This is a genomic window from Pseudomonas putida W15Oct28, from assembly GCF_000708715.2.
Taxonomy (GTDB): Bacteria; Pseudomonadota; Gammaproteobacteria; order Pseudomonadales; family Pseudomonadaceae; genus Aquipseudomonas; species Aquipseudomonas putida_R.
In genome coordinates this window covers 1-111,564 of record NZ_JENB01000021.1, presented here as the reverse complement: position 1 = coordinate 111,564, position 111,564 = coordinate 1, and the positions used below count along the sequence as shown (strand labels likewise).

At 63.5% G+C, this 111,564-nt stretch carries 94 protein-coding genes and 11 tRNA genes; 28 read left to right on the top strand and 77 right to left on the bottom strand.

Annotated elements, in window-relative coordinates:
- Nucleotides 1–439: 439 nt before the first annotated feature.
- Nucleotides 440–880, bottom strand: a complete 441-nt coding sequence (locus AK81_RS16605; protein WP_043200489.1) for a GNAT family N-acetyltransferase — start codon at nucleotides 878–880, stop codon at nucleotides 440–442.
- 20 nt (nucleotides 881–900) lie between these two features.
- Complete coding sequence (locus tag AK81_RS16600; RefSeq protein WP_154100805.1) at nucleotides 901–2,253, bottom strand: HEAT repeat domain-containing protein; 1,353 nt, start codon at nucleotides 2,251–2,253, stop codon at nucleotides 901–903.
- A 208-nt stretch (nucleotides 2,254–2,461) separates the two neighbouring features.
- Here AK81_RS16600 and AK81_RS16595 point away from each other — a divergent pair, with 208 nt between their 5' ends.
- The 4 genes from AK81_RS16595 to AK81_RS16580 all read left to right on the top strand — a co-directional run bounded on the left by AK81_RS16595 (nucleotide 2,462) and on the right by AK81_RS16580 (nucleotide 6,254).
- Entirely contained in the window at nucleotides 2,462–3,244 is a 783-nt protein-coding gene (locus AK81_RS16595) for an aldolase (RefSeq protein WP_012271240.1), read from the top strand.
- Nucleotides 3,245–3,288: 44 nt separating this feature from the next.
- Nucleotides 3,289–4,182, top strand: a complete 894-nt coding sequence (locus AK81_RS16590; protein ID WP_043200488.1) for a dihydrodipicolinate synthase family protein — start codon at nucleotides 3,289–3,291, stop codon at nucleotides 4,180–4,182.
- Between the two features lie 72 nt (nucleotides 4,183–4,254).
- A complete protein-coding gene (locus AK81_RS16585) occupies nucleotides 4,255–4,983 on the top strand; it encodes a type 1 glutamine amidotransferase (protein WP_043200487.1) in 729 nt (242 codons plus the stop codon).
- Between the two features lie 53 nt (nucleotides 4,984–5,036).
- Complete coding sequence (locus AK81_RS16580) at nucleotides 5,037–6,254, top strand: MFS transporter (protein WP_043200486.1); 1,218 nt, start codon at nucleotides 5,037–5,039, stop codon at nucleotides 6,252–6,254.
- A 151-nt stretch (nucleotides 6,255–6,405) separates the two neighbouring features.
- On the opposite strand, the gene AK81_RS16575 is transcribed toward AK81_RS16580, so the two are convergent.
- Nucleotides 6,406–7,704 (bottom strand): phospholipase effector Tle1 domain-containing protein, encoded by a 1,299-nt coding sequence (locus AK81_RS16575; RefSeq protein ID WP_043200485.1) that lies wholly within the window; start codon nucleotides 7,702–7,704, stop codon nucleotides 6,406–6,408.
- Nucleotides 7,705–7,935: 231 nt separating this feature from the next.
- Here AK81_RS16575 and AK81_RS16570 point away from each other — a divergent pair, with 231 nt between their 5' ends.
- The 9 genes from AK81_RS16570 (at nucleotide 7,936) to AK81_RS16530 (ending at nucleotide 20,687) form a co-directional block, all read left to right on the top strand.
- Nucleotides 7,936–8,895 (top strand): AAA family ATPase, encoded by a 960-nt coding sequence (locus AK81_RS16570; protein ID WP_016500830.1) that lies wholly within the window; start codon nucleotides 7,936–7,938, stop codon nucleotides 8,893–8,895.
- Nucleotides 8,896–8,899: 4 nt separating this feature from the next.
- Complete coding sequence (locus AK81_RS16565; protein ID WP_043200484.1) at nucleotides 8,900–9,844, top strand: DUF58 domain-containing protein; 945 nt, start codon at nucleotides 8,900–8,902, stop codon at nucleotides 9,842–9,844.
- Nucleotides 9,841–10,335: a DUF4381 domain-containing protein gene (locus tag AK81_RS16560; protein ID WP_043200483.1), complete on the top strand. Its 495-nt coding sequence runs from the start codon at nucleotides 9,841–9,843 to the stop codon at nucleotides 10,333–10,335. The genes AK81_RS16565 and AK81_RS16560 overlap by 4 nt, the downstream gene beginning before the upstream one ends.
- Complete coding sequence (locus tag AK81_RS16555) at nucleotides 10,328–11,404, top strand: vWA domain-containing protein (RefSeq protein ID WP_043200482.1); 1,077 nt, start codon at nucleotides 10,328–10,330, stop codon at nucleotides 11,402–11,404. Before AK81_RS16560 ends, AK81_RS16555 begins: the two co-directional genes overlap by 8 nt.
- Nucleotides 11,401–13,119 (top strand): vWA domain-containing protein, encoded by a 1,719-nt coding sequence (locus AK81_RS16550; protein ID WP_043200480.1) that lies wholly within the window; start codon nucleotides 11,401–11,403, stop codon nucleotides 13,117–13,119. The genes AK81_RS16555 and AK81_RS16550 overlap by 4 nt, the downstream gene beginning before the upstream one ends.
- The gene (locus AK81_RS16545) at nucleotides 13,116–14,750 is read left to right on the top strand and encodes a protein BatD (protein ID WP_043200478.1); all 1,635 of its coding nucleotides are present in this window, start codon (nucleotides 13,116–13,118) and stop codon (nucleotides 14,748–14,750) included. Before AK81_RS16550 ends, AK81_RS16545 begins: the two co-directional genes overlap by 4 nt.
- A 467-nt stretch (nucleotides 14,751–15,217) precedes the next feature.
- Entirely contained in the window at nucleotides 15,218–16,456 is a 1,239-nt protein-coding gene (locus AK81_RS16540; RefSeq protein ID WP_043200476.1) for an exonuclease SbcCD subunit D C-terminal domain-containing protein, read from the top strand.
- Nucleotides 16,453–20,097, top strand: coding sequence for an SbcC/MukB-like Walker B domain-containing protein (locus AK81_RS16535; RefSeq protein ID WP_043200474.1), 3,645 nt, complete (start codon nucleotides 16,453–16,455; stop codon nucleotides 20,095–20,097). Before AK81_RS16540 ends, AK81_RS16535 begins: the two co-directional genes overlap by 4 nt.
- Complete coding sequence (locus AK81_RS16530) at nucleotides 20,094–20,687, top strand: glutathione S-transferase (protein WP_043200472.1); 594 nt, start codon at nucleotides 20,094–20,096, stop codon at nucleotides 20,685–20,687. The genes AK81_RS16535 and AK81_RS16530 overlap by 4 nt, the downstream gene beginning before the upstream one ends.
- Nucleotides 20,688–20,819: 132 nt before the next feature.
- On the opposite strand, the gene AK81_RS30265 is transcribed toward AK81_RS16530, so the two are convergent.
- The 11 genes from AK81_RS30265 to AK81_RS16480 form a co-directional block, all read right to left on the bottom strand.
- A complete protein-coding gene (locus AK81_RS30265) occupies nucleotides 20,820–20,996 on the bottom strand; it encodes a hypothetical protein (RefSeq protein WP_193393768.1) in 177 nt (58 codons plus the stop codon).
- Between the two features lie 122 nt (nucleotides 20,997–21,118).
- Nucleotides 21,119–22,249: a lactonase family protein gene (locus AK81_RS16525; RefSeq protein ID WP_241496086.1), complete on the bottom strand. Its 1,131-nt coding sequence runs from the start codon at nucleotides 22,247–22,249 to the stop codon at nucleotides 21,119–21,121.
- Complete coding sequence (locus AK81_RS16520) at nucleotides 22,215–22,505, bottom strand: DUF5629 family protein (RefSeq protein ID WP_043200493.1); 291 nt, start codon at nucleotides 22,503–22,505, stop codon at nucleotides 22,215–22,217. Before AK81_RS16520 ends, AK81_RS16525 begins: the two co-directional genes overlap by 35 nt.
- Before the next feature lie 149 nt (nucleotides 22,506–22,654).
- Nucleotides 22,655–25,030 carry an efflux RND transporter permease subunit gene (locus AK81_RS16515; RefSeq protein ID WP_043200468.1) on the bottom strand — a complete coding sequence of 792 codons (2,376 nt, stop codon included), beginning with the start codon at nucleotides 25,028–25,030 and terminating at the stop codon, nucleotides 22,655–22,657.
- A 20-nt stretch (nucleotides 25,031–25,050) separates the two neighbouring features.
- Nucleotides 25,051–26,079, bottom strand: coding sequence for a WD40/YVTN/BNR-like repeat-containing protein (locus AK81_RS16510; protein ID WP_043200466.1), 1,029 nt, complete (start codon nucleotides 26,077–26,079; stop codon nucleotides 25,051–25,053).
- A gap of 194 nt (nucleotides 26,080–26,273) precedes the next feature.
- Complete coding sequence (gene pepN / locus AK81_RS16505) at nucleotides 26,274–28,943, bottom strand: aminopeptidase N (RefSeq protein WP_043200464.1); 2,670 nt, start codon at nucleotides 28,941–28,943, stop codon at nucleotides 26,274–26,276.
- 13 nt (nucleotides 28,944–28,956) lie between these two features.
- Entirely contained in the window at nucleotides 28,957–29,787 is an 831-nt protein-coding gene (locus AK81_RS16500) for a DUF2797 domain-containing protein (RefSeq protein WP_043200462.1), read from the bottom strand.
- Nucleotides 29,784–30,044: a YeaC family protein gene (locus AK81_RS16495; RefSeq protein ID WP_016500845.1), complete on the bottom strand. Its 261-nt coding sequence runs from the start codon at nucleotides 30,042–30,044 to the stop codon at nucleotides 29,784–29,786. Before AK81_RS16495 ends, AK81_RS16500 begins: the two co-directional genes overlap by 4 nt.
- Before the next feature lie 13 nt (nucleotides 30,045–30,057).
- A complete protein-coding gene (locus AK81_RS16490; RefSeq protein WP_043200460.1) occupies nucleotides 30,058–30,960 on the bottom strand; it encodes a rhomboid family intramembrane serine protease in 903 nt (300 codons plus the stop codon).
- Nucleotides 30,957–31,931: a metallophosphoesterase gene (locus AK81_RS16485; RefSeq protein WP_176393849.1), complete on the bottom strand. Its 975-nt coding sequence runs from the start codon at nucleotides 31,929–31,931 to the stop codon at nucleotides 30,957–30,959. The genes AK81_RS16490 and AK81_RS16485 overlap by 4 nt, the downstream gene beginning before the upstream one ends.
- Complete coding sequence (locus AK81_RS16480) at nucleotides 31,928–32,818, bottom strand: NAD(+) kinase (RefSeq protein WP_008090067.1); 891 nt, start codon at nucleotides 32,816–32,818, stop codon at nucleotides 31,928–31,930. The genes AK81_RS16485 and AK81_RS16480 overlap by 4 nt, the downstream gene beginning before the upstream one ends.
- Nucleotides 32,819–32,861: 43 nt before the next feature.
- On the opposite strand from AK81_RS16480, the gene AK81_RS16475 reads away from it, so the two are divergent.
- Both AK81_RS16475 and AK81_RS16470 read left to right on the top strand, forming a co-directional pair.
- Entirely contained in the window at nucleotides 32,862–33,839 is a 978-nt protein-coding gene (locus AK81_RS16475) for a DUF1853 family protein (protein WP_193393767.1), read from the top strand.
- Nucleotides 33,840–34,064: 225 nt separating this feature from the next.
- Nucleotides 34,065–34,610 (top strand): cytochrome b, encoded by a 546-nt coding sequence (locus AK81_RS16470; protein ID WP_043200453.1) that lies wholly within the window; start codon nucleotides 34,065–34,067, stop codon nucleotides 34,608–34,610.
- On the opposite strand, the gene AK81_RS16465 is transcribed toward AK81_RS16470, so the two are convergent.
- Both AK81_RS16465 and AK81_RS16460 read right to left on the bottom strand, forming a co-directional pair.
- Nucleotides 34,601–35,494, bottom strand: a complete 894-nt coding sequence (locus AK81_RS16465) for a 1-aminocyclopropane-1-carboxylate deaminase/D-cysteine desulfhydrase (RefSeq protein WP_043200450.1) — start codon at nucleotides 35,492–35,494, stop codon at nucleotides 34,601–34,603. The genes AK81_RS16470 and AK81_RS16465 overlap by 10 nt on opposite strands.
- 154 nt (nucleotides 35,495–35,648) lie before the next feature.
- Nucleotides 35,649–37,685 (bottom strand): NADPH-dependent 2,4-dienoyl-CoA reductase, encoded by a 2,037-nt coding sequence (locus tag AK81_RS16460; protein WP_043200448.1) that lies wholly within the window; start codon nucleotides 37,683–37,685, stop codon nucleotides 35,649–35,651.
- Nucleotides 37,686–38,013: 328 nt separating this feature from the next.
- Here AK81_RS16460 and AK81_RS16455 point away from each other — a divergent pair, with 328 nt between their 5' ends.
- The 4 genes from AK81_RS16455 (at nucleotide 38,014) to AK81_RS16440 (ending at nucleotide 43,268) form a co-directional block, all read left to right on the top strand.
- A complete protein-coding gene (locus tag AK81_RS16455; RefSeq protein WP_043200492.1) occupies nucleotides 38,014–39,246 on the top strand; it encodes a TULIP family P47-like protein in 1,233 nt (410 codons plus the stop codon).
- A gap of 25 nt (nucleotides 39,247–39,271) precedes the next feature.
- Nucleotides 39,272–40,915 carry a TULIP family P47-like protein gene (locus AK81_RS16450; RefSeq protein ID WP_043200446.1) on the top strand — a complete coding sequence of 548 codons (1,644 nt, stop codon included), beginning with the start codon at nucleotides 39,272–39,274 and terminating at the stop codon, nucleotides 40,913–40,915.
- Nucleotides 40,916–41,104: 189 nt separating this feature from the next.
- A complete protein-coding gene (locus tag AK81_RS16445; protein ID WP_043200444.1) occupies nucleotides 41,105–42,223 on the top strand; it encodes a nitrilase-related carbon-nitrogen hydrolase in 1,119 nt (372 codons plus the stop codon).
- A gap of 4 nt (nucleotides 42,224–42,227) precedes the next feature.
- Nucleotides 42,228–43,268: an AraC family transcriptional regulator gene (locus tag AK81_RS16440; RefSeq protein WP_043200442.1), complete on the top strand. Its 1,041-nt coding sequence runs from the start codon at nucleotides 42,228–42,230 to the stop codon at nucleotides 43,266–43,268.
- Between the two features lie 353 nt (nucleotides 43,269–43,621).
- On the opposite strand, the gene AK81_RS16435 is transcribed toward AK81_RS16440, so the two are convergent.
- The 16 genes from AK81_RS16435 to AK81_RS16360 form a co-directional block, all read right to left on the bottom strand.
- Nucleotides 43,622–44,431, bottom strand: a complete 810-nt coding sequence (locus AK81_RS16435) for a DUF2242 domain-containing protein (protein WP_043200441.1) — start codon at nucleotides 44,429–44,431, stop codon at nucleotides 43,622–43,624.
- A 199-nt stretch (nucleotides 44,432–44,630) separates the two neighbouring features.
- A tRNA-Asp gene (locus AK81_RS16430) sits at nucleotides 44,631–44,707 on the bottom strand.
- A 141-nt stretch (nucleotides 44,708–44,848) separates the two neighbouring features.
- Nucleotides 44,849–44,925, bottom strand: a tRNA-Asp gene (locus tag AK81_RS16425).
- Between the two features lie 100 nt (nucleotides 44,926–45,025).
- Nucleotides 45,026–45,102: transfer RNA gene (locus AK81_RS16420), tRNA-Asp, on the bottom strand.
- A 65-nt stretch (nucleotides 45,103–45,167) separates the two neighbouring features.
- Nucleotides 45,168–45,243: transfer RNA gene (locus tag AK81_RS16415), tRNA-Val, on the bottom strand.
- Between the two features lie 148 nt (nucleotides 45,244–45,391).
- The gene (locus tag AK81_RS16410) at nucleotides 45,392–46,165 is read right to left on the bottom strand and encodes an SDR family oxidoreductase (protein WP_043200439.1); all 774 of its coding nucleotides are present in this window, start codon (nucleotides 46,163–46,165) and stop codon (nucleotides 45,392–45,394) included.
- Nucleotides 46,162–47,373, bottom strand: a complete 1,212-nt coding sequence (locus tag AK81_RS16405) for an O-succinylhomoserine sulfhydrylase (protein ID WP_043200438.1) — start codon at nucleotides 47,371–47,373, stop codon at nucleotides 46,162–46,164. Before AK81_RS16405 ends, AK81_RS16410 begins: the two co-directional genes overlap by 4 nt.
- 16 nt (nucleotides 47,374–47,389) lie before the next feature.
- Nucleotides 47,390–48,895, bottom strand: coding sequence for an amidophosphoribosyltransferase (purF, locus tag AK81_RS16400; protein WP_043200437.1), 1,506 nt, complete (start codon nucleotides 48,893–48,895; stop codon nucleotides 47,390–47,392).
- Nucleotides 48,896–48,937: 42 nt separating this feature from the next.
- Nucleotides 48,938–49,495, bottom strand: coding sequence for a CvpA family protein (locus tag AK81_RS16395; protein ID WP_043200435.1), 558 nt, complete (start codon nucleotides 49,493–49,495; stop codon nucleotides 48,938–48,940).
- A gap of 198 nt (nucleotides 49,496–49,693) precedes the next feature.
- Complete coding sequence (locus AK81_RS16390) at nucleotides 49,694–50,359, bottom strand: SPOR domain-containing protein (protein ID WP_043200434.1); 666 nt, start codon at nucleotides 50,357–50,359, stop codon at nucleotides 49,694–49,696.
- Nucleotides 50,343–51,650: a bifunctional tetrahydrofolate synthase/dihydrofolate synthase gene (folC, locus tag AK81_RS16385; RefSeq protein ID WP_043200433.1), complete on the bottom strand. Its 1,308-nt coding sequence runs from the start codon at nucleotides 51,648–51,650 to the stop codon at nucleotides 50,343–50,345. The genes AK81_RS16390 and folC overlap by 17 nt, the downstream gene beginning before the upstream one ends.
- Nucleotides 51,650–52,543, bottom strand: a complete 894-nt coding sequence (accD, locus tag AK81_RS16380; protein WP_043200432.1) for an acetyl-CoA carboxylase, carboxyltransferase subunit beta — start codon at nucleotides 52,541–52,543, stop codon at nucleotides 51,650–51,652. The genes folC and accD overlap by 1 nt, the downstream gene beginning before the upstream one ends.
- 216 nt (nucleotides 52,544–52,759) lie before the next feature.
- Entirely contained in the window at nucleotides 52,760–53,380 is a 621-nt protein-coding gene (locus AK81_RS16375; protein WP_043200430.1) for a phosphoribosylanthranilate isomerase, read from the bottom strand.
- A gap of 61 nt (nucleotides 53,381–53,441) precedes the next feature.
- A complete protein-coding gene (truA, locus tag AK81_RS16370; protein ID WP_016500863.1) occupies nucleotides 53,442–54,302 on the bottom strand; it encodes a tRNA pseudouridine(38-40) synthase TruA in 861 nt (286 codons plus the stop codon).
- 239 nt (nucleotides 54,303–54,541) lie between these two features.
- Nucleotides 54,542–57,295, bottom strand: coding sequence for a FimV/HubP family polar landmark protein (locus AK81_RS16365; protein ID WP_043200429.1), 2,754 nt, complete (start codon nucleotides 57,293–57,295; stop codon nucleotides 54,542–54,544).
- A gap of 71 nt (nucleotides 57,296–57,366) precedes the next feature.
- On the bottom strand, nucleotides 57,367–58,371 hold the full coding sequence (locus AK81_RS16360) for an aspartate-semialdehyde dehydrogenase (protein ID WP_043200428.1): 1,005 nt from the start codon (nucleotides 58,369–58,371) through the stop codon (nucleotides 57,367–57,369).
- Between the two features lie 208 nt (nucleotides 58,372–58,579).
- Here AK81_RS16360 and AK81_RS16355 point away from each other — a divergent pair, with 208 nt between their 5' ends.
- The gene (locus AK81_RS16355) at nucleotides 58,580–61,657 is read left to right on the top strand and encodes a TagA domain-containing protein (protein ID WP_050491897.1); all 3,078 of its coding nucleotides are present in this window, start codon (nucleotides 58,580–58,582) and stop codon (nucleotides 61,655–61,657) included.
- A gap of 114 nt (nucleotides 61,658–61,771) precedes the next feature.
- On the opposite strand, the gene asd is transcribed toward AK81_RS16355, so the two are convergent.
- The 5 genes from asd to leuC all read right to left on the bottom strand — a co-directional run bounded on the left by asd (nucleotide 61,772) and on the right by leuC (nucleotide 67,071).
- Nucleotides 61,772–62,884, bottom strand: a complete 1,113-nt coding sequence (gene asd, locus AK81_RS16350; protein ID WP_043200427.1) for an aspartate-semialdehyde dehydrogenase — start codon at nucleotides 62,882–62,884, stop codon at nucleotides 61,772–61,774.
- Nucleotides 62,885–62,947: 63 nt separating this feature from the next.
- Nucleotides 62,948–64,030, bottom strand: a complete 1,083-nt coding sequence (leuB, locus tag AK81_RS16345; RefSeq protein WP_043200425.1) for a 3-isopropylmalate dehydrogenase — start codon at nucleotides 64,028–64,030, stop codon at nucleotides 62,948–62,950.
- Nucleotides 64,031–64,084: 54 nt separating this feature from the next.
- Nucleotides 64,085–64,849, bottom strand: coding sequence for a class I SAM-dependent methyltransferase (locus AK81_RS16340; protein ID WP_043200424.1), 765 nt, complete (start codon nucleotides 64,847–64,849; stop codon nucleotides 64,085–64,087).
- Between the two features lie 147 nt (nucleotides 64,850–64,996).
- Entirely contained in the window at nucleotides 64,997–65,641 is a 645-nt protein-coding gene (leuD, locus tag AK81_RS16335) for a 3-isopropylmalate dehydratase small subunit (protein ID WP_043200423.1), read from the bottom strand.
- A complete protein-coding gene (gene leuC, locus AK81_RS16330; RefSeq protein ID WP_043200421.1) occupies nucleotides 65,638–67,071 on the bottom strand; it encodes a 3-isopropylmalate dehydratase large subunit in 1,434 nt (477 codons plus the stop codon). The genes leuD and leuC overlap by 4 nt, the downstream gene beginning before the upstream one ends.
- A 131-nt stretch (nucleotides 67,072–67,202) precedes the next feature.
- On the opposite strand from leuC, the gene AK81_RS16325 reads away from it, so the two are divergent.
- Nucleotides 67,203–68,081: a LysR family transcriptional regulator gene (locus tag AK81_RS16325; RefSeq protein WP_043200420.1), complete on the top strand. Its 879-nt coding sequence runs from the start codon at nucleotides 67,203–67,205 to the stop codon at nucleotides 68,079–68,081.
- A gap of 61 nt (nucleotides 68,082–68,142) precedes the next feature.
- Nucleotides 68,143–71,439, top strand: coding sequence for a bifunctional diguanylate cyclase/phosphodiesterase (locus AK81_RS16320; protein WP_043200418.1), 3,297 nt, complete (start codon nucleotides 68,143–68,145; stop codon nucleotides 71,437–71,439).
- Nucleotides 71,440–71,638: 199 nt separating this feature from the next.
- Here AK81_RS16320 and AK81_RS16315 read toward each other — a convergent pair whose 3' ends face one another.
- The 12 genes from AK81_RS16315 to gltX form a co-directional block, all read right to left on the bottom strand.
- A complete protein-coding gene (locus AK81_RS16315; protein ID WP_019473804.1) occupies nucleotides 71,639–72,082 on the bottom strand; it encodes an Hsp20 family protein in 444 nt (147 codons plus the stop codon).
- A 224-nt stretch (nucleotides 72,083–72,306) separates the two neighbouring features.
- The gene (locus tag AK81_RS16310; protein ID WP_043200417.1) at nucleotides 72,307–73,278 is read right to left on the bottom strand and encodes a tRNA dihydrouridine synthase; all 972 of its coding nucleotides are present in this window, start codon (nucleotides 73,276–73,278) and stop codon (nucleotides 72,307–72,309) included.
- 50 nt (nucleotides 73,279–73,328) lie between these two features.
- Nucleotides 73,329–73,763, bottom strand: coding sequence for an acyl-CoA thioesterase (locus AK81_RS16305; RefSeq protein WP_043200415.1), 435 nt, complete (start codon nucleotides 73,761–73,763; stop codon nucleotides 73,329–73,331).
- Nucleotides 73,764–73,949: 186 nt separating this feature from the next.
- Nucleotides 73,950–74,783 carry an alpha/beta fold hydrolase gene (locus AK81_RS16300; RefSeq protein WP_043200414.1) on the bottom strand — a complete coding sequence of 278 codons (834 nt, stop codon included), beginning with the start codon at nucleotides 74,781–74,783 and terminating at the stop codon, nucleotides 73,950–73,952.
- Nucleotides 74,784–74,798: 15 nt separating this feature from the next.
- The gene (locus AK81_RS16295; RefSeq protein ID WP_043200413.1) at nucleotides 74,799–75,338 is read right to left on the bottom strand and encodes a TetR/AcrR family transcriptional regulator; all 540 of its coding nucleotides are present in this window, start codon (nucleotides 75,336–75,338) and stop codon (nucleotides 74,799–74,801) included.
- Between the two features lie 172 nt (nucleotides 75,339–75,510).
- Nucleotides 75,511–75,586 (bottom strand) — tRNA-Glu (locus AK81_RS16290).
- Nucleotides 75,587–75,628: 42 nt separating this feature from the next.
- A tRNA-Ala gene (locus AK81_RS16285) sits at nucleotides 75,629–75,704 on the bottom strand.
- A 62-nt stretch (nucleotides 75,705–75,766) separates the two neighbouring features.
- Nucleotides 75,767–75,842, bottom strand: a tRNA-Glu gene (locus AK81_RS16280).
- 41 nt (nucleotides 75,843–75,883) lie between these two features.
- Nucleotides 75,884–75,959, bottom strand: a tRNA-Ala gene (locus tag AK81_RS16275).
- Between the two features lie 53 nt (nucleotides 75,960–76,012).
- Nucleotides 76,013–76,088 (bottom strand) — tRNA-Glu (locus tag AK81_RS16270).
- Nucleotides 76,089–76,160: 72 nt separating this feature from the next.
- Nucleotides 76,161–76,236, bottom strand: a tRNA-Ala gene (locus AK81_RS16265).
- Between the two features lie 334 nt (nucleotides 76,237–76,570).
- Nucleotides 76,571–78,052 (bottom strand): glutamate--tRNA ligase, encoded by a 1,482-nt coding sequence (gene gltX / locus AK81_RS16260; protein WP_043200412.1) that lies wholly within the window; start codon nucleotides 78,050–78,052, stop codon nucleotides 76,571–76,573.
- Nucleotides 78,053–78,195: 143 nt separating this feature from the next.
- On the opposite strand from gltX, the gene AK81_RS16255 reads away from it, so the two are divergent.
- A complete protein-coding gene (locus AK81_RS16255; RefSeq protein ID WP_043200411.1) occupies nucleotides 78,196–79,251 on the top strand; it encodes an HlyD family secretion protein in 1,056 nt (351 codons plus the stop codon).
- Nucleotides 79,252–79,300: 49 nt separating this feature from the next.
- Nucleotides 79,301–80,791, top strand: a complete 1,491-nt coding sequence (locus AK81_RS16250) for an MDR family MFS transporter (protein ID WP_193393769.1) — start codon at nucleotides 79,301–79,303, stop codon at nucleotides 80,789–80,791.
- 161 nt (nucleotides 80,792–80,952) lie between these two features.
- Here AK81_RS16250 and uvrB read toward each other — a convergent pair whose 3' ends face one another.
- Nucleotides 80,953–82,968: an excinuclease ABC subunit UvrB gene (gene uvrB / locus AK81_RS16245; RefSeq protein WP_043200409.1), complete on the bottom strand. Its 2,016-nt coding sequence runs from the start codon at nucleotides 82,966–82,968 to the stop codon at nucleotides 80,953–80,955.
- A gap of 288 nt (nucleotides 82,969–83,256) precedes the next feature.
- Here uvrB and AK81_RS16240 point away from each other — a divergent pair, with 288 nt between their 5' ends.
- Nucleotides 83,257–84,453 (top strand): amino acid aminotransferase, encoded by a 1,197-nt coding sequence (locus tag AK81_RS16240; protein WP_043200408.1) that lies wholly within the window; start codon nucleotides 83,257–83,259, stop codon nucleotides 84,451–84,453.
- Nucleotides 84,454–84,516: 63 nt separating this feature from the next.
- A tRNA-Asn gene (locus tag AK81_RS16235) sits at nucleotides 84,517–84,592 on the top strand.
- A gap of 57 nt (nucleotides 84,593–84,649) precedes the next feature.
- Here the strand turns inward: AK81_RS16235 and AK81_RS16230 are convergent.
- The 17 genes from AK81_RS16230 to AK81_RS28425 form a co-directional block, all read right to left on the bottom strand.
- A complete protein-coding gene (locus tag AK81_RS16230) occupies nucleotides 84,650–85,051 on the bottom strand; it encodes a cupin domain-containing protein (protein ID WP_043200407.1) in 402 nt (133 codons plus the stop codon).
- Nucleotides 85,052–85,268: 217 nt separating this feature from the next.
- Nucleotides 85,269–85,829 (bottom strand): DUF1285 domain-containing protein, encoded by a 561-nt coding sequence (locus AK81_RS16225; RefSeq protein ID WP_043200406.1) that lies wholly within the window; start codon nucleotides 85,827–85,829, stop codon nucleotides 85,269–85,271.
- Between the two features lie 10 nt (nucleotides 85,830–85,839).
- A complete protein-coding gene (locus tag AK81_RS16220) occupies nucleotides 85,840–86,445 on the bottom strand; it encodes a DUF4823 domain-containing protein (RefSeq protein ID WP_043200405.1) in 606 nt (201 codons plus the stop codon).
- A 66-nt stretch (nucleotides 86,446–86,511) separates the two neighbouring features.
- Complete coding sequence (locus AK81_RS16215; protein WP_043200404.1) at nucleotides 86,512–87,480, bottom strand: GTP 3',8-cyclase MoaA; 969 nt, start codon at nucleotides 87,478–87,480, stop codon at nucleotides 86,512–86,514.
- A gap of 106 nt (nucleotides 87,481–87,586) precedes the next feature.
- A complete protein-coding gene (locus AK81_RS16210; RefSeq protein ID WP_016485495.1) occupies nucleotides 87,587–88,222 on the bottom strand; it encodes a TetR/AcrR family transcriptional regulator in 636 nt (211 codons plus the stop codon).
- Between the two features lie 729 nt (nucleotides 88,223–88,951).
- Complete coding sequence (locus tag AK81_RS16205) at nucleotides 88,952–89,734, bottom strand: TatD family hydrolase (RefSeq protein ID WP_043200403.1); 783 nt, start codon at nucleotides 89,732–89,734, stop codon at nucleotides 88,952–88,954.
- Nucleotides 89,735–89,764: 30 nt separating this feature from the next.
- A complete protein-coding gene (locus AK81_RS16200; RefSeq protein ID WP_043200402.1) occupies nucleotides 89,765–90,751 on the bottom strand; it encodes a DNA polymerase III subunit delta' in 987 nt (328 codons plus the stop codon).
- A complete protein-coding gene (gene tmk / locus AK81_RS16195; protein ID WP_043200401.1) occupies nucleotides 90,744–91,376 on the bottom strand; it encodes a dTMP kinase in 633 nt (210 codons plus the stop codon). The genes AK81_RS16200 and tmk overlap by 8 nt, the downstream gene beginning before the upstream one ends.
- Before the next feature lie 9 nt (nucleotides 91,377–91,385).
- Nucleotides 91,386–92,576 (bottom strand): endolytic transglycosylase MltG, encoded by a 1,191-nt coding sequence (mltG, locus tag AK81_RS16190; protein WP_043200400.1) that lies wholly within the window; start codon nucleotides 92,574–92,576, stop codon nucleotides 91,386–91,388.
- Nucleotides 92,577–92,580: 4 nt separating this feature from the next.
- Nucleotides 92,581–93,396 carry an aminodeoxychorismate lyase gene (pabC, locus tag AK81_RS16185; RefSeq protein WP_043200399.1) on the bottom strand — a complete coding sequence of 272 codons (816 nt, stop codon included), beginning with the start codon at nucleotides 93,394–93,396 and terminating at the stop codon, nucleotides 92,581–92,583.
- Complete coding sequence (gene fabF, locus AK81_RS16180; protein ID WP_012271164.1) at nucleotides 93,396–94,640, bottom strand: beta-ketoacyl-ACP synthase II; 1,245 nt, start codon at nucleotides 94,638–94,640, stop codon at nucleotides 93,396–93,398. Before fabF ends, pabC begins: the two co-directional genes overlap by 1 nt.
- A 189-nt stretch (nucleotides 94,641–94,829) precedes the next feature.
- The gene (gene acpP, locus AK81_RS16175; protein WP_012271163.1) at nucleotides 94,830–95,066 is read right to left on the bottom strand and encodes an acyl carrier protein; all 237 of its coding nucleotides are present in this window, start codon (nucleotides 95,064–95,066) and stop codon (nucleotides 94,830–94,832) included.
- Between the two features lie 202 nt (nucleotides 95,067–95,268).
- Entirely contained in the window at nucleotides 95,269–96,009 is a 741-nt protein-coding gene (gene fabG / locus AK81_RS16170; RefSeq protein ID WP_016500893.1) for a 3-oxoacyl-ACP reductase FabG, read from the bottom strand.
- A gap of 15 nt (nucleotides 96,010–96,024) precedes the next feature.
- The gene (gene fabD / locus AK81_RS16165; RefSeq protein ID WP_050491896.1) at nucleotides 96,025–96,963 is read right to left on the bottom strand and encodes an ACP S-malonyltransferase; all 939 of its coding nucleotides are present in this window, start codon (nucleotides 96,961–96,963) and stop codon (nucleotides 96,025–96,027) included.
- A gap of 127 nt (nucleotides 96,964–97,090) precedes the next feature.
- The gene (gene plsX / locus AK81_RS16160) at nucleotides 97,091–98,101 is read right to left on the bottom strand and encodes a phosphate acyltransferase PlsX (protein ID WP_081042084.1); all 1,011 of its coding nucleotides are present in this window, start codon (nucleotides 98,099–98,101) and stop codon (nucleotides 97,091–97,093) included.
- A gap of 3 nt (nucleotides 98,102–98,104) precedes the next feature.
- Complete coding sequence (gene rpmF, locus AK81_RS16155; protein WP_016485486.1) at nucleotides 98,105–98,287, bottom strand: 50S ribosomal protein L32; 183 nt, start codon at nucleotides 98,285–98,287, stop codon at nucleotides 98,105–98,107.
- A 13-nt stretch (nucleotides 98,288–98,300) separates the two neighbouring features.
- Nucleotides 98,301–98,828: a YceD family protein gene (locus AK81_RS28425; RefSeq protein ID WP_081042083.1), complete on the bottom strand. Its 528-nt coding sequence runs from the start codon at nucleotides 98,826–98,828 to the stop codon at nucleotides 98,301–98,303.
- 95 nt (nucleotides 98,829–98,923) lie between these two features.
- Here AK81_RS28425 and AK81_RS16145 point away from each other — a divergent pair, with 95 nt between their 5' ends.
- Nucleotides 98,924–99,502 carry a Maf family protein gene (locus tag AK81_RS16145; protein ID WP_043200396.1) on the top strand — a complete coding sequence of 193 codons (579 nt, stop codon included), beginning with the start codon at nucleotides 98,924–98,926 and terminating at the stop codon, nucleotides 99,500–99,502.
- Nucleotides 99,503–99,576: 74 nt separating this feature from the next.
- Here the strand turns inward: AK81_RS16145 and AK81_RS16140 are convergent, their stop codons facing one another.
- Genes AK81_RS16140 through rluC form a run of 3 tightly spaced genes read right to left on the bottom strand, consistent with a single transcriptional unit; the run spans nucleotide 99,577 to nucleotide 102,207 of the window.
- The gene (locus AK81_RS16140; RefSeq protein ID WP_043200395.1) at nucleotides 99,577–100,566 is read right to left on the bottom strand and encodes a S49 family peptidase; all 990 of its coding nucleotides are present in this window, start codon (nucleotides 100,564–100,566) and stop codon (nucleotides 99,577–99,579) included.
- 6 nt (nucleotides 100,567–100,572) lie between these two features.
- Complete coding sequence (locus AK81_RS16135; RefSeq protein WP_043200394.1) at nucleotides 100,573–101,247, bottom strand: HAD family hydrolase; 675 nt, start codon at nucleotides 101,245–101,247, stop codon at nucleotides 100,573–100,575.
- 3 nt (nucleotides 101,248–101,250) lie between these two features.
- On the bottom strand, nucleotides 101,251–102,207 hold the full coding sequence (gene rluC, locus AK81_RS16130) for a 23S rRNA pseudouridine(955/2504/2580) synthase RluC (RefSeq protein WP_043200393.1): 957 nt from the start codon (nucleotides 102,205–102,207) through the stop codon (nucleotides 101,251–101,253).
- Nucleotides 102,208–103,000: 793 nt separating this feature from the next.
- Here rluC and rne point away from each other — a divergent pair.
- On the top strand, nucleotides 103,001–106,219 hold the full coding sequence (gene rne / locus AK81_RS16125) for a ribonuclease E (RefSeq protein ID WP_081042082.1): 3,219 nt from the start codon (nucleotides 103,001–103,003) through the stop codon (nucleotides 106,217–106,219).
- Nucleotides 106,220–106,527: 308 nt separating this feature from the next.
- Here the strand turns inward: rne and murB are convergent, their stop codons facing one another.
- From murB to AK81_RS16090, 7 genes are read right to left on the bottom strand one after another with little or no spacing between them, the layout of a single operon-like run.
- Nucleotides 106,528–107,547 (bottom strand): UDP-N-acetylmuramate dehydrogenase, encoded by a 1,020-nt coding sequence (gene murB / locus AK81_RS16120; RefSeq protein WP_043200388.1) that lies wholly within the window; start codon nucleotides 107,545–107,547, stop codon nucleotides 106,528–106,530.
- Entirely contained in the window at nucleotides 107,544–108,008 is a 465-nt protein-coding gene (locus tag AK81_RS16115; protein WP_043200386.1) for a low molecular weight protein-tyrosine-phosphatase, read from the bottom strand. The genes murB and AK81_RS16115 overlap by 4 nt, the downstream gene beginning before the upstream one ends.
- Nucleotides 108,008–108,772 carry a 3-deoxy-manno-octulosonate cytidylyltransferase gene (kdsB, locus tag AK81_RS16110; protein WP_043200384.1) on the bottom strand — a complete coding sequence of 255 codons (765 nt, stop codon included), beginning with the start codon at nucleotides 108,770–108,772 and terminating at the stop codon, nucleotides 108,008–108,010. The genes AK81_RS16115 and kdsB overlap by 1 nt, the downstream gene beginning before the upstream one ends.
- Nucleotides 108,769–108,954 (bottom strand): Trm112 family protein, encoded by a 186-nt coding sequence (locus AK81_RS16105; protein WP_003247142.1) that lies wholly within the window; start codon nucleotides 108,952–108,954, stop codon nucleotides 108,769–108,771. The genes kdsB and AK81_RS16105 overlap by 4 nt, the downstream gene beginning before the upstream one ends.
- 44 nt (nucleotides 108,955–108,998) lie before the next feature.
- Nucleotides 108,999–110,000 carry a tetraacyldisaccharide 4'-kinase gene (gene lpxK / locus AK81_RS16100; protein ID WP_043200383.1) on the bottom strand — a complete coding sequence of 334 codons (1,002 nt, stop codon included), beginning with the start codon at nucleotides 109,998–110,000 and terminating at the stop codon, nucleotides 108,999–109,001.
- The gene (locus AK81_RS16095) at nucleotides 110,000–110,434 is read right to left on the bottom strand and encodes an ExbD/TolR family protein (protein ID WP_043200381.1); all 435 of its coding nucleotides are present in this window, start codon (nucleotides 110,432–110,434) and stop codon (nucleotides 110,000–110,002) included. The genes lpxK and AK81_RS16095 overlap by 1 nt, the downstream gene beginning before the upstream one ends.
- Nucleotides 110,431–111,066 carry a MotA/TolQ/ExbB proton channel family protein gene (locus AK81_RS16090; protein ID WP_043200379.1) on the bottom strand — a complete coding sequence of 212 codons (636 nt, stop codon included), beginning with the start codon at nucleotides 111,064–111,066 and terminating at the stop codon, nucleotides 110,431–110,433. Before AK81_RS16090 ends, AK81_RS16095 begins: the two co-directional genes overlap by 4 nt.
- Between the last annotated feature and the right edge of the window lie 498 nt (nucleotides 111,067–111,564).

The window sequence follows — 111,564 nt, the reverse complement described above, 5'->3', positions numbered from 1 at the left end:
GCCCTCATCCAACTGTTCGGGCTCTCGCCAAAGTGGAACGGTGAATGGCAGCTTTTGCTCCCACACGTGCTCTGGGCACCTCGGGTTATCAGCTTGCCATTCACCGCTCTCACTTCAGATTCTATTCCCTCTCCAAGACACAAGCGGGTTTACCCGCGAAGAATCCATCGCGGTGGATGGCACCGGCTTCGCCGGTGTTCGCGGCTGAAGCCGCTCCTACAGGTACTGCATTAGCCTGAAGCCTGCGCTGTACCTGTGGGAGCGGGTTTACCCGCGAAGAATCCATCGCGGTGGATGGCACCGGCTTCGCCGGTGTTCGCGGCTGAAGCCGCTCCTACAGGTACTGCATCAGCCTGAAGCCCGCGCTGTACCTGTGGGAGCGGGCGTGCCCGCGAAGCATCCAGCGCGGTGGATGGCACCGGCGTTGCCGGTGCAGGCATCAGGATCTGAACTTCACAAAAACAAGCTCTGGGTCGCCTTCATCCAGGTTTTCAACCTGACCACTGCCGATAAAACCGCACTTCTCAAGCAGCGCCTGCATCGGCAGGTTCGACGCATTGGTGGAGGTGAACAGCTTGGCCCCCAGGGCCCGGGATTCCAGCCCACGAAGAAGGGCAGCGCCTACGCCACGCCGACGGGCCGAATCCCGTACCACGATGAGCGGGATGAAGTCCTGCCCAAAAAATGAGTTGTCCAGCACGCCATAGCCCAACAGCAGCGCAGTATCGTCAGCATCCATTGCCACCCAGCACTGGCCGCAAGCTACCGCGTGGGCAATGAACTCCCTCCGGTCTTCTTCGCGCTGCGCGATGACATCAAGATCAAAGAGCGCATCAAGGTCGGCTTGCCGAGCGAGCCGCACATCTGATTCGTGAGCCATTTCTTCACCGTATCAATCATTCAGCAAATCACCCGATCAATCGCGGCGCGATCGACAAGGTTCAACTCAGCAAGGCGGCGCAGCGTCGCCATCAGCCTATCGCGCTCCGCAACAGGGGTGACCGGGTCGATGATCCGATATTGGCGGTCGCACCACTGCGCAATTTCGCGCAGCCAGACGGCCTCGAGCACAGGTTCGTTGCCCAGCCGTTTCAGCAGGTATGCCAGTTGCTGCCAGCCTGCCAGCAACTGCAGCATCATCAGCCGACGCTCTGGCGAGCACTCCTGCCAACAGCTATCCAGCCTGGTCGCCAGTGGCTCGCCAAGCGCGGACCACGGTAACTTGCCCAAGCGATTTATCATGCCCTTGAACACCTCGTCGCTGGGGTCTTCCAGCGCATCAAGCAGCGCGCACAACGGCCAATCTCCGGGCATGTTTACCGCACGAAGCCGAACAGACGAATAGCGCGAACGCAGGGCAGACCGCCACCAAACCTCAGGCACTTGCCGGTCAAGCTCCATGGCAAGACCAAGCAGCCCCAGCCACTCGCGTTTGTGGTTTGGCATGCTGCCCACCAGCGCAGCATTCAGCACCGCCCCGACATCGATACCCTGTCGTTTGGCCTCCCAACGCGCCAGGCTACGCACGGCTGCCGATGCATCCAGCAGCGCCACACGCAGCACCTCCCGTGGGTCGTCGAGCAAAGGCAGCAGTACTTGCAACGCACCGACACGAACCCGGGCAACCGGCTGCGCCAAGGCTGCATGCAACAGGGGTACTGCCTGCTCCGGGGGAAGCTTGCGACAGGCATCAAGGGCCAGGCAGCGCACGACGATTTCGCGGTGGGCCAGCGCGCTGCCCAGAAGTGGCGTTGCCGGCTCGTCGGTATCGAGCAGCAGCGCAAACAGAAACCGCGCCGCCTTGCCTTGGCGCTCCATGAAATTGCCCAGCACCTGGGCGCGCACCTGTGGCGCTTGCAAAATCTGACGCACGCTGACCAGTGTGGCGCCATGATCGATGCGCTGTTGGCCTGCCAGCGCTATCAACGGGTCGAGTGCATGCAGCAATGACGGTACATGCTCGCTGGTCAGGTACGGCTGTACACCCGCAGCGGCCAGCTCACGCACCTGCGGGACCCAGTCATTCAGGCGCTCGACCAACGCCACCAATGCCTGAGGCGAAGCAGCGGTGCTCAATGCCCGCACTGCCACCTCGCGCACAAAACCATTGGAATGGCGGCTCAATGCCTCCCAGCTGCCGTCCTGGTCAGCACGCGCAATCAGCTCCAGCGCTTCGTTGCGCCGCCAGTCGGCCCATTCGGATACCGGTCTTTTGGCTGTCATCCATTCAAGCCAGCTGCGTACAGAGGTCACCTGCGCTTCCTTTCAGTGGGTTTGTAGTCAGACCCTACCACGCATGCTTGCAGGCAGGCGCGGTCGGATGGGCTGCGCAGGGGCCCCGTTGTCGCGAATGACACAACGCTTGCACATGACACAATGTGTCATTAATATCGCCATGTGTCCTGGCAACGCCACTACGACGATCAGCCAGTACCCGCCCTTTCCCACGCAGGTACCGCCCATGACGACCACCATGCACACCCCCAAGGACCAGTTGGTCAAACTCGCCCAGCAACAGATGCTGACGGCGCTGGCCGACAACACCTACACCGCCCGGCAAAAACTTGCCCTCACCTGCCGCATCCTGTTCGACGGCGGCCATGACTCCGGCCTGGCCGGGCAGATCACCGCGCGTGCGCAGGAGCCTGGCACCTACTACACCCAGCAACTGGGCTTGGGCTTCGACGAAATCGCCGCCTCCAACCTGCTGGTGGTGGACGAGGACCTCACCGTGCTGCAAGGCCGCGGCATGGCCAACCCGGCCAACCGTTTCCACAGCTGGCTGTACCGGGCCCGCCCCGACGTCAACTGCATCATCCACACCCACCCGCTGCACAGCGCTGCCCTGTCGATGCTGGAGGTGCCGTTGGCCATCTCGCACATGGACCTGTGCCCGTTGTTCGATGATTGCGCATTCCTCAAGGAATGGCCCGGCGTGCCGGTGGGCAACGAGGAAGGTGAAATCATCGCCAAGGCGATCGGTGACAAGCGTGCGATCCTGCTTTCGCACCACGGCCTGCTGATTGCCGGTGGCTCGATCGAGGAAGCCTGCGTGCTCGCCCTGCTGTTCGAACGCGCAGCAAAGATGCAACTGCTGGCCATGGGCGCCGGTGACATCCGCCCCATCCCCGAAGCACTGGGCAAAGAAGCCCACGACTGGATCTCCACCCCCAAACGCCACGGCGCCGCGTTCAGCTACTACGCGCGCCGGGCCTTGCGTGCCCACGGCGACTGCCTGGGCTGATCGAAGCTGTACTCTTTCCTCAACAACGGCAGAGGTGCCTGGTCATGTCTACACCTGTAGTTCGCGGCGTTATCGGCTACACCATCACTCCCTTCACGGCTGACGGCACGCTGGACCTGGATGCGCTGGGCACATCCATCGACAGCCTGATCGCAGACGGCGTGCACGCCATCGCCCCGCTGGGCAGTACTGGCGAAGGGGCCTACCTGTCCGACAGCGAGTGGGAAACCGTGGTGCGCTTCAGCCAGGCACGCATTGCCGGGCGCGTGCCCAGCGTGGTCAGCGTTTCCGACCTGACCACCGCCCGTACCGTGCAGCGCGCCCGCCTGGCGCAGGCCTGCGGCGCCACGGCGGTGATGGTGCTGCCCATTTCCTACTGGAAGCTCACCGAAGCCGAAGTGATCGCCCACTACAAGGCCGTCGGCGCGGCCATCGACATCCCGATCATGCTCTACAACAACCCCGGCACCAGCGGCACCGACCTGTCGGTGGAGCTGATCCTGCGCATCCTCGGCGAAGTGCCCAATGTGACCATGGTCAAGGAAAGCACCGGTGACATTCAGCGCATGCACCGCCTGTTCAAGGCCACCGATGGCCAGGTGGCGTTCTACAACGGCTGCAACCCGCTGACCCTGGAAGCCCTGGTAGCCGGCGCCACGGGCTGGTGCACCGCCGCCCCCAACCTGATCCCGGCACTGAACCTGGCGCTGTGGGACGCCGTGCAGCAAGGCGACCTGGCCGAAGCCCGTGGGCTGTTCTACCGCCAGTACGAGCTGCTGGAGTACATCACCCGCCGCGGCCTGCCCACCACCATCAAGGCCGGCCTGAAAATGCTCGGCCAGGATGTCGGCGCCCCACGCCTGCCCCTGCAGCCGCTGGACGCGCAGGGCAGTACCTACCTGAAAGGCCTGCTGGCCGAACTGGGCGCGGCCTGCTGACAACATCGACACCGGCCCGGCAGCACCTCGCTGTCGGGTTATGCCTGCCGCGCGCTCATTCAGAGAGTCACCATGAAAGTCCATTTCATCGTCCACGAACCGTTCGAAGCACCCGGCGCGTACGAAACCTGGGGCAGAACGCGAGGCCATGAGGCCAGTTACTCCCGTGTCTACGCAGACCAGGCCTTGCCAGCAGATGCAAGCCACTTCGACCTGCTGGTCGTGCTGGGCGGGCCGCAAGCCCCCGCTACAACCGTCGCGCAATGCCCACACTTCAATGCCGCCGCCGAATGCCGGCTCATCCAGCAAGCCATCACAGCTGGCAAAGCCGTCGTCGGGGTATGCCTGGGTGCCCAGCTCATTGGCGAGGCGCTGGGGGCCAGATTCGCTCACAGTCCGGAAAAAGAGATTGGCAAATTCCCCATCAGCTTGACGCTCGAAGGTAAAGCCAATGACAAGGTCAGCCACTTTGGCGAAGTGCTGCAAGTCGGCCACTGGCACAACGACATGCCAGGCCTGACGGCCGACGCCAAAATCCTCGCAGCTAGCGAAGGCTGCCCGCACCAGATCGTCGAGTACACCCCGCTGGTGTATGGCTTCCAGTGCCACATGGAGTTCACCAAGGAGGTAGTCGAACTGCTGATTGCCGCATCCGAAGCTGACCTGGCCACCCTCACCGGCCACCGCTTCGTGCAGCAACCTGCCGCACTGCGCGCCAACAACTGGGATGAGATGAACCAGAAGCTCTATGTGTTCCTCGACAAATTGGTGGAGGACTATTCAGCCAACCCCATCACGTAAACCTGACGAGACATCACAGCAGACTACCCTGACTGCCACTTAAAGGTTTCGACATGCCCCACGCTGGCCCCAAGCTACTTACACAAATTGCTGCCGTGCACTTCGTCAGCCATGTGCACATCATGCTGATCCCGGCATTGCTGCCCGTGCTCCCCGGCCTGCTGGGCGTGGGGTTCGTCGAGCTTGGCGTAGCCCTGGCGGTGTTCAACATCGTCTCCGCATTGGTGCAGGCACCGCTGGGCTTTGCCGTCGACCACTACGGTGCGCGCAAGGTGCTCAAGGCAGGGTTGCTGCTGGGCAGCCTCAGTTTCCTGCTGCTTGCGGTCAGCCCCGGCTATGCAGTGTTGCTGGTAGCGATGGCCATGGCCGGCCTGGCCAATGGCGTTTACCACCCTGCCGACTACGCGTTGCTGGCCAACGGCATCGAGCAAGATCGCCTGGGGCGCTCGTTTTCGATCCATACGTTCGCCGGCTTTCTCGGTTCGGCGGTAACGCCTGCGGTGTTTCTCGGCATTGCCGCCGCGTTCGGTACGCAGGCAGCCTTGGCAGCGGGTGCAGTGGTGGGTGTTGCCGCTTTGCTGCTAATTTCGGTGCCCGGCAGCGGTGTCTATCAGGTATCCGGGCATGGCGGCACAAGTGACGCCGGACCTGCCGCTGCGCCGGGCCGCGTGCGCTTGCTCACGCCGATGATTGGTGTGTTGACGGTGCTGTTCGTCCTGCTGAACCTGAGCACCAGTGCCATCGAGAAATTCTCGGTAGCCGCCCTGGTCCAGGGCCAAGGCCTGACCCTGGCCTGGGCCAACACGGCGCTCACGGCCTTTCTGCTGTGCAGTGCAGTGGGCGTTTTGTGCGGCGGGGCCTTGGCTGACCGCACCCGGCGCCATGGCCTGGTGGCCGCCCTGGCCTTTGCCCTGGCGGCGGCGCTGACGACGCTGGTGGCGCTGGGGCTGGTGCAGGGCTGGGCATTGGTGGTGGTGCTGGGGGCCATTGGCTTGCTGACCGGGGTCATCGCGCCATCGCGGGACATGCTGGTCAAGGCAGCAGCGCCACGGGGTGCCGAGGGCAAAACCTTCGGACTGGTTTCGACCGGCTTCAATATCGGCGGCGCCATCGGGCCCATTGCGTTCGGCTGGATGCTCGACCAGCGCCTGCCTGAGGGCATTTTCATCGCTTCGGTGGTGTTCATGCTGCTGACCGTGCTGCTGACCCTGGCGCAGGAGGCGTACCTGGCCAGGAAACGAACTGCTGAACCGCTGGCGCGCACCGTGTAGGAGCAACTGTCCTGCTCAATATCCAAAGGCTTGCGCGATCACTGTGGGAGCGGGCTTGCCCGCGAACACGGGCGAAGCCCGTGCCATCCTCCGCGCAGCCTGCTTCGCGGGCATGCCCGCTCCCACAAGGTCGGCGGTGCACTGTCGGTTGTCAGGATGCCGGGTTCGCATGCACTAAACGTCCATCCACTCCGGGCCTGTTGACGAACAACACATCCAGCACACTGTTGCGCAACCCCTTCAAGGCATTCCAGTTCGCCGACGTATGCACGTACCTGTCACGCAACAAGCACTGCTCCTGCTCGGTCAACCCCATCTCGTCACTGACACCCAAGGCAAAATCATGCAGCTTGCGGCTAATACCCACCAATTCATCAGGCACCTGGTGCTCTGCCCGCCCGCCCAACGGCTCAAACGGCACCCCTGCACGCACCGCCAGTTCACGCATGACGCTCAAGTACACCCGGGAAAGCTGCCCCGCCACCTCCCGTTCACGGTGCACCGCCGCATACACCTGCTTTTGCGCCTCGTCCGGCCGCCCACCGGCAATCGCGTCCTCCCAGGTAATCACCCGCGCACCCTGGCCGCCAAACGTCGAAGCCAACAAGGCGCTGACCGTGGCATACGCGCGGGTCTGTTCGGCGCGGGTGCCCAGCGATACACGCTGTGACTGCGGTTTGCACAGCAGTACCTGCTCTAGCGTACTGTTCGGGTAACCACCGCCAATATTCGAGTGCACACCCGGCAACACGATGTCGTGACCGCTGCTCACCAATGGAAAGTTGTGCCGCTGCTCATCCCCTGCCACCAGTTGCACCACGTCCAGGGCAATGCCCGCACCCAGCCCCAGGCACAAGCCGCCATGGCGGTCGTCGGCAGGGTCGAAGTCACCCTGCAACGGCGCAATCATCGCTGCCACGGTGTCGAACAAGCCGATGAAATTGATCGTGATGCCGCAAGGTACTGCCAGCAGCCTGCCGCCGTCATCGTGCAGCAGATTCGCCAAATGACGCACCGCCGCCGCACCCCGGCTGAAGCCCAACAAGTCGAACTCGACCCGCGCGAGCACGGCCTGCGGATGCGCCTGGCGCCAATCCTGCAGTTGCCCCGCAAGCCCCGCCAAGGCTTCGGCAACCCGCGCTTGCGCGCCCGTGCGCCCACCCCCGGTGGCCGAGGCATAGGCGCCATCCGCCTCACCAGCGAGGGTACCCACCCCCTCCACATAGCATTTCAGAAACGCCAAGGCCCCATCGGTATCGGCCGCCTGCGCCGGGTACAGCGCATGCAACAGGGCCACATTGCTCAAAGCGTTGGCATAACTGGCGCCCTTGCCGCCATTTGCATGCGCTGGCATCGCGTTGTGCTGGTTGTTACCCGTGCCGTCGAAAAACACGCCGAACCGGAGGGTGACCGGCGCAGCGGTTGCAGTACTGCTGTTGTTCAGTTCCATCGTGGTGCTCCTGCTTGCGTCAAAAGCACAAGCAGGCGCCAGGGCGCCGCCGCAGAACATCAGCCTATGGCCAGCCATTTGCAGGACATTTCTGTACTTGCATGGCCCAGGGCCGGATAAATTTCCAAGCCGCCATTGGTCGCCACCCCCCCGGATGGATTAAAGTATCACCCCTTGCCAGGGCAGCTGCCTCCAGCCCCGCCTGCGGCCCCATACCAGGAACCGTCGCCGATGGAACACCGTGAAGCGCTGACCGCGCTGCGCACCTTTCTTTCTTCCCAGATCCTAGGCCAGGAGAAACTGGTCGAACGGCTGTTGATCGTGCTGCTGGCCGACGGCCACATGCTGGTCGAAGGTGCGCCGGGCCTGGCCAAGACCAAGGCCATCAAAGAACTCGCCGAAGGCATCGAGGCGCAGTTCCATCGCATCCAGTTCACCCCTGACCTGCTCCCGGCCGACATCACCGGTACCGAAATCTACCGCCCGGAAACCGGCAGTTTCGTGTTCCAGCAGGGGCCGATCTTCCACAACCTGGTACTGGCTGACGAAATCAACCGCGCCCCGGCCAAGGTGCAGTCGGCACTGCTCGAAGCCATGGCCGAGCGCCAGGTCAGCGTGGGCCGAAGCACCTACGACCTGTCGCCGCTGTTCCTGGTCATGGCCACGCAGAACCCGATCGAGCAGGAAGGTACCTACCCGCTGCCCGAAGCGCAGCTCGACCGCTTCCTGATGCACGTGAAAATCGGCTTCCCCGACGCTGCGGTAGAGCGGCGCATCCTGGCGCAGGCCCGTGGCGAAGCCCTGGGCGGCGAAACCAAGCCCGAGCGCCGGGTCAGCCAGCAGGCCATCTTTGCCGCGCGCAAGGAAATCCTTGGCCTTTATATGGCCGACGCGGTGGAGGAATACCTGGTACAGCTGGTGATGGCCACCCGCACCCCGGCCAAGTTCGACACCGAGCTGGCCGACTGGATCGCCTACGGCGCCAGCCCACGCGGTTCCATCTCGCTGGACCGCTGCGCGCGTGCCCACGCCTGGCTGGCAGGGCGCGACTTCGTCAGCCCCGAAGACATCCAGGCAGTGCTGTTCGACGTGCTGCGCCACCGCATCATCCTCTCGTTCGAGGCCGAGGCGGCGGGGATCGACCAGGACCGCGTGGTCCAGCGCATCCTCGACGTCGTCGCCGTTGCCTGAGCCCATGCCCACCACGCAGCTGGCCGAAACCGGCATCCGCATCGGCCTTGCCGAGCTGATCGACATGCGCCACCGCGTGCGCGAAATCCAGTTGTTTTCCAAGCCAGGCCAACGCAGCCCGCTGGTGGGCCTGCACCACTCCAAGCTGCGCGGGCGCGGGGTGGACTTCGACCAGGTGCGCGTGTACCAGGCCGGCGACGATGTGCGCAACATCGACTGGCGCGTCACCGCACGCACCCAGGAACCGCACACCAAGCTGTTCCACGAAGAGCGCGAGCGGCCCATCTTCATCCTCGTCGAGCAAAGCCAGCGGCTGTTCTTCGGTTCAGGCCTGCTGTTCAAGTCGGTGCTGGCGGCCCAGGCCGCAGCCCTGTTCGGCTGGGCCGCGCTGGGCCACAACGACCGCATCGGCGGGCTGGTATTCGGCGATAACGACCCCCACGAAATCAAGCCCCGGCGCAGCAAGCAGAGCCTGCTGCAACTGCTCAACCGCCTGGCCAAGGTCAACCAGTCGCTGCACACCGAAGCCGTGCCACAGGCCGACAGCCTTGGCCTGGCCTTGCGCCGGGCGCGCGAAGTACTGCGCCCGGGCAGCCTGGCCATTGTCATCTGTGACGAGCGTTCGCTGACCGCACAGTGCGAACAGCACCTGGCCATGCTCTCGCGCCACTGCGACCTGCTGTTGTTGCCGGTATCCGACCCGCTCGACCACGCCCTGCCCGCCGCCGGCCTGTTACGCTTTGCCCAGCGCAGCGCGCAGCTGGAGCTCGACACCCTGGACGCCAACCTGCGCCAGGCCTATCGCAAGCAGGCCGAGGCACGCATCGAGCGTTGGGAGCTGATGGCGCAGAAGCTGCGCGTCGTGCTGATGCCACTTAGCACTCAAAGCGACATGGTCGAGCAACTGCGCGAATACCTGAACGCCCAGCGGCCAAGGAGCGCGTCATGAACCCGCTCGATCAGTTGCACCCGCTGATCGACCCGGCGCCTGTCGGCCTGTGGCCGCCGGCACCCGGCTGGTGGCTGCTGCTGGCCGTGCTGCCACTGCTGGGCTGGGGCCTGTGGCGGCTGCGCCGCTGGCGCCCGGGCAAACGCCGCATCGTGCGCGCCGAACAACCCTTGGACCCGGTGCGTGTGGAAGCCCTGGCCGAGCTGGCACGCCTGCCGCGCCCGTACGACGGCGCCCCGGCCGGCGCCTGGCTGCAACAGATCAATGCCCTGCTCAAGCGCCTGTGCCGCAGCCATTATCCGGGTGCCAACAGCCACACCCTCAACGGCCGCCAGTGGCTGGCGTTTCTCGACAACCGCTGCCCGGCCGCGGGCCTGACCCGCTGGATGGTACTGGTAGAGGGCGCCTACAAGCCCGAGTGCAAGCTCGACGACAAGGCCATTGTCGGGCTCAGCCAAGCCGTCGAAACCTGGATCCGCAAGCATGTTTGAACTGGCCTGGCCGTGGGTCTTCGCCCTGTTGCCGCTGCCTTGGCTGGCGCGCCTGCTGCTGCCGGCCGCCGACAGCGGCGAGCCGGTGCTCAAGGTAGGCTTCCTCAACGAACTGGAAGGCCTGGCCGGGCGTCGCGCACGGCTCAACCTGCCCACCTGGCGCCAGCAGGCGCCGTTCGTCGTCATCTGGCTGTTGCTGCTGTGCGCCGCCGCCCGCCCGCAATGGCTGGGTGAACCGGTACCGGTAGCCGCCAGTGGCCGCGACCTGCTGGTGGCGGTGGACGTGTCCGGGTCGATGGACTTCCCCGATATGCAGTGGCAAAACGAAGACATCAGCCGCCTCGACCTGGTCAAGGCGCTGATGGGCGACTTCCTGCAAGACCGTGAAGGCGACCGCGTGGGCCTGATCCTGTTCGGCAGCCAGGCCTACCTGCAGGCGCCGCTCACCTTCGACCGGCGCACCGTGCGCACCTTCCTCGACGAAGCGCAGATCGGCATCGCCGGCAAGAACACCGCCATCGGTGACGCCATTGGCCTGGCGGTCAAGCGCCTGCGCCAGCGGCCGGCACAAAGCCGCGTCCTGGTGCTGATCACCGACGGCGCCAACAACGGCGGGCAAATCCACCCGCTGACCGCTGCCCGCCTGGCTGCCCAGGAAGGGGTGCGCATCTACACCATCGGCATCGGCGCCAACCCCGAAGCCAGTGGCACTCCCGGCCTGCTTGGCCTTAACCCGAGCCTGGACCTGGATGAAGCCTCACTCAAGGAAATCGCCGACATTACCCACGGGGCCTATTTCCGAGCCCATGACGGTGCCGAACTGGGCGCCATCGGCGACACCCTCGACCAATTGGAGCCGGTAGCCCAGCAACCGACCCAGGCACGCACGGCCCAGGCCCTGTACGCCTGGCCCCTGGCCCTGGCGCTGCTGCTCAGCGTGCTGCTAGTGGTGGCCGTGCAATGGCCCGACAACTTGCTGCAACGCCTGCTGCGCAAGCGGCGTTTCCTGCAACCGCACCCGGAATGGCGCCAGCGCCTGAAGCGCCTGCGCCTGAGGAGGCGGCGATGATCGACCTGTGGCCCCAATGGCTTCGCCCGCTGTGGTTGCTGGCCGTGCCCCTGCTCGGCTGGCTGCTCTACAAGTTGTGGCACCGGCGCAAGCGCGCCGGGCGCTGGCAGATGATCTTGCCGCCCGCCTTCCATGGCGTATTGCTGGGCGGTGGCAGCGGCAGCGCCAGCAAGCTGCCGTGGATAGCACTGGGCCTGGCCTGGGCGCTGGTGGTCCTGGCCCTGCTCGGGCCCAGCTGGCAGCGGGTGGAAGAAAGCCGCCAACGTCCGGCCGACCCGCTGGTGATCCTGTTGGAGCTGACCCCGCAGATGCTCGCCGAAGACAGCCCGCCCAACCGCCTGGAGCAGGCGCGGCGCAAGGTCCTCGACCTGCTCGAACACCGCCGCGACAGCCAGACTGCGCTGGTGGTGTATGCAGGCTCTGCGCACACCCTTGTGCCGCTGTCCGATGACCTGGCCACCACCCGCAACCTGCTGGAGGCCATCGACCCGTCGATCATGCCAAAACCCGGCCAGCGCGCCGACCTGGCCGTGCAAAAGGGCCTGGCCCTGCTGGCCCAGAGTGGCCTGGGCCAAGGCCGTTTGCTGCTGATCGGCTCGTCGCTGAGCGCCCCGGAACGCCAAGGCATCAGCCAGGCCCTCGGCCGCCAGGGCCCGAGCCTGCTGATGCTGGGTATCGGCAGCCGCGAAGGCGCCCCGGTGCGCCAGGCCAGCGGCGAATACCTCAAGGACGACCAGGGCGGCATCTTGCTGCCACGGCTGGACAGCGCCAGCCTCAAGGGCTTCATCAGCGGCACTGGCGGGCGCTACCGGCATGCCCGTATCGACGACCTCGACCTGCGCGGTTTGGGCCTGTTTGACAACCCGCGCACCGGGCGCAATGACGGCCAGACCCTGCAACTGGACAGCTGGGCCGACCAGGGTTACTGGCTGCTGATCCCGTTGCTGTTGCTGGCTGCCTGTGCCGGCCGTCGCGGCTGGCTGTTCTGCCTGCCACTGCTGCTGGCCCTGCCACAGCCCAGCCAGGCCTTCGAATTCAACGACCTGTGGCTGCGCCCCGACCAGCAAGGCCAACGCCTGCTCGAGCAAAACCGCCCGGCCAGCGCCGCACGCCACTTCCACAACCCGCAGTGGCGCGGCATGGCCCTGTACCAGGCCGGCGACTACGCCGGTGCCGCCGAGGCGTTTTCCCAAGGCGATACGGCCGCCGCCCACTACAATCGAGGCAATGCCCTGGCCCGCAGCGGCGAACTGGAAGCCGCCCTGGACGCCTACGAGCAAGCCCTGGAGCGCCAGCCAGACCTGCAACCCGCGCTGGACAACCAGGCGCTGGTGCAACAAATGCTGCAACAGCGCGAGGCCAAGGCCGAAGAACAGCCGGCCAACAGCGATGCCCAAGGTACCCCCGGCAGCGAAACCGAGGGCAATAGCAGCTCGGCCAGCAGCCCGGCCCAGGGCACGCCCGGCAGCGACGAGCAAGCCAACGCCGAACAGCCCGGTGAAGGCAGCAACAACAGCCAGGCCACGCCCGGCAACCAGGCGGGTGCTGACGACAATGTCATCCAGCCGCCACAGCGCCCGGTATCGACCAACCTCGACACCGAACAGCGCCAGGCCCTGGAACAATGGCTGCGGGAGATCCCCGATAATCCGGCGGAGCTGCTGCGGCGCAAATTCTGGTATGAACAGCAATTGCATCAGGAAACCCCACGATGAGTCGCTTCGGCGTCTTTCTTCTCACCCTGCTCTGGGCCGTGCTTGCCCAGGCCGAGCCGCTGCTGCAAGCCAGCGTTGACCGTACCCGCCTGGAAGCCGGCGAGAGCCTGGAGCTGACCCTGGAAAGCCAGGACGTCACCCAGTTCGGCAAGCCCGACCTGCATGCCCTGGAAGGCGACTTCGAAGTGCGTGGTACGCGCCAGCTGAACAGCCTGCACACCCTCGACGGCGAAACCCGCGCCAGCACCCGCTGGATCATCACCCTGCTGCCACGGCGCAGCGGCAGCCTGCGCATTCCCGAGTTGCAGCTGGGCCAGTCGCACAGTCAGGCCATCGAACTGCAGGTGCTGCAGGCCGATGCCAGCCGCCAGGACAGCGCCTCGCAAGTGTTCATCGAAGCGACCCTCGACAGCAGCGACGTCTACGTCCAGGCCCAGGCCGTGCTGACCCTGCGCATCTACCATTCGGTGGCGCTGTACGACGACAGCAACCTCAGCCCGCTGCAACTGGAGAACGCCAAGGTCGAGCCACTGGGCGAATCGCGCACGTATGAAAAGGAAATCAACGGCGTGCGCCACGGCGTGATCGAAACCCGCTATGCGGTGTACGCCCAGCAAAGTGGCAGCCTCGAAATCCCGCCGCTGACGTTCACTGCCACCGCCGCAGCCAGCAATGACGAAGCCCCGCAGGCCAACGGTACGGCCCGTGCCGGCCGCCAGGTGCAGGTCAACTCGCTGCCGCTGCGGCTGGCCGTGCGCCCTGTCCCGGCCGCCTGGCCAGCCGATGTGCCGTGGCTGCCTGCGCGCAGCCTGACACTGGAAGAACACTGGAATCCCGCCCCCGACAGCCAACAGGTGCAGATTGGCGACTCGCTGACGCGTAACATCACTTTGCGTGCCGAAGGCTTGTCCAGCACCCAGCTGCCACCGCTGCCGGCCACAGAGATCATCGGCCTGCGCCGCTACCCCGACCAGCCGCTGCTGCGCAACGAAATCAGCGAGCGTGGCATGACCGCCAACCGCGAAGAGCGCGAGGCACTGGTGCCCACCCACGCGGGCACGCTGGCCCTGCCGGCGCTGGAAGTGGCCTGGTGGAACACCCGCGAAGACCACCTGGAGCACACCAGCCTGCCGGCGCGCACATTGAACGTGCAAGACAACCCGGCGCTGAGCGCCGACACCCCGGTGGGCGACAACAGCAGTGCCAGTACCCTGCTGTGGCCGTGGCAGCTGGCCACTTTGGTGTTCGCCCTGACCACCCTGCTTGGCTTTGCCCTGTGGTGGCGCGCCCGCTCGCGGCCTGCGGTGCTGCGTGCTGCGCAGAACGGACCAAGCCCGCGTACCCTGCTGGACGACCTCAAGCGTGCGTGCCTGGCGAACGATCCGCAGGCTACCCGCCAGGCGCTGGATGCCTGGGCCCGGCAACAGCCGGAAACCCTGGCCGAGATGGCGGCGCGCTTCGTGCCGTTGTCGGATGCGCTGGACGGGTTGAACGGGGCGTTGTACAGCGAGAGCGGGCAGTATTGGCAGGGTGAGGACTTGTGGCGAGCGATCGGCACCATTCCGCCGGCCGAGCAGGTGTTGCTGCCGGCGGGTGACAATGGCAGCTTGCCGCCGCTTTATCCCAAGTAAGGGAAGCGGGGTCAGGGCCACCAAGTGTTCGCCACCACATTTTTAGCGCCTGTGAGATCGAGCGCCGCCCGCGCGGCGCTTCGCGGGGCAAGCCCGCTCCCACATTTATTTCGGGCCAGTTACGCCTGTAACAGAGGCGCGCGCACCCTGGGTGCATGACCGGAGATTGATTAAGAGCAGCTGTGCAATCCTTGGCATTGAATGGAACAACCAAGGCGGACCGAGGTGAACTTACAGCAGTGACTGGCCCGAAACAAATGTGGGAGCGGGCTTGCCCCGCGAAGCGCCGCGCGGGCGGCGCTCGATCTCACAGGCACCGAAAATGTGGTGGCGAACACCTGCAGGCCCTAACCCAATCCCCCTCCATGCACCCCGATGCCAGCTTGGGTTACCATACCCGCTTTTGCGTAACGCCCACCCTCCAAGCCAAGCCCTCGCTTGCTCGAATCGACACCAACAGGTCATCCATGCGTCTGTTTCATACCTCCGACTGGCACCTGGGCCAAAGCCTGCACGGCCAGGAACGCGACTTCGAACACGCCTGCTTCTTCGACTGGCTGCTCGGCCAACTGCGCCTGCGTCAACCCGATGCGCTGCTGATTGCCGGCGACATCTTCGACACGGTCAACCCGCCGGTCAAAGCCCAGGAACGGCTCTACGACTTCATCGTCCAGGCCCACGAGCAACAGCCCAAGCTGGACATCGTGATGATCGCCGGCAACCACGACTCCGGCTCGCGCATCGAGCTGCCTGCCGCACTGATGCGCCGGCTGCGTACCCATGCCCTGGGCCGTGTGCACTGGCTGGACGAAGGCCAGCTGGATGCCGAGCGCCTGTTGATCCCGCTGACCAACGGCCGCGGCAAGGTCGCCGCCTGGTGCCTGGCCCTGCCCTTCCTGCGCCCGGCCGAGGTCACCGGCCCGAACCTGGGCGACGACTATCTGCAAGGCATCACCCAGGTGCACCAGCAACTGATCGCCGCCGCGCAGAAAAAGCGCAAGAAAGACCAGGCGCTGATCGCCATCAGCCATGCACACATGGCCGGTGGCTCGGTGTCGGAGGACTCCGAACGCAGCCTGATCATCGGCAACGCCGAGGCGCTGCCGGCCAAGCTGTTCGACAAGGCCATCAGCTATGTCGCCCTGGGCCACCTGCACAAACCGCAGAAGGTCAACCGCGAAGACCGCATCCGCTACAGCGGCTCGCCGATCCCGCTGTCGTTCGCCGAAATCAACTACCCGCACCAGGTGCTGGAAGTGGAGCTGGACGGCACCGAACTGGTCAGCGTCGAACCGCGCCCGGTGCCCCGGGCCGTGGCCCTGCAACGGGTCGGCCCGGCACCGTTGGGCGAATTACTGACAGCGCTGGCCGAGCTACCCGTGATCGACCTGCTCGAAGACCCCAACCGCCAGCCTTGGCTGGAAGTGCGGGTGATACTGGATGAGCCGCAACCCGACCTGCGCCAGCAGGTTGAAACGGCACTGGAAGGCAAGGCCGTGCGGCTGATCCGCATCAGCGCCGAATACGCCGGCCGCAACAACGCCGAAGAGGATGACCTGGCCTTTGTCGAGCTGTCCCAGATGACCCCGCAGGACCTGTTCAGCCGCGCCTGGGAGCAGGCTTACGGCAACCCCGCAGATGAGCAGGCGCTGGCCGACTTTGCCCTGCTGTTGCAGGACGTGCAGCAGGAAGAGGAGCAGCCATGAAGATTCTCGCCATTCGCCTGAAGAACCTGGCATCCCTGGCCGGCCCGGTCGAAATCGACTTCACCGCAGAGCCCTTGGCCAGCGCTGGCCTGTTCGCCATCACCGGGCCAACGGGGGCTGGCAAAAGCACCCTGCTCGACGCCCTGTGCCTGGCGTTGTTTGGCACGGTGCCACGCCTGAACGACATCGGCCGCGAGGCCAAGGTGCCCGACGCCGACGGTGAAATCCCTACCTACGACCCGCGTAACCTGCTGCGCCGGGGCACCGGCAGTGGCTTTGCCGAGGTCGATTTCGTCGGTATCGACGGCCGCCGCTACCGCGCCCGCTGGGAAGCCAACCGCGCCCGCGACAAGGCCAATGGCAAGCTGCAACACAGCCGTCAGAGCTTCTACGACCTGGACAGCGAGCAAGTGCTGGGCAGCGGCAAGAACGAATACAAGCAACTGGTCGAAGCCCGCCTTGGCCTGAACTTCGAGCAGTTCACCCGTGCGGTGATGCTGGCCCAGAGCGAGTTCGGCGCCTTCCTCAAGGCGGACGACAAAGAGCGCAGCGAGCTGCTGGAAAAGCTCACCAATACCGCCATCTACACCCGCCTGGGCCAGCGCGCTTTCAGCAAGGCCCGTGAAGCCGGCGAGGCCCACAATGCCCTCAAGGACCGCGCCAGCCACCTGCTACCGATGGCCGCCGAAGCCCGCACCGACCTTGACCAGCGCCTGGAGCAGGCGCAGCAGCAGTTCAAGGCCGACCAGGCCGGCGAGCGCCAACTGGAACAGCAACGCAACTGGCTGAATGAACAACGCCAGTTGCAGGCCCAGCATGCCGAAGCCGGCACCGCGCTACAGGCTGCCGAACAAAGCTGGCAGCAACTGGCCGAACCCCGCCTGGACCTCGTTCGCCTGGAGCGCCTGGCCCCGCAGCGCCACCAGTTCCACCGCCAGCAGGCGCTAACTGCGCAACTGGCGCCCGTGGCCGCGAAGATCGCTGAGCAACAGCAGCAGCAAACCGAGCTGCAGGTGCGCACCCTTGAGCTCGAACAGGCGCTGGGCATCGCACGCCAGGCGCTTGCCGACAGCCAGGCCCAGCACGGCGAAAACGCCCCGCGCCTGCGTCAGGCCTTTGCCGCCCAAGACAACCTGGCCCGCCTGGACCAGGAGCTGGCCGCACAGCGCAACACCAGCCAACAGGCTGAACAGCAGGTCGCCGATGGCCAGCAGCAGGTGCAGCAGCTGGAAGACAACCAGCAGCGCAGCCTGCAGCAACTGGCCCAGATCGACACCGCACTGGCCGACAGCCAGCACCTGGCAGGCCTGGCCAATGCCTGGCACGCTTACCTGCCGCAGCTCAAGCAGGTGATGCTGATCGGTGGCCGCCTGGCCAAAGGCCGTGAAGAGCTGCCTGGCCTGCAGGCCCAGGCCAGCCAGGCCAACGCGCACTTGCAGGCCGAGCGCGACGCTTACGACCTGCTGTTCCGCGAAGCCAAGGCCGAACCACAGGCCCTAGCCGAGCAAATCGACCTGCTCGGTGGCATGCTGCAGGACAACCGCAAGCAGCAGCGCGCCGTCGAAGAACTGTCGCGCCTGCATGGCCGTGAACAAGAGCTGCGCCAGCAGCTGCATGCCGTGCGCGAACGGCAGCAGCAGGCCATGCAGCAACGCCAGCAACTGATTACCGAAGGCACCGCCGCCAAGGCCGAGCTGGAAGCCGCCGAGCAAGCGCTGAACCTCACCCGCCAGCTGCTGGAACGCCAGCGCCTGGCGCGCAATACCAGCGTCGAAGAACTGCGCGGCCAACTGCGCGACGGCGAACCCTGCCCCGTGTGCGGCAGCGCCGAGCACCCGTTCCATCAACCAGAAGCGCTGCTGCAAAGCCTGGGCCGCCACGATCAGGCCGAAGTAGACGCCGCGCAGCAGCAGGTCGAAACCCTCAGCAGCAAGCTGGTAGAGCTGCGTACCCAGCTGGGTGTGATCAACGCCCAGCTCAAGGACAACCAGCAACAACAGCAGCAACTGGGCGAACAGCTGCAACCGCTGGTGGCCGAGGTACAGGCGCACAGCCTGTGGCCTGCCCTCGCCCCGCAGGACGACAAGGCCCGCAGCACCTGGCTCGACAGCCAACTGCGGCGTCTTGAAGAAGAAATCGGTCAGGACCAGAAGCGCCAGAGCGCCCTGCTCGCCCTGCAAAAAGATGCATCCCGCCTCAACCAGCAGTTGCAAGCCGCCCATGAAGCGCAACAGCAGGCCCAGCGCCACCTGGAGCACCAGCACCAGGCCTTGGCCAACGACGAGCAGCAACTGCAGCAAGGCCTGAGCGACCTGACCGGCGTGTTACCCGAAGAGGCCGTCAAGGCCCTGAACGACGACCCGGCCAATGCCTTCCTCGCCCTGGACCAGCAGATTGCCCAACGCTTGCAACAACTGGAGCAACGCAAGGACGAACAGGAAGAACAACAAGCCCGCCAGGCCCAGCTGGACAAGCTGCGCGACCAGCAACAAGCGCGTGTGCAAGGCCAGCAGCAATTGCAGCAGAATCTGGCCGCCCTCGACGCGCAACGCCAGCAAGCCCAGGCCTCGCTTGGCGAACTGCTCGGCGAACATGCCAGCGCCGAAACCTGGCAACAACACATGGACTGCGCGCTGGAACATGCCCGCGCCCTCGACGCCGACACCGCACAACGCCTGCAAGACCTGCGCACCCAGGGTGTGCAACTGGCCAGTGAGCTCAAGGCCAACGCCCAACAGCAACAGGCGCTGGACGCCGAGTGCCAGCAGTTGCAGGGCCAGATCGCCCAGTGGCGCAGCGAGCACCCGGAACTGGACGACGCGGGCCTGGATCGCCTGCTGGCCATGAATGATGCGCAAGTCAATGAACTGCGCCAGCACCTGCAAAACGCCGAAAAAGCCATCGAGCAAGGTCGCGTACTGCTGCAGGAACGTGAACAACGCCTGCAACACCACGCCGCACAAATGACAGTGGACACCTCGGCTGACGCCCTGGAGCAAGCCTTGGCCGAACTGCGCGAGCGCCTGGCCGGCCACGAGCAGCAGTGCGCCGAACTGCGCGCACAGCAGGCCGACGACCAGCGTCGCCAGCAGGCACACCAGGCGTTGGCGGCAGAAATCGAACAGGCCCATCAGCAATGGCAACGCTGGGCACGCCTGAACGCCCTGATCGGTTCGGCCTCGGGCGATGTGTTCCGCAAGATCGCCCAGGGTTACAACCTCGACCTGCTGCTGCACCACGCCAACACCCAGCTGCGCCAGCTGGCCCGCCGCTACCGCCTCAAGCGCGGCGGCAGCGCCCTGGGCCTGCTGGTGCTGGACACCGAGATGGGCGACGAACTGCGTTCGGTGCACTCGCTTTCGGGCGGGGAAACCTTCCTGGTATCGCTGGCCCTGGCCTTGGGCCTGGCCTCGATGGCCTCCAGTACCCTGCGCATCGAATCGCTGTTCATCGACGAAGGCTTCGGCAGCCTCGACCCCGAGTCGCTGCAACTGGCCATGGACGCCCTCGACGGTTTGCAGGCCCAGGGCCGCAAAGTGGCGGTGATCTCCCACGTGCAGGAAATGCACGAGCGCATCCCGGTGCAGATCCAGGTGCGTCGCCAAGGCAATGGCCTGAGTGACGTGGAGGTGTGCGGGTGATCCTCTACTCGTTCCGCCGCTGCCCCTGGGCCATGCGCGCGCGCCTGGCCTTGCGTTATGCCGGGTGCGAGGTGGAAATCTGTGAGGTGGCGATGAAGAACAAGCCGGCAGCCCTGCTGGCCTTGTCGCCCAAGGGCACGGTGCCGGTGCTGGATACCGGTGCAGGGGTACTGGAAGAGAGCCTGGACATCATGCGTTGGGCGCTGACGCAAAACGACCCGCAGGACTGGCAGCTACAGGCTGACCCTGTGGCCGCGCAGCAAGCTGATGCACTGATTGCGCGCAACGACGGCACGTTCAAGGTGCAGGTGAACCTGTACAAGTATGCCGAGCGCTACCCGGAACATTCCCGCGAGCATTACCGCCAGCAGGCCGAAACCTGGCTGGCGGAGCTCGAAGGCCTGCTGGCTGGGCGAGACTACTTGCTGGCAGACCACCCGAGCCTCGCCGATGCCGCGTTGCTGCCCCTGATGCGCCAGTTTGCCGGGGTCGAACCGCAGTGGTTCGCCGAGGCGGCTTATCCGCGGGTGCGGAGCTGGCTGGAGGGGTGGCTGGCTTCGGCGCTGTTCAAGGCAATCATGGTTCGCTGATCGAACATCTGGCTGCAAATGGGTCCCTGTGGGAGCGGGCATGCCCGCGAAGCAGGCACCGCGGTGGATGGCACCGGCTTTGCCGGTGTTCGCGGGCATGCCCGCTCCCACAGAGACCTCACATAAGCCGAATCAGTGGTTGTGTTTGCCACTCAGGGCCGCATGGAAGTTGGCGCTCTGGCGCAGGTACTGTTCGGTGTAGCTGTGGGTGGCAGAAGCCTTGCTGCTATCGGCATGGGCATGGGCCGGCAGTACAACCGATGCGGAAATGGCGGATGCGGCAATAACCGGGAAGAGATTGAAGTTCATCTGGGCTGACCTCGACGGCGGTGGTTTGACGGTGGCCCGTTTGGGCCTTGGGTCAAACTTACGCCGCCGAGGCCGCACGCAAAAATTCATTGCGGCAGTACCGATTATCACGCTGATCGATATCACTCGATGAACTTGAGGTCCGAGGGTGCATCCTGCTTCAGCGTCTGCACCGTCTCCAGCAGCTTGCCACTGCGCGGATCGCGACGTATCACCACGATCTGGTTGCTCTTCTGGTTGGCCACCAGCAGGAAGTTGTCACTCGGGGCCAGGGCAAATTCCCGGGGGTGATCACCTTCCACCGAGCGACGCTGCAGGAACGTCAACTGGCCGTCCTGCTTGCCCACACTGAACGCCACAATTTCATTGGCCGTGCCGCGGTTGCTCACGTACAGGAAGCGCCCGTCCGCCGACAGGTGCAAGCCACCCGCTGCCTTCGCTGCTGCCTCCTGGCGCTCGGTCAGGGGTAAGCGCTGGCGTTCGACCAGGTTGCCGTCCTGCACATCGAACATCACCACCTCGGCGTTCATCTCCAGGGTGAGGTAGGCGTGCCGCCCCTTGGCGTCGAACAGCAGGTGACGCGGCCCGCTGCCCGGCGGCAAGGCCACGGACGCTGGTATTGCCGCTGTCAGCGGGTGGTCCGCACTGGCACCGTCATAGCGGTAGATGAACACCTTGTCGGCACCCAGGTCGCTGGCATACAGGTGCTGGCCATCCGGCGACAGCACCAGCGAATGCACGTGGGCACCGGCCTGGCGCTCAGGGTTGGCCCCGCTCGCCTTGTGCCGGGCCTGTTGCACCACGGGCTTGAGCTTGCCGTCCTTGGCCACCGGGATCACCACCAGGCTGCCACCGGGGTCGGGGTTGACCGCGTAATTGGCCACGAACAGGTAGCGCTGGTCACGGCTGAGGCTGGCGTGAGTCGGCTCGTCACCCTGGGTGGCCACTTGGTTGAGCGGCTTGATTTCGCCTTTGCTGCTGATGCTGAAACTGCTGGCATGGCCCTGCGGCGTTTCATTCACCGCGAACAGCTGGCGCTGGTCGGCCGACAGCACCAGCCACGAAGGGCTCACGCTTTTCACCACCTGCAGGGGTGTGGGGCCGATTTGGCCGGCCTTGTCGTCGAACTGATAGCGGTAGATACCCTGGCTGGCGCCATCGGTGTAGCTGCCCACCAGCAAGGTTGCGCCGTGGGCGTGGATTGTCAGGCTCATCAGGCTAGCGGTCAGCAGGCTCGTCCAGGTCCGGTTCATCTTGGTCATCATCCGGGGCGCGAAAGGCACTCATACAGACTAGCCGATGCTCGCCGTTGGCATCGTTGAGTTGCCATTCATCACCGCTTGCGATGGCGGCGGCGACTTGTTCGGGGGTGAAGGACCAGCGGCGCAGCTGTCGGCCATCCATGCATTCGACGGTGAGGCCGGCTTCGTCGGCGGTGAAATCGAAGGCGTGCAGGCCGTCGATCAGGAGCATGTCGCAGGACTGCAGGGCGGTGGCGAGGGGGGACATGGGGGTACCAATCTGAAATGAGTTGGCATTATAGCCTTGGGGCTGCTTTGCAGCCCATTCGCAGCACAAGGCTGCTCCTACAGGGGATCGCGTAACCTTTTAGGAGCAGCCTTGTGCTGCGAATGGGCCGCAAAGCGGCCCCCAGCATTTCAATGGGCGAAAATCGACCCACCCTCCTTGCCCACCATCTTCTCCGGCTTGATCAGGAACCGTGCCAGCGCCGGTAGCAGCCACAGCGCGCCAAACATGTTCCACAGCAGCATGAAGGTCAGCATCAGCCCCATGTCAGCCTGGAACTTGATTGCCGAGAAGATCCAGGTGCACACGCCGATGGCCAGGCACAAGCCAGTAAACAACACGGCTTTACCCGTCGAGCGCAGGGTCTGGTAATAAGCCTCCTGCAACGGCAACCCGGCACGCAGGAAACTCTCCAGCCGGCTGTAGATGTAGATGCCGTAGTCCACGCCAATCCCCACACCCAGCGCCACAACCGGCAAGGTCGCCACCTTCACCCCGATGCCCATGTAGGCCATCAGCGCGTTTCCCAGCACCGAGGTCAGTACCAGCGGCAGGACGATACACAGGGTGGCGGCGAACGAGCGGAAGGTGATCAGGCACATAACCGCCACGCAGATGTACACCAGAATCAGGATGGTCAGCTCGGCCGACTTGATCACTTCGTTGGTCGCCGCCTCGATCCCGGCGTTGCCCGCCGCCAGCAGGAACTGCAGGCCTTCCTTGTTGTGGCTGTCGGCAAACGCCTTGGCTGCGGCAGTGACCCGCTCCAGGGTCTCGGCCTTGTGGTCGTTGAGGAACACCAGCACCGGCGCCAGCGAGCAGTCACCGTTGTACAGGCCGTCGGCCCGGGCGATGGAGTTGTTGAGGATGTCCGAGTTGCGCGACAGGGTTTCCCATTTCAGGCTGCCCTCGTTCATGCCCTTGATCACCTGCTTGGACACGGTCACCAGGGAAATCGCCGACTGCACACCCGGGGTGTTCTGCATGGTCCACATCAACTCGTCGATCGGCGCCATGGTCGAGTGGACCGAGCACTTCTCCGACGGGGTCTTGACCATGATCACCAGCACGTCGGAACTGGTCGAGTAGTTGCTGATGATGAAGCTGTTGTCCTGGTTGTAGCGCGAGTCGGGGCGCAGCTCCGGCGCGCCCTGGTCGAGGTCGCCTATCTTCAGGTTCTGGCTGTACCACAGGCCTCCGGCGAAGGCGATCAGCGCCAGGGTTACAGACACCGGCGCCACCTTGGCACTGGCGAAGTTCGACAACAGGCGCCAGAACGGGTGCTCGCGGGTGGCGTCCTTCTTGCTGCGCTCGATGGCCTTCCTGCTGATGCCGACATAGGAAATAGCCACCGGCAGCAGGATCAGGTTGGTGAACACGATCACCGCCACGCCGATGGAGGCACCGATGGCCAGCTCGCGAATCACCCCGATATCAATGATCAGCAGGGTGATGAAGCCCACCGCGTCGGCGAGGATGGCGATCATGCCCGGCAGGAATAGCTGGCGGAAGGTGCGCCGGGCCGCCGTCAGGGCGTTGTCGGCGTCACTTGACTGCAAGGCGATGCCGTTGATCTTCTGCACCCCGTGGGAAATGCCGATGGCGAAGATAAGGAACGGCACCAGCATCGAGTAAGGGTCCAGGCCAAAGCCCACCGCATGCATCAGCCCCAACTGCCAGACCACCGCCACCAGGGTGGTGATGAGTACGGCGATGGTGCTGCGGATGCACCAGGTGAACCAGTACAACAGCACCCAGGTAATGGCCAGGGCGACGCCGAAGAACATCGCCACCATCACCAGGCCATCAATCAGGTCACCGACCTTCTTGGCGAAGCCGACAATGTGGATTTTCACATTGGGGTTCTGCGCCTGGAACTTGTCGCGGATCTTCTCTTCCAGCAGGTGCGAGAACTGCTGGTAGTCCAGCTTCACCTGCTTGCCCGGGTCCTGCGGGTCGGGGTAGCTCTCCAGCAGCGGCACGTCGACGATGCTGGACTTGAAGTTGTTGCCCACCAGCCGCCCCACCTGGCCGGACTTGAGCACGTTGTCGCGCAGGGTGTCGAGGCTGTCCTGCGAACCGTTGTAGGTGTTGGGGATCACCTCGCCACCGGAAAAGCCTTCTTCGGTAACCTCGCTCCAGCGCACGCTGGGGCTCCACAGCGACTTCAGCCCGGCACGGTCGACGCCGGGGATGTAGAACACCTCGTCATGGACCTGGCGCAGGGTCTCCATGTAGTCCTTGTCGAAGATGTCGCCATTCACTGCCTCCACCGAAATGCGTACGGTGTTGCCGAGGTTGGCCAGGTCGTTGCGGTGCTCCATCATCTGCTCGATGAACGGGTGCTGCAGCGGGATCATCTTCTCGAAGCTGGTCGAGGGGCGAATCTGCGTGGCCTGCCAGAACAGGAAAATGCTCACCAGCACGCACAGCGCGATGACCACGGGGCGGTTGTTGAAGATCAGGCGTTCGAGCAGCGTGGCCTTGTCCTGGTGGTGCGGGTGCATGGTAATGCTCTCCCTGCTGGTCATTGGCTCGCCCCCTCGGCACCCTGGGCATCCGCCAGGTGTACACCGCCCTGCCCTACCAGCAGCAGGCCGCCATTGGCCAGGCCGCTGACGCCTGCCAGGGCGATGCGGTCGGCACGGTTGTACACGCTGAAGGTCTGGCCGCCATCGGCACTGCGCAGCACGCTGCCGCCGTTGCCGACCAGCACCAGGGTGCCATCATCGAGAAGCGTAGCGCTTGCCAGGCCGAATTCGAGGTCGCCGCGCGCGGCCTTGAGTTCGATCGGCTGCCAGCTGTCACCAAAATCAGTGGAACGGAACAGGTTGCCGCGCAGGCCGTAGGCCAGCAAGGCGTGCGCCTGGGCGGTGCCGATCACGCCGAACAGCGAGCCCTCGTAGGGGCCCTGGACCCTGGTCCAGGTCTGGCCGTTGTCTGCCGAGCGGAACATGCCGCCCTGCTCGCCGACGATGAACAGGCCGGCGTCACGCACCCGGGCAATGCCGTTCAGGTGCAACTGGTCCGGGTTGTCCAGGCGCTCGGCCACGTCCTGCCAGTGCAGGCCGCCGTCTGTGGTTTCCAGCAAAGCGCCGTAGGCACCCACGGCAAAGCCGTGCTGGGCATCGAGGAAGGCAACATCGAGCAAGGGCGCTTCGCGGGCGAGGTCTTCGAACTGCTTGCTCCAGGTGGCCCCGCCGTCGCTGCTGGCGAGGATCTGCGCATCATGGCCCACCGCCCAGCCGCGCTTGTCATCGAGGAAGAACACGGCGGTGAGCAACTGCCGGGTGGGGACCCGGGCCTGGGTCCAGGTGCTGCCCTGGTCGTCGGAGAACAGAATGTGGCCGCGATCGCCCACCACCACCAGGCGCTTGCCGGCATGGGTGGCGTCGATCAACAGGCTTTGGCTGGCCTTGGCGGATTCGGTGGAGTATTCGTCGGCGGCGGCGGCCTGGGCACTGTCGGCCCACACCCCCAATGCCAGTGCCAGCACTGCGCTGGCCGCCCATGGCCAGGCACCACGCCTGGCTGGCGCCCGTAGCTGTTCCCTCATGACTGCCCCCTTGTTGTGTTCTTGTTGGTGGGTCAATGCATTGCAGGTACTGCGAAAAGCCTGATCTAGAGGCCTGCAATAGCTTGAGGGGACTGTAGCGGGGATGTTGGCGGGGATACAACGGGCGGGGTGTTATGTTTTGTTGTCGGCTTGAAAAAGCCGGGGCCGCTGCGCGGCCCCAAGATCTACCAGGCTTACGCCAGGCTCTTGCTCACCACTTCATACACATCACTGGACAGCTCGCCAGAAGCCAGAATCCGCTCCAGCTCGCCCTTCATCAGGGCCTGACGCGCATCGTCATACTTGCGCCAGCGGGTCAGCGGTGCCAGTTGCCGCGAGGCAATCTGCGGGTTCAGCGCATTCAGCTCGATCACCAGGTCCGCCAGGAAACGGTAGCCCGAGCCATCTGCCGCATGGAAGTTGACCAGGTTCTGCCCGGCAAACGCACCTACCAGTGCACGTACCTTGTTCGGGTTCTTCAGGGTGAACGCCGGGTGCTGCATCAACGCCTTGACCCGCGCCAGCCCACCCGGCAGCGCGCTGGCCGCCTGCACGCTGAACCACTGGTCCATGACCAGCGGGTTGTCCTTGAAGTGCTCGGCAAAGGCTTCCAGGGCCTTGGCCCGCTCGGCTTCGAACGGCGAGTTGACCAGCACTGCCAGGGCCGTGAGGCGTTCGGTCATGTTGTCGCACTGATCGAACTGCTCCAGTGTCGCTTCCAGCACCTGCGGTTTGCCGCTCTGCATCAGGTACGACAGAGCGATGTTCTGCAGGCTGCGCCGGGCGAAGTGCTCGGCAGAAGCCACGTAGGCGGTGCTGCGCGACACTTCACGGTTGGCCTGGTAGCGCGCCCACAGGGCGTCGAACAGCTGTGCGGCGATCTGCTGGCGGGCGAACTCGCGGGCAGCGTGGATGGCGTCCACGTCGGCCACCTGGCTGATTTCGGTGAGGTAGGCCTCGCCCGGCAGCGAAAGCATTTCGGCAACCATGGCGGCGTCCAGCGACTCGTTGCCCAGCACGGTGCCCAGGGCAGTGATCAGCCGCTGGTCGAGTTTCAGGGCTTCGCCGCGTTGGTGCTGGCCGATCAGTTCTTGCAGTACCTGCACCGACAGCTGCTGGCCCGCTTCCCAGCGGTTGAAGCCGTCGCTGTCGTGCTGCATCAGGAACATCAGCTGGTCGCGGTCGTAAGGGAAGCTGAGCTTCACCGGCGCGCTGAAGCCGCGCAGCAGCGAAGGCAGCGGCTTGGCCTGGACACCCTCGAAGGTGAAGGTTTGCTCGGCCTCGGTCACCGACAGCACGCGGCTGCTGGCTACGTTACCCGCTATGGCAGCAGCTTCACCGGCCAGGCGCAGCGGCAGGTCATTGCCTTCGGCGTCCAGCAGGCCCAGCTCGACCGGGATCACGAACGGCAGCTTTTCGGCCTTGTCCGGGGTCTGCGGGCAGCTCTGGCGGAAGGTCAGGCTGTAGGTCTGCGCAGCAGCGTCATAGGCTTCGCTGACTTCCAGGCGCGGGGTGCCGGCCTGGCTGTACCAGCGTTTGAACTGGGTGAAGTCCACACCGTTGGCGTCTTCCATGGCCTTGATGAAGTCGTCGGTGGTCACCGCCTGGCCATCATGGCGTTCAAAGTACAGGTCGCTGCCTTTGCGGAAGCCTTCGTTACCCAGCAGGGTACGTACCATGCGCACCACTTCGGCGCCCTTCTCGTACACGGTCAGGGTGTAGAAGTTGGAGATTTCGATGAAGCTGTCCGGGCGCACCGGGTGGGCCATGGGGCCGGCGTCTTCGGCGAACTGGTGGGTGCGCAGGTAGGCGACGTCTTCGATGCGTTTGACCGTGCGCGAGTTCATGTCGGCGCTGAACTCGGCATCGCGGAACACCGTGAAGCCTTCCTTCAGCGACAGCTGGAACCAGTCACGGCAGGTGACACGGTTGCCCGACCAGTTGTGGAAGTACTCGTGGGCGACCACGCCTTCGACGCGCTGGTGCGCGGCATCGGTGGCGGTTTCGGCACGGGCCAGCACACAGCTGGAGTTGAAGATGTTCAGGCCCTTGTTTTCCATGGCGCCCATGTTGAAGTCGTTGACCGCAACAATCATGAAGATGTCCAGGTCGTACTCGCGGCCATAGACTTCTTCGTCCCAGCGCATGGACTTCTTCAGGCTGACCATGGCGTGGTCGCACTTGTCCAGGTTCTCGGGCTCGACATAGATGCGCAGCATCACATCGTGGCCAGACTGGCGCGTGAAGTTGTCCTCGACGCACCAGAGGTCACCGGCCACCAGCGCGAACAGGTAGGCCGGCTTCTTGAACGGGTCTTCCCAGGTTGCCCAGTGGCGGCCATCCTCGGCCGGCCCGCTGCCCGTCGGGTTGCCGTTCGACAGCAGTACCGGGTAGCGATGCTGCTCGGCAATCACCGTGGTGGTGAAGGTGCTCATCACGTCCGGGCGGTCGAGGTAGTAGGTGATCTTGCGGAAGCCCTCGGCCTCGCACTGGGTGCAGAACATCTTGCCCGACTTGTACAGGCCTTCCAGCGCGGTGTTGCTCTCGGGGTGGATCTTCACGCTGGTGTCGAGGGTGAACTGCTCGGCCTTGGGGTGCAGCGTCAGGCTGTCGGCTTCGAGCTGGTAGTCGCCCGCCTGCAGTTCCTGGTCGTCCAGCGCGGCGCGCAGCAGTTCCAGCTGCTGGCCGTCGAGCACCAGGGGCGGCAGGCCGGCTCCGCGTGCCGGGTTGCGGCGCATGACCAGTTGCGCGTGAACCAGGGTGTGGTCCTCGAACAGCTCGAAGGTCAGGTGCGTCTCGTCGATCAGGTACTCGGGCGCCTGGTAATCCTTGAGGTAGATCACTTGCGGTTGTTCGGTACGCATGTGCAGGTCCTTTTTACTGGAGCACGGCCAACTGGTAGGCCGTGTACTTGCGAATATTGATCACACCGGTGTCGAAAATCAGGTACTGACCTTTGATGCCCAGCAGCGTGCCTTCGGCTACCGGGTCCTTGTCGAGGTTGAAGCTGACGATCTTTGTCGGGTAGGCCTCTACCGGATACTTCATCTGCACCACTTCGGCGTCGGGCAGCGGCTGGATCGCCTGCAGGCCAAAACGCCCGTGCAGCTCGCGCAGGCCGTCGGCGCAGGCGTCGAAGATCTGATCGCGGATAGCCGGCAGGTCGAGCACCTCGGCGTCGCCTTTGAGCAGCGCGCGCCAGTTGGTGCGGTCCGGCACCTGGCTGCGCAACACGTCTTCGACCAGGCCTGACTGCTGACGGGTAGCCACGCGCATGATCGGCAGGGCCTGGCTGGCGCCCTGGTCGAGCCAGCGGGTGGGCAGCTGGGTGGCGCGGGTGATGCCGACCTTGATCCCCGACGAGTTGGCCAGGTAGACCACGTGGTCGGTCATGCAGAACTGTTCGCCCCACGACGGCTCGCGGCAGGTGCCGGCGTCGTAGTGGCATTTTTCCGGGGCCATGATGCACACGTCGCACTGGGCCAGCTTGGTCATGCACGGGTAGCAGTACCCCTGGCTGAAGCTGGTCTTGGTGCGCTTGCCGCAGTGGTTGCAGTGAATGGCGCCAAGGTATTCCAGGCGCAGGCGCTGGCCGATCAGCGGGTTGACCGGCACCTGCGTGTCATCCAGGCGGAAGCTGTATTGCACCACGGGTGCTTGCAGGCTTACCGCCATTTTGCTCAACGAGCCACGAGCGAGTTCGATCAATGTACCGAGTCCGATTTGAACAGAATATTGGCGATCGGCGCAGACTTCGATGCGCATTCCTGCGGGCCCATGTAGCCGGTGCGCTGGTCTTCGGGCAGGTTCTGGATTTCCCAGGCGATCACGGCTTGCAGCGACAGCTCTTTCTGCTCGGCGGTGAGCTTGCGGCCATCGGACCATTTGCCGATTTCCACGGCCAGTTTCAGGCTTTCGTAGATTTCCGGGGTAATGTTTTCAATCATTTGCGCGAAAGTGGACATAGTGTCTCCTGATTCAAGCCGACAGTTTACGCCGGGCCAGCGCCCCACCCAAGAGCCCGGTCAGGCATCCGATGAGCAACCCGCCAACATGGGCGGCGTTGGCGATCTGGCCGAGGCCCAGGGTGCCGACCACGCCGGTCAGGCACACCACCAACCAGATCAGCATCATTACCAGCACGCCCTTGGGCAGGTTGAAGTAACGGTTGGGCGCCAGCCACTGATACAGCCAGATATGCCCGAGCAACCCGTACAGCACGCCAGACAGGCCGCCGAACAGGCTCGGCCCGCTGGTGTAGTGCTGGGCCAGGTTGGACACCAGGCTGAACAGCAGGGTCAGGCCCAGCAGCATCCAGGGGCCCTGGCGCAGTTCGATACGTTTGCCCAGCTCCCAGTACCACAGGCTGTTCATGGCCAGGTGCAGCACGCCGAAGTGCAGCAGCATGGGCGATACCAGGCGCCACCACTGGCCTTCGTCCAGCACTTGCGCCAGCGAACTGAAGTACAGGTAGTCACCCTGGACGCGGAAGTCGAGGAAGGTGAACCAGCTGATGGTGGTGAAGTTGTCGCCCAGGCTTGTGAGGCCGGCGACGATGAAGCACAGCAGCAGCGTGAGGGTGGTGACCTTGCAGGCTTTGGCCTGTTCTACCAGGGAGGGCTGTGTGGGGCTATTCGCGGCGGTTCGGCGCCCCGACAAGCCCGCTCCCACAGGTTCGTCGGTTGTCTGGATGTCGGCGTTGCCGTCGGGGTAGCGCTGGTAGAGTTGCAGCACGTCTTCGACCAGGGTGTCAGGGGCCCAGAGCACCTGGGCATCGCCATCCTCGCTCACCCGGTGCGGCACCTGCAGGCGCTGCAGCAGGTGGATAAAGCCGCTGAGGTCGACCGACAGCGGCAGGCGCATCACTTCGATAATGTTCATTGGTTGGCCTGTGGGCGGTCGACGTCGACCCAGACGAACTTGTGCGGGTCGATGCGGGTTTCATCATCCAGCCGGTAGGCGGCCAGCTTGCCGTAGAGCACGGCACTGTAGTCCAGGCAGGCCAGGTTGGACCGGATCGGCGCCGGTCGGCCGCTGCGCCAGTAGTGGCCAACGAACAGCAAGGGCTCGTCTTCGGCATAGCGCAGCAAGGCGTTCTTCTGGCTGTGGCTGAGCGGGGTGCTGGCCACCTCTTCGGGCAGGGCATCGGGCTGGAACACGATGTCGCCGTAGGTTTGCGGGTCTTCTTCCCAGAACTTGGTGCGGAAGAAGGCACGGGTCAGGCCGTCGCCGCCGGTCAGGGTCAGGCCGTCCGGCAGGCGCATGTCGGTGCCGCGCAGCAAGCGGTTGCACACCGTGTCGGCGAAACTGCCACTCACCGCCGAGGCCTGGATGAAGTGCTCATCGATGCGCCCGTCCGGGTATTGCTGGCGCAGCGGCTCGATCAACCGCGGGTCCCAGCAGGCGTGCACCAGGCGGAAGCGCCCGGCGTCGATGAACAGCGGCAACTGGTAGAACCAGTTGACGAAGTCGTGCCAGTCGCCAGGGTGGTGGGCGAACTGGGTCAGGGTTTCGTCGATCAGCCGGGCATGGCGTGGCGTGTGCTCGCGCACATAGGCCTTGCCGCTGCCAGGCAGCGCCGGGGTGACCCAGCCCAGGGCGTTGTATTCGTGGTTGCCCATGATGCAGAACGCCTGGCCGGCCTCGACCATGTCATGGACGATGTGCAGCGCCTCGCGAATGCGCGGCCCGCGGTCGACGATATCGCCCAGGAACAGCGCCAGGCGCCGCGGGTGGCGCCACACGCCGGCCACACGCTTGTAACCGAGGGCGTCGAGCAGGCGTTCAAGGGTCAGTGCACAGCCGTGCACGTCACCAATGATGTCGAAACTTCGCGCCGGATCGAGCATCAGTCGTCCCTGCTCCCAAGACGGCTGCCCCAACCCAGTTTGGTGCGGCAGACCTCGTAGTAATTGTGGTCCAGCGGGTGGATCAGGCGCAGCTTCTGCGGCTTCTTGCTCACCGTGATGGTGTCGCCGGGGGCGCAGGTGAAGTGGTTCTGGCCATCACAGGACACCTGCGGGTAGATCTGCAGGTCCTTGGACACCACGATCTTCAGCTCGCTGTTGCCGTCGACCACGATCGGCCGGCCCGACAGGGTGTGCGGGTACATCGGCACGATGACAATGGCGTCGAGCTTGGGGTGCATGATCGGGCCACCGGCCGACAGCGCGTAGGCGGTGGAACCGGTGGGGGTGGCGACGATCAGCCCGTCGGCCTTCTGGCTGCAGACGAACTGGCCGTCGATGTAGATCTCGAACTCGATCATGCGCGTGGACTTGCCCGGGTGCAGCACCACGTCGTTCAGCGCATCACCCTGGCCGATGGCTTCGTGGTGGCGACGCACCTCGGCCTGCAGCAGGAAGCGGTTTTCCACCAGGTAGTGGCCGTCGAGCACTTCGGCGACTTTCTCTTCCAGCTCGTCGGGGCGAATGTCGGTGAGGAAGCCCAGGTTGCCACGGTTGATGCCCAGCACCGGAATGTTGTGCCGGGCAAGGGCGCGGGCGGCGCCCAGCAGGCTGCCGTCGCCGCCAACCACGATGACCAGGTCACAGACCTCGCCCAGCAGCTTGCGGGTGGAGGTTTGCAGGCCATGGCCGGGCAGTACTTCGGCAATGGTGTCTTCGAGAATCACATGCAAGTGGCGCTCGAGGAGGAATTTTTTCAGTCGGCGAATGGTGTCGAGCACCTGCGAGCTGCCAAGGCGACCGATGATACCGATATTGCGAAATTGCTCCATGGGGCTCCTGCGGGGCTCTGCGACGGGTGACGATGGACCGATTATGGGCGAAACCACCGGGCAGCGGCAAACCGGCTATGCTCGCTGGATGATGCCATTCGCCCTGCTCAACGACCTGCCCCGGCAGCTACGCCGCCCCGCCGTGCGCGACCTGGCCTGGGCCCTGCTGTCGCCGCCCCTGCTCAGCGCCCCGCCCTGCCCGCAGCGCCACCCGCTGACGGGCAGCCTCTGGGCGGAGCAGCCGCAGCGCCTCGAGGGCTGGTTGCGCGCGCTGGATACCGATGACCGCCCGTTGCGCGAGTGGCTGGCAAAGCTCGGTAGCCGGCGGCTGGGGCTTTACTACGAACGGCTGTGGCAATTTGCCCTGGGCCAGGCACCCGGCATCGAACTGTTGGCGGCCAACCTGGCAATCCGTGACGGTGGGCACACCTTGGGCGAACTGGACGTGGTGCTGCGCGACCGCGACGGTGTGCACCACCTGGAACTGGCAATCAAGCTGTACCTGGGGCCGCAAGACGCCGCGCACGACCCGCATGCCTGGCTGGGGCCTGGGTGCCATGACCGGCTGGGGACCAAACTTGCGCACCTGACCGGGCACCAGCTGCCCATGTCGAACGGCGCGCACAGCCGCGAGCTGCTGGCGCGGTTGGGGATTGAGCAGGTACACGCCCACGTGTGGCTGGGTGGCTACCTGTTCTATCCGTGGCCTGGGCATGCCGAACCACCCGCGGGCGCCAACCCGCAGCACTTGCGCGGGCGCTGGGTGCGCCGGCGCGAGTGGGTCATGGCAGAGGGTGAGCATTGGCAACCGTTGCAGCGGCATGCCTGGCTGGCACCTGCGCGGGTCGAGGCAGGCGAAGGCTGGACGGTGGAGCAGTTTGCGGCCTGGTTGCATGTGCTGGAGCGGCAGGCGCCGGCGCAGTTGCTGGTGAGGTTGGAGCCTGATGCTGAGGGCGCCTGGCAGGAGGTGGAGCGGGTGTTTCTGGTGGCTGACAGTTGGCCATTTTCAGCGCAAGCATGATGTTGCCTGACCCGGCCTCTTCGCAGCACAAGGCTGCTCCTACAGGGACCGCACGGCTCTCAAGACCTGTGAGGTCCGTGTAGGAGCAGCCTTGTGCTGCGAAGAGGCCGGCACAAGCAACACCATTTTCACAGACCCAGCGCAAAGATTTGTTTCTGGTAACCACTACAGTGGTACCTGAGCGCCAGCAAGAGCGCCATTTTGACCTGATGACGAGGACCGATCATGGTTTCATCCACCCCCGCGACCCATTACGCACGCCTGTCCATCGCCCTGCATTGGCTGATGCTGGTGCTGCTGGCCGCTGTCTATGCCCTCATCGAACTGCGTGGCCTGTTCCCCAAGGACAGTGCCGAACGCAACCTGATGAAGGACCTGCACTTCATGCTCGGGCTCAGCGTGTTCGTGCTGGTCTGGCTGCGCCTGGCCATCCGCCTGAGCCGCCCTGCCCCGCCCATCGTGCCCAAGCCACCGGCCTGGCAGACCGGCCTTGCACACCTGATGCACCTGGCGCTGTACCTGCTGATGATCGGCCTGCCGCTGGCCGGCTGGCTGATCCTCAGCGCCGCCGACAAACCGGTGCCGTTCTTTGGCCTGGAGCTGCCGCACCTGATCGGCCCGGACCCGGACCAGGCCAAGTTCATCAAGGGCTGGCATGAACGCGTGGGCAGTTGGGGCTACTGGTTGATCGGCCTGCACGCGGTGGCCGGGCTGTACCACCACTATGTACAGCGCGACAACACGCTGCTGCGCATGCTGCCCTACAAGTAACCGCGCCGGCCCTGCAGGCCACCGGTGTGTACGAAGATCAGGCGGGTGCCGGGCGCAAACAGCCCGGCCTCGACCTGATCACGCAGGGCCAGCAGGGCCTTGCCGGTGTAGAGGGCTTCGAGCGGTACACCGCTGCGCAGCTCGCACTCGGCGACGAAGGCCAGCAGCTCATCGTCGAATTTGCCGAAACCGCCACGGCTGGCGTCGTGGATCTGGTAGCCGGGCGCGCCGGCCAGTGCGGCCACCGTCTCCGGCACACCATGATCCCTGGGCACAGCCAGTGCGCCATGTACGGCATGTGCACCCGCCTCTGCCTGCACAAGGCCGGCCAGGGTAGTACCTGTTCCCGCAGCCAGCCACCAGGCGTCGTAGTCCGACCAGCCCAGCGCCGCGATTTGCGCGCGCGCCTGCTGCATGATCAGGGCACAGCCCTGTGCACCGGCCGGCCCGCCGCCGCCTTCGGGGATGCAATGCCAGCCGGGGTAGCGTGCCTGCCAGGGCGCCCAGAACTCAGGTTCGTTGCGCGCGCGGTAGCCGCCGTAGCCCAGCCAGTGCAGTTCCATGCCCAGCGCCTGAAGGTCACGCACAGTGGGTGTTTCCTGGGCGTGGCCCCGTAGCAGGCCGGCGGTGGCGAAGCCGAAGCGCTTGCCGGCGGCGGCCAGGGCGTGCAGGTGGTTGGAATGGTTGCCGCCGAGGCTGATCAGGCCCGGGGCTTTGCGGGTGCTGGCTTGCTGCAGGTGATGGCGAAGCTTGAACCATTTGTTGCCGCTGATCAGCGGGTCGATCAGGTCAAGTCGCAGGATGGCGGCCTCGACCTGGGCTTTTTGCAGCCAGGGTAGGTTCAAGGGTTGCAGCGGGGCTTGAGGGAGATCGAATACATGCATGGACGCAGTTTACAGGGAAATCCTGGGGGCGCTTTGCGCCCCTTTCGCGACACAAGGCCGCTCCTACAAGGGATCGCAAATCCTTTGGCATTACGCGTTCCGTGTAGGAGCGGCCTTGTGTCGCGAAAGGGCCGCAAAGCGGCCCCCTGCAATCTCAGAGTTCTGCCGCCAACCTTGACCCTTGGTTGATCGCCCGTTTGGCATCCAGCTCGGCCGCCACATCGGCCCCGCCAATCAGGTGCACCGACTGCCCCGCCGCCACCAGGCCGTCCTGCAGCTCGCGCAGCGGGTCCTGCCCCGCGCAGATCACCACGTTGTCCACCGGCAGCACCTGCGGCTCGCCGTCCGCCACGCGAATGTGCAAACCGGCATCGTCGATACCCAGGTACTCGACGCTGTTCAGCATCTGCACCCGCTTGTTCTTCAACCCGGTACGGTGAATCCAGCCGGTCGTCTTGCCCAGGCCATCACCCACCTTGGACTTCTTGCGCTGCAACAGGTAAACCTGCCGCGCCGGAGCGTGCGGCTCGGCCTTGATCCCGGCCACGCCACCACGCGCCTCAAGCTGGGTATCGATGCCCCACTCCTTCCAGAACGCCTCACGGTCCTGGCTGGTGGCCACGCCCTCGTGCACCAGGTACTCGGACACATCGAAACCGATGCCACCCGCACCAATCACCGCAACCGCCTTGCCCACCGGCTTGCGCTCAAGCAGCACGTCCAGGTAGCTGAGCACCTTGGCATGCTCGACACCGGGAATGGCGGGGGTACGCGGGGCGATGCCGGTGGCCAGGATGATTTCGTCGTAGTCGCCATCCACCAGCGCCTGTACGTCGACACGGGTATTCAGGCGCAGGTCCACGCCCGTGCTTTTCACCTTGTTGCGGAAATAGCGCAAGGTTTCGAAGAACTCCTCCTTGCCCGGCACCCGCTTGGCCACGTTGAACTGGCCGCCGATTTCGCTGGCGGCGTCAAACAGCGTCACCGCATGGCCACGCTCGGCCGCCACTGTGGCCGCAGCCAAACCGGCCGGGCCGGCGCCGACCACGGCAATGCGCTTAACCGCCCGCACGGGCAGGTAGTTGAGCTCGGTTTCGTGGCAGGCACGCGGGTTGACCAGGCAGCTGGTCAGCTTGCCGCCAAAGGTGTGGTCCAGGCAGGCCTGGTTGCAGCCGACGCAGGTGTTGATCTCGTCGGCGCGGCCAGCCGCTGCCTTGTTGACGAAGTCCGGGTCGGCCAGGAACGGCCGGGCCATCGAAACCATGTCGGCATCGCCTTCGGCCAATACGGCTTCGGCCACTTCCGGGGTATTGATACGGTTGGTGGTGATCAACGGAATACTCACCACGCCACGCAGCTTGGCGGTGACCTTGCTGAATGCCGCACGCGGCACCTTGGTGGCGATGGTCGGGATACGCGCTTCGTGCCAGCCGATGCCGGTGTTGATCAAGGTCGCGCCGGCCTGCTCGATGGCCTTGGCTAGCAGCTCGATCTCGTCCCAGGTGCTGCCACCCTCGACCAGGTCGAGCATCGACAGGCGGAAGATGATGATGAAATTCGGCCCCACCGCGCCGCGTACCCGGCTGACGATTTCCACCGCCAGGCGCATGCGGTTTTCATAGCTGCCGCCCCAGCGGTCGGTGCGGTGGTTGGTGTGGGCCGCCAGGAACTGGTTGATGAAGTAGCCTTCCGAACCCATGATTTCGACGCCGTCGTAACCGGCGCGCTGGGCCAGTGCCGCGCAATTGACGAAGTCGGCGATCTGTTTCTCGATGCCCTCCTCGTCCAGCTCCTTGGGCTTGAACGGGTTGATCGGCGCCTGGATTGCGCTAGGTGCCACCTGCCGTGGGCTGTAGGCGTAGCGCCCGGCGTGCAGGATCTGCAGGCACACCTTGCCACCGGCGGCGTGCACCGCTTCGGTGACGATACGGTGCTTGTCGGCCTCTTCCTCGGTGCTGAGCTTGGCCGCACCGGAATACACCCCGCCTTCATCGTTGGGCGCAATGCCGCCGGTGACCATCAGGCCGACGCCACCCCGGGCGCGCTCGGCAAAGTACGCGGCCATACGCTCGAAGCCACCGGGGCGCTCTTCGAGGCCGGTGTGCATCGAGCCCATCAAGGTGCGGTTGCGCAAAGTGGTGAAACCCAGGTCCAGCGGAGCGAGCAGGTGCGGGTAGCGGTCGGCGGCCATGGAAGGTCCCCTGGTGGCGTGATCACGGTATGCGGGCACCTCACTGGTCGGCGGGGCCCGTCGTTTGTCTGTCAGCGACATTAAACAGCCGTTTGAATTGGCTCAATGATCAAAACTTACAACTTAATGATCAAAACGAACACGTGAACTCGCCCCCAGCAGCAGTAAGGCTCAATGACACCACCGCTATAAGACCCGCATGGCTTGATCGCCAAACGGTCTGCCTGCGCATTTGCCAGGCAACTCGGCTCTGCCAGACTCTTCAAGCGCGTTAAATCATCCACCCATGGAACGTGGCGCCTACCCAGTGCGCCCGGAGGGTTTGTTCATGCAGACAAAAGGATGGGACACCATCAGCATCGTTCGCCAGGACAGTGTGAACAGTGACCTGGCGGCCAGTTGGAAGAACCTTGACCACGAATTTTCCTACACCTCGGATGAAGGCTACGCCTGTCACGGGGTCTTCGACTGCTGGTCAGTGATCAATGGTGGTGGCGGTCGTTTGTTGCGCCTGCGTATGCCTATACGTTCCGGTTTTTTCGAGGCCAGCGGCACCAGCCGCTCGCTGGCCGGGGCGGTTGCCATCATCGAGGTCACGTTGTCGTTGTTGCCACAAGGCGATAGCCAGATGCAGTTGAAATCGGCCTTCCTGCATAAAGCCGATTCCACCCGCCTACCACAAGGCGACGAAGGTGGCTGGCTGCGCGGTATTACCCTGCAAGACCCTGACGGCTCGTTAGGCCCTTTCGCCACCGTGGTGCTGGACTGCATCTGCAACTATCTGGTCGAACAGCCCCGACAGTTCACCCATACCTTCGCCACTATCAACTTCAGCAAAGCCAGCGCCCCCGATTGGGCCCGGCCACGCAAATGCACGTACGCCTACCTCGATTCGGGTTATCTGGCAATCATGGCGGTGTGTACCGAACGCGACATTGGTGAACTGCCACTGGATATCGATGTGTCGGGCATCAGCCAAGGCGGGCAGTCGAGCTATGTGCTGTCACCACGCCTGGTCCTTGAACACCTGGTCTTGCCTGGGCTGCTGCAGCTCTACCAAGGCGCCACGGCGCAGGACTACCGCATCGACAATACGCAAATGGTGAACATCCCAACCTTGCGCATGAAGGCAATCAAGTCAGGGGCCATCTGGTACACCCCCGTCGTATTCGCCGGTTGCAACCCTGCAAGAATGCTCGGTGACTTCATCACCATCGATTATCAGGGCGATTGCGACCTGCACGCAGGTATCGACATGAAGTGGAACGGCTGGTTGAGGATGAAGCTGGTGTTGGACGGCAACACCATCAGCTTCGTCAAGCAATCATCCGACTTCAGAAAGGAAGTGCATATTCCCTGGTACCTGGCCTGGCTCTCACCCATCGTCAGCCTGATCACCCACATCGTCACTGCTGTCATCTCCGATGACCTGATCAGCGCCATCGCCGCGCGTGGCGGCTCGGTCAAGGCTGACACCATCGATTGCGTGTCCTGGAGCAACGACACGCATACTGCTTCGTCGAGCTATCTCGCCGAGGCCCTTGTCATCAACTACGTGTGACCCCACCAACACAAGGAGCCGTATCATGAGCAATGAAAGCAAGGTCATGCTGTCCGGGTTTGCCCAGCCCATCTCGCTGCGACTCGATCACCTCAACGAAACCGCGCGGCAGACCCTGCGCGAATCGCCCCTGTACCGCAACGCGGCGCGCGTACACAGTTCCGAAGACGCCTTGCAGGCCGCGCAGCTGCTGACCAATGCCGCAACATTGGCCAGCCCGGTCTCGACCAATGGCTGGGATACCGTGAGCATCTGCCGGGTCTCCGCGCTAAACCAGCGCATAGCCTTGGAAAAAACCTACCCCGCCAACATGGACGCCGGGGTCGACAGCTTCTCGATCAAGGCCGACTTCGATGCCTGGTCAATTACCACCGGCGGCGACGGACGCAATGTCAAGGTACGCATACCTTTTGGTTCAGGGACTTACAAAGGCCTCGGTGGCAAGACCTACCAGGTCCAGGGGATGTCTGCGGATGTCTACGTCAAGCTCAGCTACTTCCCGGCGCCAAACCCGATATCGGCCTCTGACGGTAAATACGAGCTGCAGATCAACACCCAGGCGACCGACCCTGATGACCCGATCGCTGCGGTGATTGCCCTCAAGGACCCGGGCAACGTCTTGAGCGGCATCGACCAGAGTGTGATGCGCGGCGTACTTGAAGCCTGGCTGAACCAGCCCGAGAACCTGAAGAAGTTCGACACCCTGTTCAGCACCGTACTGATCAACAACATGGGCAAGGAAAGCGAGGATTTCAAATGGCTGCGAGCAACGTCCATGAGCTACGCCTACACCGACAAGAACAGCGAGGAAAGCAGTATCTTCGGGGTACTGGCCATGACCAACGAACGTGACTCCACCGGCCTGCCAAACCAGTTGCCTGCCGTGCTGCTGGCTGCGGACAACAATGCCAACTTCCTCATCAGCCGGGAAATCTTCGTCAAGTACCAACTGCTGGCGGCATTGCCGTTCATCTTCGAGGGTACCACAGAGGCCAACTTCACCCTGGATGCGGCGGGCACGTCCATCACGGCCAACAACCTGAAGCTCGACAGCGTCAAGTATGGGGCCATCACCTATCATCCCGTGGCCGAAAAATTCGATATCAACTTTGACGAGTCCTATATCCGTACCGAGTGCAAGGTACGCACGGACATCTCGCCCGGTATCGTGGCCTATACCCGCATCGTCACCAAGCAGACGCTGCAATTGGGCGTCAACGACAAGGGCGAACAGGTCATGGTGTATGCCATGGTGGGAGACCCGGATGTCCAGAACACGACCGACATCGCCACCTGGGTGGTCGTTACCGAAGCCATTCTGGGCGCAATTGCCGCCGTGGCCACTGCGGTGGCCGGTGGTGTCGGTGGCAGGGTGATGGCGTTGATCGTGGGCATCATCGCGGCGTTGGTAGTGGCCATTGTCAGCATCGTCATCCACGTGATCATCGAGCGCGTGGTGGCTGGCGGGGTAACCAACAACATTCCGTCCATAGCGCCCATGGTCAAAGTGGCGGCGAATCAGGTCAAATGGCCATTCAGTGAACCAGATGCCTTTGTCCTGACCGACATCACCTATTCCGGTGCCCTGATATTCGGCGGCTCGCTGAAGTTGCTCGAGAAGTTCTGCGTCCAGAACGGACGCCTCGCCCTGGCGACGCTGGCCGCCTGACCTCGCCAACACAACCCCGGGCATCAATGCCCGGGGTTCGTGCACGCCCATCGCCATTCCTTTGGTATGATCAAAAGTCGATTGTGCATGGATCAATGCAGTGCGCTGCTCAAGCCGATTAAAAGGCTTGAGCTTGCGACCACATTGATCCGCATGGCCACTCAACTTTTAGCGAATGCCCAACGCTTCATGCGAAAACTCCTGGCAAGCGCCCTGGCGCTGGTGATGATCGCCGCTCTCTGCGGCTACGGCTTCTGGACCCAACAGCGCCCGGAAGGCCACTACCTGTCCGACCTGCGCATCGAGCTGGCACTCAACCATGGCGTGCCGGGCGAACACGGCAACCTGCTCGGCATCGAGCCGCTGCTGTACCCGGGCGACTACCAGAACCTGCAACGCCTGCACCGCAAGCTTGCAGCCTATCTGGAGCAGGCCCGCGCCCAGGGCCTGGTGAGCCCGCGTACGGTGGTGGTGCTGCCGGAGCACATCGGTACCTGGCTGTGGGCTCGCGGGGAAAAAAACGAGCTTTATCAGGTCACGCAAAGCCGCGAGGCTTTGCAGTGGCTGGAGCTGAGCAACCCGCTGCGTTACGGCCTGGCCATGCTGGGTGCCGACGGCGACGACTGGCGCGCGGATGCGCACCTGCGCATGAAAGCCGAGCAGATGGCTGCGGACTACCAGCAGCTGTTCGGCGGGCTGGCCAAGGAATTCGGCGTCACCTTGGTGGCCGGCTCCATCGTGCTGCCTGCGCCCTACGTAAAGCAGGGCGTGCTGCACGCCGGCAGCGGCCCGCTGTTCAACAGCAGCCTGGTGTTTGCCGGTGATGGCTCACTGCTGGGCCAGCCACAGCGCCAGCAGTTCCCCGACAGTGAAATCCGCCGCTACGTCCACGATGGCCGCCAACAACCACTGCAAGTGGTGCAAACCCCTGCCGGGCGCCTGGGTGTGCTGGTGGGCAGTGATAGCTGGTACCCGGAAAACCATCAGCAACTGGCACAACAAGCGGTACAACTGATCGCCAACCCGGTGTTCCTCAGCGGCAAGGGCAGTTGGGATGCTCCATGGCGCGGCAACCGCCACCAGGAGGCCAGCGCCGGGCTGCCCCTGCAACGTGGTGAAGTCAGCGAACAGAGCGCCTGGCAACGCCTGACCGAGGCCGCCGGGGCCAGCGTCAGCAGCATGAGCGTGTTCATGCGCGGGCAGTTCTGGGAACAGGCCGGCGACGGCCAGGGCTTTGCCCGTCAGTCGGGTGAGTTGCTGGCGGGTCCCCCCAGCCGTGGCGCTCGCCTGCTGAACCTGTGGCTATAGGCCCATGGCCCGCCCTCGCGTACGCCTTGGCGACCTTTCGGTAGGCTTTGTCCAGCCGCTGGCCGAGGCCCTGCGAGAGCTGGGGCACGACCCTGAGCCGCTGCTGCGCCGCTATGGGCTGGATGCACCACGCCTGGCCGAAGCTGGCGCGCGCTTGTCGATCCCCCGTTACATGCACCTGGGCCACGCCGCCATCGAGCTGAGCGGCGAGGCCGCACTGGGCCTGCACATGGGGCGCCTGAGCCGCCTGGCGCATGCCGGCCTGGCCGGGGTCACCGCCGCCCAGGCGCCGACCCTGGGCGATGCGGCGCGCACCCTGCTGCGCTTCGAGCCACTGTACGCGGCCAACTACCGTGGCCATTCAAGTTTTGAGGAAGATGCCCAGGGCGCCTGGTTGCGCTTCTACTCCATCAGCCCCTACAACGCCTTCAACCGCTTCGTGGTCGACTCACTGCTCGCCGGCTGGCTAGCGCAACTCGCCGACGTGGCCGGTGTGGCGGTACAAGCCGAACGCCTGGAAATCGAATTTGCCGCGCCCGCCTACGCTGCGCGTTATCAGGCCCTGAGCAGCACACCCGTGCAATTCGCGGCCGAGGGCAACCAGCTGCGGCTCAGCCGCGCCACACTGCAACTGGCCAACCCCAGGCACTGCCCGAGCACCTGGCAGCACCTGCTGCAACTGTGCGAGGCAGAGTTGCTGCAACGCACACGGGTACGCAGCCTGGGTGAGCGCATCACTCACTTGCTGGGCCCGCTGCTCAATGGCGGCCGTGAACCGGACCTGGAAGAAGTGGCGCTGCACTTGCACTTACCCACCTGGACACTGCGCCGCAAGCTGGCCGAGGAAGGCACGCGGTTTCGCGACTTGCTCAACGAAACACGGCGCGACCTGGCCGAGACCTATATCCGTGATACGGAACTGGCCTTCGGCGAGATTGCCTATCTGTTGGGGTTTGCTTCGGCCGAGGCCTTCCAGCGCGCGTTCAAGCGCTGGACGTGCCTTACGCCGGGGGAGTTCCGCCGCAGCCAGCGGCGGGCGGGCTAAAGCTCGGTAGCGTCGTCAGCCGGTTCCGGGGTGTCGAGTTCGTAAGCCTGGGTCTCTAGTAGTTCTTCCTGGTATTCATCCATCGCCCTGCGTCCTCTTTGCTCATTTTGTCTTCGTAGGTATCACCTTCAGCCTAAGCAGGTGGGATGAAGGGATGATGACAAGCCTATGAGTGGTAAACGTAGCAGGTGTTCAGGAAGTTATCGCGGGGTGTCTGTAACAGGGAATGTTTACAGCCTGCACCGGCCTCTTCGCGGGCTTGCCCGCTCCCACAGGATCTCTACAGGCTCTGAAACTTGCGCATTACCTGTGGGAGCGGGCAAGCCCGCGAAAGGGCCGGTACAGGCGACCCATCAAAGTGAGGGGGACGCGGTCTCGGCAGGCTGCGACTCCTGCTGTACCTGAATTGGCGCAGCCTCGACCGGTGGCGCGACCGGCTGCGAGCCCTGGCTGTCATTCACCACCGGTGCCGGTGGTGCTTCACTGGCCGGGGCAGCTTGCGCCACAGGTGCGGCTTCCGGAGCCGGGGCAGGTGCCACCGGGTTCGCAGCTGCCTGCTCCGGCAGCCCCAGTACCACCGCGGGTTGCTGGGCCTTGGGCGCCTCGACCTTGGCCTCTTCGATCTTCTTCGGCTTCGGCTTGGGCAGGTAGCTCTCTACCAAGGCGAAATAGCGGTCATAGAACTGCGCGGCGGTCACCGTCTCGCTGGCCACCTTGACCATCGAGTCGTCGCTGGAGCCGATCGGCATCGATACCGAACCCAGCACGCCCACGCCCAAACTGGCGGAGGTGTTGGACTTTTTCAGCGCATAACGGTCCTGCAGGGCGTTGGCGAACATGGTCGAGCGCTGTTCGTCGCTCACATCCGGCGCACAGGTGACGTTGAAGCTGATCTGCAGGTGGTTCTCGCTGTTCTGCTGGAAGCTCTTGTTACCCACCACCTGGTTGGCGCCGCTGTTGGTGATGATGTAGCCCTGGCTGAGCAAGGCACGCCGGGCGGCCTCGCAGGAGCCGGCATCGCTGACCGGAAAGCTGCGCGAGAAGGTGCCCGAGTCATCGAAGTTCTCGTGCTCGTACACGGCAGGTTTTTTCGAGGAACAACCGGCCACCCCCGCCAGCACCAGGGCCAGCCCGAGCGCACCAAAGACGGAAGATCTGGTCATTGCGAATTCCGGGTAAGTCAAGAAGGTGCCTATTGTGCAACACAGCAGGCAGGCACAGGAACCACTGGTCGGTGAAGAGTCTGTCAGGTTGGTGTAAATCTGGGTAAAGGCCGGGAATTTCCGCCGTAGAAACAAAAAAAGCGACCCGAAGGTCGCTTTTTTCGTGCTTCAAGGCGTTCAAGGGGCCTTGAGGCTAAGATGGCGCAGCGGACGGGACTCGAACCCGCGACCCCCGGCGTGACAGGCCGGTATTCTAACCGACTGAACTACCGCTGCGTATCATTCAGGCTTGCGCCCGATTGAAACCTGGGTCTACCCTTCCGGCGCAATGGCCTCAGGGCAGGCACAAAAAAAGCGATGACAAGATCGCTTCTCTTGTGTGTGCTTCAAGGTGTTCTAGGGACCTTGAAACGAAGATGGCGCAGCGGACGGGACTCGAACCCGCGACCCCCGGCGTGACAGGCCGGTATTCTAACCGACTGAACTACCGCTGCGTATCGTTCAGGCTTGCGCCCGATTGAAACTGGGATCAGCCAAAGGCAATTTGCCTTGTGGCTTCAGACCGGTGCATGACACCCATCTGTTACTGAAAAATGGCGCAGCGGACGGGACTCGAACCCGCGACCCCCGGCGTGACAGGCCGGTATTCTAACCGACTGAACTACCGCTGCGCAGTGCGTTCCTCTCTGGCTATCGGCTTCTTGCGAAACCTTTGCACCAGGAACTTCTCAGGAAGTGGTGGGTGATGACGGGATCGAACCGCCGACCCTCTGCTTGTAAGGCAGATGCTCTCCCGGCTGAGCTAATCACCCTCGCGATGTTGCTTGTTGCGTTTGCTTCTCTGAGGCCGCGAAATTTACGCAGGTGGCGAAGCTAAGTCAATAGCCCCATTGAATTTTTTTCAAAAAAGGCAAAAACAGAAAAGGGACCTTTCGGTCCCCTTCCCTTACAGCGCCAAACTCAGGTGTAGATCATCTTGCGGGTCATGCCGCCATCGACCACAAACTCCTGGCCGGTGACAAACGCCGCCTGGCGCGACAACAGCCAGGCAACCATCGCCGCCACATCTTCCACGGTACCCACCCTGCCCGTCGGGTGCTGGGCATGGTCGGCCTCGGTCAACGGTTCGGCACGGCGCTGCGACGGGTCACGGGCATCGATCCAGCCCGGGCTCACCGCATTGACGCGAATCTCCGGGCCCAGGCTCATGGCCAGGGCATGGGTCAAGGCCACCAGGCCGCCCTTGCTCGCCGCGTAGGCCTCGGTGTCGGGCTCGGACTGCCGCGCCCGGGTAGAGGTGAGGTTGACGATCGCCCCGTTGTGCGCACGCAGGTACGGCGCACAATGCTTGGCCAGCAACATCGGGCCATTGAGGTTAACCGCCAACACCCGGTTCCACTGCGCCAGGCTCAGGCTTTCCAGCGTCTGGTTGTGCGGGTTGGCGATGGCCGCATTGCACACCAGCGCGTCCAGCCGACCGAACTGCCCGAGCACTTCGGACACCCCGGCAATGACCTGGGCCTCGTCGGCAACGTCCATGGTGATGAACCAGGCGTTGTCGCCCAAGGCCTTGGCCACTTTGCCGCCACGCTGACGGTCCAGGTCGCTCAACACCACCTGCCAGCCTTCACAGATCAGCCATGCGGCAATGCCCAGGCCGATGCCGCGCGCGGCACCGGTAACCAAGGCTACCCGGCCATTCTGGCCCGGGGTACTGCCGCGGATTTCGATCACAGTGCGGCCAGCCCGCGTGCAAGGTCAGCCTGCAGGTCAGCCACGTCTTCCAGGCCCACGGCAACGCGGATCAGGCTGTCGCGGATACCGGCGGCTTCGCGCTCCTGCGCCGACAGGCGGCCGTGGGAGGTGGTGGCCGGGTGGGCGATGGTGGTCTTGCTGTCACCCAGGTTGGTGGTGATGGAAATCACCCGGGTGGCGTCGATGAAGCGCCAGGCGCCTTCTTTGCCACCCTTGACCTCGAAGCTGACCACCGCACCAAAGCCACTCATCTGGCGCTTGGCCAGTTCGTGCTGCGGGTGGCTAGGCAGGCCTGCGTAATGCACCTTCTCCACGCCGTCCTGCTGCTCCAGCCATTCGGCCAGGGCCTGGGCGCTTTCGCAGTGCGCACGCATGCGCAGGCGCAAGGTTTCCAGGCCCTTGGTGAAGATCCAGGCATTGAACGGGCTGAGCGTCGGGCCTGCGGTACGCAGGAAGCCCACCACTTCTTTCATCTGTTCGGCACGGCCGGCAACCACGCCCCCCATGCAACGGCCTTGGCCGTCGATGAACTTGGTAGCCGAGTGGAACACGATGTCGGCACCCAGCTTCAGCGGTTGCTGCAACGCCGGGGTGCTGAAGCAGTTGTCCACCACCAGCATGGCACCACGGGCATGGGCGATTTCACTGAGCGCGGTGATATCGACCAGTTCGGCCAGCGGGTTGGACGGCGACTCGACGATCAGCAGCTTGGTGTTGGCCTTGATGGCCCTCTCCCAGCCGCCGAGGTCGACCAGTGGCACGTAGTCCACCTGTACGCCAAAGCGCTTGAAGTACTTTTCGAACAGGCTGATGGTCGAGCCGAACACGCTCTGCGACACCAGCACATGGTCACCGGCGCTGCACAGCGACATCACCACGGCCAGGATGGCTGCCATGCCAGTGGAGGTGCCCACGGCCTGCTCGGCGCCTTCCATGGCCGCCAGGCGCTCCTCGAAGGCACGCACCGACGGGTTGGTGTAACGCGAATAGACGTTGCCCGGCGTTTCACCGGCAAAGCGCGCGGCCGCGTCGGCGGCCGTGCGGAACACGTAGCTGGAGGTCAGGAACAGCGCTTCGCTGTGCTCGCCCTCGGGTGTACGGTGTTGACCGGCGCGCACCGCCAGGGTGTCGAAACCGACACCCTCGAGGTCGCTGTCCAGTCGCCCGGCATCCCATTGATCCGTCATGCCGTCGCTCCCTGAATCAGTTGTTGTAGAGGTCGATGATCGCGCTGACCGCATGATTCTTGACCTTGGCCAGGTCATTACGGGCCTGCTCGATACGCTCGAGGTAGGCGTCGTCGATATCACCGGTGACGTACTCACCGTTGAATACCGCGCAATCGAAGTGCTCGATCTTGATCTTGCCACCACCGACCGAGTCGATCAGGTCCGGCAGGTCCTGGTAGATCAGCCAGTCGGCGCCAATCAACTCGGCCACTTGTTCGGTGGTACGGTTGTGGGCGATCAGTTCGTGAACACTCGGCATGTCGATGCCGTAGACGTTGGGGTAGCGTACTGCTGGGGCTGCGGAGCAGAAGTAGACATTCTTGGCACCGGCTTCGCGGGCCATCTGGATGATCTGCTTGCAGGTGGTGCCGCGCACGATCGAGTCGTCCACCAGCATCACGTTCTTGCCGCGGAATTCCAGTTCGATGGCGTTGAGCTTCTGGCGTACCGATTTCTTGCGCGCGGCCTGGCCGGGCATGATGAAGGTACGGCCGATGTAGCGGTTCTTGACGAAGCCTTCGCGGAACTTGACGCCCAGGCGGTTGGCCAGTTCCAGCGCGGCAGTGCGGCTGGTGTCCGGGATCGGGATGACCACGTCGATGTCATGCTCCGGGCGTTCGCGCATGATCTTGTCGGCCAGTTTCTCACCCATGCGCAGACGGGCCTTGTACACCGAAATACCGTCGATGATCGAGTCCGGGCGCGCCAGGTACACGTGTTCGAAGATGCACGGCTGCAGTTTCGGCGCTTCGGCGCATTGCTTGGTGAACAGCTGGCCTTCTTCGGTGATGTACACCGCTTCGCCCGGCGCCAGGTCGCGGATCAGGGTGAAGCCGAGCACGTCCAGGGCCACGCTTTCGGAGGCGATCATGTATTCCACGCCTTCGTCTGTGTGACGCTGGCCGAACACCACCGGGCGGATGCCATGGGGGTCGCGGAAGCCGACGATACCGTAGCCGGTGACCATCGCCACCACCGCGTAACCGCCGACGCAGCGGCTGTGCACGTGGGAAACAGCAGCGAACACGTCTTCTTCGGTCGGCTGCAGCTTGCCACGCACCGCCAGCTCATGGGCGAACACGTTCAGCAGCACTTCCGAGTCGGAGTTGGTGTTGACGTGGCGCAGGTCGGACTCGTAGATCTCCTTGGCCAACTGCTCGACGTTGGTCAGGTTGCCGTTGTGGGCCAGGGTGATGCCGTACGGCGAGTTGACGTAGAACGGCTGGGCCTCGGCCGAGGTCGAGCTGCCCGCAGTGGGGTAGCGCACGTGACCAATGCCCATGCTGCCCACCAGGCGCTGCATGTGGCGCTGCTGGAAGACGTCGCGCACCAGGCCATTATCCTTGCGCAGGAACAACCGGCCGTCATGGCTGGTCACGATACCGGCAGCGTCCTGGCCGCGGTGCTGGAGGACCGTAAGCGCGTCATACAGCGCCTGATTGACGTTCGACTTACCGACGATACCGACGATGCCACACATGCGACGCAACCCCTACTTTGACGAAACTTGAGTGAATAGCGCTCAGGGCTTTGCGGGCCCGAGCAACTGTTCCTTGAACGGCAGATCAGCCGGAGCGCTGATCAACCCACTGGGCGACCACTGGCCGGTGAAACCCAAAATCAGGTTTTTCGACCAGTCGGCGACCAAGAGAAATTGTGGTATCAGGCGTGATTCCTGCCACCAGATGTCTTGTTGAACCGGCCCCAGGCTGATCAGGCCTATGGCCACCACTACCAGCAAGGCCCCGCGCGCGGCGCCGAAGGCCATGCCCAGGAAACGATCGGTACCGGACAGCCCGGTCACACGGATCAGCTCGCCGACAAGGAAGTTGACCATGGCCCCCACCAGCAAGGTGGCGACGAAAAGAATGGCGCAGCCGGCGATGACGCGCATCGATGGCGTCTGGATATAGCTCTCAAGATACACCGAGAGCGAACCGCCGAACATCCAGGCAACCGCACCGGCAATGATCCAGATGAGCAAGGACAAGGCTTCCTTGACGAAGCCGCGCTTGAGACTGATCAGTGTGGAGACGGCGATGATCGCGATGATCGCCCAATCAACCAAGGTAAATGCCACGGTGCTGCCTGCAGACGTTTGAGGCGGCGCATTTTATCAGAGCGGAGGGCTGGGAGTAAGCGGAATGTCGGGTGGATTAGTGTTAGGCCATTCGCGGGTAAACCCGCTCCCACAGGGACCGCGCTGACATTGAATACAGCGCTGCACCTGTGGGAGCGGGTTTACCCGCGAATGGGCGGCAAAGCCGCCCGGGCTTTGTCAGCTGCGCTCTGGCTGGAAGCGCACCACAAAGCCCTTGAGGCTGTTCTGGCGGTTGATGGCATCGCGCGTGCGCTCGGCCTCGGCCCGCTCGATCAGCGGCCCGACATACACCCGGTTCATCCCGCCCGCCGCGCGGATATAGGCGTTGTAGCCCTGGCTGCGCAGAGTTTGCTGCAGCTTCTCGGCACCGGCACGGTTGGACAGGCTGGCCAACTGGATGGACCAGCTGACAGGCAAGCCATTGACGTCGATCTTCGAGGGGGCAGCTGGCTTGGCCACTGCGGTGGCAGGTGCCGGGGTGGCCGCCGGCTTCGGCTCGACCTTGGGTGCCGGGGCCTGCGGTTTGGCCGGCTGAACCTGCGCCTGGGTCTGCGGCGAAGGCGTGATTGGCTGGCTGGGCGTAGCGGCCGGCGCAGTGGACTCGTCGACCACCACCGGTGGCTGCTGCGGCTCCTCCGGAATGACTTGCGGCTCCGGCACGGCGACCGGGTCCACTTTCACTTCCGGCAGGCTTGGCATGGCCGGTGCCTGCGGGGCTTCGACGTGCACCTGGCGCATCTCGTCCTCGCGGGTGAACAGCATCGGCAGGAAAATCACCGCCAGCGCCACCAGCACCAGCGCACCCACCATGCGCTGTTTCATCCCTTTATCCAGCACTGCCATCTTCTCCACCCTCCTGGGCGTGCCGCTCCAGCCACTCCAGCGCCTGGGCAACACAGAAAAACGAACCGAACAGCAGGATCTGATCATCCGCCGTCGCCTGCGCACATTGCCCTTCAAGGGCGGCGTCGACGCTGGCATAAGACTTCACCGCAGCACCGAGGTTCGTCAAGGCCGTGGCCAGTTCCGCAGCCGGGCGGCTGCGTGGGGTGTCCAGCGGCGCCACGGCCCAGTCGTCGACCAGGCCCTGCAGCGGGGCGACAACGCCTTCCAGGTCCTTGTCAACGAGCAGACCGAACACCGCCAGGCGACGCCCTTTGAGCGGCCGGGCCGCCAGACGCCGGGCCAGATACTCCGCCGCATGGGGGTTGTGCCCCACATCCAGCAGCAGCTCCACCGGCTTGCCCTGCAAGTTGAGGAGGCGGCGATCGAGGCGGCCGGTGATCCGGGTCGCCAGCAGTGCCTGGCGCACCTGCGCGCCATCCCACGGCAGCCCCATCAGCAGGTAAGCCTGCAGGGCCAGCGTGGCGTTTTCCATGGGCAGGTCAAGCAAAGGCAGGTCACGCAGCTCTACCTGCGCACCATCAGCCGCCGTACCGCGCCAGCTCCAGCTGCCATCGGCACTGACCAGATCGAAGTCACGGCCACGCAGGAACAGCGGCGCAGCCAGTTCGGCGGCCTTGTCCAGCAACGGCTGTGGCGGGTCCAGGTCACCGCACAGGGCCGGCTTGCCCGGGCGGAAGATGCCGGCCTTCTCGAAAGCCACCAGCTCGCGGGTATCGCCCAGGTAATCGACATGGTCGACGCCGACACTGGTCACCAGGGCCAGGTCGGCATCCACCACGTTCACGGTGTCCAGGCGGCCACCAAGGCCCACTTCCAGCACCACGGCATCCAGCTGCGACTGGTAGAACAACCAGAACGCGGCCAGTGTGCCCATCTCGAAGTAGGTCAGAGAAATTTCGCCCCGCGCCGCCTCGACGGCGGCGAAGGCTTCGCACAGGCGCTCATCGCTGGCCTCTTGGCCATCGATCACTACCCGTTCGTTGTAACGCAACAGGTGCGGCGAGCTGTACACGCCGACCTTGAGCCCCTGGGCGCGCAGCAACGAGGCCACGAAGGCGCAGGTCGAGCCTTTGCCGTTGGTGCCGGTTACCGTCACCACGCGTGGCGCCAGCTTGCCCAGCGCCAGCCGGGCAAGCACCTTCTGCGACCGCTCCAGGCCCATGTCGATGGCCGAGGCGTGCAACTGCTCGAGGTAGGCGAGCCATTCGCCCAGGGATCGTTGTTTCATCACGCGACGGCAGCCGCCTCACGCGCTTGCTCCGGGGTATCCTGGCCGGTCATCTGCGCCAGCAGGCGGGCCAGACGCGGGCGCAGTTCGCCACGGGAGATGATCAGGTCGATAGCACCGTGCTCCAGCAGGAACTCGCTGCGCTGGAAGCCTTCTGGCAGCTTCTCGCGTACGGTCTGCTCAATCACACGTGGGCCGGCGAAGCCGATCAGGGCCTTTGGCTCACCGACGATCACGTCGCCGAGCATCGCCAGGCTGGCGGAAACGCCGCCGTACACCGGGTCGGTCAGCACCGAGATGAACGGGATGCCTTCTTCGCGCAGGCGCGCCAGCACGGCCGAGGTCTTGGCCATCTGCATCAGCGAGATCAGCGCTTCCTGCATGCGCGCACCGCCCGAGGCGGAGAAGCTGACCATCGGGCAACGGTGTTCCAGGGCGTAGTTGGCCGCGCGCACGAAGCGCTCGCCGACGATGGCACCCATGGAGCCGCCCATGAACGAGAACTCGAAGGCGCTGACCACGATCGGCATGCCCATCAGGGTGCCGCTCATGGAGATCAGCGCGTCTTTTTCGCCGGTCTGCTTCTGGGCGCCGGTCAGGCGGTCCTTGTACTTCTTGCCGTCACGGAACTTCAGGCGGTCGACCGGCTCCAGGTCGGCACCCAACTCGGCACGGCCTTCGGCGTCGAGGAAGATATCGATGCGCGCACGTGCGCCGATGCGCATGTGGTGGTTGCACTTGGGGCAGACATCCAGGGTTTTTTCCAGCTCCGGACGATACAGCACGGCCTCGCAGGACGGGCACTTGTGCCACAGGCCCTCAGGCACCGAGCTCTTCTTCACCTCGGAACGCATGATCGAAGGGATCAGTTTGTCGACTAACCAGTTGCTCATGCTTTCTTTCTCCAGTATTGGCAGGCGGGGGTCGGTTTCACCGGCCCTGCCCTGCCCTTGAGCTCAAAATCTTTTATGAAACAATGATGGACCGGCCGCCGGGGCTTCCAGCGTGCCACTCCACCGCTAATGTGTTGTTCTGCCGCCACCGGCGGCTGCCCCGCAGGGCTGCGAAAGCTATGGACGATGGCGCGCAGCCAGCCGTCACATCTGCCATCACGCCTGTTTGACCGCCTGCATGAAGGCCTCGATTTTCGCCGCGTCCTTGATGCCCTTGGCCTGTTCGACACCACCGCTGACATCCACCGCGTAAGGCCGCACCTGGGCAATGGCCTGGCCGACGTTATCGGCCGACAGCCCGCCCGCCAGGATAATGGGCTTGCTCAGGTGTGCCGGCACCAGTGACCAGTCGAACGCTTCACCGGTTCCCCCGGGTACGCCCGCCACGTAGGTGTCCAGTAGTATGCCGCGAGCCCCCGCGTAAAGCTGGCAGGCCGCCTCCAGGTTATCGCCCGGGCGCACACGCAGGGCCTTGATCCAGGGGCGGTGGTAGCCTTCGCAGTCTTGCGGGGTTTCGTCGCCGTGGAACTGTAGCAGGTCCAGCGGAACCACTTCGAGGATCTCGTTCAGCTCGCAACGTGAGGCGTTGACGAACAACCCGACCGTGGTCACGAACGGTGGCAACTCGGCAATGATCGCCCGCGCCTGGCGCACGTCCACGGCCCGCGGGCTCTTGGCATAGAAGACAAAGCCGATGGCATCGGCACCCGCTTCGGCAGCGGCCAGTGCGTCTTCGATACGGGTAATCCCGCAGATCTTGCTGCGAACATTGCTCATGGACAGCGAACCCTGATTGTTACGGTGAAAGGCCGGATGTTAGCAAATGGCTTTTCGTCCGTCAGTCTGCCAACGCTTCGTAGCCGGTCAAAAAGTGTGGGCCGATGTAACGCTGGGGCAACACATATTCCTCGGGGTACTCCACCTTGACCAGGTAAAGCCCGTACGGATGGGCGGTGACCCCGGCTTCACGGCGGTCGCGCCCTTCCAGCACTTCACGCGCCCAGGTGACCGGGCGCTCGCCGGCGCCGATGGCTGTCAGCACACCGACAATGTTACGCACCATGTGGTGCAGGAAGGCGGTGGCGCGCACGTCCAGCACGATCATCTGGCCATGGCGGGTAACGCGCAGGTGGTAGATGTGCTTGATCGGCGACTTGGCCTGGCACTGGCTGGCACGGAAGGCGCTGAAGTCGTGAGTACCAAGCAGGAACTGCGCCGCTTCGGCCATGCGCTCGACATCCAGCGGGCGGTGGTTCCAGGTCACTTCCTCGGCCAGGTGCGCCGGGCGAATCGGGTCGTTGTAGATGACGTAGCGGTAGCGCCGGGCACACGCCTTGAAGCGGGCATGGAAGTCGGCCGGCATCGGCCGCGACCAGACCACGCTGATGTCGTGCGGCAGGTTGAAGTTGGTGCCCAGGGTCCAGGCGCGCTCGTCGCGTACGGCGCGGGTATCGAAATGCACGATCTGCCCGCAGCCATGCACGCCGGCATCGGTACGCCCGGCGCAGATCACCGAAATCGGTTCATTGGCCACTTTGGACAGCGCTTGCTCAAGGGCTTGCTGAACGCTGGGCACTCCACTGGCCTGACGCTGCCAGCCGCGGTAGCGGGCGCCCTTGTATTCCACGCCCAGGGCGATTCGGGAGTAGCCTTCGGCCGCGGATTCGGCGGCAGCGGTGTCGATGATGTCCAAGCGCATGAAACCTGTGGGGTGTACGGAATGGCGGGGATTATAACGACAACGGCAGCCGTGTAGGGCTGCCGTTGTTGATGGCACATCAAGCTGACGCAAGCCCTTGTAGGAGCGGCCTTGTGTCGCGATGGGCCGCAACGCGGCCCCAGATTTTCAGCTTCGCAGCAGATATCGTCGGGGCCGCTTGCGGCCCGTTCGCGACACAAGGCCGCTCCTACAGGCACTGCACTGCCTGCGGTAGCGCCTCAGACCAGGCGAGAGAGCATGCCCTCGGCTTCCTGGCGCTGGGTGTCGTCGCCGTCCTTGACCACTTCATCAAGGATGTCGCGCGCGCCCTGGTTGTCGCCCATGTCGATGTAGGCGCGGGCCAGGTCGAGCTTGGTGGCTACTTCGTCACTGCCGGAGAAGAAGTCGAAGTCCAGGTCGTCCAAGGGCTCTGGCTCAGGCTGCGCAACCGCGTCCTCGCTGGTGAAGTGTGGCTCCAGCGATGGCGATTCGAGGCTCTGCGACAGCTTGTCCAGCTCGGCGTTGACGTCGTCCAGCTCCGAGGCAAAGCTCTTGGCTGCCGGCGAATCGTCGTCCAGCGACAGCGACAGGTCGAAGTCCGACGGCATGTCGAACTCGGAGACCGGGTCAAACTCCGGCACGCTGTCGAAGGCAGCCAGTTCGGCGGCGATGTCCACCGGGGCCTCTTCCACAGCATCCGGGGCGGCAGGGGCAACCGGCTCGGTGACATCGAGGTCGAAATCGGACAGGTCCACGGCAGGCTGTGGCTCTGCCTGGGCCAGCATGGCCTCGAAATCAGCGTCGGCGTCGGCTTGCAGTTCGGCATCCACGGCAAACGGCTGTTCTTCTGGCTGAACCTCTTCCAGCCCCGGCTCATCCAGCACAGGCTCGGCAATTACCAGCTCGTCGGGTACAGGCTCCTGTGCCGCCGGCTCGTCCAACAACGGCGCTGCCAGCGGGTCTTCTTCCGGCAGGTCTTCACCCAGGCTCAAGTCAAAGTCACTGTCCAGGTCCTGCTCATCCAGGCCCGGTGCATCAAGGGTCGGCACTTCTTCGAAGGCATCCAGCTCGGCTTCAGGCTCTGCTTGCGCCACAACCTCTGGCTCAGCGTCTACCTGTGGCTCGAACTCAGGCACCTCGTCAGGCACCACATCGGCAACTACCGGTGCCTCTGGCTCGTCGTGCAGCAGTTCCTGCACGTACTGCTCATCCATCTCGGCAGCCAGTGCCGCCGCACCCAGGCCGGCAGCGGCCAGGCCAAGCATGGCCGGGTAACGTTCTTTCAGCCCGGCGACTTCAGCAGCGTTCTGCTCGCTGGCCGGCAACTTGCGCTCCTGTTCGGCGAACGCGCTCTGGTCACCCTGGCGGGCGTACACGTCCATCAGTTTCAGGCGCAGGTCGTCACGCTCCGGCGCGGTGTCCACGGCGGGCTCCAGCAGTTCGGTGGCGCGGTTCAGGCGGCCCTCGGCCAGGCATTCATCGACTTGGGCCAGCAGCGCGGCGTGCGGGTCGGCGTACGGCTCAGGCTCGAGCTCTGCCTCGGTGGCTGGCGCTGCCACTTTTTCCGCAGCAACAGCAGCGGCAGCCGAAGCTGCGACCACAGCGGGCGACAGGGTCACGCTTGGCTCCGAGACTTCGACGCCGTCGAGGCTCTCGGTATCGTTGTCGAAACCTGTGCCTTGCTCTTCTTCCAGCGCCCGCGCCATGCGCAGGTGCTTTTCAGCCTCTTGCTGGGCCTTGCGCTTGCGCGCCAGCAGCCACAGCAACAACGCCAGCACCAGGATGCTGGAGCCGGCAATCAGCCCAAGCAGCCACGGGTTGCCCAGGACCTGGTCGAGTGCACTGTTCGGCTGGGTCGCTGGCACAGGTTTGGCGGCCGGCACCGGCTTGGGCGCGGTGTCGACGGCAGCAGGTGCCGGCTTGACTGCCGGCTGAGCTGCCGCTGCCGGCTGGGCCGGCGTTGCAGCAGCCACTGCCGGAGCGGCTGCGCCCTGGCCTTCAAGGCGCGCCAGCTGGTCGTTCTTCAGCTCGATCAGACGCTGCAGCTTGTCCAGCTGGCTCTGCAGGTCGGTCATGCGGCTTTTCAGTTCGTCGTTGTCGCGGCGGCTGGTGTCCAGGCTTTCCTGGGCCACGGCCAGCTTGTCGTTGAGTGCCTTGGCCTGACCAGCACCGGCCTGGTTACCCGGGCTGACCAGGCGCAGGTTGTCGCCCTGGGCGATACGCGCCGGGGCAGCTTCGGCGGCGCCACGGCGGGTAGCGTCGAGCTGGCGGGCACGCGGGCCCAGGCGGCGGCCTTCACGCCAGGCGGCATACTGTTCGGCCACCTCGCGGTTTGCCTCGCCCTGCGCAATGTTCTGGACCTGCTGCTGGTCGGGCAGGCGCAGTACCTGGCCAACCTTCAGCTGGTTGATGTTGTTGCCGATGAAGGCGTCAGGGTTCAACGCCTGGATCGCGATCATGGTCTGCTGGATCGAGCCACCCTGGGTGTTGCGCGCAGCAATCTGCCACAGGGTGTCGCGGCGCTGGGTGGTGTAGTTGCTGGCACCGGTTACCGCCGGCGCGACGTTACCCGCCGCCGGCTTGTCACCCTGGGCCTTGGCCTGGTCGAGCAGCACGCTGTAGTCACGCAGCAGGCGGCCCTGCGGCCACATCACCTGGACCAGGAACTTGACCACTGTCCCTGGCAGCGGCTGGCTGGAGGTAACCCGCAGCACGCTCTTGCCGTTGGGGTTGATCACCGGTGTGAAGGTCAGGTCTTCGAGGTACGTCGGAAACGCCACCCCGGCCTTGCTGAACTCTTCCGGCGGCGCCAGGCTTGGCGCCACTTCGGCGGCTTTGAGGTCGCGCACGTCGAGCAATTCGATCTCGGCGTCCAGCGGCTGATTCTGTGCCGACTTCAGGGTCAGCTCCCCCAGGCCCAGCGCATTCGCCATGCCAGACGACAGCGCTGATGCTGCAGCCATGGCCAGAACCAGTTTGCGAATTCGAAGCATGACCTCTTCCCTTGTATGAATCGTCCCGAAACCTGCAAGCAGAGCAGGACAAAAGTGCTCGCCAGTATCTTTTACGGCATCTGTTTAATCAACAATTGTGCCACTTGCACGGCATTGAGCGCGGCGCCCTTGCGCACGTTGTCGGTGGTCAGCCAGAGGTTGAGCTGCTGGTCTTCATCAACACCGTGACGTACACGACCAACATAGACCACGTCTTGGCCCACTGCGTCACCGACCGGGGTCGGATAATCGTCACGTTCTACCAACTCGACGCTGTCGGCTGCCTCCAGGGCCTGGTTGACCGCTTTCAGGTCGACCGGGTGACGGCTCTGTACGGCCACACTGAAGCTATCGCCGAAAAACACCGGGACTTGAACGCAGCTCACGGAAATCTTCAATTCAGGCAGGCCCAGCAGCACGCGCAACTCGCTGACCAGGCGGCGCTCCGGCGCCGTATGGCCCTGCTCATCGGCGGCCCCCACCTGGGCCAGCAGGTTGAATGCCACCTGGCGGTCGAAGAAGCGTGGCTCCAGCGGCCGGGCATTGAGCAGCTCGGCCGTTTGCCGTGCCAGTTCGCTGACGGCTTCGCGGCCTTGCGCGGACACCGCCAGCGCCGCCATCACCTGCACCCGCTCGATGTCCAGCAGGCCCTTGAGCGGTGCCAGCGCGACCGCCAGGGCAACTGCAGCCGAGCACGGGCTGACAATGCGCGCAGGCAATGCCAGGCCGTCCAGGCGCTCTGCGTTGGCTTCAGGCACCAGGGCCAGGGCGTCGTCCAGGCCACCAGACAGGTCGATGACCGTGCAGCCCGCCTGCAGCGCCTTGCCGGCAAAGCTGCGACTAACTGCGGCAGCGGTGGCGAAGAAGGCCAGTTTGACCTGGGCGAAGTCGAAGCTGTCGACTTCGCGCACCTTGAGCTTCTTGCCAGCGAACATCACGCTGCTGCCCGCCGATTCCATGCTGGCCAGCAGATGCAGGGTGGCGACCGGAAAATCCAGCTCTTCGAGGATCTGTACGAGGGTTTCACCGACGCTACCGGTGGCGCCGACGACGGCGATGTCCAGGGGTTGGGTCATGGAGGGGATCCTTTTGCTGAAACGGCGGGGGCGGCACTTTACTCGGATTATGGAACAACGAACACCCTCAATGCGCCAGCCCCTCTGCGACCGACAGCCGAACATCAGGCCGGTCGGAACGACAGGCGCTACCTGACATTTTTGCCAGTATCGGGTTTTCTCAATCACCCCCACTCTTGCATGACGGCTATTAATCAAAGGACACGTTATGCGCCCGCTACTGATAACAACGCTTCTGTCATTTTTGGCCACCACCGCCTGCGCACCCCAGACTAGCGTCGCGGATGCGCCGAGAAATGATTTACAGGGCGCTCTGGGGGGGCAGGTCGATTTCGCCCAGACACATGTAGTAGCGGCGACTCGGAGAATCTTTGACCCCTTTCTGGTGCCGCACAAAGCGGCCCTGGTCATGTTCAGGCCGATCAAGCCAGTTACTGACGTGGACATGACTATAACGTTGAATGGCAGCACCACCACTGTACGCATGGAACGCCCTGAAGCACTTCCGAGCACCGCGGTATATGACCAGGAGAACACCTTCTCCGGTAAGACCATTGAAGGCAGCTACCCGAAGTTCAGGGAAAACACGTTCAGCTATCAGGTCCCCTGGAACTTGTTCAGCCCCGATGCACGCATCAGCTTTCAGCAAGCTGGCAATCCTAGCAATCAAGGCTCGCTATCCGCTGACAAATTCGTGTTCATGACCCCCGAAAGCGAGGGGCTGGTACTTATGAACATCAAGGGCTGCGTCTTTAAGGGTGAGTCGACGTGCAGGGACACCCTCGATCAGTTCGACGGTGAGTATAACCCCGCTGCCGCGCGTATTGCAGCACGGGAAATGCTCTCCGAACTGCCCACCCAACGCCTTCATCTTGGCACCGGCAAAGCTTACTGGCCACGCATCATTGCCATGGGACCGGATCAAAAGCCGCATGTTTACGACAAGACCAATGGCATGGAGTGGGCTGAGTTCGGCGACAAGACGCTACCGGCTAAAGTGGGAATGGGCAATTACTGGCGCGCGGCCTCGAATCTGGGCGACAAGAAATCTGGCTACCCTGTAGCCATTACGGGGCAGCTGCTTGACACGCCCGAAGGCATGCCTCCATTGCCGCCAGGCGTAGCCGCCAGCTGCGGAGGTAACAGCTGTAATTACCCTTACTTCCCCGATGGCTTCTGGCATGAAACCGGTCACGCATTTGGGCTTCCCCACGATACCCCCGGACGCTATGAAGACTGGTCGTATCGGGCGTATGACAATGTCTTCCTGCCTAACACACACCCTGACCCACACCGTTACGGGCTGCCGGTAGACTACCTGGGCTTGCATTACTTCGGTCATGTGCTTGGATCACTCTCCGCCCCGCCTTGGCATCCCAGTACCGCTTCGGCGCCCTTGATTGACGAGTTCGAAAAACTGGGCCTGAATTCGACAGAGGGCGCCAGCTGGAAACGTTACATTGCGCCCTATACACACCAGCAGACGCTCCGTGTACAGCAGCGCTTCGGACGGCTGCCGGACGGCGCGGAGTACGCTGAACTGGGTGACGACCACCGCCCGCCAGCCGTTGGCGTGACGGGTGCTGCCGCCGACGATGGCCAAAGCTTTGAGAAGAAGCCCTTATCTCAAGGCTTCCTTGACGCAGGCATCCAGCTACCTGCCTCTCTGCCGCCGTTGCTTTCGCCCAAAGCAAATCAAGTGCCTGTTGAAACTGCAGTGCCGGTTCATACCTTGGTGGCAACCTTTTCCGACCCTTCCCACAACAGGGACGGCATCAACCAAATCTATCCGGCCATTTTGAGCAACTATGGGAATGTCTTCAGCCCTGCGCAGCTATCCACCAGCTCTGTGACCAACCCGCAGCGCAGCACGAGCGATTCCGCATTGATGACGGTCACCTCGCAATGCCTCGCCTCGGAACACGACCAACTGGTATTGAAAGCGTGCGATGACGAGTCCGCTCAACTCGACATTCAAAGCGTGCCCCCGCAAAACGAAGCAGAAGCGCCGCTCGCGCCGATTATCATCGTGCGCAACAGCGCCGGCAGATGCCTGGATTTCAATTTCAACTTTCGCAGTTGTTCCAACATCGAACCGCAAGTTCGCTGGCGTGGCCGCATAGACCTGACGAATAACTCTCGCCTGCTGAAGCTGCAGGAAAGTAATACCGGCAAGTTCATTACCCCCATTGGCAACCAAGGCTTGGCCTTGCTCGCCGACAGCAGCGATAACGAATTGGTTCATTTCAAGCCAGGCGACGATCGCAGCCCGCACATTTATCAGGTCGATGTTCATTACGTCAGCGGAGCCGTCGAGACACACTTACTCTATGCCGGCCCCATCGGCAAAGACACCTTGAAAACAGCCGCTTTCAATGTCAATTCCGAGCGTAAACCTGTCAAAGCAGTGCTCAAAGTGGATGACACCGTGGTCCATGAGCGGCAGCTTGAAGATAACCCGCTTCCCCTGGCCATCAGCATGGGGGCTGAGCACGGCGAGCAGATAAACCGGGTCTGGGAACCGCAATGGCTCTATTCAAAAGAACAGAACGCCTGCCTTAAAGCCACCGATCAGGGTTTGAAACTTGCGACCTGCAATGCGGAGGCAATTTGGCGCCTCCCCTACAAGAAGGTGTTCCCCCATCAGTTCGACGCCTACCAACCACTCGACATCTCGGGCCGTTGCATCAACGCTAGCTTAGCAACCGGCGAATGCCATTTCCCGCGTAAAGATACCGTTTGGTGGACACGCCAAGACTTGACTCAAACTCCGTCTGACATCTATCTGCAGGAACTGATCACCGGACGCTTCATCACCACAACCCACGGTAGTGACACGCCAGTGCTTGCCCCGCTGGGCCAAGCCGAAAACCAACATTTCCAGAAACGAGCGCTCGTGAAGTTTCTGGTGCTACATAACGGTCGATACCTCACACCTTCGCGCGGAACAGTAGCATTTTCGGACGGTGGGCAGAGAGAGATGGTTCGCTGGTACATGATCAGCACGGCCACAACGCCGCTGCCAGATGGAAGTACCGAGATAACGCTCATGAACGGCGATGGCCAATGCCTGAACGACGAGTTGAGGCTGCAGGAGTGTGCACAACCGCATGCGGACAAACTTACCTGGTTAACTCGAAAGGACCTAATAGGGAGGCTCTTCTGGATTCGACTCCAGAACAAGAAGAACGGTAAATTCCTTGATGTAGGGGAAGATGGGACGGTTTCACTTAAACCCTTGGCGGGTGACTCCCAAGTCTTCAACTACGTCATTCCGCTGCAATGATTGCAGATGACATACCGCCTGATCGCGAACACGCTGCCCATCGCCAACGCTGTACGAACTAAAAAAGCCCTGCAAGACCAGCGCCTTGCAGGGCTTTAAGCGATCAAACCCGGCTCAACGCTCCAGCAGAATCCGCAGCATGCGGCGCAGCGGTTCGGCAGCGCCCCACAGCAGCTGGTCACCCACGGTGAACGCGCCCAGGTACTGCGAGCCCATGTTCAGCTTGCGCAGGCGGCCCACCGGGATGTTCAGGGTGCCGGTGACCTTGGTTGGGGTCAGTTCCTGCATGCTGATTTCACGCTGGTTCGGCACCAGTTTCACCCAAGGGTTGTGCTGGCTGATCATGCCTTCGATGTCGGCGATCGGCACGTCCTTGTTCAGCTTGATGGTCAGCGCCTGGCTGTGGCAACGCATGGCGCCGATGCGCACGCAGATGCCGTCGACCGGGATCGGGCTCTTGAAGCGGCCGAGGATCTTGTTGGTCTCGGCCTGGGCCTTCCACTCTTCACGGCTCTGGCCGTTCGGCAGTTCCTTGTCGATCCACGGGATCAGGCTGCCCGCCAGTGGCACGCCAAAGTTCTCGGTCGGGAAGGCGTCGCTGCGCATGGCCTCGGCAACCTTGCGGTCGATGTCGAGGATGGCGCTGGCCGGGTTGGCCAGGTCATCGGCAACGGCCGCTTGGGTGGCACCCATCTGCTTGATCAGCTCGCGCATGTTCTGCGCGCCGGCACCCGAAGCTGCCTGGTAGGTCATGGCGCTCATCCACTCGACCAGGCCGGCTTCGAACAGGCCACCCAGGCCCATCAGCATCAGGCTGACGGTGCAGTTGCCGCCGATGTAGTTCTTGGTACCGGCGTCCAGCTGCTGGTCGATGACCTTGCGGTTGACCGGGTCGAGGACGATCACGGCGTCATCCTGCATGCGCAGGGACGATGCCGCATCGATCCAGTAACCCTGCCAGCCGGCTTCACGCAGCTTGGGGAAGACCTCGTTGGTATAGTCGCCGCCCTGGCAGGTCAGGATAACGTCGAGGGTCTTGAGTTCTTCAATGGAATACGCGTCCTTGAGCGGCGCTGTATCCTTGCCCACGTTCGGGCCTTGGCCGCCAACGTTGGAAGTAGTGAAGAACACCGGCTCGATAAGGTCGAAATCCTGCTCCTCCAGCATCCGCTGCATGAGCACGGAACCGACCATACCGCGCCAACCGATCAGACCTACACGTTTCATCGCAACTACACCTTTGCTAAAAGTGGGCCGCCACCGGGAATTTGGGGTGGCGGGCCAGAGAGATTACAGATTCCGCAGCGCTGCGACTACTGCGTCGCCCATTTCCTGCGTACCAACTTTACGGCAGCCTTCAGAGAAGATGTCGCCGGTGCGCAGGCCCTGGTCCAGGACCAGGCTGACGGCCTTCTCGATCGCCTCGGCGGCAGCCGACTGATCGAAGCTGTAACGCAGCATCATCGACACCGACAGGATGGTCGCCAGCGGGTTGGCGATACCAAGGCCGGCGATGTCCGGCGCCGAGCCATGGCACGGCTCGTACATGCCCTTGTTGTCGGCATCCAGCGACGCAGAAGGCAGCATGCCGATGGAACCGGTCAGCATGGAAGCTTCATCCGACAGAATGTCACCGAACATGTTGTCGGTCACCATCACGTCGAACTGCTTGGGTGCACGTACCAGCTGCATGGCAGCGTTGTCGACGTACATGTGGCTCAGTTCGATATCCGGGTAGTCCTTGGCCACGTCTTCGACCACTTCACGCCACAGCTGGCTGGAGGCCAGGACGTTGGCCTTGTCCACCGAGCACAGCTTCTTGCCACGCACGCGAGCCATGTCGAAGCCGACACGGGCAATGCGGCGCACTTCGCTTTCGCTGTACGGCAGGGTGTCGTAGGCCTGGCGCTCGCCGCCTTCCAGCTCGCGCTGGCCACGCGGGGCACCGAAGTAGATGCCACCGGTCAGCTCACGGACGATGAGAATGTCCAGGCCCGAAACGATTTCCGGCTTCAGCGACGAGGCATCGGCCAATTGCGGGTAGAGGATGGCCGGGCGCAGGTTGGCGAACAGGCCCAGTTGCGAACGGATTTTCAGCAGGCCACGCTCCGGGCGGATGTCACGCTCGATCTTGTCCCACTTCGGGCCACCCACGGCGCCCAGCAGCACGGCATCGGCCTTGCGCGCACGTTCCAGGGTTTCGTCGGCCAGCGGCACGCCGTGCTTGTCGATGGCGGCGCCACCGATCACGTCGTGTTCCAGGCTGAAGCCGAGCTGGAACTTGTCGTTGGCCAGTTCCAGCACCTTGACCGCTTCGGCCATGATTTCCGGGCCGATACCGTCACCTGGGAGAATCAGAATCTGCTTGCTCATGCTTTCCTCTATCCATTCACGCGGTGCGGCCAGACGGGCCCCACCGAAAAGTGCTTAACGCTCGGCCCACAACACCAGCACATCGGTGCTGAACGAGCCATCGGCCTCGATCTGGTAATACTGCCGTACTTCTTCACCCATGGCTTGCTGCAATTGGCGGATGGCCAGGCGCATCGGCTCGGGGGTGCGCATGCGCTCGACCCAGCTGGTGAACTCCAGGCGCAGCGGCTGGCGCGTGTGGCTGCGCACATGCAGGCCGGCTTCGCTGACCTGGCGCTGCCATTCGGCGGCGGAATAATCGCGTACATGGCTGGTGTCGCGCAGCACTTCGACCGTTTGCAGGTAGGTGTCGAGCAGCGGGCTGCCCGGCGACATCACATCGATGAACGCTGCCACGCCGCCTGGCTTGAGCACCCGGCGCACTTCGCGCAGGGCCAGGCCCAGGTCGCTCCAGTGGTGGGCCGAGTAGCGGCTGAAGACGAAGTCGAACGAGGCATCTGCGAACGGCAGGCGTTCGGCGGCGCCGCGCTCGGTGGTGATATTGGCCAGGCCGCGCTCGGCGGCAGCGCTGGCAACCACGTCGAGCATGGATTGTGAAAGGTCGTAGGCGACCACTTCAGCGACCAGCGGGGCGACGTGGAAACTGACATGACCGGCACCACAGCCCAGGTCCAGCACGCGGGCATGCGCCTGCCCTGCCAGCTCGGCCTGCAGCAGGGCGAATTCACTGCCCTGGGCGTGCACGGCGCTGCTGAGGTAGGCGCTGGCCTGTTCGCCGAACTGGCGCTGGACCACGTCGGTGTGTTGGGTGCTGGTCATGTCTCAATCCTTTTGGTTTTGTATTGCCTGTGCCGGCCTCTTCGCGGGCTTGCCCGCTCCCACAGGGACCCCACACTTTTCAGGACTGTGATAGTCCTGTGGGAGCGGGCGTGCCCGCGAAGAGGCCGGCACTGTCATCTACATACTTCAGGCATCACGGAACAGCCAAGGCTGGCTGGCGCGGTGCTTGCCTTCGAAGGCCTTGATCGCATCGCTGTCCTGCAGGGTCAGGCCGATATCGTCCAGGCCGTTGAGCAGGCAGTGCTTGCGGAACGCATCGATCTCGAAGTGCAGCACCTTGCCATCCGGGCGGGTCACCGCCTGCGCTTGCAGGTCGACGGTCAACTGGTAGCCCGGGTTGGCTTCAACCTGCTTGAACAGCTCGTCCACTTCCTCATCGCTGAGGATGATCGGCAACAGGCCGTTCTTGAAGCTGTTGTTGAAGAAGATGTCGGCAAAGCTCGGCGCAATGATGCTGCGAAAGCCATACTCGTCCAGCGCCCACGGGGCGTGCTCACGGCTGGAGCCGCAACCGAAGTTCTCCCGCGCCAGCAACACGCTGGCACCCTGGTAACGTGCGTGGTTGAGCACGAAATCCTGGTTGACCGGGCGCTTGCTGTTGTCCTGGTAGGGCTGGCCCACGTCCAGGTAACGCCATTCGTCGAACAGGTTCGGGCCAAAGCCGGTGCGCTTGATCGACTTCAAGAACTGCTTGGGGATGATCTGGTCGGTGTCGACGTTGGCACGGTCCAACGGCGCGACGAGGCCAGTGTGCTGGGTAAAGGCTTTCATGCTGCGCTCCCTTGGATCAACTCGCGGACATCGATGAAGTGGCCGGTCACCGCGGCAGCGGCAGCCATGGCCGGGCTGACCAGGTGGGTACGGCCACCGGCGCCCTGACGGCCTTCGAAGTTGCGGTTGGAGGTGGACGCGCAGTGCTCGCCGCTCTCCAGGCGGTCCGGGTTCATTGCCAGGCACATCGAGCAGCCTGGCTCACGCCATTCGAAACCGGCTTCGACGAAGATCTTGTCCAGGCCTTCGCGCTCGGCCTGGGCCTTCACCAGGCCCGAGCCCGGCACGACGATGGCTTGCTTGACGGTAGCGGCTACCTTGCGGCCCTTGGCGATTTCTGCCGCGGCGCGCAGGTCTTCGATACGCGAGTTGGTGCACGAGCCGATGAACACGCGGTCCAGCTGGATATCGGTGATCGCCTGGTTGGCGGTCAGGCCCATGTACTTGAGGGCACGTTCGATAGAACCACGCTTGACCAGGTCGGCTTCGGCAGCCGGGTCCGGTACGCGCTGGTCGACGGCCAGGACCATCTCGGGCGAGGTGCCCCAGCTGACCTGTGGCTTGATCTGCGCTGCGTCCAGTTCGACCACGGTGTCGAAGACGGCATCGGCATCCGACACCAGGCCTTTCCACGACTCGACCGCTTGTTCCCACTGCTCGCCCTTCGGCGCATACGGGCGGCCTTCGACATAGGCAACGGTGGTGGCGTCAGTGGCCACCAGGCCCACACGGGCACCGGCTTCGATGGACATGTTGCAGATGGTCATGCGGCCTTCCATCGACAATTCGCGGATGGCGCTGCCCGCGAACTCCATGGCGTGGCCGTTGCCACCGGCGGTGCCGATCTTGCCGATCACGGCCAGGACGATGTCCTTGGCGGTAACGCCGGCAGGCAACTGGCCTTCCACGCGCACCAGCATGTTCTTCATCTTCTTGGCGACCAGGCACTGGGTGGCGAGCACGTGCTCGACCTCGGAGGTGCCAATGCCGTGGGCCAGGGCACCGAAGGCGCCGTGGGTGGAGGTGTGCGAGTCACCGCAGACCACGGTCATGCCAGGCAAGGTGGCACCCTGCTCCGGGCTGATGACGTGGACGATGCCTTGGCGTTCGTCATTCATCTTGAATTCGACGATGCCGTATTCGTCACAGTTTTCGTCGAGGGTCTGCACCTGCAGGCGCGACACCTGGTCGACGATGGCCTCGATGCCGCCCTTGCGCTCTGGCGTGGTCGGCACGTTGTGGTCGGGGGTGGCGATGTTGGTGTCGATGCGCCACGGTTTGCGGTTGGCCAGGCGCAGGCCTTCGAAGGCCTGGGGCGACGTCACTTCGTGGATGATGTGGCGGTCGATGTAGATCAAGGACGAGCCGTCATCACGGCGCTTGACCTCATGGGCTTCCCAGAGTTTGTCGTAGAGCGTTTTGCCAGCCATCAGACTGTTCCTCATCAGCGTCTTTCTATGCCAAAGACCCCTTGGCTTGTACGGACGATGCTATGGGGTTAGATTGAATAACTCAAATTCATAATTTTTATGCTTTGGATAACCCAAAGGAATACAACTCCATGGACCTGGCCAACCTCAGTGCCTTTATAGCCATTGCCGAAACCGGCAGCTTTTCCGGGGCGGCCGAACGGCTGTTCCTGACCCAGCCGGCCATCAGCAAACGCATCGCCGGGCTGGAGCAGCAACTGGGTGTGCGGCTGTTCGACCGCCTGGGCCGCGAGGTGACCCTGACCGAGGCCGGGCGCGCCCTGCTGCCACGGGCCTACCAGATCCTCAATGTCCTTGATGATACCCGACGGGCGCTGACCAATCTGACCGGGGCCGTGAGCGGTCGTCTGACCCTGGCCACCAGCCACCACATCGGCCTGCACCGCCTGCCTCCATTGCTGCGGGCTTTCACCCGCCAGTACCCGGCCGTGGCGCTGGATATTCAGTTTCTGGATTCGGAACAGGCCTACGACGAAATTCTGCATGGCCGGGCCGAGATTGCGGTGATCACCCTGGCGCCCGACCCGCACCACCTGGTCAAGGCGGTGCCGGTGTGGGACGACGCCCTGGACTTCGTCGCCGCCCCCGAGCATCCGCTGGCCAACAACCATGAAGTCAGGCTGGCGGATGTCGCCCGCCACCCGGCGGTATTCCCTGGCGGCAACACCTTCACCCACCACATTGTCCAGCGCCTGTTCGAAAGCCAGGGCCTGACGCCGAACATCGCCATGAGCACCAACTACCTGGAAACCATCAAGATGATGGTATCGATCGGCCTGGCCTGGAGCGTATTGCCGCGCACCATGCTCGACGAACAGGTTGCACCCATCGCCTTGCCGGGCATACAGCTGTCGCGCCAGCTAGGCTACATTCTGCATACGGAGCGAACGCTATCGAACGCGGCCAGGGCATTCATGGCCCTGCTCGACAGCCACGCAGGGCCCGCCTGACCGGCCGTCAGCCCGGTACTTCCAATTCAAGGACGCGTCATACGCCAAAGGTCTGGTACCGATGCCCAAATCAGCAAACCGCTTTTTGCGCCTGCCGCGTATCTCAGCGGCCGATCCCCAAGAGTCGGAACAGGCCTGGCAGAACGCCCCACAACTGCTGGCCGCGCTCAACGGCGCGCGCCTGGGGGCTTGGCTGTGGGATATCGAAAGCGGCCGGGTCAGCTGGTCGCGGGGCACCCAGGCCCTGTTCGGCTTCGACCCGCAGCGGCCGTTGCCCGCCGATGTCGACTACCTCGACCTGCTGCCCGAGGAAGACCGCGCGCGCACGCGCCAGGTATTCCAGGCCGTGTTCAACGGCGAGCCGGTGGAACAGGCCATGCGCCACCGTATTCGCTGGCCGGACGGCAGCCTGCACTGGCTGGAGATCAACGGTAGCCTGACCCACGACCAGCATGGCCGGCCGCAGATGATCGGGGTGATCCGCGAAATTACCCGCCAGCGCGAGCGGGAAACAGCGCTGATCAATTCGGAAAAGCGCTTCGCTACCCTGTTTCACCTCAGCCCCAACGCCATTTTGCTGACCCGCCGCCACGACGGCATGATCTTCGAGGTCAACCAGCACTTCGAAGACATGTTCGGCTGGCCCGGCAGCCAGGTAATAGGCAAGACCAGCCTGGAGCTGGGCCTGTGGGTCAACCCCGAGCAGCGCCACCAGGTGATGGAGTCGACCCGCGCCAGCGGCGGCCCGCTCATCATCGAGGTGCAGTTCCGCGCCAGCAGTGGCAAGGTGCACGACGGCATCCTCTGCACCCAGGGCATTGAACTTGAGGGCGTCACCTTCCTGATCAGCACCTTTGTCGACACCACCGAGCGCAAGCGCGCCGAGCAGGCCCTGAAAGACAGCCAGGAACGCCTGGACCTGGCCCTGGACTCGGCGCAGCTGGGCACCTGGGACTGGCACATCCCCAGCGGCATGCTCTACGGCTCGGCCCGCGCCGCGCAGCTGCACGGCCTGCCGCCCACCCCTTTTCACGAATCGTTCGATGCGTTTTTCGAGGGGGTGCCGGAGCAGGAACGCAACTCGATGCGCCAGGCCTACCGCAGCCTGCGCGAAGGGCCTGCCGGCAACTACCAGATCACCTACCGGGTGCAGCTGGAAAACGGCATTTCACGCTACATCGAAAGCCGCGCACGGCTGTACCGCGACGAGCAGGGCAACCCGTTGCGCATGGCTGGCACCTTGCTCGACATCACTGACCAGGTCGAGCGTGAGCAGCGCCTGAGCGCCTCGGAAGAGAAGTTCGCCAGCCTGTTCCAGGTCAGCCCCGACCCGATCTGCGTCACCCGCCAGGACACCGGCCAGTTCATCGAGATCAACCCGGCGTTCAGCCAGACCTTTGGCTGGGACAGCGACCAGGTGATCGGCCGCACCGCCGAGGAAATCGGCCTGTGGGCCGAGTCCATCGAGCGTGCGCAACGTATCGAGCGGGTCATCCGCGAACAGGCCCTGAGCAACGTTGCCGTGGTGGTCAACCACCGCAACGGCGCGCCGTTGACCTGTGTGATCTCCAGCCGCCTGATCACCGTCGACGACCAGCCCTGCAGCGTTACCACCCTGCGCGACATCACCCAGCAGCAACGCGCCGAGGCGGCGCTGAAGTCCAGTGAGGAGAAGTTTGCCAAGGCCTTCCACTCCAGCCCCGACGCCATCACCATCACCGAACGCCACAGCGGCCGTTACCTGGAAATCAACGACGGTTTCTGCCGCCTGACCGGCTACAGCGCTGCCGATGTGGTCGGCCACACGGTGTACGAGATCGGTATCTGGGCCGACGAAAAGCAGCGCAGCGCGTTGCTGACCGAACTGCGCGACCGCGGCCGGGTGCATCACCGGGAAATGCTCGGGCGTAACAAGCGCGGCGATATCCTCACCGTGGAAGTCTCTGTCGAGCCAATCACCCTCAACGAAGTCGACTGCCTGCTGCTGACCGCCCGCGACGTCAGCCAGCTGAAGAACGCCCAGGCGCAGATACGCCACCTGGCCTACCACGACCCGCTGACCAACCTGCCCAACCGCGCCCTGCTGATGGACCGCCTGAGCCAGCAGATTGCCCTGCTCAAGCGCCACAACCTGCGCGGCGCCCTGCTGTTTCTCGACCTCGACCACTTCAAGCACATCAACGACTCGCTGGGCCACCCGGTGGGCGACACGGTGCTGAAGATCATCACCGCCCGCCTGGAGGCCAGTGTGCGCCTGGAGGACACCGTGGCCCGCCTGGGTGGCGATGAGTTCGTGGTACTGCTCAGCGGGCTGGAGGGCAGCCGTGAGCTGGTGGAAGAAAAGGTGCGTGAACTGGCCGACACCCTGCGCGAGCTGCTGGCCGAACCGATGTCGCTGGATGGCCAGCGCTTGCAGGTAACGCCCAGCATCGGTGTGGCGCTGATCCCCGACCACGGCACCACCCCGGCCGACCTACTCAAGCGTGCCGATATCGCCCTTTACCGGGCCAAAGACTCCGGGCGCAACACCACCCAACTGTTCCACACCACCATGCAGAAGGCCGCCAGCGAGCGCCTGCGCATGGAAAACGACCTGCGCCTTGCCCTGGCCCGTGGCGAACTGGCGCTGCACTTCCAGCCGCAGGTGGACGCCCGCGACAACCGTATCGTCGGCGCCGAGGTGCTGCTGCGCTGGCACCACCCGCAACTGGGCCAGCAGCCGCCCGCGCAGTTCATTCAGGTGTTGGAGGAAAGCGGCCTGATCCTGGAAGTTGGCAGCTGGATCCTTGACGAAGCCTGCGATGCTTGCGCACGCATGCTGAACGACGGGCTGATCGACGCGGATGATTTCAGCCTGTGCGTGAACATCAGCCCACGGCAGTTCCGCCAGAACAACTTTGTCGAGCGCGTGCTGCGCAGCCTGGACGATTACCGGCTGCCTCGGCACATGCTCAAGCTGGAGATCACCGAAGGCATCGTCATTCAGAACCTGGAAGACACCATCAGCAAGATGCGCGAACTGAAGCGTTACGGGGTGAGCTTTGCCATGGATGACTTTGGCACTGGCTATTCCTCGCTGACCTACCTCAAGCGCCTGCCGGTCGATGCGCTGAAGATCGACCAGACTTTCGTGCGCGATGCACCGATCGACCCCAACGACGCCGAGATCGTCCGCGCCATTGTCGCCATGGCCCGCAGCCTGGACCTGGCAGTGATTGCCGAGGGGGTGGAGCTGACCGAGCAACTTGAGTTTCTCGAACGGCTGGGCTGTCACCTGTACCAGGGTTACCTGCACAGCCGGCCGTTGCCGTTGTCGGAGTTTCGCAAGATGCTGCTGGAGGCGCCGGCGGACTACTGATCGTATGACTGGTGCGATCCTTGTAGGAGCGGCCTTGTGTCGCGATGGGCTGCAAAGCAGCCCCAAAATCTCCGCTCCAGCACAGATTGCCGGGGCTGCTTTGCAGCCCATCGCGACACAAGGCCGCTCCTACAAGGGACCGCGTGAGAAGGCACAAAAAAGGGCACCCCTAGGGGTGCCCTTCTTCATTGCGGTGCGATCAGTTCAGCGCTGGTTTGTCGCCATTGATCGGGATGCGCTTGGCCTTGGCTTCTTCAGGCACGATGCGCAGCAGGTCGATGCTGAGCAGGCCGTTGGCCAGGCCGGCGGCTTTCACTTCGATATGGTCGGCCAGGCGGAACGACAGCTTGAAGGCGCGTTGCGCGATACCTTGATGCAGGTAGGTCACTTCAGCGGCGCCGTTGTCGCGCTTGCCACCGGTCACGGTCAGGACACCTTTCTCGACCTGCAGGTCGAGGTCCTGCTCCTGGAAACCGGCTGCGGCAACCACGATGCGGTAGTGGTCCTCGCCATGCTTTTCCACGTTGTAGGGCGGGTAGCTGCTACCGGCCTCATTGCGTGCCGCGGATTCGAACAGGTCGTTGAAACGGTCGAAACCAACGGAATGGCGGAACAGTGGAGCAAGAGAGAAAGCGGTAGTCATGGTCATAAACTCCTGAGATTCAGCAAGTAAGTCATTACGCGACCCGACTTCGGCATCGCGTACTCAAGAGATATGGCCGAGGGAAAGGCTTTCAAGGGGCAAGTAGAAAAAATCTGAAATCGGTGTTGCCCTTTTCGCGGGCACGCCCGCTCCCACAGGATCACCACAAGCCTCAGGGCCGGTGCAATACCTGTGGGAGCGGGCGCGCCCGCGAAAGGGCCTGATCAGGCAACACAAGCTTCGAAAGCAGCCGCATCAACGCCAAGCAACCGGCTGATCCGCGCACAGTCATCTTCCCGGCGCAACTCGGCAAACAACAGCACCGCCTCGGGGTAACTGCGGGTCAGCATTGCCAGCCACTGCTTCATGCGCCCCGGCGCATAGCGCGGCGACAGCTTGGCCTGGGCCTGGCGCCAGAACTCGCGCAACAACGGCAGCAGGTCGTCCCAGCTCATCGGTTGGTAGTCCCGCCCGTCACGCGCCGCGGCAATCTGCAGGCCCAGGTCGGGGCGCGATACCAGCCCACGGCCCAGCATGATGTCTTCGGCCCCACTGACCTCGCGGCAGCGCCGCCAGTCATCGACGGTCCAGATCTCGCCATTGGCGAACACCGGCACCTTGACCACATCCTGCACCCGCGCCACCCACTCCCAATGCGCCGGCGGCTTGTAGCCCTCGACCTTGGTCCGCGCATGCACCACCAGGTGCGCCGAGCCGCCTTCTGCCAACGCCGTGGCACAGTCCAGCGCGCCGTCTGGGCTGTCGAAGCCCAGGCGCATCTTCGAGGTTACCGGGATATGCGCCGGCACCGCGCGGCGCACCTCGCGCACGATGGCGTGCAGCAACTCCGGCTCCTTGAGCAGCACGGCACCACCCCGTGACTTGTTCACGGTCTTGGCTGGGCAGCCGAAGTTCAGGTCGATCACTGGCGCACCCAGCTCGCAGGCCAGCGCCGCGTTTTCCGCCAGGCACACCGGGTCCGAGCCCAGCAACTGCACGCGCATGGGCACCCCGGCAGCTGTGCGCGCGCCTTGGCGCAGCTCGGGCGCCAGCTTGTCGAACGAGGACGCCGGCAGCAGGCGGTCGCACACGCGAATGAACTCGGTGACGCACCAGTCGATACCGCCCACGCGGGTCAATACGTCGCGCAGGATGTTGTCAACCAGCCCCTCCATGGGGGCCAGGGCAATTTGCATGTCGGGGTCTCGGCGGAAAAGCCGGCAGTCTAACAAAAATCGCCGGCGATTCAGGTGCCGATCAGCGCCGGGCCGTAACCTTCGACGAATTCCGCCGGCATGCGCCTGGGCTTGCCACTGGACAGCTCGATGCAGGCAAAAGTGGTTTGCGCGCGCAGCAGGGTTACGCCGTCACGCGGGCGCTTGAGCTGGAAGCGCCGGGTCATGCGCAGGCGCTGGTCCCAGTCGATGATCCAGGTGGCCAGTTGCAGTTCGTCGTCCTCATAGGCGGCGGCCAGGTAGTCGATTTCGTGGCGCACCACCGCCATCGCCCGGTCCAGGCGCCGATACTCGGCCAGGTCCAGCCCCAGCCGCTGGGAGTGGCGCCAGGCGCAACGCTCCAGCCAGGTGACGTAGACCGCGTTGTTTGCGTGGCCGAGGCCGTCGATGTCCTCGCTGCCGACGCGCAGGTCGATGACGAAGGGTGTTGCCAGGTCCCAGCTCATGTTCGCTTCCTTGGCGGAAAAAGAGAATTTAGCAGCGACCTGCGGAGAAAAGTCCAGCCCTTGCATAGGATTTACCGGCCTCATCGCCGGCAAGCCAGCTCCCACAGATACGGCGCCTGACTCAAGTATTGCGCCTTACCTGTGGGAGCTGGCTTGCCGGCGATGAGGCCGGTACGGGCATTACCATCAGGCGCTTTGCCTTGCCGGTGCAGCTGCGCGAGCCAGCAATTCGAGCACGGCTTCACTCACGCGAGGATCGGACAGCACCCGCTGGTGCCCTCCCTCCTCCAGCAGCATCAGGCGGCTATCGAACCAGGCCTTGTGAATAACCTGGGCTTCATCGGCGGCCACAAGCGCATCATCGGCGGCATGCACTACCAACCCCGGCAGCTCCAACTGGTAACCGGTCACATCCAGCCGTGCGATCTGCATGCCCACATCCCGCTCTACCTGGCGAATGAACGCCGCCCGCGCCCGCGCCGGCATCCCCAGGTGATGAGCAAAACCGCGCAGCACGCCCAGCAGCCGCGCCGGGGCAGCAATGCTGACTGCTGCCTCTGTGCGCAACCCCATCTGCAAGGCCAGCAACACACTGGCACCGCCCATGGAATGGCCAATCACCGCACGCAGCGGCGGCAGCTCGGCAGCGGCCTCCAGCAGCGCCCGGGCAAACAGCACCACATTTGCCTGTTCGCCAGGCGAACGGCCATGGCCCGGCCCTTCCAGCGACACCACCGTGTGCCCGGCCTGGACCAAGGTTTCGATCAACGCGGCAAACTGGGTCGGGCGCCCCTCCCAACCATGCATCAGCAGCACGGTCGGCCCCTTGCCCCAGCGCAAGGCAGACAAGCCGAAGCGCAGGGTGATGCGCTCGGCGCTGGCCAGCACGGGCAGCTCCCAATCCCGAGGCGGCAGATTGCGCGGGGTCATGAAGGCACGGCGCATCTTGCCCGCGACATGCTCGGGGGCCAGGCGGCCCAGGGTGCCATTGACACCACGAATCCAGCTCAGGGTAGTCATCGCCATGCTCCAGGGTTAAAGCACCGCCGATTTGGCGGCGCGCAGAATACGGTCCGACAGCTCGCTGGTACCCAAGGCACGGGCCAGGGCAAGGCCGCCGACCATGAGCGCCAGGTCGGCCAGGGCCTTGTCGGCATCTTCGGGTCGGTCGACCATGGCAGCAGTCATCAGCTCGATGTGCTCGGCCAATACCTCGCGGAAGACCTCCGGCAGGCGCTGCATCTCGCCCAGCGAGTTGGGCAGCGGACAGGCGTGCACTTCGGCATCCCGGTGTTTGCGCGACAGGTAGAAGGCACTGGCCAGCGCCCGCCGCCCTTCACCATCAAGGCTCGGGTCGATCTGGGCGAGCAAGGCGCGGCGCTCACTCAACAGCTGGCGGAACGCTTCAAGCATCAGTTCGTCCTTGCTGTCGAAGTGAGCATAGAAACCGCCGACGGTAAGCCCTGCTGCCCCCATCACCTGGCTGACGCTGGGCTCGGCAGGGCCGTGCTGGATCAGCGCACTGCGTGCCGCTTCCAGAATGCGCTCGCGGGTTCTGCTCTTCTTGTCGCTCATCGGGCACTCGCCATGCAAAATATGATGATCGAAATATTATTCCTATCATATTTTTTGGCAAGCGAAATTTAACGCCGCTTGTCAGCCGCGAAATGTTCGGAAGGGAGAAAAAACAAAAGGCCCATTCAATAAGCGAATGAGCCTTTAAAGTCCCGCAAAACGCGGGTAAATATGGCGTCCCCTAGGGGACTCGAACCCCTGTTACCGCCGTGAAAGGGCGGTGTCCTAGGCCACTAGACGAAGGGGACGTAACCTTCGTGCCGATCCGCTTACGCGAACCGCGGCAAAATTGGTGGAGCTAAGCGGGATCGAACCGCTGACCTCCTGCATGCCATGCAGGCGCTCTCCCAGCTGAGCTATAGCCCCGAAACAAAAGGCTCATCAATAATCGACGAGCCTTTTTAAACCCTGCAAAACGCAGGAAAAAGTGGCGTCCCCTAGGGGACTCGAACCCCTGTTACCGCCGTGAAAGGGCGGTGTCCTAGGCCACTAGACGAAGGGGACGTAACCTTCGTGCCGGCCCGCTTACGCGAACCGAGGCAAATTGGTGGAGCTAAGCGGGATCGAACCGCTGACCTCCTGCATGCCATGCAGGCGCTCTCCCAGCTGAGCTATAGCCCCGGATTTCTAGCCTCGCGGCCCAGCGACATAATTAAACATCGCTTGTGTAAAACTGGCGTCCCCTAGGGGACTCGAACCCCTGTTACCGCCGTGAAAGGGCGGTGTCCTAGGCCACTAGACGAAGGGGACGAACCTTCTTACCTTCAAGACCCGGTTGCTGGACCCGGTCTTGCTTATCAGCCGTGGCTGACAAGCGGAATTTGGTGGAGCTAAGCGGGATCGAACCGCTGACCTCCTGCATGCCATGCAGGCGCTCTCCCAGCTGAGCTATAGCCCCACAATGTCGCTTTGAACTGAATCGCTGGCTGGGTGGCTGGCGTTTCGTTTTCGTTCATCGCTGTGGACGGGGCGCATATTAAGATCGGATTGCAGGGCTGTCAAACGAAATTTTGAAAATATTCAAAAGTTTTTTCACAGATAACAATCACTTACCGCCCTGCCCCAGCAAAACCTCAGCATCGTACCCTTGTAGGAGCGGCCTTGTGTCGCGATAGGACCGCAGCGCGGTCCCACAATCTTCGCTTTAACGCAAAATCGCCGGGGCCGCTTTGCGGCCCTTTCGCGACACAAGGCCGCTCCTACACGGTTCAGCGGCAGCTTTCAGAACACCTTCAGGCGATGGAGGCCAGCAGCTTTTCCCACTCTTTGTTTTCTTTCTTCGACACACCACCCAGCAGGTCCAGGGCCTGGCGCAGGCGGTAGCGGGTCAGGTCGGGGCCGAGGATTTCCATGGCGTCCAGCACCGACACCGAGCTGGCCTGGCCAGTAATGGCGGCGAACATCAGCGGCATGGCATCACGCAACTTCAGTTCCAGGGCTTCGACCACGGCCTGGATACAACCGGTGATGCGCTCTTTTTCCCACTGGCGCAGGCTTTCGAGCTTCCACAGGATCAGCTGAATCACCTGGCGCACCTGGTCGGCCGACAGTTTCTTGCTTTCGAACAGCTTGGCATCCAGCTTCAGCGCGCCTTCAAAGAAGAACCCGCCCAGCGGGGCAACCTGGCTGAAGGTCTCGACCCGGCCCTGCACGTGCGGGGCAATCTTCATCATGTAGTCGCTGTTGAATGCCCATTTCTGCAGGCGTGTGGCGAATTCCTCGACCGGCAGTTCGCGCAGCCACTGGCCGTTGAGCCAGGACAGTTTCTCGATGTCGAAAATCGGGCCGCCCAGCGAAATGCGCGACAGGTCGAAGTGCTCGACCATCTCGTCCAGCGAGAACTTCTCGCGCTCGTCCGGCATCGACCAGCCCATGCGGCCCAGGTAGTTGAGCATCGCCTCAGGCATGAAGCCCATGCGCTCGTAGAAGGTCACCGAGGTCGGGTTCTTGCGCTTGGACAGCTTGGACTTGTCCGGGTTACGCAGCAGCGGCATGTAGCACAGCTTGGGCTGCTCCCAGCCGAAGTATTCGTACAGCTTGATCAGCTTGGGCGCAGACGGCAGCCACTCTTCGCCACGCAGGACGTGGGTGATGCCCATCAGGTGGTCGTCGACCACGTTGGCCAGGAAGTACGTCGGCAGGCCGTCGTTCTTCATCAGCACCTGCATGTCCATGCGGTCCCACGGGATTTCAACGTCGCCGCGCAGCATGTCCGGGACCACGCACATGCCTTCGCTCGGCACCTTCATGCGGATCACGTGTGGCTCGCCAGCGTCCAGGCGGCGCTGTACTTCCTCGGCGCTCAACAGCAACGCGCGGCCGTCATAGCGCGGGGTTTCGCCACGAGCTTGCTGCTCGGCACGCATCTGATCCAGCTCTTCGGCGGTGCAGAAGCAGTAGAAGGCGTGGCCGGCGTCAACCAGCTCCTTGGCATATTTGGCGTAGATCTCGCCACGCTCACTCTGCCGGTACGGGCCGTGCGGGCCACCCACATCCGGGCCTTCGTTCCATTCGATGCCGAGCCAGCGCAGGGCGTCGAAGATCTGCTGTTCCGACTCGCGCGTGGAGCGCAACTGGTCGGTATCTTCGATGCGCAGGATGAACTCACCGCCGTGCTGCTTGGCAAAGCAGTAGTTGAACAGGGCGATGTAGGCGGTGCCGACATGGGGGTCGCCGGTAGGCGATGGCGCGATACGCGTGCGTACGGTGGTCATGGAAGGTCTCGAACTGAAGATGAAACAAAGGCGGGATGTTAGCAGGAGGCAGGCACCGGGCTCCAGCAATGGCGCGAACGTCACTTGTCTACAGGGCCTGCGGCGCTGTTAAATTTGCTTACACTTCTGGAACGATAGTCCCCATGCCTGCCCAACTCAAACGCCGCCTGGCGATCTTCTTCACCCTGGTGGCCATCATCGCCCTCGCCTTCCTGGCCCACTGGTACTTCAAGGGCCGTTTCTACGAGAGCACCGACAACGCCTACGTACAGGGTGAGATCACCCGTATCTCCAGCCAACTGGGCGCACGTATCGACGCGGTGCCGGTGGAAGACAACCAGCATGTCAACAAAGGCGACCTGCTGGTACGCCTGGAAGCGGCAGACTTCGACCTGGCGGTTGACCGCGCCCGCGCCACCCTGGCCACCCGCGAAGCAGAATACGCACAGGCACAAAGCCGCCTGACCCAGCAGGGTAGCCTGATCGCCGCCGGGCAGGCTCAGGTGGCAGCCAACCAGGCCACGTTCGACCGCTCCCGGGTGGACCTGAGCCGCGCCGAAAAACTGCGCAAGCCAGGTTTCATATCCGAAGAGCGGGTCACCACCCTGTCGGCAGACAGCCACGTCGCCGGCTCTCAGGTCGACAAGGCCCGCGCCGACCTGCAAAGCCAGCGCCAGCAGGTCAACGCCCTGAACGCCGACCTCAAACGCCTCGATGCACAAATCGCCAATGCCCGCGCCGACCTGGCCCAGGCCGAGCTGAACCTGACCCGCTGCGAAATCCGCGCGCCGATCAGCGGCACCATCGGCCAGCGCAATGCGCGCAATGGCCAGGTGGTGCAGGCCGGTGCCTACCTGCTTTCGATCGTGCCCGACGAAGACATCTGGGTGCAGGCCAACTTCAAGGAAACCCAGATCGGCCGGATGCAGCCTGGCCAACGCGCCGAGCTGCTATTCGACAGCTACCCGGACACCCCCATCGAAGGCCGGGTCGACAGTGTCTTCGCCGCCTCGGGCGCGCAGTTCAGCCTGCTGCCACCCGACAACGCCACCGGCAACTTCACCAAGGTGGTGCAGCGCATCCCGGTCAAACTCATTTTCAGCGCCGACAACCCGCTGCACGGGCGCATCCGCCCCGGCATGTCGGTGACCGCTACCATAGACCTGCGCAGCGAAAGCGAAGGCCACAATGGCCGGTGACCCGTTGCTCCAGCCCACCGCCGAGCCCACCCGGCGCGACTGGATCGCAGTGATGAGTGTGATGCTCGGTGCGTTCATGGCGGTGCTGGACATCCAGATCACCAACTCGTCGTTGAAAGACATCCAGGGCGCACTTTCAGCGACGCTGGAGGAAGGCTCGTGGATTTCCACCTCGTACCTGGTGGCGGAAATCATCATGATCCCGCTGACCGCCTGGCTGGTGCAGTTGCTGTCGGCACGGCGCCTGGCGGTGTGGGTATCCGGGGGGTTTCTGTTGTCGTCGCTGCTGTGCTCGATGGCCTGGAACCTGGAAAGCATGATCCTGTTCCGCGCCCTGCAAGGCTTTACCGGTGGCGCGCTGATTCCACTGGCGTTTACCCTGACCCTGACCAAGTTGCCCGAACACCACCGCGCCAAAGGCATGGCGATGTTCGCCATGACCGCCACCTTCGCCCCCTCCATCGGCCCCACCCTGGGCGGCTGGCTGACCGAAAACTGGGGCTGGGAGTACATCTTCTACATCAACATCCCACCGGGCCTGGTGATGATTGCCGGCCTGCTGTACGGGCTGGAGAAGAAAGACCCGCACTGGGAACTGCTGAAAAGCACCGATTACGCCGGCATCGTCACCATGGGGCTGGGGTTGGGCTGCCTGCAGGTGTTTCTTGAGGAGGGCCACCGCAAGGACTGGCTGGAGTCGCACCTGATCGTCGGCCTGGGCAGCGTCGCCCTGGTCAGCCTGATCACCTTCGTCATCCTGCAGTTTTCCAAGCCACACCCGCTGATCAACCTGCGCATCCTTGGCAACCGCAACTTCGGCCTGACGAGCATCGCCAGCCTGGGCATGGGCGTTGGCCTGTACGGGTCGATCTACCTGTTGCCGCTGTACCTGGCGCAGGTGCAGGGCTACAACGCCTTGCAGATCGGCGAGGTGATCATGTGGATGGGGGTGCCGCAGCTGTTCCTGATCCCGCTGGTGCCGCAGCTGATGAAAGTGGTGTCGCCCAAGCTGCTGTGCGCCTTGGGGTTTTGCCTGTTCGGCGCCGCCAGTTTCGGCTCCGGAGTGCTCAACCCGGACTTCGCCGGGCCGCAGTTCAACCATATCCAGATCATCCGCGCCCTTGGCCAGCCGATGATCATGGTGACCATTTCGCTGATCGCCACGGCGTACATCCAGCCGCAGGATGCGGGGTCGGCATCGAGCCTGTTCAATATCCTGCGTAACCTGGGCGGTGCGATTGGCATCGCCTTGCTGGCCACGTTGCTGGATGCGCGGACCAAGGTGTATTTCGATTACCTGAGGGAGTCGGTGGTGCCGAGCAACCCGCAGGTGGCGGAGCGGCTGGCGCAACTGGCGGAGCGCTTGGGCAGCGATAACGCAGCGTTGGGCAAGTTGAGCGAGATCACTCACCAGCAGGCGATGATCATGGCGTACAACGATGCCTTCCATTTTGTCGGGATCGGGTTGGCGGTGAGCATGCTGGCGGTGTTGCTGACCCGCAAGCTGCCGGCGGGGTTGAAGGCTGGGGAAGCCCATTGAGGCTATTTTCAGAGGCTACGCGCCCCTCTGTGGGAGCGGCCTTGTGTCGCGAAAGGGGCGCGCAGCGGCCCCAGGATTTCAGCGTCACAGCATAAATTGCTGGGGCCGCTGCGCGGCCCTTTCGCGACACAAGGCCGCTCCCACAGAGGCCGCGCCAGGCTTTAGCTGGTAATCAACCGCTCGCGCAGCTGGGTAATCTCGTCGCGCAGCTGCGCTGCCGCCTCGAACTCCAGGTCGCGGGCGAACTGCATCATCTTCTCTTCCAGCTGCTTGATGCGCTTGGTGATCTCGCCCGGCGTACGCAGCTCCGCTTCGTAACGGGCGCTCTCTTCTGCCGCCTTGGCCATGCCCTTGCGCTTTTTGCTGCGCGCGCCAGGCACGGTGGCGCCTTCCAGGATGTCGGTGATGTCCTTGACCACGCCCTTGGGCACGATACCGTTGGCTTCGTTGAAAGCGACCTGCTTTTCACGGCGCCGCTCGGTTTCGTCAATCGCCCGCTGCATCGAGCCGGTGATGTTGTCGGCGTACAGGATCGCCCGGCCATTGAGGTTACGCGCAGCACGGCCGATGGTCTGGATCAGCGAGCGCTCCGAACGCAGGAAGCCTTCTTTGTCGGCATCGAGGATCGCCACCAGCGAAACCTCCGGCATGTCCAGGCCTTCGCGCAGCAGGTTGATGCCCACCAGCACGTCGAAGGTGCCCAGGCGCAGGTCGCGGATGATCTCCACCCGCTCCACCGTGTCGATATCCGAGTGCAGGTAGCGCACCCGCACATCGTGGTCGGCCAGGTAATCAGAGAGGTCCTCGGCCATGCGCTTGGTCAGCGTGGTGGCCAGCACCCGCTCGCCTAGCGCCACGCGCTTGCGGATCTCCGACAGCAGGTCGTCCACCTGGGTCAGTGCCGGGCGTATTTCGACCTGCGGGTCGACCAGGCCGGTCGGGCGCACCACCTGCTCCACCACGCGCCCGGCATGCTCGGCCTCGTAGGGGCCCGGGGTAGCGGACACAAAGATGGTCTGCGGGCTTACATCCTCCCATTCGTCGAAGCGCATCGGCCGGTTGTCCAGTGCCGAGGGCATGCGGAAGCCGTACTCGACCAGGGTTTCCTTGCGCGAACGGTCGCCCTTGTACATCGCGCCTACCTGCGGAACGCTGACGTGTGATTCGTCGATTACCAGCAGTGCATCGGCTGGCAGGTAGTCGTACAGGGTGGGCGGTGGCGCACCGGCCGGGCGCCCGGACAGGTAGCGCGAGTAGTTCTCGATGCCGTTGCAGTAGCCCAGCTCCATGATCATTTCCAGATCGAAGCGGGTGCGCTGCTCAAGGCGCTGCGCTTCCACCAGCTTGTTGGCCTTGTGCAGGTACTCCAGGCGCTCCTTCAACTCTTCCTTGATGCCCTCCACGGCCTCCAGCAGGGTTTCCCGCGGGGTGACGTAGTGGCTCTTGGGGTAGAAGGTGAAACGCGGCAGTTTGCGGAAGACCTCGCCGGTGAGCGGGTCGAAGGCGGCGATGTTCTCCACCTCGTCATCGAACAGTTCGATGCGGATGGCTTCAAGGTCCGACTCGGCCGGGAAGATGTCGATCACATCACCGCGCACGCGGAAGGTGGCACGGGCAAAATCCATTTCGTTGCGGGTGTATTGCAGGTCGGCCAGGCGGCGCAGCAGTGCGCGCTGGTCGAGCTTGTCGCCGCGGTCCACATGCAGGACCATTTTCAGGTACGACTCGGGGCTGCCCAGGCCATAGATGCACGACACGGTGGTGACGATGATTGCATCGCGCCGCTCCAGCAGCGCCTTGGTCGCCGACAGGCGCATCTGCTCGATGTGGTCGTTGATCGAGGCGTCCTTCTCGATGAAGGTGTCCGACGACGGCACGTAGGCCTCGGGCTGGTAGTAGTCGTAGTAGGAAACGAAATACTCCACCGCGTTATTGGGGAAGAACGCCTTGAATTCGCCGTACAACTGCGCGGCCAGGGTCTTGTTCGGCGCCAGCACCAGTGTCGGGCGCTGCACCTGCGCGATGACGTTGGCGATGCTGAAGGTCTTGCCCGAACCGGTCACGCCGAGCAGCGTCTGGTGCGACAGCCCCGCCTCGATGCCTTCGACCATCTGGCGGATGGCCTCGGGCTGGTCGCCGGCCGGCTGAAAACGGGTGACGAGCTGGAACTCGGACATGTCGGACCTCGCGGTGTTGCAGCAACTGTAAATTTAGCCAGTAGTCTATACCCAAATGCGGCTATCCGGGGGCGCTTTCAAGGCGGGGCTGTGAGCGCCTGTTACTGTGGACCCGGCATTTAGACCAATGGTCGAAAAATATTTGCGCAAATAGCCGGAAAAGCTGTGCCAGAGTGTCGCAGTGACCGAGCGGTATCACTATACTGACTCCCCGTTTGTGCACCGCTTCAGTGCATTCGGGCTGGAGCGTGTACGTCCTATCACTCTCCAATCAGAGCCAAGGTAACAATGAGCCTGTTTTCCGCTGTCGAGCTGGCACCCCGCGACCCTATCCTGGGCCTCAACGAAGCATTCAACGCCGACCCACGTACCGACAAGGTCAACCTGGGCGTTGGCGTGTACTGCAATGAGGAAGGCCGCATTCCGCTGCTGCGCGCCGTGATCGAAGCCGAAACCCAGCGTGCCGCCCAGCACGCCTCGCGCGGCTACCTGCCGATCGACGGCATCGCCACTTACGACCAGGCCGTGCAAAAACTGATCTTCGGCGCCGAGTCGCCACTGCTGGCCGCTGGCCGCGTGGTCACCGTGCAGGCCGTTGGCGGTACCGGCGCGCTGAAGATCGGCGCCGACTTCCTCAAGCGCCTGTCGCCCAACGCCGTGGTAGCCATCAGCGACCCGAGCTGGGAAAACCACCGCGCACTGTTCGAGACTGCAGGTTTCCCGGTACAGAACTACCGGTACTACGACGCGCCGAGCAACGATGTCAACCGCGCCGGCATGCTCGAAGACCTGAACAACCTGCCGTCCGGGTCGATCGTCGTACTGCATGCCTGCTGCCACAACCCGACTGGCGTCGACCTGGGCCTGGATGACTGGAAAAACGTCCTGGAAGTGGTCAAGGCCAAGGGCCATGTGCCGTTCCTCGACATGGCCTACCAGGGCTTTGGTGACGGCATCGCCGAAGACGCCTTCGCCGTGCGCCTGTTCGCCGAGTCGGGCCTGGACTTCTTCGTTTCCAGCTCGTTCTCCAAGTCGTTCTCGCTGTACGGCGAACGCGTTGGCGCACTGTCGATCGTCACCGGCAACAAAGACGAAAGCACTCGCGTGCTGTCGCAGGTCAAGCGCGTAATCCGCACCACCTACTCCAACCCGCCGACCCACGGCGCTACCATCGTTGCTACCGTGCTGAACAGCGACGAACTGCGCCAGATGTGGGAAGCCGAACTGGGCGAGATGCGCCAGCGCATCCACGGCATGCGCCAGCAAATGGTCAGCCTGCTGGCTGAATATGGCGCCAAGCGCGACTTCAGCTTTGTTGGCCGCCAGGCGGGCATGTTCTCCTACTCGGGCCTTACCGTCGACCAGGTGGCACGCCTGAAGAACGAGTTTGGCATCTACGCGCTGGACACCGGCCGCATCGCGGTTGCCGCGCTGAACCAGAGCAACATCCACGTGGTCACCAAGGCCATCGTAGAAGTGCTGTAACCTATTGATTTGCTTGGGAGTGGCTTGACATCTCCCGGGCAATCAGTAAGATATGGCGCAGATTCCGCGATAGCTCAGTCGGTAGAGCAAATGACTGTTAATCATTGGGTCCCTGGTTCGAGTCCAGGTCGCGGAGCCAAACATTGAAAAGCCCCCGGGTGCGCAAGCAACCGGGGGCTTTTTCGTTGCGTCGGGTTTACTGGCCCAGCGGCTCGGTCACTGGCTTGCCCTCGTCCACCAGGCTCCACACCAGCAGCTTGGCGGGCTGAGTCTTGCTGGCGTTGCGCGACACGCTGTGTACGGTGCCTGGCGCCTCGTACCAGTACTCGCCGGCCTTGTAGGTCTTTTCCTGGTCGTTGTTTAGCTTCGATACCACTGCCCCCTCCAGAACGTAAGCCATCACTGCGCCTGGATGCTGATGCGCGGGCGATGCCTCGCCAGGGGCGTAGCTCACGGTGAGCATGACAGCAGTTTTGCCGGGGGCATTCGAGGGTTGTTGTTGCTGCAGGACTTTGACCTGGTCTGCAACGTCGCCGTGGGCCCAGGCGGGGGTTTGGGCGGCGAACAGGGCAAAAAGGACGATGGCTAGGGGTTTCATGGCGGGCTTCTCCTGAATGGCAATTGCCAGCAGGTTAGGCCCTCATTGGCTGAAGACAAATGGCCAATTCGAGGTAAAAGCAGGGGGCCGATTTTGCCTGTGCTGCCCTCTTCGCGGGCATGCCCGCTCCCACAAGTTCTCCACAGGCTCCAAGGGCAGCGCTAAACCTGTGGGAGCGGGCGTGCCCGCGAAGAGGCCGGTACAGGCAACAGAGATCTCAGCTACTACGCCCAATCGGGTAGAACTCGCCTTGGCTCCACACCCCCAACCATTCCTCACCCTCGATCTCACGCGGCACCGCCAACTCTACCAACTGGTAGAACACATTGCGGTGAATCAGCGCCTCAAGGTTGCTGCGCATCAGCACATAGGGCGATGGCTCTTGCGTCACCGGGTCGATGACCACACGCAGGGGGTTATCCGGCCCGGCGTCAACCTGGTCCTCGACATTGCTGGTAAAGCGCAGCACCTGCTGCTCCCCCTCCCCCAGCACCTCCAGCGCCACAGCCACGAACGGCGCATCGTCGACGCGAATGCCAACCTTTTCTACCGGGGTAATCAGGAAGTAGTCATCGCCATCGCGGCGAATGATCGTGGAAAACAACCGTACCATCGGCTTGCGCCCGATCGGCGTGCCCAGGTAATACCAGGTGCCATCGCGGGCAATGCGCATGTCGATGTCACCGCAAAAATCCGGGTTCCACAGATGCACCGGCGGCAGGCCCTTGGCCTTGGGGATCTGTGCCAGAAGATCATTGGCCTTGCCGGAATCACTCATCACGCCTGCCTCATTCGCTCATACCCAGAAGGCTACGAGCGTACTCGCGCATCGGCGCACCAAGCAAATCCTCCGGAGTGTTGTCGTGGAACGTCAACAAACCGCCACGGCTCTTGATGCGTGCGGTGTCGATCAGGTAACGGGTGTTGGTTTCGATCAACATCATCTGCACCACGCCAGTATCCCAGCCCAGCCGATCGACGGCCTGCTCGTCATACCACTCATCGCCATTGCCGATGCGGTCGTCGGTACGGGCGAAGCGGGTGTACAGAACGTAGTCGGCACCCACCGAACGGGCTTGGGCAATGGCCTCTTCCAGCCCCAGCGGGCCTTGGGCGCGGCGCACCATCGGGAAATACTCGACAAAGCTCTTGAACGCCTCGTCCGCCACTGCATTCTGCCGTGGCACCGGCCCCTTGCCCGGTGGCACGAAAGCACCCTGGCCGATGAAGATGAACGAGTCGGGCTGCAGGCGGATAGACAGGGTGCGCCGGGTATCGCTGTGGTCCAGCAGACCGGCATCGCTCATGTGGTAGCGGACGCCTTCGCCCATATCGCTGACATTCATGCAGCCGCCCAGCGCCATCAGCGCCAGCAGCAAGACCAGGCTACGCATCTTTCCTCCAGTGGCCGGCGACGAAAAACCGGCGAATAGCCGGCGGATGCAGCTTTTGCGCCAGCTTCAGCCACCAATCACCTTCATCACCATCACATCCCCGGAAAACGCCAGGTCTTGCTTGTCTGCCAGCGCCTTGACCAGCAGGCGCTGCAGGGCCGGCAGGGCCTGATGACGCGGTTTTACCAGCAGATCACCGACGAAGTGGCGATTGCCCGAAGACAGGCAGCCATGCAACCAGCCCGTGGAGGAAAGGCGCAAGCGCGAGCAGGTACGGCAAAACGGTACGCTCTCGTTGGCGATGATGCCGAAGTGACCAATGCCCGGGATCTGATAGCGCAAGGCTGTGGCATCCAGCGGCGCATCGACCTGGACATAGGCATGCTTGGCGCCGATCAGCGTGAGCAACTGGTCGAGGCCGACGAACTGCTGCACAAAGGCATTGTGCTCACGGGCCAGGTGGCCCATGCGCATAAGTTCGATGAAGCGCAACTCGAAGCCGCGCTCCAGGCAGTAATCGAGCAGCGGCAACACCTGATCGAGGTTGTGCCCACGCATCGGCACCATGTTCACCTTGATTCGCATGCCCAGAGCACTGGCCTGCTCCATACCCGCCAGCACACTGGCCAGGTCGCCGCCCCGGGCAATGCGGCGGAATGCCTGGGCGTCGAGGGTGTCGAGGGAAACATTCAGCCGGCGGATGCCGGCCGCCTGCAACTGGGGCAACTTGCGCGCCAACAGCTGACCATTGGTGGTCAGCGAGATATCGTCGAGGTCGAGCTTGGCCACGGCTGCCAGGAAGGCATCCAGGCGCGGGCTGACCAGCGGCTCACCCCCTGTGATGCGCAGGCGATCGATACCAGCTGCTTCGATCAGGTAGGCCACGCCGCGGGCCAATGCATCCGCCGAGAGTTCGTCCTGCGCCGCCACCAGGCGTTTGCCGTCTGGCACGCAGTAGGTGCAGGCATAATTGCAAGCAGCCGTCAGGCTGACACGCAGGTTGCGAAAGCGCCTGCCTTGACGATCGACAATCATGAATGACTCCGGCATGGATGAAAGGGGCAGGCGAAACCTGACTCATAAATCAGGTTTTTGCAAGCCCCCGCACCCTGCCGGCTTCAGCGCTAAGTGACGGAACGCTTCAGTTGGTCGGTTCCGGGTCGCGCTTGCGCTTGTTGCCCATACGCACACCGATGTCCATCAGGAACTGGAAGAAACCTTCCTGATCCTCCAGCACATTGCTCCAGAACGGCGAGTGGTACAGCGCCACGGCGCCGTGCACCAGCGCCCAGGCGGCGCAGTAATGGAAGTACGGTGGGACGTCTTCGAGCTTGCCTTCGCTGATGCGGCCCTTGATCAGCTGAGTCAGGCGATCGAAGTTGGAGGCACGGATGCTGTGCAGTTGCTCGACCATTTCCGGCACCTGGTTGCCCTTGACCACCTTCTCTTCCAGGCGGTCGAACAGCCGGTAACGTTGTGGGTCGCGCATGCGAAACTCGAAGTAGGCGCGTGACAGCGCTTCCTTGTCACGGTCGACGTCGGCCGAGTGCAACAGCTCGTTCAGGTCGCGCTCATAGTCGAGCATCAGGCGCAGGTAGATTTCCGCCTTGGACTTGAAATGCTTGTAGATCGTGCCTTTGCCGATACCCACGGCGTCGGCGATCATTTCGACGGTGACGCTGTCCTCACCCTGTTCGAGAAACAGCTTGAGCGCGGTGTCGAGGATTTCCTGTTCGCGACGGCGAAACTCACGGACCTTACGAGGTTCTTTCTGCATGGGAAGGACTGGATGACAATCGAAGCGGTTTATTATGCCTAACTTGCAAGAAATTGCACGGATCATCCACGCATGTCTGTGTTTCACCATGCTTACGGCCATACGTTGCGGGAGGATTGAAACCTCGGCGTATTCCAAATTTGTTTAAAAAACGACCAAGATAAGCTGGCACTGCGCCAAACCTGACCAATACTTGAAGTGTTGGCGCGGCGCATCCCCCCCAAGTGGCGCGCCGATAAAGGTGCTCAGGGACCGCGTACCTTTGTTTTACTCCTAATGGTCTTAACCCGGATTCCCCCCCCAGAACCCGGGTTTTTTTTGCGTGATTCTCGGGGGATGGTAGCGGGGAGATTTAGGAGGGATTGCATGAGGGCTGCCAGGTGCCTGTCACAGCAATTTCAGCGCCTATGAGATCGAGCGCCGCCCGCGCGGCGCTTCGCGGGACAAGCCCGCTCCCACATCTGTTTCGGGCCAGTTACTCCTGTGCAATAGGCGCGCGCACCCTGGGCGCATGGCTGGAGATTGAGCAAGAGCAGCGATGCACCCTTCAATATCGAAGGGTACAAACAAGGCGGACAGCGGTGATCTAAAAGGAGGGACTGGCCCGAAACAAATGTGGGAGCGGGCTTGCCCCGCGAAGCGCCGCGCGGGCGGCGCTCGATCTCATAGGCACTGCAAGGGTTGTGGCGGGCACTTGGTGCACCTCAAACAACCCCAACGCCCTACGAATCAGGCCACCCGCGCCAACGGGAACAACCGCTTGAAGTTGGCAGTTGTCTGCTCGGCCAACTGCTCGTAACTGGCCCCCCGCAGCGAAGCCACATACTCCGCCACTTCCCGCACGTACTGCGGCAGGTTCGGCTTGCCACGGTGCGGGATCGGTGCCAGATACGGTGAGTCTGTCTCGACCAGCAAGCGATCGACCGGCACCTGCCGAGCCACTTCGCGCAGGGCATCGGCATTGCGGAAGGTAACGATGCCAGACAGCGAGATGTAATACCCCAGGTCCAGCGCGGCCTTGGCCATCTCCCAGTCTTCAGTAAAGCAATGCAGCACGCCAGCCTGTGGCAGGTTGGCTTCACGCAGCAGTGCCAGGGTATCGGCACGTGCTGCACGGGTGTGCACGATGACCGGCTTGCCGGTCTGCCGCGACGCCTCCAGGTGCAGGCGGAACGAAGCCTGCTGCAGCTCGGCAGCTTCCGGCTCATAGTGGTAATCCAGCCCGGTTTCGCCAATCGCCACCACATGGGGGTGGGCCAGCTCGCGCAGCAGCCACTCCAGCGCAGGGGTTTCACCTGGCGCCAGGTCCAGCGGGTGCACGCCTACCGAGCAATCGACATCGGCGTACTGCTCGCTCAACGCCTTCACCGCGCCGGCGTTTTCGGCACTGACGCCAATACACAGGAAATGCCCGACCCCGCGCTCACGGGCCGCCTGCAAGGCAGCATCGAGGGAACCCTGATGGGCGGACAGGTCAAGACGGTCGAGGTGGCAATGGGAATCTACGAGCATGGGATAACGGCACACATGAAAAAATGAAAATCAGCGGGTACCCGGCAGTTGCAGCCAGTGAGCCAGCAGCGATTCGAGCAGCAGGGCGCGGTTGAGGTTGGCCTTGCCCAGCACCTTCTGGCGCTGCTCCAGGATCCAGGCCTGCACCTCCAGCACCTTGGCCTGGCGGCTCTTCTGCGCCAGGTATTGCACCACCTTGCGCATATCGGCCAAGCCTAACCCTTCCTCGTCCTGGGTCAACTGGTAGCGCAGGATCAGCTGCGACCAATCGCAGAACCAGTCGAACAGCCGCAGCAGTGGCACGCCGTTCCAGGCATCGGCCAGCTGGCTGGGTGATTGCTGCTGCTTGATCAGCTTCTTCACCCCGTCAGTGACCAGCGCACGCTGCTCGCGCACACCTTGCGCCTGCAGGCTGACCGCCATCAATGGCGAGCCGGCAGCCAGCGTCAGCAGTTCGTCGCGCTCGGTTTCGTCACTGTCGGGCAATGCACCGGCCAGCCAGGCCTGGCTCTGGGCCAGGCTTGGCTGCGGGCAAGCGACCTGCTGGCAGCGGCTCTTGATGGTCGGCAACAGGCGGCTGGGCTGGTGCGTAACCAGCAGCAGCACCGTATTGCCAGAAGGCTCTTCGAGGCTTTTGAGCAGCGCGTTGGAGGCGTTGACGTTCATTGCCTCGACAGGCTCGATCAGCACCACCTTGCGCCCGCCCAATTGCGCGGTTTGCACCACGAACGCCACCAGCTCGCGCACCTGGTCGACCTTGATCGGCTTGTCGGCCTCTTCAGGCTCAAGCACAAAGTTGTCCGGGTGGCTGCCAGCCTTGAGCAACAGGCAGGACTTGCACCCGCCACAGGCATCCAACCCTTGGGGCTGCTGGCACAGCAGGCGGGCCATCAGCCGCTCGGCCATGGCCCGCTTGCCGATACCCTGCGGCCCGTGCAGCAGGTAGGCGTGCGCGTGCTGGCTGCGGCCGGCCAACTGCTGCCAAAGGGCCTGCTGCCAGGGGTAGGCGTCAGCCACGGCAACGCTCCACAATCGCCGGCAGTAGCACATCGATGTCGCGCTGCACGGCCTCCAGCGATTGTGCGGCATCGAGCAGGCTGTAGCGCTGCGGCTCGCGCCGGGCGCGCTGCAGATATGCCTGGCGCACCGCCTCGAAGAACGCCTGGCCCTCCTGCTCGAAACGGTCCAGGCGGCCGCGGGCGGCAGCACGGGCCAAGCCCACCTCCACCGGCAGGTCGAAGACCAAGGTCAGGTCCGGGCGCAGGTCACCCTGGACGAATTGCTCCAGGGTGGCGATGCGCTCGACCGACAAACCGCGCCCGCCGCCCTGATAGGCATAGGTGGCGTCGGTGAAGCGATCACACAGCACCACGGCACCGCGGGCCAGCGCCGGGCGGATTACCTGTGCCAGGTGCTGGGCGCGGGCGGCGAACACCAGCAACAGCTCGGTGTCGGCCGCCATGATTTCATCGCTGGGGGCCAGCAGCAGCTCGCGCACCTTTTCGGCCAGCGGCGTACCGCCGGGCTCACGGGTCAGCACTATATCCAGGCCCTGCTCGCGCAAGCGCGCAGCCAGGTAGTCGCGGTTGGTGCTCTTGCCCGCGCCTTCGGGGCCTTCCAGCGTAATAAACAAGCCGCTCACAGGCAGTCCTTAATGTTGTTCGTCAGGCGTCGGCCGTTCGGCCGCTTGCGCGCCGCCAGCAGGGGCGTCCTGCGCAGGCGGCGCTTCGGGTGCTGGCTGTGCAGGCGGCTCGTCCGCCGCAGGCACCTGGGGCTGGGCGTCGTCAGCACCCGGCTGTGCCTCTTGCTGCGGCGCGGGGCTGGAGCGGTAGTCTGCACGGCGCTTGAGCTGGAACTCGCGCACCGCCGAGTTATGGTCGTCGAGGTCGTCGGAGAACACATGGCTGCCATCGCCGCGGGCGACGAAGTACAGGCTGGTGCCGTCGGACGGGTTGAGCGCCGCGTGAATCGCTTCGCGGCCAACCATGGCAATCGGGGTGGGCGGCAGCCCCGTCATGGTATAGGTGTTGTAGGGCGTCGGTTCGCGCAGGTCGGCGCGGGTAATCTTGCCGTTGTAGCGCTCACCCATGCCGTAGATCACTGTCGGGTCGGTTTGCAGCATCATGCCCAGGCGCAGGCGCCGCACGAATACGCCGGCAATCTGCCCACGCTCCTGGGGGATACCGGTTTCCTTTTCCACCAGCGACGCCATGATCAACGCCTGGTAAGGGTCGCGGTACGGCAGGTCGGTGGTACGCTCGGCCCATTCCTTTGCCAGCACTTCATCCAGGCGCATGTAGGCCTGCTGCAGCAACTCGACATCGCTCATGCCACGCACGAAGCGGTAGGTGTCAGGGAAAAAGCGCCCTTCGGGGAACACGCCGGTATGGCCGAGCTTGTCCATCACTTCAGAATCTGACAGGCCGTCCAGGGTGTGCTTGATCTTTTCATGCTTGGCCACAGCCGAGCGCACCTGACGGAAGGTCCAGCCTTCGACCAGGGTGAGGTTGTACTGCACCACGTCGGCCCGGCGCCAGGCGTCGAACAACTGCTCGACCGTCATGCCTGGGGTAAGGCGGTACTCGCCGGTGTGCAGGGCAGTGCCAGCCATGTTGAAGCGCCAGTACAAGCGCAACCAGACGGCGTCGTCGAGCAACCCTTCCTGTTGCATGCGATAGAACATGCGGTTTGGGTTGGTGCCATTGGGCACGTCGAGCAGGCGCTCCTGCGTCACGTGCAAGGGTTGCTCCAGAACCGAGCTAACCTTCCAGGCCGACCAGCCAAACGCCAACCCGGCAAGGATCAAGCCCATTTCCAGCAGTAGCAGGAATTTACGTCTCACGAATTCAGTTTTCCAGTAACGTACGGGCAACGGCCTGCAGTTTACGGGTGAGCGGGCCCGGCGACCAGTTTAGCGCGGCTACGCCACGCACGGGCCAGATGCCGTAGACGCTATTGCAAACAAATACTTCATCAGCCTGCTCCAGCGCGTCTAACGACAGGTCACCGACCTCCACCGGGATGCCCAGCAGCGCAGCCTGTTCCAGCAACGCAGCACGCATCACCCCGGCCACACCACAGCGGCTCAGGTCGGCAGTGAGCAGCACGCCATCGCGCACCAGGAACAGATTGCTGTACACCCCTTCGATCACCCTGCCCTGCCCGTCACGCATCAGGCCTTCGGCATGGTCGCTGTCCTGCCATTCGGCACGGGCCAGCACCTGCTCCAGGCGGTTGAGGTGTTTGAGGCCGGCCAGCAGTGGTTGTTCCCCAAGCCGGGTCTGGCACGGGAACAAACGCACGCCGTGCTCGGCATGCTCGGCAGGATAGCTGGGTAAAGGGCTGCCCTGCAGGATTCGCCTTGGCGCGGCACCGACAACCGGCGCATAGCCACGCTGGCTGTCACCTCGGGTTAGGATGAGTTTGGCTACACCTTCACCGAGCTGGCTGGCATAGCGCAGGAGCTCGTCGCGCACCAGCACCAGATCGGCGCTGATCGCCAGGCGCTGACAACCCAGCGCCAGGCGGGCGAGGTGGCCGTCCAGCAAGCTGGGTCGGCCGCCGCGCACGGCAATGGTCTCGAACAGGCCATCGCCGTAGGCCAGGCCACGGTTCTGCAGGTTGACTGCAGCCGCGGGCTGGCCATCAACCCAGCTGTGCATCAACCGGCGAACCGGCGGAACACCAGCGAGCCGTTGGTGCCGCCAAAGCCGAACGAGTTGGACAACACCACGTCGATCGGCATGCTGCGCGCCTGGTGCGGCACGAAGTCGAGGTCGCAACCTTCATCCGGCTCGTCCAGGTTGATGGTGGGCGGGGCCATCTGGCTGTTGATCGCCAGCACGCTGAAGATCGCTTCCACCGCGCCCGCGGCACCCAGCAGGTGGCCGGTCATCGACTTGGTCGAACTGACGGCCAGCTTGTAGGCATGCTCGCCGAACACGCGCTTGATCGCAGCCACTTCGGCCACGTCGCCCGCTGGGGTCGAGGTGCCGTGGGCATTGATGTAGCTGACTTCTTCCGGCTGGATACCGGCATCGCGCAAGGCGTTGGCCATGCAGCGGGCAGCGCCCTCGCCGGTATCCGGTGGCGAAGTCATGTGGTAGGCGTCGCCGCTCATGCCAAAGCCAACCAGCTCGGCATAAATGGTCGCGCCACGGGCCTTGGCGTGCTCGAGCTCTTCGAGCACCAGGGCACCGGCACCGTCGGACAGCACGAAGCCGTCACGGCCCTTGTCCCACGGGCGGCTGGCCCGGCTTGGCTCGTCGTTGCGGGTGGACAGCGCGCGCGAGGCACCGAAACCGCCCATGCCCAGGCCACAGGCGGCCATCTCGGCACCACCCGCGATCATCACGTCAGCTTCACCGTAGGCGATATTGCGCGCGGCCATGCCGATGCAATGGGTGCCAGTGGTGCAGGCGGTGGCAATGGCGTAGTTCGGCCCCTGCAGGCCCAGGTGGATCGACAGGAACCCGGAGATCATGTTGATGATCGAGCCCGGCACGAAGAACGGGGAAATGCGACGGGGCCCCGAATCGTGCAGCGTACGGCTGGTTTCCTCGATGTTGGTCAGGCCGCCGATTCCCGAGCCCATGGCCACGCCGATGCGCTCACGGTTGGCGTCGGTGACCTCCAGGCCGGCATTACGCACCGCCTGGAAACCGGCCGCCAGGCCGTACTGGATGAACAGGTCAAGCTTGCGGGCTTCTTTGGCCGACAGGTATTGCTCGACCTCGAAGCCTTTCACCGAGCCGCCAAAACGGGTGGAGTAGGCAGACAGGTCCGTGTGTTCGATCGGACCAATGCCACTGCGGCCAGCCAGAATGCCCTGCCAGGTGCTCGGTACATCGGTACCCAGTGGCGACAGCATACCCATACCGGTGACCACGACGCGTCTACGCGACACAGTACTCTCCTTTTCTAATAACAGAGTCTCTTGCGATTACATTCAAGCGCAGGAATGGAATGGCAACAGGCTCTTGGTGCGCGGTGAGCGAAGCCGGCTCGCCTAAAAGCAGCACGTTCGCAAAGAAAAAACCGCACGCCGGCAAAGGCAGTGCGGTTTTTCTCGTCAAGAAGCGACGACTACAGCGTCTTAGGCCTTGTGGCTGTTGACGTAGTCGATAGCGGCTTGAACGGTAGTGATTTTCTCGGCTTCTTCGTCAGGGATTTCGGTCTCGAATTCCTCTTCCAGAGCCATCACCAGCTCAACGGTGTCAAGCGAATCGGCACCCAGGTCATCGACGAAGGACTTCTCGTTGGTCACTTCATCTTCCTTCACGCCCAGTTGCTCGGCGACGATTTTCTTGACGCGTTCTTCGATGGTGCTCATACCTAGTTTTCACTCCTAATGGACATATGTCAGGCGCTGGCCGGTGGCTAATTTTATAGAAAGACGTTCGCTTTTCAAGCTAAACGCACTTTCAGGCTAGCCACCCTACCCGCTACCTGGAATCTGGTTGCAGCTTTATAACGGATTTTAGGCTCGCAGTATGACTCTTTTTTTACGAAATCCGTCACATTGAGTTGCAGTATTACATGTACATCCCGCCGTTGACCGGCACGGTAGCGCCGGTCACGTAGGCTGCACCGTCGGATGCCAGGAACGAAACCACCTTGGCGATTTCGTCAGCCTGGCCCAGGCGGCCCAGCGGAATCTGGGTCTGCAGGGCTTCGCGCTGCGCTTCTGGCAGCTCGCGGGTCATGTCGGTGTCGATGAAGCCCGGGGTCACCGAGTTGACGGTGATGCCACGCGAGCCCACTTCACGCGCCAGGGCGCGGCTGAAGCCTTCCAGGCCAGCCTTGGCGGCGGCGTAGTTGGCCTGGCCAGCGTTGCCCATGGCACCGACGACCGAACCGATGCTGATGATACGACCCCAACGTGCCTTGGTCATGCCACGCAGCACGCCCTTGGACAGACGGTAGAGGCTGTTCAGGTTGGTGTCGATCACGTCGAACCACTCGTCGTCCTTCATGCGCAGCATGAGGTTGTCGCGGGTGATACCGGCGTTGTTGACCAGGATAGCCGGTGCGCCAAACTGCTCGGCGATGGCGCCCAGAACAGCCTCAACGGACTCGGCGCTGGTCACGTTCAGCTCCATGCCGGTACCGGTGATGCCGTGCTCTTTCAGGGTGGCAGCGATGCGCTCGGCGCCGGACGCCGAAGTGGCGGTGCCGATCACGGTCGCGCCCTGGCGGCCCAGCTCGAGGGCGATGGCCTGGCCAATGCCACGGCTGGCGCCGGTGACCAGTGCAACTTTACCTTGCAGGCTCATGCAAGCTTCTCCAAATCAGGCCAGTGCCGCGCGGGTGGCGGCAACGGCGTCAGGGGTATTGAGGTTGTAGGTGGTCACGCCGTCGGCGCAACGCTTGTTCAGGCCAGCCAGAACCTTGCCCGGGCCGCACTCGACCAGGTTGACAGCACCATTGGCAGCCAGGGTCTGCACGCACTCGACCCAGCGCACAGGCTGGTACAGCTGGGCCAGCAGGTCGTGCTTGAGCGCATCGAGGTCAGCGGCAATGGCAGCGGTGACGTTCTGCACCACCGGAATTTGCGGCGCCTTCCATTCGATGGCGTTGACATCATCGGCGAAACGCTTGGCGGCCGGTTCCATCAGGGCACAGTGCGACGGCACGCTGACCGGCAGCGGCAAGGCGCGCTTGGCACCTTTAGCCTTGCACAACTCAATGGCACGGTTCACCGCCGCGACGTTGCCAGCGATAACCACTTGGCCCGGAGAGTTGAAGTTCACTGCGCTGACGACCTCATCTTCGGCCGCTTCGACACAAATAGCCTTCACGTCATCGTCGCCCAGGCCGAGGATCGCGGCCATGGCGCCATGGCCGGCCGGGACGGCTTCCTGCATCAGCTGACCGCGACGCTCGACCAAGCGCACGGCATCTTTCAGCGACAGGCTGCCAGCGGCAACCAGGGCGCTGTATTCACCCAGGCTGTGACCGGAAACGAAAGCCGGCTTGGCGCCGCCCTCCTCCAGCCACAGGCGCCAAAGCGCGATGGAAGCGGTGAGGATCGCAGGCTGAGTCTTGTCGGTTTGATTGAGTTGTTCTTCCGGGCCTTCCTGGACCAGCTTCCACAGGTCGTAACCCAGAGCGTCGGAGGCTTCCTTGAAGGTCTCAACGATCACCGGCTTTTCGGCGCCCAGTTCCTTGAGCATGCCCAGCGACTGGGAACCTTGACCGGGGAAGACGAATGCGAGGGATGCAGACATTGAACAAGCCCTTATGATCTTGTCGTCGAATGGGGTGCGCCAAGCCGTGGGCTGGACGCAGAATCTGAAAACTTGGATGAATACGCAGACCAAGCGGTCACATTTAAGCACTTCATCGGCGAAATGCCTAAGGCAACAAATCTTCGAGGCGGCCATGCAGGCGCTGTGGCAGGTTTTCCTGAATCTCGATCAAGGCCCGCTGGATCGCACTCTGGAACCCTTCCACACCCGCTGAACCATGGCTTTTGATGACGATACCCTGCAGGCCAAGGAAACTCGCACCATTGTGCCGCGCCGGCGCCAGGTCGGCCTGCAGGCGCTTGAGCAGCGGCATGGCTATCGCCCCGGCAGCCCGCGACAACACACCACCCTTGAACAACTGCTCGATGCGCGCAGCGATCATCGTCGCCAGCCCTTCGCTGGACTTGAGCAGGATGTTACCGACGAACCCGTCACACACCACCACATCAGCTTCGCCACGGTACAAGCCGTCACCTTCGACAAAACCCACGTAGTTGAGCCCACGGGCATTCTGCAACAAGCTGGCGGCCAGCTTGACCTGCTGGTTGCCCTTGATGTCCTCGGTGCCGATGTTCAGCAATGCCACACGCGGCCGATGCACACCCAGGGCCTGGGCGGCCACCGAGCCCATCACGGCGAACTGGTAGAGGTTCTCGGCACTGCAATCGACATTGGCACCCAAGTCGAGCAGCTGGCAGTAACCCGCCTGGGTCGGGATCGCCGCCACCATGGCTGGCCGATCGATACCCGGCAAGGTCTTGAGCACGAAGCGTGATAGCGCCATCAGCGCCCCGGTGTTGCCGGCACTGACGCAGGCCTGGGCCTTGCCGTCACGCACCAGTTCGAGGGCGATGCGCATCGACGAGTCCGGCTTGCCGCGCAGCGCCTGGGATGGCCGCTCGTCCATACCGATCACCTCACTGGCGGCAACAATCTGCAGGCGCGCGCGATCCGCAGCTGCAAGGCCACTGACAAGATCTTCTAGGAGGGAGGGTTGACCGACGAGGGTCAGGTGCAGCGAGGGGGTAGCCGAAAGGCAGGCAATGCTAGCCTGGACAATGCTGCGGGGACCGAAGTCCCCGCCCATTGCGTCGATCGCGATGATCTGAGCGGACAAGGATTACTCGTCAGCGCCCTTATCGATCACTTTACGACCACGGTATACGCCTTCTGGCGAAACGTGGTGACGCAGGTGAATTTCACCGGTGGTTTTCTCTACCGACAGCGCGTTTTCCGACAGGGCGTCGTGCGAACGGCGCATGTCACGGGCAGAGCGGGATTTTTTGTTCTGCTGAACAGCCATAATTGATTAACTCCTAAACGTTTGGGTCACGCTTTAACTGCGCCAAAACACTGAACGGGTTGGACCGCGATACCTCGTCCTTGCTCGATTCGGGCTCGTCTGCGCCCGCCGGCTGCTGGCATTCTTCCGGATGGTGAGCAGGCACGATTGGCAAGGCGAGCAGAAGCTCCTCCTCGGCCAATGCCTGCAGATCCAAAGGATCTTCGCCCAGTTCCAGCACGTCATAGCCTTTCGGCAACGACTGGGTATTCGCACCCTCCTTCACCACAGCGTATGTACATTCGCTGGAGATCGGCAGGGTGACCAGCTCAAGACAACGCTGGCAAACCATCTTGACCTCGACGTTCAGCTCGGTGTGGATAACCACCACGTGCTGTTCATCTCGTTCAAAATCGAACTTCGCCTGCACCGTACCGACATTGTCGGAAAGCGGGTCGCAGAGTCTTTCCAAATCAGCGAGTTGCAGCGAACCGGTAAGGGTTACGCCACGATCGGCTAATTTGCGCGGGTCAACGTGAGGTGGAATCGGGTCATTCAACATAGGCGCAGCATTCTAGGGATGCCCCCCGTCCCTGTCAAAGGAAATTCGGCGGCATCGTGCATGATAGGATTGGTTCAACCGAAACGGAGTCTACCATGCTTCCTTTGTTACTGGCTTCCAGCTCTGCCTATCGCCGCGAACTGCTGGCACGCCTGCGCCTGCCCTTCACCTGGGCAAGCCCCGATATAGACGAACAGCGACGGGATGACGAGCCCGCCGTGGAACTGGTCCGCCGGCTGGCCAGGCAAAAGGCCGAGGCGCTGGCGGGCAGCCATCCCGGGCACCTGATCATTGGTTCGGACCAGGTTGCAGTACTGGGCGAACAGGTGCTGGGCAAGCCACACACGTTCGAGCGAGCCTGCGAGCAACTGCTGGAGTGCAGCGGGCAGCAGGTGAGCTTCCTGACCGGACTGGCATTGCTCAACAGCGCGACCGGGCACTGCCAGGTGGACTGCGTGCCGTTTACGGTGACGCTGCGCGAATTGAGCCGGGAACGGGTGGAACGCTATGTGACAGAGGAACAGCCACTGGATTGCGCCGGGAGCTTCAAGGCAGAGGGATTGGGGGTGAGCTTGTTTCAGAGCACCCATGGGTGCGATGCGACAAGCCTGATCGGCCTGCCGCTGATTCGGTTGGTGGATATGCTGACCAAGGAAGGGGTGGTGGTTCCCTGAGATCATGGGGCTGCTTTGCAGCCCTTCGCGGGCATGCCCGCTCCCACAAGGGGCGCAAAGCGCCCCCAGCGGTTTCAGCGCAACTGCGGGCCCTGGAATCCCATCCACATCGCCAGGTGCTCAGCCACGCTGGCACCTACGCGCTTGGAGAAGCGATCGAAAGGCGATTCCTGAACGGTGAAGTCCACCAGCTCCTTCTCGCCAACAATCTCGCGCGCCACATAGCTGGCACTGCCCAACCCGTCTACCAGGCCCAGCGCCTTGGCCTGCTCACCCGACCAGACCAGGCCGCTGAACAACTCCGGGTGCTCCTTGTCCTTCAGGCGCTCGCCCCGCCCCTGCTTGACCATGGCAATGAACTGCTGGTGCGTGGTATCCAGCACACCCTGCCAGAACCGGGTTTCTTCAGGCTTTTCAGGCGAGAACGGATCGAGGAAGGCCTTGTGCTCACCCGAGGTGTAGGAACGCCGTTCCACGCCCAGCTTCTCCATGGTGCCGACAAAGCCATAACCGGCCGCCGTCACACCAATGGAGCCCACCAGGCTGGCTTTATCGGCGTAGATCTCATCCGCCGCACTGGCAATGTAATAGGCACCAGAAGCGCCAAGATCCGCGATGACCGCATACAGCTTGATCGCCGGGTATTCAGCACGCAGGCGGCGAATTTCGTCGTACACATAACCTGCCTGCACCGGGCTGCCGCCCGGGCTGTTGATGCGCATCACCACGGCCTTGGTCTTGCTGTCCTTGAACGCATCGCGCAGGCTCTTGACGATGTTGTCGGCGCTGGCACCCTCCTGGTCGGCAATCACCCCGCGCACCTCGACCAGCGCGGTATGGCTGGCACTGCGCGATGCTGCCTTGTCCATGTCCATCAGCGGCGTGAACAGCGCCAGGAAGCCGAACAGGTAGACGAACGTCAGCAGCTTGAAGAAGATCCCCCAGCGCCGCGACCGACGCTGCTCCTGCACGCTGGCCAGCAAGGTCTTTTCCAGCAGCTTCCAGCTCTTGCGCTCTTCGCGCTCATCGGGTTCGGCCTCGGGGGCTTTCCATTCGTCTGCCATGCTTACCTACCTTGGAAGTGGAATTGCGGAACCAGCCAGCCACTCGCGCAGCTGGGAAAAGTGATCAATGCACACTTGCGGACCAAACTCGGCCAGCGCCTGCAGCGACATGGCACCATAGCCCACAGCCACCGAATGCATGCCGGCATTGCTGGCCATCTGCAGATCGAATGCCGAATCACCCACCATCAGCGCGCGCCCCGGCTCGACGCCGCAATGACCAAGAATCTCTTCGAGCATCAACGGGTGCGGCTTGCCACGGGTCTCGTCCGCAGCGCGAGTGATATCGAAGAACTGCTCCCAGCCATTGGCCTTGAGCACCCGGTCCAGCCCGCGACGCGCCTTGCCGGTGGCCACCGCCAGGCGGTAACCCTCGGCACGGAAGGCATCCAGCGACTCGATCACGCCGTCGAACAGCGGCGAAGGCTGCTGGTCCAGCGCCATGTAGATATCGGCATAGTGCTGACGGAAGCGCTCGACCTGCTCAGGCGCCAGATGCGGGTAAAGGGTATGGATCGCCTCACCCAGGGCCAGACCGATGATGCCCTTGACCGCGTCGTCGCTGCTTTGCGCCTCGCCGGCACGCTCGGCGGCAGCATTCATGGCCTCGACAATACGCCCGATGGAGTCGGCCAGGGTACCGTCCCAGTCGAAGATCAGTAGCTCATAGCCTTTCTTCATAGATCAGGACGCACTCAAACGTTCAATGGTTTTCGCCCAGACTTCATCCACAGGCGCTTCGAGCTTCAGCTCACCACCGTCCGGCAGCGGCACGGTCAACGCGTAGGCATGCAGGAACAGGCGCTTGCCACCCAGCTCACGAATTTCACGACTGAAGTCTTCGTCACCGTACTTGCTGTCACCAGCAATCATGTGCCCGGCATGCAGGGTGTGGACGCGGATCTGGTGGGTACGCCCAGTGATAGGGCGAGCCTCGACAATGGTGGCGAACTCGCCAAAGCGGCGCAGCACGCGGAACAGGGTCAATGCCTCCTTGCCCTCCTCGTTCACTTCGACCATGCGCTCGCCGGAGCGCAGGTTGCTCTTGAGCAACGGGGCGTTTACCTGCTTCTTCGAGGTCGGCCAGTGGCCGCGCACCAGCGCCATGTAGCGCTTGTCGACACCATCGCCGCGCAGGGCGGCATGCAAATGGCGCAGCATGCTGCGCTTTTTGGCGATCATCAGCAGGCCGGAGGTGTCGCGGTCCAGGCGGTGCACCAGCTCCAGTTCCTTGGCGTCCGGGCGCAACTGGCGCAGCGCCTCGATCACGCCAAAGCTCAGGCCGCTGCCGCCATGCACGGCAATGCCGGACGGCTTGTTCATCACGATCAGCGCCTTGTCTTCGTAGACAATGGCCGCCTCAAGGCGCTGCAGCAGGCCCTGGGCCACCGGCGCCGGTTCGTCACGTTCCGGCAGGCGGACGGGCGGCACCCGCACGATGTCGCCAGCCTGGATCTTGTACTCAGGCTTTACCCGACCTTTGTTCACCCGCACTTCACCCTTGCGCAGGATGCGGTAGACCAAAGTCTTGGGCACGCCCTTGAGGGCCGTGATGAGGAAATTATCGATGCGTTGGCCGGCAAGCTCCGGCGCGACTTCGATCAGCTGTACGCCGGAAGTCGGAGGGGTATTGGTCGTCATTGCGGGATCATAACAATTTTTTATGGAATTGAAGCACTTAATCATTGCTGCTATAGTCGCGAACGCCGCCAAAAGCGGCAGGCCAGCGGCACCAGGCTTTCAGCCGGCCCTGACCAACGCAATTCTCCAGGACGCGAGGCCGTCCTACGGGGTTTTCGCCAGTTTACCGAATTGCCTGGAATCGCCACCAGCGCTGTGTAGAGAAGAGCGAAAAAAAACGACAAGCGCGGTGTTTCACCTGCTTACCCGATTCTTTTCGCAGTACCTCTGCCCGCGAGTCGCTTCCACGCAACGCACGGCGAATGCTTCGGAAATACCTGCCTTGGACATGAATGGCGCCAGTGCAGTACCTGCAGTGGCGAAAAATGCAACCCGTTGCGGATTCAGCGCGCGGCAGCACCCGAATTATCAGGGATACGTGCAGGGTGGAGATGCACAGCCCTCGGACCGTGTAGCACCGCGTCCGGCCACCAGCCACTGACGGCTGGCGAGCGGATAAGGTCCTGAACAGATGCCCCCGGGCGTCCACGGCTGAAGGTTGATTCCTCCTCCTGACTGAGTGCACAAGGCCCGCTTGGTTGATTCGATATCCATTCGAAGCCACCGGGGCCTTGTTGGCACCGCAGCAAACAGGACGCGTCGTCGCGACAACGGCAGGCTGGGCAACCGGCTGGTGCCGAACGTCGCTCGACACGGGGGTGGCCCGGCCACCCTTTGCGCACCTTGGCACCGACCATGAGACGTCGTGTGTGCCGAACGCCGTTTCCGGCAGCCCGGAAACCGACGGTACAACATGAAAAGAATGCTGATTAACGCAACTCAACCCGAAGAGTTGCGTGTAGCCCTGGTGGACGGCCAACGTCTCTACGACCTGGACATCGAGTCCGGCGCGCGCGAGCAGAAAAAGGCCAACATCTACAAAGGCAAGATCACCCGCATCGAACCCAGCCTCGAAGCCGCCTTCGTCGACTTCGGTTCCGAACGTCACGGCTTCCTGCCGCTGAAAGAAATTTCCCGCGAATACTTCAAGAAAGCCCCCGAAGGCCGGGTGAACATCAAGGAAGTGCTCAGCGAAGGCCAGGAAGTCATCGTCCAGGTCGAGAAGGAAGAGCGCGGCAACAAAGGCGCCGCCCTCACCACCTTCATCAGCCTGGCTGGCCGCTACCTGGTGCTGATGCCCAACAACCCGCGTGCCGGCGGCATCTCCCGCCGCATCGAAGGCGAAGAGCGCAACGAACTGCGCGAAGCCCTGAACGGCCTGACCGTGCCGGGCGACATGGGCCTGATCGTGCGCACTGCCGGCCTTGGCCGCAGCAGCGAAGAAATGCAATGGGACCTCGACTACCTGCTGCAGCTGTGGACCGCCATCAAGGAAGCGTCCCTGGACCGCGCTGCGCCATTCCTGATCTACCAGGAAAGCAACGTCATCATCCGCGCCATCCGCGACTACCTGCGCCAGGACATCGGCGAAGTGCTGATCGACAGCATCGATGCCCAGGAAGAAGCCCTGACCTTCATCCGCCAGGTGATGCCGCAGTACGCCAGCAAGGTGAAGCTGTACGAAGACAGCGTACCGCTGTTCAACCGCTTCCAGATCGAAAGCCAGATCGAGACCGCCTTCCAGCGCGTGGTCGACCTGCCGTCCGGTGGCTCGATCGTGATCGACCCGACCGAAGCCCTGGTGTCCATCGACATCAACTCGGCGCGCGCCACCAAAGGCAGCGACATCGAAGAAACCGCACTGCAGACCAACCTGGAAGCGGCCGAGGAAATCGCCCGCCAACTGCGCCTGCGTGACATCGGCGGCCTGATCGTCATCGACTTCATCGACATGACCCCGGCGAAAAACCAGCGTGCCGTTGAAGAACGCGTGCGTGAGTGCCTGGAAGCCGACCGTGCCCGCGTTCAGGTTGGCCGCATTTCGCGCTTCGGCCTGCTGGAAATGTCCCGTCAGCGCCTGCGCCCATCGCTGGGCGAAAGCAGCGGCATCGTCTGCCCGCGCTGCTCCGGCACCGGCATCATCCGTGACGTCGAGTCGCTGTCGCTGGCCATCCTGCGCCTGATCGAAGAAGAAGCCCTGAAGGACCGCACCGCCGAAGTCCGTGCACAAGTGCCGATCCCGGTGGCCGCGTTCCTGCTCAACGAGAAGCGCAACTCGATCACCAAGATCGAACTGCGCACCCGTGCGCGCATCATCATCCTGCCGAACGATCATCTGGAAACGCCGCACTTCGAAGTCCAGCGCCTGCGCGACGACAACCCGGAAGTGCTGAACAACCAGTCCAGCTACGAGATCGCCACCACCGAAACCGAAGAGGCACCACAGCAGACCGCCACTCGCACCCTGGTTCGCCAGGAAGCAGCGGTGAAGACCGCCCCGGCGCCTGTACCGGTTGCTGAAGAACCTCAGCCTGTCGCCCCGGCCGCCCCGGCCCCAAGCGCCCCGGAGCCAAGCCTGTTCAAAGGCCTGGTGAAGTCGCTGGTCAGCCTGTTCGCCGGCAAGGACGAGCCTGCTGCTGCGCCGGTCGTCGCCGATAAACCGGCCGCCGAGCGCGGCCCGCGCAACGAGGAGCGCCGCAACGGCCGTCAGCAGAGCCGCAACCGCAACGGCCGCCGCGACGAAGAGCGTAAACCGCGTGAAGAGCGTGCCGAGCGCGCCCCGCGCGAAGAGCGTGCACCTCGTGAAGAACGTGCCCCACGTGAAGAGCGTGCACCTCGTGAAGAACGTGCCCCACGCGAAGAGCGTGCACCGCGCGAAGAACGCGCCCCACGCCAGCCGCGCGAAGACCGTCGCAGCAACCGCAGTGAAGAGCGCGTGCGCGAACTGCGTGAGCCGCTGGATGCCACCCCGCCAGCCGAACGCGAAGAGCGCCAGCCACGTGAAGAGCGTGTAGCCCGTGAAGAACGTGCTCCGCGTGAAGAGCGTGCTCCGCGTGAAGAGCGCGCACCTCGCGAAGAACGTGCCCCGCGTGAAGAGCGCACCCCCCGCGAAGAACGCGCTCCTCGTGAAGAGCGTGCTCCCCGCGAAGAACGTGCCCCACGCCCTCCACGCGAAGAGCGCCAGCCACGCGTAGCCGAAGAAGCGGCCGAGCAGGCTGCCGAACTGTCCGATGAGCAACTGCCGAACGAAGAGTTGCTGCAAGACGAACAGGAAGGCACCGATGGCGAGCGTCCGCGCCGCCGCTCCCGTGGTCAGCGTCGTCGCAGCAACCGTCGTGAGCGCCAGCGCAACGCCAATGGCGAACTGATCGACGGTGGCGAAGAGGAAGAAGGCAGCGAAGAGCAGCCACAACAGCATCAGGCCACCGAGCTGGGTGCCGAACTGGCCGCCGGCCTGGCTGTGACTGCCGCTGTTGCCAGCAGCAACATCAGCGCCGACGCCGAAGCCCAGGCCAACCAGCAGGCCGAGCTTGCCACCGCCGAAGTCGCTGCCGTAGCAGAGACCGACAACAGCCAAGCCGTCCCGCCGGTCGAGCAGGTTGAAAAGGTCGAGCAGGTTGAAGCTGTCGCCAAGGCTGAGGAAGTTGCCTTAGCCCCAGTGGTCGAGCAGCCTTTCAGCGAGCCGGTAGTCGTGGCCGAGGTCACTGCCGAACCAGTGGTCGAAGTCGCTCCGCAGCCGGTGATTGAAGAAGCGCCTGCTGCCGAGCCGGTGATCGTTGCCGAAGCCCCTGTTGAAGCGCCTGCCGTCGAAGCGGGTGAGATCGAACAGGCTCCGGCCGTGATTGAAACCGCTCCGGTTGCCGAGCAGCCTGCACCGGCTGTCGAAGCCCAGCCAGAAGTGGCGGCCGAGCCTGCACCTGTGGTCGTCGAGCCTGCCCCGGTCGAAGCCCCGGTAGAGGCAGAAGCTGCCACTGTCATGCTGGCCAACGGCCGTGCGCCGAACGACCCGCGTGAAGTGCGCCGCCGCAAGCGCGAAGCCGAGGCCGCCGCCAAAGCCGCGCAGGAAGCTGCTGTAGCGACCGAGGAGCCCGCCCTGGAAGCCGCCGATGAGCACAAGCCTCATCACGGTTGATAGCCAAGGCTGAATGAAAAAGCCCCGCCAGTGCGAACTGGCGGGGCTTTTTCTTGGCCGGGTGTTTACTGTACCGGCCTCTTCGCGGGGAAATCCGCACACAGGGATCGCGTCAATTGCCTGTTTTGAGCGAGACGCAGGTCCTGTGGGAGCGGGCGCGCCCGCGAAGAATGCAACGCGGTGTATGGCACCGGCTTTGCCGGTGTTCGCGGGTGAACCCGCTCCCACAGGAACTTCACCACCCTCAGGCCCAGTGCAAACCCCGTGGGAGCGGCTTTAGCCGCGAAAGGGCCAGCTCAGCCAATGAATCAATAGAGGTTAGGTTCCATCTCCAGCACCACCCCGAACCGCTCCAGGATATCTGCCTGGATCTGCTGCGCCAGCGCATGCATCTGCGCCCCGCTCGCCTGGCCGTAGTTGACCAGCACCAGCGACTGCAAGCGATGCACGCCCGCATCACCGTCGCGATGGCCCTTCCAGCCCGCCTGCTCGATCAACCAGCCAGCCGCCAGCTTCGCCTGGCCGTCGGCCAGAGGATAAGCCACCACTGCCGGGTACTGCGCACGAATACGCTCGACCTGCTCAGCCGACACTACCGGGTTCTTGAAAAAGCTTCCGGCATTGCCGAGCTCCAACGGGTCTGGCAGCTTTTCGCGGCGAATGCTGCAAATAGCATCACTGATCGCCAGCGCGGTCGGCTCAGTCACGCCCTGCTCCGCCAGGCGCTGACGCACCGGGCCATAGTCCAGGTGGGCCTGCAGGGTGCGGCTCAAGGCAAAACGCACGCGCAGGATCAACCAGCGCCCAGGGTTGCGTTTGAACAGGCTATCGCGATAACCGAAGGCACATTCCGCCAAACCGAAGTCATGCAGTTCGCCCGTCTCGCGGTCCAGGGCGGTCAGGCCGGCAAACACGTCCTTGATCTCCACCCCATAGGCGCCCACGTTCTGCATCGGCGCGGCGCCCACGGTGCCGGGGATCAGGCTGAGGTTCTCCAGCCCGCAGTAGCCCTGCGCCAGTGTCCATTGCACAAACGCGTGCCACGGCTCACCGGCCTCGGCCTCGACCACCACGCGTTCTCCGTCGTCGCTGAGCATTCGGCGACCACGGCTGGCCATGTGCAGCACCAGCGCGTCGATATCGCGGGTCAGCAGCAGGTTGCTGCCACCACCGATCACCAATACCGGCAGGCCGCGCTGCTGCGCCTGGCCCAATGCCTGACGCACCTGCTGGTCGTCCTGCGCCTGGCTGAAATAACGTGCCTTCACGTCGATGCCGAAGGTGTTGTACGGCTTGAGCGATACCTGCTCCTGCCACTGCTCTGTCATAGCCGCCCCTTGATTTCGAGCACCAGCGCCTGGCAGGCCGCCTCGACCAGGTCGAGCACCTGCTCGAAGCCGTCGGCACCGCCGTAGTACGGGTCCGGTACTTCATCCAGCACTGAATCATAACGGCGCAGGAACAGGTCGAGTTCGCCCACTGCGGTGTGCGGGCGCAGGGCGCGCAGATCGCGCAGGTTGCTCTCGTCCATGGCCAGGATCAGGTCGTACTCGGCAAAATGCGCCGCCTTGACCTGCTGGGCACGCTGCGGCGACAGGTCGTAACCGCGTGCCAGCGCCGCCTTGCAGGTGCGGCTGTCTGGCGCCTTGCCGACATGCCAGTCGCCGGTGCCGGCAGAAGCCACTTGCACCCGGTCGGCAAGCCCGGCGGCCTGCAATTGATGGCGCAGCACGCCTTCGGCGGTAGGCGAGCGGCAGATATTGCCCAGACAGACGAACAGGACGCGCATCAAGCCTCCAGCAAGCGCCGTACGCGCTCCAGGTCTTCAGGGGTATCAACACCCACGGCAGGCGCCTCGATAGCGTCCTCGACGTGAATGCGCACGCCGTGCCACAAGGCACGCAGTTGCTCCAGCGCTTCGGTCTGTTCGAGCCAGCATGGGCCCCAACCGACAAAGTCCTGCAGGAAGCCGACGCGGTAGGCGTACATGCCGATGTGACGGCGATACGGCACGCCTTCTGGCAGCACGTTGCGGCCCTTGGCAAAGGCATCGCGGGCCCAGGGCAGCGGCGCGCGGCTGAACGTCAGGGCCAGGCCGTGCTTGTCGCTCACCACCTTGACCGCGTTGGGGTTGAACACGGTTTCCGGCTCATGAATCGGCTCGGCCAGGGTGGCGATGCCGGCTTCCGGGTGCGCAGCCAGGTTGGCCGCCACCTGGTCGATGATCACCGGCGGGATCAGCGGCTCGTCGCCCTGCACGTTGACCACGATGGCATCAGCCGCCAAGCCCAGGTGCGCCGCCACTTCGGCCAGGCGGTCGGTGCCCGATTCATGGTCGGCACGGGTCATCAGCACTTCGGCGCCAAAAGCCTGGCAGGCTTCGAAAATGCTGCTGTCGTCGGTGGCGATGACCACACGGCTGGCAGCACTTTTGCGCGCCTGCTCCCACACATGCTGCACCATCGGCTTGCCAGCAATCGCCAGCAGCGGCTTGCCTGGCAGGCGTGTGGAGCGCAGCCGGGCGGGAATCACCACGGTGAAGTCCAGGCTCATTTGTCCAGACGCTCGTCGTCAGTCAGGGTGCGCGCCTCGCTTTCCAGCATGACCGGGATGCCGTCGCGGATCGGATAGGCCAGGCCAGCGCCCTTGCTGATCAGCTCGGTCTTGTCGGCGCTGAGCTTGAGCGGGCCCTTGGTGATCGGGCAGGCCAGGATATCGAGCAGTTTGGTGTCCATTGGAGGCTTCCTTTAGGCCGGGTGGCCGGAAATTGAAAACGGGCTCAGGGCTTGCGCAGCAGGCGCTGCAGCTGGCTGTCGAACCAGGCACTGAACGCCTGCGTAGGCTGTGCCTCGACGGCCAGGTACCACCAGTCGTCAGCGGCGAAGGCCCGGCATTTCACCGCATCCTTCTCGGTCATCACCAGCGGCAGCGGCGGGCTGAAGGCCAGGCTCTGGGCGCTGAACTGTGCATGGTCGGCGAAGGGGTGCGGCACCGGCTGCCAGTTTAGCCCCAGCAGGGTATTGAAGAAACGTTGCGGGTTGCCGATACCGGCCACCGCGTGCAGGCGCTGGCCTGCGGGGAAATGGTCGAGGGCACGGCGCTCGCCGCTGCGCAGGTTGACCAGGGCGGACGGCTGCAGGCAGAAGCCAAAACCATCGGCGCGGTCGGCACTGGCACCGTTGAACAGCACTGCGTCAGCATCCTGCAGGCGTTCGGCGGGCTCGCGCAAAGGGCCGGCCGGCAGGCAGCGGCCATTGCCCAGGCCGCGGGCGGCATCGATCAGTACCAGTTCCAGGTCGCGGGCCAGGCGGTAGTGCTGCATGCCGTCGTCGCACAGGATCAGGTCGAGCGGTTCGCTTGCCAGCAACGCCTGCACGGCGCGGGAACGGTCGGGGTCGATCATCAGCGGCACGCCGGTGCGCTGCACGATCAGCAGCGGTTCATCGCCCGCCTGGTCGGCCGGCTGGTCGGCTTGTACCCGCCAAGGCAGCTGCGGCGGCTTGGCACCATAGCCACGGCTGACCACGCCCACCTTCAGCCCCTGCTGGCGGCAGTGTTCGATCAGCCAGAGGATCATCGGCGTCTTGCCGGTACCGCCCACGGTGATGTTGCCCACCACGATGACCGGCACTGGCGCCCGGTAGCTGGCACTTTCGCCACTGAGAAAACGCGCCCGCTTGCGAGTGACCACGCGGCGGTACAACGCCTCCAGCGGGCGCAGCAGCGCCAGCGCTGGGTGCCCGGCGTACCAGGCGGCGAGCAAACGGTCGGCGAAAGCCATCAAGGCGTTCCCTGGGCCGCCTCGACGGTGGTCATGCGCAACTGGCTGAAGCCGAGCTTGCCGGCGGCGTCCATTGCGGTGATCACAGCCTGGTGCGGGGTCTTGCCGTCGGCGCTGATGGCCAGCGGCAGCTTGTTGTCACCGCCCGACTCACGCTCGATGGCTTCGCTCAGGGTGGCCAGGTCGCTCTTGGGCAGCAGGTGATTATTCACCGAATACACGCCTTCGGCGCTGATGGTGATTTCCACCAGCTTGTCCTGGTCGGCCGGCGGCTGTTCGGCGCTGGCGGCCTCGGGCAGCTCGACGCGCAGCTGGGTCTCGCGGGTAAAGGTGGTGGTGACCACGAAGAACAGCAGCAGGACGAACACCACGTCGATCAGCGACGCCAGGTTGATGTCGACGTTCTCCCGCTGGCGATTGCGCCGGAACTTCACGCCTTGCCTCCGGCCACTTCCACTTCACGGTCGCCCTGGATCACTTCCACCAGTTTGATCGCCTCTTGTTCCATGCCCACCACCAGCTCATCGATGCGGCGCAGCAGGAAGCGGTGGAAGAACACTGCCGGGATACCGACCATCAGGCCAGCTGCAGTGGTGACCAGGGCCTTGGAGATACCACCCGCCAGCACGGAGGCATTGGCGGTCATCTGCGAGCCCATGAAGGCACTGAAGATGTCGATCATGCCCAGCACGGTACCCAGCAGGCCTAGCAGCGGGGCCATGGCGGCAATGGTGCCGAGGGTGCCGATGTAGCGCTCCATTTCGTGGATGACGCGCGAAGCGGCTTCCTCGATGCACTCTTTCATGATTTCGCGGCCATGGCGCGAGTTGGCCAGGCCTGCGGCAAGGATTTCGCCCAATGGCGAATCGGCGCGCAGGGCCTTGAGCTTGTCACTGGTCAGTTGCTTGTCCTTGATCCACATCCATACCTGGCCCAGCAGGTGCGGCGGGGTGACGCGACTGGCGCGCAGGGTCCACAGGCGCTCGACGACGATAGCCATGGCAGCGATGGAACTCAGAATGATCGGCAGCATCATCCAACCACCGGACTTGACCAATTCCCACACAGTAAACGCCCCTTCGGAAAAAGGCCGCCACTCTACCATAGGCGCGCCGAGGGCTCATCTGCCGGAGGTCAGGGAATTGGGGTTGGGTGGACATGCCTTGGTATCAGGGCAGTCAGGGACATGCCTTGGGTTGGCATCCGGGCTGACAGGTGCATGCCTTGGGTGCTCCAGCGCCTGTGAGATCGAGCGCCGCCCGCGCGGCGCATCGCCGGCAAGCCAGCTCCCACATCTGTTTCGGGCCAGTTACTCCTGCCTCTTAGGCGCGCGCACCCTTGGCGCATGGCTGGATATTGATGAAAAGCAGCAGCGGCACCCTCGATATCAGAGGGGACACACAAGGCGGGCAGCGGTAAATGCACAGCAGAGACTGGCCCGAAACAAATGTGGGAGCTGGCTTGCCGGCGATGCGCCGCGCGGGCGGCGCTCGATCTCACAGGCGCTGAACATGTAACGGCGGACACCTGGTAGCCCCCCTAATCCAGTTGAGCCCGCCAGAAC

Excerpts from the sequence above, each read along its gene's own strand:
- AK81_RS16605 (WP_043200489.1), bottom strand. The coding sequence starts at position 880 with ATGGCTCACGAATCAGATGTGCGGCTCGCTCGGCAAGCCGACCTTGAT.
- lpxK (WP_043200383.1), bottom strand. The coding sequence starts at position 110,000 with ATGGCTTTCGCCGACCGTTTGCTCGCCGCCTGGTACGCCGGGCACCCA.
- AK81_RS16515 (WP_043200468.1), bottom strand. The coding sequence starts at position 25,030 with ATGCACCCGCACCACCAGGACAAGGCCACGCTGCTCGAACGCCTGATC.
- AK81_RS16535 (WP_043200474.1), top strand. The coding sequence starts at position 16,453 with ATGAAGATTCTCGCCATTCGCCTGAAGAACCTGGCATCCCTGGCCGGC.
- AK81_RS16490 (WP_043200460.1), bottom strand. The coding sequence starts at position 30,960 with ATGAACATTATCGAAGTGATGCGCCTGCCGCTGTCGGTCGACCTCAGC.
- AK81_RS16300 (WP_043200414.1), bottom strand. The coding sequence starts at position 74,783 with ATGACTACCCTGAGCTGGATTCGTGGTGTCAATGGCACCCTGGGCCGC.
- purF (WP_043200437.1), bottom strand. The coding sequence starts at position 48,895 with ATGTGTGGCATCGTCGGTATCGTCGGTAAGTCGAACGTCAATCAGGCG.
- AK81_RS16475 (WP_193393767.1), top strand. The coding sequence starts at position 32,862 with ATGGGCGAAACCACCGGGCAGCGGCAAACCGGCTATGCTCGCTGGATG.
- AK81_RS16585 (WP_043200487.1), top strand. The coding sequence starts at position 4,255 with ATGAAAGTCCATTTCATCGTCCACGAACCGTTCGAAGCACCCGGCGCG.
- AK81_RS16360 (WP_043200428.1), bottom strand. The coding sequence starts at position 58,371 with ATGACCCAACCCCTGGACATCGCCGTCGTCGGCGCCACCGGTAGCGTC.
- AK81_RS16210 (WP_016485495.1), bottom strand. The coding sequence starts at position 88,222 with ATGCAGAAAGAACCTCGTAAGGTCCGTGAGTTTCGCCGTCGCGAACAG.
- AK81_RS16580 (WP_043200486.1), top strand. The coding sequence starts at position 5,037 with ATGCCCCACGCTGGCCCCAAGCTACTTACACAAATTGCTGCCGTGCAC.
- AK81_RS30265 (WP_193393768.1), bottom strand. The coding sequence starts at position 20,996 with ATGAACTTCAATCTCTTCCCGGTTATTGCCGCATCCGCCATTTCCGCA.
- AK81_RS16215 (WP_043200404.1), bottom strand. The coding sequence starts at position 87,480 with ATGATTGTCGATCGTCAAGGCAGGCGCTTTCGCAACCTGCGTGTCAGC.
- AK81_RS16390 (WP_043200434.1), bottom strand. The coding sequence starts at position 50,359 with ATGGCAGTGCTGGATAAAGGGATGAAACAGCGCATGGTGGGTGCGCTG.
- AK81_RS16460 (WP_043200448.1), bottom strand. The coding sequence starts at position 37,685 with ATGGCCGCCGACCGCTACCCGCACCTGCTCGCTCCGCTGGACCTGGGT.
- asd (WP_043200427.1), bottom strand. The coding sequence starts at position 62,884 with ATGAAACGTGTAGGTCTGATCGGTTGGCGCGGTATGGTCGGTTCCGTG.
- AK81_RS16540 (WP_043200476.1), top strand. The coding sequence starts at position 15,218 with ATGCGTCTGTTTCATACCTCCGACTGGCACCTGGGCCAAAGCCTGCAC.
- truA (WP_016500863.1), bottom strand. The coding sequence starts at position 54,302 with ATGCGCTTGGACATCATCGACACCGCTGCCGCCGAATCCGCGGCCGAA.
- AK81_RS16590 (WP_043200488.1), top strand. The coding sequence starts at position 3,289 with ATGTCTACACCTGTAGTTCGCGGCGTTATCGGCTACACCATCACTCCC.
- AK81_RS16305 (WP_043200415.1), bottom strand. The coding sequence starts at position 73,763 with ATGAGCTGGGACCTGGCAACACCCTTCGTCATCGACCTGCGCGTCGGC.
- leuD (WP_043200423.1), bottom strand. The coding sequence starts at position 65,641 with ATGAAAGCCTTTACCCAGCACACTGGCCTCGTCGCGCCGTTGGACCGT.
- AK81_RS16595 (WP_012271240.1), top strand. The coding sequence starts at position 2,462 with ATGACGACCACCATGCACACCCCCAAGGACCAGTTGGTCAAACTCGCC.
- AK81_RS16550 (WP_043200480.1), top strand. The coding sequence starts at position 11,401 with ATGATCGACCTGTGGCCCCAATGGCTTCGCCCGCTGTGGTTGCTGGCC.
- AK81_RS16575 (WP_043200485.1), bottom strand. The coding sequence starts at position 7,704 with ATGGAACTGAACAACAGCAGTACTGCAACCGCTGCGCCGGTCACCCTC.
- pabC (WP_043200399.1), bottom strand. The coding sequence starts at position 93,396 with ATGCACAGCTGGGTTGATGGCCAGCCCGCGGCTGCAGTCAACCTGCAG.
- AK81_RS16220 (WP_043200405.1), bottom strand. The coding sequence starts at position 86,445 with ATGCGTAGCCTGGTCTTGCTGCTGGCGCTGATGGCGCTGGGCGGCTGC.
- AK81_RS16340 (WP_043200424.1), bottom strand. The coding sequence starts at position 64,849 with ATGACCAGCACCCAACACACCGACGTGGTCCAGCGCCAGTTCGGCGAA.
- AK81_RS16230 (WP_043200407.1), bottom strand. The coding sequence starts at position 85,051 with ATGAAACCCCTAGCCATCGTCCTTTTTGCCCTGTTCGCCGCCCAAACC.
- leuB (WP_043200425.1), bottom strand. The coding sequence starts at position 64,030 with ATGAGCAAGCAGATTCTGATTCTCCCAGGTGACGGTATCGGCCCGGAA.
- AK81_RS16440 (WP_043200442.1), top strand. The coding sequence starts at position 42,228 with ATGGCCCGCCCTCGCGTACGCCTTGGCGACCTTTCGGTAGGCTTTGTC.
- uvrB (WP_043200409.1), bottom strand. The coding sequence starts at position 82,968 with ATGTCCGAGTTCCAGCTCGTCACCCGTTTTCAGCCGGCCGGCGACCAG.
- gltX (WP_043200412.1), bottom strand. The coding sequence starts at position 78,052 with ATGACCACCGTACGCACGCGTATCGCGCCATCGCCTACCGGCGACCCC.
- AK81_RS16565 (WP_043200484.1), top strand. The coding sequence starts at position 8,900 with ATGCCCACCACGCAGCTGGCCGAAACCGGCATCCGCATCGGCCTTGCC.
- AK81_RS16140 (WP_043200395.1), bottom strand. The coding sequence starts at position 100,566 with ATGGCAGACGAATGGAAAGCCCCCGAGGCCGAACCCGATGAGCGCGAA.
- AK81_RS16145 (WP_043200396.1), top strand. The coding sequence starts at position 98,924 with ATGCTTCCTTTGTTACTGGCTTCCAGCTCTGCCTATCGCCGCGAACTG.
- AK81_RS16135 (WP_043200394.1), bottom strand. The coding sequence starts at position 101,247 with ATGAAGAAAGGCTATGAGCTACTGATCTTCGACTGGGACGGTACCCTG.
- accD (WP_043200432.1), bottom strand. The coding sequence starts at position 52,543 with ATGAGCAACTGGTTAGTCGACAAACTGATCCCTTCGATCATGCGTTCC.
- AK81_RS16405 (WP_043200438.1), bottom strand. The coding sequence starts at position 47,373 with ATGACGGATCAATGGGATGCCGGGCGACTGGACAGCGACCTCGAGGGT.
- AK81_RS28425 (WP_081042083.1), bottom strand. The coding sequence starts at position 98,828 with ATGTTGAATGACCCGATTCCACCTCACGTTGACCCGCGCAAATTAGCC.
- AK81_RS16495 (WP_016500845.1), bottom strand. The coding sequence starts at position 30,044 with ATGTCCACTTTCGCGCAAATGATTGAAAACATTACCCCGGAAATCTAC.
- rne (WP_081042082.1), top strand. The coding sequence starts at position 103,001 with ATGAAAAGAATGCTGATTAACGCAACTCAACCCGAAGAGTTGCGTGTA.
- AK81_RS16375 (WP_043200430.1), bottom strand. The coding sequence starts at position 53,380 with ATGAGCAATGTTCGCAGCAAGATCTGCGGGATTACCCGTATCGAAGAC.
- AK81_RS16455 (WP_043200492.1), top strand. The coding sequence starts at position 38,014 with ATGCAGACAAAAGGATGGGACACCATCAGCATCGTTCGCCAGGACAGT.
- AK81_RS16225 (WP_043200406.1), bottom strand. The coding sequence starts at position 85,829 with ATGAGTGATTCCGGCAAGGCCAATGATCTTCTGGCACAGATCCCCAAG.
- fabD (WP_050491896.1), bottom strand. The coding sequence starts at position 96,963 with ATGTCTGCATCCCTCGCATTCGTCTTCCCCGGTCAAGGTTCCCAGTCG.
- AK81_RS16115 (WP_043200386.1), bottom strand. The coding sequence starts at position 108,008 with ATGCGCGTCCTGTTCGTCTGTCTGGGCAATATCTGCCGCTCGCCTACC.
- leuC (WP_043200421.1), bottom strand. The coding sequence starts at position 67,071 with ATGGCTGGCAAAACGCTCTACGACAAACTCTGGGAAGCCCATGAGGTC.
- AK81_RS16105 (WP_003247142.1), bottom strand. The coding sequence starts at position 108,954 with ATGGACACCAAACTGCTCGATATCCTGGCCTGCCCGATCACCAAGGGC.
- folC (WP_043200433.1), bottom strand. The coding sequence starts at position 51,650 with ATGAAACAACGATCCCTGGGCGAATGGCTCGCCTACCTCGAGCAGTTG.
- AK81_RS16205 (WP_043200403.1), bottom strand. The coding sequence starts at position 89,734 with ATGCTCGTAGATTCCCATTGCCACCTCGACCGTCTTGACCTGTCCGCC.
- AK81_RS16480 (WP_008090067.1), bottom strand. The coding sequence starts at position 32,818 with ATGGAGCAATTTCGCAATATCGGTATCATCGGTCGCCTTGGCAGCTCG.
- AK81_RS16310 (WP_043200417.1), bottom strand. The coding sequence starts at position 73,278 with ATGCAAATTGCCCTGGCCCCCATGGAGGGGCTGGTTGACAACATCCTG.
- AK81_RS16545 (WP_043200478.1), top strand. The coding sequence starts at position 13,116 with ATGAGTCGCTTCGGCGTCTTTCTTCTCACCCTGCTCTGGGCCGTGCTT.
- AK81_RS16355 (WP_050491897.1), top strand. The coding sequence starts at position 58,580 with ATGCGCCCGCTACTGATAACAACGCTTCTGTCATTTTTGGCCACCACC.
- AK81_RS16525 (WP_241496086.1), bottom strand. The coding sequence starts at position 22,249 with ATGAACCGGACCTGGACGAGCCTGCTGACCGCTAGCCTGATGAGCCTG.
- AK81_RS16325 (WP_043200420.1), top strand. The coding sequence starts at position 67,203 with ATGGACCTGGCCAACCTCAGTGCCTTTATAGCCATTGCCGAAACCGGC.
- AK81_RS16240 (WP_043200408.1), top strand. The coding sequence starts at position 83,257 with ATGAGCCTGTTTTCCGCTGTCGAGCTGGCACCCCGCGACCCTATCCTG.
- rpmF (WP_016485486.1), bottom strand. The coding sequence starts at position 98,287 with ATGGCTGTTCAGCAGAACAAAAAATCCCGCTCTGCCCGTGACATGCGC.
- AK81_RS16295 (WP_043200413.1), bottom strand. The coding sequence starts at position 75,338 with ATGAGCGACAAGAAGAGCAGAACCCGCGAGCGCATTCTGGAAGCGGCA.
- murB (WP_043200388.1), bottom strand. The coding sequence starts at position 107,547 with ATGACAGAGCAGTGGCAGGAGCAGGTATCGCTCAAGCCGTACAACACC.
- AK81_RS16520 (WP_043200493.1), bottom strand. The coding sequence starts at position 22,505 with ATGTCCCCCCTCGCCACCGCCCTGCAGTCCTGCGACATGCTCCTGATC.
- rluC (WP_043200393.1), bottom strand. The coding sequence starts at position 102,207 with ATGACGACCAATACCCCTCCGACTTCCGGCGTACAGCTGATCGAAGTC.
- acpP (WP_012271163.1), bottom strand. The coding sequence starts at position 95,066 with ATGAGCACCATCGAAGAACGCGTCAAGAAAATCGTCGCCGAGCAACTG.
- pepN (WP_043200464.1), bottom strand. The coding sequence starts at position 28,943 with ATGCGTACCGAACAACCGCAAGTGATCTACCTCAAGGATTACCAGGCG.
- AK81_RS16445 (WP_043200444.1), top strand. The coding sequence starts at position 41,105 with ATGCGAAAACTCCTGGCAAGCGCCCTGGCGCTGGTGATGATCGCCGCT.
- AK81_RS16450 (WP_043200446.1), top strand. The coding sequence starts at position 39,272 with ATGAGCAATGAAAGCAAGGTCATGCTGTCCGGGTTTGCCCAGCCCATC.
- AK81_RS16255 (WP_043200411.1), top strand. The coding sequence starts at position 78,196 with ATGCCTGCCCAACTCAAACGCCGCCTGGCGATCTTCTTCACCCTGGTG.
- AK81_RS16510 (WP_043200466.1), bottom strand. The coding sequence starts at position 26,079 with ATGAGGGAACAGCTACGGGCGCCAGCCAGGCGTGGTGCCTGGCCATGG.
- AK81_RS16365 (WP_043200429.1), bottom strand. The coding sequence starts at position 57,295 with ATGCTTCGAATTCGCAAACTGGTTCTGGCCATGGCTGCAGCATCAGCG.
- fabG (WP_016500893.1), bottom strand. The coding sequence starts at position 96,009 with ATGAGCCTGCAAGGTAAAGTTGCACTGGTCACCGGCGCCAGCCGTGGC.
- AK81_RS16315 (WP_019473804.1), bottom strand. The coding sequence starts at position 72,082 with ATGACTACCGCTTTCTCTCTTGCTCCACTGTTCCGCCATTCCGTTGGT.
- AK81_RS16435 (WP_043200441.1), bottom strand. The coding sequence starts at position 44,431 with ATGACCAGATCTTCCGTCTTTGGTGCGCTCGGGCTGGCCCTGGTGCTG.
- AK81_RS16560 (WP_043200483.1), top strand. The coding sequence starts at position 9,841 with ATGAACCCGCTCGATCAGTTGCACCCGCTGATCGACCCGGCGCCTGTC.
- kdsB (WP_043200384.1), bottom strand. The coding sequence starts at position 108,772 with ATGAGCCTGGACTTCACCGTGGTGATTCCCGCCCGGCTGCGCTCCACA.
- AK81_RS16555 (WP_043200482.1), top strand. The coding sequence starts at position 10,328 with ATGTTTGAACTGGCCTGGCCGTGGGTCTTCGCCCTGTTGCCGCTGCCT.
- AK81_RS16470 (WP_043200453.1), top strand. The coding sequence starts at position 34,065 with ATGGTTTCATCCACCCCCGCGACCCATTACGCACGCCTGTCCATCGCC.
- AK81_RS16320 (WP_043200418.1), top strand. The coding sequence starts at position 68,143 with ATGCCCAAATCAGCAAACCGCTTTTTGCGCCTGCCGCGTATCTCAGCG.
- AK81_RS16465 (WP_043200450.1), bottom strand. The coding sequence starts at position 35,494 with ATGCATGTATTCGATCTCCCTCAAGCCCCGCTGCAACCCTTGAACCTA.
- AK81_RS16570 (WP_016500830.1), top strand. The coding sequence starts at position 7,936 with ATGGAACACCGTGAAGCGCTGACCGCGCTGCGCACCTTTCTTTCTTCC.